The following is a 114,219-nucleotide window of genomic DNA, read 5'->3' as shown; positions in this document are numbered from 1 at the left end:
GCAGATGATGCAACTGAGCATCCAGAACGGTTACAAAAACTTCCTTGGCCTGGTCGCCAGCTCGCGCGGTAAAACACCAGAGCAGATTGACCAGATTGCTCAGGGTCACGTCTGGACCGGCAGCGATGCAAAATCCAACGGTCTGGTGGATTCACTCGGTGACTTCGACGATGCCGTGGCAAAAGCGGCCGAACTGGCAAAACTCAAGCAGTGGCATCTCAACTGGTATCAGGATGAACCCGGCTTTATTGACCTGCTGTTCAGCCAGACGAACGTGTCAGCCCGCGCCGCGCTGCCGGATGCTCTTAAAGCTTATCTGCCTGCGCCAATGATCGACGTGATGGCGGCAATGAAAAACCAGCCGGGTCTGTTTGATAACCTCAACGATCCGCAAAACCGCTATGCCATGTGCCTTACCTGTGGACAGGTGAAATAACATAACCCGCAGCCCGGCATCTGGTCGGGCTGCTTTTACTCTGCTTTCCCCTTATACTTCGCCTTTTCGGCAAGCCTGAGTCTTTAAATGCATAAGAAATCAATTTACGTCGCCTATACTGGCGGGACCATCGGCATGCAGCGTTCCGAGCATGGCTATATTCCGGTGTCGGGCCACCTGCAAACCCAGCTGGCGAATATGCCAGAATTCCACCGCGCCGAGATGCCGGACTTTACTATTCACGAGTACTCGCCGTTAATTGACTCATCGGATATGACGCCACAGGATTGGCAATCGATTGCGGATGATATCCAGGCTAATTACGATAAATACGATGGCTTTGTGATCCTGCATGGCACAGATACCATGGCCTTTACCGCTTCAGCTCTCTCTTTTATGCTGGAGAATCTGTCCAAGCCGGTAATTGTGACAGGGTCACAAATCCCTCTGGCCGAACTGCGTTCAGACGGGCAGCAAAACCTGCTGAATTCCCTGTTCGTTGCCGCCAACTACCCAATCAACGAAGTTGCACTGTTTTTCAACAACACGCTGTATCGCGGTAACCGTACAACCAAGGCCCATGCCGATGGCTTCAACGCCTTCGCCTCGCCTAACCTTGCGCCGCTGCTTGAAGCGGGCATCCATATCCGTCGCCTGAACACCCCTGCCGCGCCAATGGGCCAGAGCGAGCTGATTGTGCACCCTATTACGCCACAGCCGATTGGTGTGGTGACTATCTATCCCGGTATTTCTTCCGATGTGGTAAGCAACTTCCTGCGTCAGCCGGTGAAAGCGCTGATTCTGCGTTCTTATGGCGTTGGCAATGCCCCACAGAACCCGGCCTTCCTGAAGGAGCTGAAAGAAGCTTCCGATCGCGGCATTGTTGTGGTCAACCTGACTCAGTGTATGTCCGGCAAGGTGAATATGGGTGGCTACGCCACCGGTAACGCCCTGGCGCTGGCAGGCGTGATCAGCGGTTATGATTTAACGGTAGAAGCTACGCTGACCAAGTTGCACTATTTGCTGAGCCAGAATCTGACCAGCGATCAGGTGCGCCAGCAGATGCAGATCAACCTGCGCGGTGAACTGACCCCGGACGATAAGTGAGAGAACGATAATGACCACACAGCAGGCGCTGCTTCTGATTGATTTACAGAATGACTTCTGCCCCGGTGGCGCGCTGGCGGTCAGCGGAGGCGATGAAGTCATCGCTATTGCTAACCAGTACGCCGCAGAATTTCACCAGCGTGGTCAGCCGGTGGTGGCCTCGCTGGACTGGCATCCGGCGGAACATGGCAGCTTTGCTTCCAACTCCGGCCAGGCAGCCTGGACGCTGGGCAAACTTGAGGGGCTCTCGCAGGTTTGGTGGCCCGATCACTGTATCCAGCACGGAGCCGGTGCACAGCTGCATCCCGGGCTGGATCAACGCTGTATCAGCGAGAAGATTTATAAAGGGCAGGATCCGAAGGTGGACAGCTACAGTGCCTTCTTCGATAACGGCCACCGCAATAAAACCACGCTGGATCTGTGGCTCAAAAACCACGGGATTACCGCCCTGACGGTGATGGGTCTGGCAACGGATTACTGTGTGAAATACAGCGTGCTGGACGCACTGGCGCTGGGCTACACCGTTACGGTGATCGCTGCAGGCTGTCGTGGCGTCAATCTGGCATCGGGTGACAGTGAGCAAGCGCTGGCAGATATGGCGGCAAAGGGTGCCATTATTTTATAAATCCATCGCCAGTCAGATGCGCAGCCGTTGATGAACAGTCAGCTATAGCTGCCACCATAAGGGGGCCTTCTGCGCCCCTTTTTAACGCCATTTATTCCTGAAGGAATAATTTACTGCAACCGGATATGGGTGACGTTGTCATCCTCAATGCCGAACTCCTCTTTCAGCTGCTTTTTGGTTTTCATCACCATTTCGCCGCCCTTACCCACACTCATGTGCTGAGGCTGTTCGTTATGGCGAGCCTGCCAGAGCATCACCAGTTGCAGACTGTTTTCCTTCTGTTCTGGCGTCAGAGCCACGCCATCAGCCCATTTGCCGGTTTCCACTGCGGTGACCAGACGCTGATAAACTTCCGGCGTCATGGCGGCGATCATCTCATCCAGCTCCATAGCCACTATCCTTTAATATTATTGCCATCATCGTCGGTAAAGCTTAACGAGGCGGAGTTAACACAGTAACGCTCTCCGGTTGGCTGAGGGCCATCAGGGAAAACGTGCCCCAGGTGTGCATCACAGTTGCCGCAGCGGATTTCAATACGCTGCATACCGTGCGAATCATCTTCAATATATTTAATTGAATCTTCATGATACGACTGATAGAAGCTCGGCCAGCCGCAGCCGGAGTCGTATTTAGTTTCAGACAGGAACAGCGGCGAGTTGCACACCAGGCAGTGATAAATTCCCTCGCCTTTGTTGTGCAGCAATTTACCGGAGAAAGGCGGTTCGGTGCCGCGATGCTGCGTGACATAGCGCTGCATTTCGTTGAGGTCGGTTTCTGGGCTCAGTTGCTTCGGGTCATTAGCCATTTTGCTACTCTCGGGCGGGTGAATCTGAATATATCGGCTACTATTCTAACAAATACTTAACAACGTCAGGGGATTTTTTCGATTCAGGGGGAGTCTGAAAGTGACCTGAAGATGAAAATGTGACTCAGATCACCCTTTGAATTCGCCACCCCTTTATATTCGGGCAGAGCGCCCCCATATGAACCTTTATTGGTGGTCAGGGAACACGCTTCCGGGGCAATAATTCCTGCTTTGCGGTTTGATTTGTCGCAACTATTGAAGCGATTCCGCTTGACGCCTGGTAAGGTTTTTGTAATTTTACAGCCAACCTTTTATTCACTAACAACAGCTGGTGGAATATATGACTATCAAAGTAGGTATCAACGGTTTTGGCCGTATCGGTCGCATCGTTTTCCGTGCTGCTCAGCAGCGTTCTGACATCGAGATCGTGGGCATCAACGATCTGCTGGACGCAGAGTACATGGCTTACATGCTGAAATATGACTCTACTCACGGTCGTTTCGATGGCACTGTAGAAGTTAAAGACGGCCACCTGGTTGTCAACGGCAAAACCATCCGTGTTACCTCTGAACGCGATCCGGCTAACCTGAAGTGGAACGAAATCGGTGTTGACGTTGTTGCTGAAGCAACCGGTATCTTCCTGACCGACGAAACTGCGCGTAAGCACATCGAAGCTGGTGCCAAGAAAGTCGTGCTGACCGGTCCTTCTAAGGATGACACCCCAATGTTCGTCATGGGCGTGAACCACAAATCTTACGCTGGCCAGGAGATCGTTTCTAACGCATCCTGCACCACTAACTGCCTGGCACCACTGGCTAAAGTGATCAACGACAAGTTTGGTATCGTTGAAGCGCTGATGACCACTGTTCACGCAACCACCGCTACTCAGAAAACCGTTGATGGCCCGTCTCACAAAGACTGGCGCGGCGGCCGCGGCGCATCTCAGAACATCATCCCTTCTTCTACCGGTGCTGCTAAAGCAGTAGGTAAAGTGATCCCTGAGCTGAACGGCAAACTGACTGGTATGGCGTTCCGCGTTCCTACCCCTAACGTTTCCGTAGTTGACCTGACTGCACGTCTGGCTAAGCCTGCTTCTTATAAAGAAATCTGTGCAGCGATCAAAGCCGCAGCCGAAGGCGAAATGAAAGGCGTTCTGGGCTACACCGAAGACGAAGTGGTTTCTACCGATTTCAACGGCGAAACGCTGACTTCTATCTTTGATGCGAAAGCCGGTATCGCACTGAGCGACACTTTCGTGAAGCTGGTTTCCTGGTACGATAACGAAACTGGTTACTCCAACAAGGTCCTGGACCTGGTTGCTCACATCGCTAAATAAGCGCGATGAACTGACTCGGAGGGCGACTACGGTCGCCCTTTTTTTTCGCTAAAGGAAAGTTTTCTGATGAACGAAAAAATTTTTTCGCTTCCGGTTATCAACCAAATCACCCCGTATATTTCTCAGCGCAAGATCGGCGATCTGCCGGTTGTGGTGATCGTCCATCCAAAAGTGCGTGCTGCCGTCACCCTGCAGGGTGCTCACCTGATTGCCTGGCAGCCGAACGGTGAAAAGCCGGTGATCTGGCTGAGTGAGAAAACGGCCTGGGCTACCGGTAAAGCTATCCGGGGCGGCGTACCTATCTGCTGGCCGTGGTTTGGACCTGCAGGTGAACCCGCTCATGGTTTTGCCCGCACCCTGCCATGGACGCTGTCAGCGCATGATGAGAACGATGAGAGCGTGATGCTGACGCTGGTGCTGGAGAGCAACGAGCAGACCAAAAAGCTCTGGCCGCACGACTTCACCCTGTTTGCCCGCTTCCGCTTCAGCGACCGCTGTGAGATTGAGCTGGAAGCCCACGGGGATTATGAAGCCACTGCAGCCCTGCACAGTTACTTCAGTGTTGAGGACATTGCAGGCGTGGAAGTCAGTGGGCTGGGCACCCGTTACATTGATAAGGTCAATAACGGCGTTACAGGCACTTCTCCGTCAGGCAAACAGACCTATCCGGACCGCATCGACCGCATATATACGCAGCCAGAAGATTGCAGCGTGGTCGCCGATAAAGCCGGTAACCGTTCGCTGGAGATCTATCATCATTACCAGAGTGACGTTGTCACCTGGAACCCTGGTCCGGAACTTTCATGCAGCATGGGTGATATGGCGAATGAAGGCTATAAAACGATGGTGTGCGTTGAAACGGCTCACGTCTCTTCACCGATGAAGTCAGCGGGTGAATCCCCTTCCCGCCTTGCGGCGACTTTTCGGGTGCGGAAAGGCGCTTGATCATCAATACTGACCGGGTCGTAACCGACCCGGAATTTTGGCACACGGGTAAGGATCTTGTCCGACATGAACCTCAGTTGGCTGGCGAACATTGCGGGCGAATGGCTGGCTGAGGTGGGTTTTGAGATGGGAACCGGCATGATCGTGAAGGTGCTTGATGGCTGTGTGGTGCTGCCACCCTGTTCGCGCCTTTGGAGCTGAATTTTGCGATGCTTCTCAACACCGAACGCAGGTTATGGCCACTTTAGATTTTTTACTTAATGGTATTCAGTCCCGCAAGCTTTACCCGCAGATCTCTGCTGCAGATGCCACGATTATCGACATCGATTGCAAGATGCCACACTGCCAGGATGCGGCAAAAGCGGAGTTCACGCAACTGGTTCGGGTCTCTCTGGCTTATCGTAAGATCAACTGGGAACACACCACCGCAGGAACGTCAGGTGCTGACGACTGGCGGGCACCGATCGAGGCGTAAGTGGTTCCACGTTCCGGCTTTTCCGGGGAGTAGATTGACTTTATTCTCAATACAGCAACAACGCTCCGGACTGGATTAGCGCGGGGCGTTGTTGCCTTAATGATTTATCGATCTCAAACCACATCCAGCGGCATTTTGCGTTCTGGCGGCGGGAAAGCCTGATTGATCAGCGCAAGGTCTTCACTGCTCAACACCACCTCCAGCGCCGCAGCATTCTCTGCCACATGCTGAACCGAACTGGCTTTTGGAATAGCGATGACCCCTTCCTTACGGATGACCCAGGCCAGCAGCAGCTGCGCCACGCTTATGCTCTTTTGTTGTGCAACCTGCCGCAGGATCGGGTTCTCCATCAGGTCGCGCCGGAGCCGGCCAGCCTGAGCCAGCGGGCAGTAGGCCATCAACGGGATCTGTAACTGCTGGCAGTCAGGCAGAAGATCGTATTCGATTCCCCGTGATGCCAGATGATAAAGCACCTGATTGGCAGCACAGGCATATCCGCCCTCTTCGGCAAGCAGTTCTGCCATGTCATCACTGTCAAAATTGGAGACGCCCCAGCGCAGAATTTTGCCGGATTGTTGCAGAGCTTCCATCGCACTGAGGGTTTCTTCCAGCGGCACATTGCCGCGCCAGTGCAGAAGATAAAGATCGAGGTAATCAGTTTTCAGACGGCGCAAACTGCGTTCGCAGGCATCCACGGCATCCACCGCTCCGGCATTCCAGGGGTAGACTTTCGAGACCAGCCAGGCATTGTCTCTGCGTCCCTGCAACGCCTCGCCCACCACTTCTTCTGCACCGCCATCTGCGTACATTTCAGCGGTATCGATCAGTCTCAGCCCTTTATCCAGCCCCGACTGTAACGCCGCCACCTCTTGTTTACGCTGGCTGACATCTTCACCCATATACCAGGTGCCCTGACCGATTGCCGGCAGGCTGCTGCCACCGCTAAATTCTACCGATTTCACCATTGCATTCTCCTGCACCCTTTCAGATCACCACAATCATGCAAAAGGGCGCAATGCGCCCTTTTTTAGTGCAGTAATTGCAGATCAGAATGTGTAGCTGATTCCGGTCCACACTGCGACCTGGGAATCGCGATCAACCATTGGGCTGTTTTTTACTTCGCTGCTCAGACGAGTGTAACGTCCTGAGAGCGTGGCATTCCAGTTCTGGTTAATCGACCACGCGGCCGTCATTTCCAGATAAGGATTCCAGCTGTCATCCGCCTCATAGCTGCCAAGGCCGCTGCGACGGGATTCCGCTTTGGAAACACCATAATAATAGTCATTCTGGTTTGAGCTGCTGTACAGCGCACCGATCCCCGGCGTCAGACTGAAGTCCCCCATCTGGAAGCGGTAAAGATAGGCCAGATCCCACTGATAGCCGTCGCTGTTGCCTAACATATCCCCAGCCAGCACGGTCCTGACGATGCCCCAGTTAGCCACGTGGCGATATGCCAGCCCTCCCATCAGCGTCATATGACGATTATCCAGCTTTTTCAATTGCTTATTTTTGGTATCGTCAGTATTGAAGTTCTGCGGTGACCCCAGAATGGTCAGCGACAGCTGATCCTGCTGGTCTTTCCACAAATAGTAGCCAGCCTGCAGACTGTGCAGATAAAAGCTGTCACCGTCATAGTTAATCAGCGGAACCGGATAGTAACGCCCTTCGCCACCTTTATAAGGACTCTGGCTGTAGATGACGGAAGCACCCAGTGTTAAAGGGTTGGCATGTGCCAATGTGGCAGAAAAACAGGCCGGTAAAAGCACGGCGAGCGCAGTAACTTTGAAATAGTTCACAATTTATTCATTCCATAAATATAACAATCAAGACAGGCAGTTTAACAGCCCGGACGCTATTGGTTAAAAGTTTACACGGTCTGTAGCACTCAGAATCAATTTTCAGACCGCCCGGCGCCCCAGCGATTGTACTGGCTTATTTACAATTTCCACGCAGCCCGCATCAGCCAAGGCCATCGCCAGGTCATTAAATGACTTTGTTATTGAAATTTCATTGAAAAAGGCGGGAGGTTCAGGAAATTTCTTAAATGCCAACTACGCTTTAATGAAAGAAGGTCAATTTTAACGAGCAGAGTAATCATAAGTTTTGTGTATCCTGATAAAAAAACGTCAGGTTGGCATAAGGGTTGCTCTACTCCTATAAGTTCCTTCAGGGGCTGACCGTAATTAGGCTCCTGTTACCTGTGCTAAAAATGAAAGGACGGGCATCGCTATGAATATATTCGATCACTATCGTCAGCGTTATGAAGCTGCCAAGGACGAAGAGTTCACACTGCAGGAATTTCTTACCGTATGTCGGCAAGATCGCAGTGCATACGCCAACGCGGCAGAGAGACTGTTAATGGCTATAGGTGAGCCAGTAATGGTTGATACTGCGCAGGAGCCTCGCCTTTCCCGACTGTTCTCCAACCGTGTTATTGCGCGTTACCCAGCCTTTGAAGAATTTTACGGTATGGAAGAGGCGATTGAACAGATCGTCTCATATCTTAAACACGCCGCTCAGGGCCTTGAGGAGAAGAAACAGATCCTTTATCTGCTGGGTCCGGTCGGTGGTGGTAAATCCTCTCTGGCTGAGCGTCTGAAATCTCTGATGCAGCGCGTGCCTATCTATGTATTAAGCGCTGACGGCGAGCGCAGCCCGGTCAATGATCATCCGCTGTGTCTGTTTAATCCGCAGGAAGACGCTAACATTCTTGAGAAAGAGTATGGTGTGCCGCGCCGCTATCTCGGCACGATTATGTCACCGTGGGCAGCGAAACGGCTGCATGACTTTGGCGGCGATATCTCCCGCTTCAAAGTTGTTAAGGTCTGGCCATCCATCCTTGAACAGCTGGCTATTGCCAAAACAGAACCAGGTGATGAAAACAATCAGGACATCTCTGCTCTGGTGGGTAAAGTGGATATCCGTAAGCTTGAAAACCACGCGCAGAACGATCCTGACGCCTATGGTTACTCTGGTGCTCTGTGCCGGGCCAACCAGGGGATCATGGAGTTCGTCGAGATGTTTAAAGCACCCATCAAAGTGCTGCATCCCCTGCTGACGGCTACTCAGGAAGGTAACTACAACGGTACGGAAGGTATCTCCGCCCTGCCGTTCAACGGTATTATTCTGGCGCACTCTAACGAATCAGAGTGGGTCACCTTCCGTAACAACAAAAATAATGAGGCGTTCCTCGACCGCGTGTATATCGTCAAGGTGCCTTACTGCCTGCGCGTGTCTGAAGAAATTAAAATTTACGACAAGCTGCTCGATCACAGTGAGTTGACCCATGCGCCATGCGCACCAGGTACGCTGGAAACGCTGGCCCGCTTCTCTATTCTTTCGCGTCTGAAAGAGCCTGAGAACTCCAGCACCTACTCCAAAATGCGCGTTTATGATGGGGAAAGCCTCAAGGATACCGATCCGAAAGCCAAGTCCTATCAGGAGTATCGTGATTACGCAGGCGTCGATGAAGGGATGAACGGCCTTTCTACCCGTTTTGCCTTTAAGATCCTCTCCCGCGTGTTCAACTTTGATCACGCCGAGGTGGCGGCCAACCCTGTGCACCTCTTCTATGTACTGGAGCAACAGATCGAGCGTGAGCAGTTCCCGCAGGACCTGGCCGAGAAATATCTGGAGCACCTGAAAGGCTACCTGATCCCGAAATACGCCGAGTTTATCGGTAAAGAGATCCAGACTGCTTATCTGGAGTCCTATTCGGAATATGGCCAGAACATCTTCGACCGCTACGTCACTTATGCTGACTTCTGGATCCAGGATCAGGAATATCGCGATCCGGATACCGGGCAGCTGTTTGACCGTGAATCACTGAATGCTGAACTGGAAAAAATTGAGAAGCCTGCCGGGATCAGTAATCCGAAAGACTTCCGTAATGAGATCGTCAACTTCGTACTGCGTACCCGAGCCCATAACAGCGGTCGCAATCCGAACTGGACCAGCTACGAGAAGCTGCGCACGGTAATCGAGAAGAAAATGTTCTCGAACACCGAAGAGCTGCTGCCGGTAATCTCGTTCAATGCAAAAACGTCCACCGACGAGCAGAAAAAACACGACGATTTTGTCGACCGTATGATGGAAAAAGGCTATACCCGCAAGCAGGTCCGCTTGCTGTGCGAATGGTATCTGCGCGTCAGAAAATCGTCCTGATACCAGCCTCAGAAGTGCTACAGGGGTCAGGGTAACCTGACCCGGCTTGCAACGTTGTTTGGGGGGAGTTATGGCCTATTTTATCGATCGGCGTCTTAACGGGAAAAACAAGAGCGCGGTGAATCGCCAGCGCTTCTTGCGCCGTTACAAGTCGCAAATCAAACAGTCGATCTCCGAGGCCATTAATAAGCGTTCGGTAACAGACGTTGAAAGCGGCGAATCTGTCTCTATTCCCATTGATGATATCAACGAACCAAGTTTCCATCAGGGTCGCGGCGGCCAGCGCCACCGTGTTCATCCTGGGAACGACCACTTTGTTCAGAATGACCGTGTCGAACGCCCTCAGGGCGGCGGCGGCGGCGGAAGTGGCCAGGGCAATGCCAGTCAGGACGGTGAAGGCCAGGATGAATTCGTCTTCAACATCTCGAAAGACGAATATCTCGACCTGCTGTTTGAAGATCTGGCGCTGCCGAACCTGAAAAAAAACCAGCATCGTCAGCTGAATGAGTACAAAGTCCACCGCGCTGGCTACACCTCCAACGGGGTGCCGGCTAATATCAGCGTGGTGCGCTCGCTACAGAACTCACTGGCGCGCCGCACTGCGATGACCGCGGGCAAACGCAGAATGCTGCATGAGCTTGAAGCTTCTCTGGAAGCTGTACAGCAAGCGGAACCCGCTCAGTTGCTGGAAGAAGAAAGGCTGCGTCAAGAAATCACCGATCTTCGTGCCCGCATTAAACGAGTACCGTTTATCGACACTTTCGATCTGCGTTACAAAAATTTTGAAAAACGTCCTGAGCCTTCCAGCCAGGCGGTGATGTTCTGCCTGATGGACGTTTCCGGTTCGATGGACCAGGCCACCAAGGATATGGCTAAGCGATTCTATATCCTGCTTTACCTGTTCCTTAGCCGCACCTACAAAAATGTCGATGTGGTTTACATCCGCCACCACACTCAGGCAAAAGAGGTCGATGAACAGGAGTTCTTCTATTCGCAGGAAACCGGCGGCACCATTGTATCCAGCGCACTAAAGCTGATGGATGAAGTGATCAAAGAGCGTTACGACCCGGCACAGTGGAATATCTATGCTGCTCAGGCTTCCGATGGCGATAACTGGGCCGATGATTCACCTCTTTGCCACGAAATTCTGGCAAAACATCTTCTGCCAGTGGTTCGCTACTACACTTATATCGAAATCACCCGGCGTGCGCATCAGACGCTCTGGCGGGAATACGAACATCTGCAGGCCATGTTTGATAATTTTGCCATTCAGCATATTCGCGAGCCTGAAGATATCTATCCGGTCTTTCGTGAGCTTTTTCACAAACAAGCGGAAGAGAGTTACTGATCTCTTTTATGCTCATTCACAGCCAGTAAATTTTTTACTGGCTTTATCCATCGTTTATCAGATGTAACTCACAAAAACCCCGCACTTCTTCCGTTTTCTCTGTCAATCCCATAAATAAGCCCTTATTCATACGCACTCAGTGCCATTTGCCTGAGGGAAAAATAAGTTAAGATAGTGGCCTGAAAAAAAAACCTCTCACAGCGAGATGAATGATGCCCACGTTTTAACATTTGCGGTACTCTTACAACACATTGTTAAAACGCATAATTTCTAACCCACAGGAGAATGCCCCATTGGAAGCCAGCGCAATCTACAGTTTGTTTATTATCGGATCCGTGCTGGTTGCTGCGAGCATTTTACTGAGTTCGTTCTCTTCAAAGCTGGGCATTCCGATTTTGGTTATTTTCCTCGCGCTGGGCATGCTGGCTGGCGTCGACGGCATTGGTGGTATAGCGTTTAATGACTATCCGGCCGCCTATCTGATCAGTAACCTGGCACTGGCGGTGATCCTGCTGGATGGCGGTATGCGTACCCAGGCCAGCTCATTTAAGGTCGCGCTCGGACCGGCTCTTTCCCTCGCTACATTGGGCGTGCTGATCACGGCGGGACTGACCGGCATGGCGGCGGCGTGGTTATTCAATCTGAATATGATTGATGGCTTCCTGGTTGGAGCGATTATCGGCTCCACGGATGCAGCGGCAGTGTTTTCATTGCTCGGCGGCAAAGGGCTGAACGAGCGTGTCAGCGCCACGCTGGAAATCGAATCTGGCAGTAATGACCCGATGGCCGTGTTTCTGACCATCACGCTGATAGAGATGATCCAACGGGGCGAAACCGGCCTGAGCTTTATGTTTGTCGTCCATCTGATCCAGCAGTTTGGTCTTGGCATTGTGCTTGGCCTGGGTGGCGGCTGGGCTTTACTGCAGCTGATTAACCGCGTCTCGCTGGCCAGCGGCCTCTATCCTCTGCTGGCGGTCAGCGGCGGTATCCTGATTTTTGCGCTGACCACCGTGCTGGAAGGCAGCGGCATTCTGGCGGTCTACCTTTGCGGCTTCGTGCTGGGCAACCGCCCTATCCGCAACCGCCACGGCATTCTGCAAACCTTCGACGGCATGGCATGGCTGAGCCAGATTGGTATGTTCCTGGTACTCGGCCTGTTAGTTAACCCGAAAGATCTGTGGAATATCGCTGTGCCTGCGATGGCACTCTCAGTCTGGCTGATCCTGATTGCCCGACCGCTGTCGGTGATGATTGGCCTGCTGCCGTTCCGCGGGTTCCATATTCGTGAGAGGTTGTTTATCAGTTGGGTAGGCCTGCGCGGAGCGTTGCCGATCATCCTGGCCGTGTTCCCGATGATGGCTGGTCTGCCCCACGCTTCGTTGTTCTTTAATATTGCTTTCTTCGTGGTACTGGTATCGCTGATGGTACAGGGAACCTCTCTTGGCCTTGCCGCCCGTAAGGCCAGAGTCATCGTCCCGCCAATGGCCTCACCCATTTCCCGTGTCGGGCTGGATATTCATCCGGAAAATCCCTGGGAGCAGTTCGTTTATCAGTTAGGCGCGGATAAATGGTGCGTGGGCGCAGCACTGCGGGATTTGCGGATGCCAAGGGAAACCCGTATTGCCGCCCTGTTCCGGGATAACCTGCTGCTGCATCCCACCGGCAATACCCGCCTGAGAGAAGGCGATGTGCTGTGCGTGATTGGCCGCGAAAAAGATCTTCCGGAACTTGGCAAGCTGTTCAGCCAGTCACCTCCTGTGGCACTGGACCAGCGTTTTTTCGGGGACTTTATTTTGCAGGCTGATGCACGACTGAACGATGTTTCCGAAATTTACGGCATTGAGCTGGATAATGAAACCAACATTCAGCAGACGCTGGGCCACCTGATCGCCGGGATGATTGGTGGCGCACCGGTGGTAGGCGATCAGGTGGAATGGAAAAACATGATCTGGACGGTTGCCGAGAAAGAAGACAATGAAATTATCAAAATTGGCGTGCGGGTAGCGGAAGACAAGGAATAATCCTGGCCCGGATCGCTCGATCTCTGTGAAATAGCGACTATTCTTAAAGTTCGTGTATTTCCGAAGGGAGAAAATCATGGGTCATGTCGTGAAGATTGGTCGCTATGAAATCATCGATGCAGAGCTGGATGTGCAGAATATCGATACCGTCAGCATCCCCTGCCAGACCAACCCGGGGCTGACAGATCAGCTTGACGGCTGGGACGGTGAAACCAGCGTGCCCGCCTGGATTGACGGTGAGCCAGTCGATCTTGCCATCGGGCATTATGATAAAGAGCAAAATCGCTGGATACTGAAAAAACCTGCATAATCATGCCTTCTCGCCGTTGCGGTTATTCGTAACGGTGAACCTTCATATTATTGTCGCCATATTGTTATCTTATTATCATAAGATAACAAATTAACTTATTTCCCCCTCATTCATTTTCTTTCGCTCGCAATGATTCCCGATTCTAATTTTACCGAAAGCAATTCCACCATTTTAGGAATATCCCGTATTAACTAAGCCAAATAAGTCCTGCATACTCGTTCACTGCTTCACAAGGCAATGGACTGCTGCGGCATTTACGGTGCTCAGTTCCTGGCGCTACACGATGGAAGACCGATACTCTTTTTTGTTGAATTTAAAGGGGTTAATTTCAACCCGTTACGCCTGAACGCGTGCTTGATCCTCGTCAGGTCTCCTTCCCTCATGAAAAGAGAGCAGGCATTATGGCAAGTACTCTGGTACTGAACGACCGCCGTCGCGCTTTTAGCGGCACCCGAAAAAACATTATTGCCAAGGTGACATTAAGTCTTTCAGATTTAATCTCAATCAACCTGGCGCTGTTTTTATCCGCAGCGACTGTAAGAGGTATTTGGGGCAATCTGGATATATTTATCCCACCTCAGGAAGTGAAGGTCCGTTTTATTGCTCAATTCGTTATGTCAGTGGTCTGTACCGCATGGTTCTGGATGCGACTGCGTCATTACACCTATCGCAAACCCTTCTGGTTTGAATTAAAAGAGATAATTAAAACTCTGGTGATCTTCTCCCTGCTGGATCTGGCGCTGATTGCCTTCTCCAAATGGGATTTTTCCCGCATGTTGTGGAGCTTCACCTGGGCTTTCGCACTGATCCTGGTGCCGCTGCTTCGTTCCAGCGTTAAACACGCCATTCTGAAAGCGGGCCAGTGGCAGAAGCAGACCATCATTATTGGTTCCGGCAAGAACGCCCGCGAGGCTTACGCTGCGCTGCAAAGTGAAGAGCTCCTCGGTTATGAGGTTAAGGCGTTTGTTGCTTCTAATGGTCACAATGGCGCAGAAACCATGAATGGCGTGCCGGTAATCACCTCGAAAGACATCGTCTGGGACACGGTTGACCTGGAAAACACTCAGTTTATCGTGGCGATGGAATATGAGCAGCAGTCGATGCGTGACAAGTGGCTGAAGCTGCTATCCAAGAAGAAATGCCGCTCCGTCTCCGTGGTGCCTACCCTGCGAGGTGTTCCACTGTACGGGACCGATATGTCGTTTATCTTCAGCCATGAAGTGATGATCCTCCGCGTCAGTAACAATCTGGCTAAACGCTCTTCCCGCTTCCTGAAGCGAGTATTCGATATCGTGGTCGCTTCGCTGCTGCTGCTGTTCCTGGCCCCGGCCTTTGGGTTGATTTGCTGGATGGTCGGCCGTGATGGTGGCAACAAAATCTATGGTCACGAACGTGTGGGTCAGGACGGCAAGAAATTCAAATGCCTGAAGTTCCGCTCAATGGTGACGAATTCAAAAGAAGTGCTGGAAGAGTTATTAGCCACCAGTGATGAAGCCCGGGCCGAGTGGGAAAAGGACTTCAAGCTGAAAAACGATCCGCGTGTCACCAAAATTGGGGCATTCCTGCGCAAGACCAGTCTGGATGAGCTGCCACAGTTATGGAACGTTATCCGTGGTGAGATGAGTCTGGTGGGGCCACGTCCGGTAATTGAAGCCGAACTGGAGCGTTATGCCGGGGATGTGGATTACTATCTGATGGCTAAACCCGGCATGACCGGTTTATGGCAGGTCAGCGGACGTAACGACATCGACTATGACACCCGCGTCTATTTCGATTCATGGTATGTGAAAAACTGGGCGCTGTGGACCGATATTGCGATCCTGTTTAAAACGGCCGGTGTGGTTCTGCGTCGCGACGGCGCGTACTGATCCCGCAAAAGTCAGAGTCATGCCGGTCAATGACGGCATGACTCTGAACTCTTGCCCTTCAGATTCTCCTTTTCTTTTTCCCCGCTAATCACTACCCTTTCCGGCTTGCTTTTTAATGGATGTCGCCTCCCTCGATGCAAAAATTCACCTTACTCCTTCTCAGCCTGGTGCTTCTGGCGCCACTGGGTATCGATTTGTACCTGCCCACCCTGCCCGGGATCGCTCTGGGGCTGGATACACCAGTCAGTAAAATTCAGACCACTATCCCGATTTTCCTGCTGGTGATGGGATTGGGGCAGCTGGTTGCCGGTCCGCTGGTGGATAACCTCGGCAGAAAACCGCTGGCGCTGGCCGGTCTGCTGCTTTATCTGCTGGGCAGCATCCTGGCGGCAACCGCCACCGGCTGGCCGCAGTTCCTTACCGCACGCATCATCCAGGGCTGTGCCGTTTGCTGTACTGCCGTGGTGGCATTCAGCGGCGTACGGGATCGTCTTGACGGCGACGATGCAGCCCGCGCATACGGCTTCCTCAATGGTGCACTTAACATCGTTCCGGCTCTTGCGCCAATGCTGGGCGGCTTTCTGGCTGATGCATATGGCTGGCGTGCACCGTTCTGGTTCCTGACCAGCTATGCTGTGGTTATTGGAGTGCTGGTGATCTGCTTCCTGCCCGAAACACGGCCTGCTGGCACTCTCGCGGTAAAAGGCATCCCGCTACGCCAGTACCGGGAGATCCTCCGGCAGCCGCGCTTCCTGGCTTTTGCGTTAGCGAACGCCGGTGCAATGGGCATGGTGCTGACCTATGTGTCTCTTGCACCACAGGTGCTGATGACCGAAGGCAAATTGAGCGCCCTGCAATTCTCCATTGCCTTTGGCGCGAATGGTTTTTGGATCATGCTGGTCAGCGTGCTGGTGAATAAAATGATCCGCAAGCTGGGGCGCCCGATTTGCCTGGCGATGGGTAGCGTGGCAATGGCGCTTGGTGCGCTGACGCTGACCGGAGGCATGCTGTTGCTGCCTGCAGCGTGGCAAACCAGCTGGGCGCTCTATATGTTCCCCGTGGCGATTTCTGTAGCAGGACTGGCCTTTACCGTTGGTCCGGCCACCAGCTATGCGCTGGAGCCATACAAGCAGCAGGCAGGCGTGGCTTCAGCACTTAACGGATTTATTCAGATGGCGGGCGGTTCATCAGCAGGTCTGCTGATGATGGCGATGCCGATAGCGGAGAAATCCATGCTGGCACTGATGATGGTGGCGGGTGCCGTGCTGACTGGCCTGGCGTGGATTTACAGTAAAAAAGTGCGCGGCACGCTGACCGCGCTCAACTCTTAACTGACCTGTACCGGTACTCGTGGTGCCAGAGCACACATCAGCTCATAGCCCACGGTACCGGCTGCTTCGGCAACTTCGTCAATCTTCACGTTGTTGCCCCACAGTTCAACCTGACTGCCGATGCCAGCCTGCGGACAAGGGGTCAAATCCACCGTGATCATATCCATCGAGACAGCGCCAACAACCTGCGTCCTTACGCCGTCAACCCAGACCGGCGTGCCGTTTGGCGCATGGCGCGGATAACCATCCGCATAACCACAGGCCACCACACCAATGCGCTGCTCGCCTGCTGCACGGTAACGTGCTCCATAACCCACACCGTCACCGCCCTTCAGCGTCTGCACGGCAATGAGCTCGCTGTTCAGCGTCATTGCCGGTTGCAGGCCACTGCTGGCGACATCCTGCCATTTCCCGCTCGGCGATGCGCCATACAGGATGATGCCGGGACGAACCCAGTGATAATGGGTTTCACGGTGCCACAATGTTGCAGCAGAGTTTGCCAGCGAACGTGGGCAGTCCAGCCCCTCAGCAGCATGATCGATGCGTTTCATTGGCTCAGTAATTCCCTGGCTGGTCTCTGCCTCAGCAAAGTGGGCCATTAGTGTCATCTCGCCAACGTTCTCCAGCCCCCTGAGTTTATGCCAGGCATGATTGACCTGCTCCGGCTGAAAACCCAGACGGTTCATGCCGCTGTTCATCTTCAGGTAAATATCCAGCGGCGCCGAGAGCTTCGCCTTCGCCAGCGCCTGAATCTGCCAGTTGCTGTGCACGCTGGTGGTCAGGCGGTAGCGATCGAGGATCGGAAGCTCATCGGCGTGGAAAAAACCCTCCAGCAGAAGAATGGGCTTTTTCCAGCCGCGCTCGCGCAGCAGGATTGCCTCTTCAAGGTTCAGCAGGGCAAAGCCGTCCGTATCGGAAAAACTCTGCCAGACGCGGTCAATGCCGTGTCCATAAGCGTTGGCCTTAACTACCGACCACAGCCGGGAATGAGGTGCAGCCTGGCGGGCAACCGCCAGGTTATGTCGCAACGCGCTGGTGTCGATAGTTGCGACAATCGGACGAGACATAACTTCTCCTGGTTCTCAATGCGTAAAGACTAGCGGGCGCCGTGCAGTGTCTCACCGGATACCGGATAAAACCCAGGCAGATAACGCATCACTGACAGGTCATCTGCGGCAATAGCTGGAGTCCGTCCGGAGATGATATCAGAAATCAGCTGGCCCGAGCCGCAGGCCATGGTCCAACCGAGTGTACCGTGACCGGTATTCAGATAAAGATTTTTTAACGGTGTCCGGCCGACAATGGGCGTACCGTCCGGTGTCATCGGCCGCAGCCCGGTCCAGAAGCTGGCCTGCTCAATATGGCCGCCCTGCGGAAAGAGATCGCTGATCACCATTTCCAGCGTTTCACGGCGGGCCGGTAGCAGTTTGGTGTTATAACCGACGATTTCTGCCATGCCGCCCACGCGGATGCGGTCATCAAAGCGGGTAATCGCCACTTTATAGGTTTCATCCAGCACGGTGGAGACCGGTGCCGCTTCGGCATCTTTAACAGGAATGGTCAGGGAATAACCCTTCAATGGATAGACCGGCACCTTCACAATATCATTCAACAGAGCAGTGGAATAAGAGCCAAATGCCACAACATAGGCATCCGCCTTAACAACCTCAGCTCCGCACTTCACGCCGGCAATCTGGTTACCTTCCTGCAGTAGCGCATCCACTGGGGTGTTGAAGCGGAAAGTCACTCCTGCTGTAGCGGCCATTTCCGCCAGGCGCCGGGTAAACAGCTGACAGTCGCCGGTTTCATCATTCGGCAAACGTAAGCCGCCGGTGAGTTTGTGCTGAGTGGTCGCCAGAGCGGGCTCAGCATCGGCAAGCTGGCTGGCTTCCAGCAGCTCATAAGGCACACCCGCCTCCTTGAGCACCGCGATATCTTTGGTGGCGCTTTCAAACTGCTGCGTAGTACGGAACAGCTGCAATGTGCCGCCCTGACGACCTTCATAGGCAATGCCGGTGTCCTGACGCAGCGCCTTGATACAGTCACGGCTGTATTCAGCAATGCGCACCATGCGGCTTTTGTTCTGCTGATAGTGCCGCATATCGCAGTTACGCAGCATCTGCCACATCCACTCCAGTTGAAAGCGGCTGCCGTCCGGGCGGATAGCCAGCGGCGCATGGCGCTGGAACATCCATTTGACCGCTTTCAGCGGCACGCCCGGGGCAGCCCATGGCGCGGCATAGCCTGGAGAGATTTGCCCGGCATTCCCGGCGCTGGTTTCCAGCGCGACGCCCGGCTGGCGATCGATTACCGTGACTTCATGCCCGGCCTGAGCCAGATACCAGGCGCTGGCCACGCCAACTACCCCACTCCCCAGAATCACAACTCGCATAACCACTCCAACGACGTTTAGAAAAGAAGATTAAACTGGCTGCAGGCCACAGCACCGGATGAATTGACTGCCTGCAACACACCAACATTACGCTGACATATTTCACATCTTTTTTACCCTGGAGGGGAATAAAAACAAGGCATCAGATCTAATTTGGAGTTAAATACTGCTTAATCTCCATTTTAAGCAGCATATCATCGCAAAAATGGCGTTTTTAACTTTTGACAGCAGATTGTCAGCACGCCATATTTTTATCTTATATACAGCATTTTATACTGTTATTTTTGCCATTATCTGCATTTCACCTCAGGTTAAAATGATTTTTCTCCGGCGGCTCTATTTTCTGTCGAAGATTTCAATTGTATTCGCCAAAAGGATCGGAGAGAGTGAACTATCATTGAAGTATTGGCTTTAATTCCAGGCTTGCCTGAGCACTGATTTTGCCGCGGCAGGTCGACATGAAAACGGATGTTTTGCCGCTACGTGTTGTAACGTCGAAAACCGGTTTTTAAAAAGGGGTGCGCTATGACGACTATCTTTGATGATCCCATTGCTGACAGCAAACGGTTGAGCGATGGGCCAGACTGGACTTTCGACCTGCTGGATGTGTATCTGGCGGAGATTGACAGAGTCGCCAAACTCTACCGGCTGGAAACCTATCCCCATCAGATCGAAGTGATCACTTCCGAGCAGATGATGGACGCCTATTCCAGCGTCGGGATGCCAATCAACTATGCGCACTGGTCGTTCGGTAAAAAGTTTATCGAAACGGAACAGCGCTACAAGCATGGTCAGCAGGGACTGGCGTATGAAATCGTCATCAACTCCAACCCCTGTATCGCTTACCTGATGGAAGAGAACACCATTACCATGCAGGCACTGGTGATGGCGCATGCCTGCTACGGGCATAACTCCTTCTTCAAGAATAATTACCTGTTCCGCAGCTGGACGGATGCCAGCTCGATTGTCGACTATCTTATTTTCGCGCGTAACTACATTACCCGTTGCGAAGAACGCTACGGCGTTGAAGAGGTTGAAAAGCTGCTGGACTCATGCCATGCACTGATGAATTACGGCGTGGACCGCTATAAGCGTCCACAGAAAATTTCGCTGGAAGAAGAGAAAGCGCGTCAGCAAAGCCGCGAAGAGTATCTGCAGAGCCAGGTTAATATGTTGTGGCGCACGCTGCCGCGGCGTGAAGTTGAGTCTTCTCAGGCGCAGGCGGCTCACTATCCTTCTGAACCTCAGGAAAACCTGCTCTACTTTATGGAAAAGAACGCTCCGCTGCTTGAACCCTGGCAGCGTGAGATTTTGCGCATCGTGCGTAAGGTCAGCCAGTATTTCTATCCGCAGAAGCAGACTCAGGTAATGAACGAGGGCTGGGCCACTTTCTGGCACTACACCATCCTTAATCACCTGTATGACGAAGGCAAAGTTTCCGAACGCTTTATGCTGGAGTTCCTGCACAGCCACACCAATGTGGTCTATCAGCCCCCTTACAACAGCCAGTGGTATAACGGGATAAATCCCTATGCGCTTGGCTTTGCGATGTTCCAGGACATCAAACGTATTTGTCAGGAGCCGACGGAGGAAGATCGTTACTGGTTCCCGGAAATTGCCGGCAGTGACTGGCTGGAGACGCTGCATTTCGCCATGCGGGAGTTTAAAGACGAAAGCTTTATCAGCCAGTTCCTCTCACCGAAGGTAATGCGCGACTTCCGACTGTTCACGGTGATGGACGATGACCGCAATAACTTCCTGGAAATTGCCGCAATCCACGATGAGGCTGGCTACCGGGCGATCCGTCAGCAGCTGTCAGCCCAGTACAACCTGAGTAATCTGGAGCCGAATATTCAGGTTTACGACGTCGACCTGCGTGGCGACCGCTCTCTGACACTGCGCTATGTACCGCAAAACCGTACACCGCTCGATAAGAGCCGCCGCGAAGTGCTGAAGCATGTGCACCGTCTGTGGGGCTTCGACGTGCATCTGGAACAGCAGAACGATGACGGCAGTACCGAAATCCTCGACCGCTGCCCGCCTCGCCCTTCCACACTGTGATTCTTCAGGAACAAAAAAAGCCGGTGAAAACCGGCTTTTCCTTTAGCGTCGCTGTGGCGACAAATCCGTTGGCATGCTGTTCTGCATCCCGTGCCAGATTTCTCCGCTGCGCCGTCCGTAGTCACGAACCGCGTCCACGATTTTGTCAAACTGTTCGTTCTGGCAGATGTTCAGCAGTTGCTGGTAGAAATCACGTGCCAGCTGGCGGGCTTCCGGGTTAGAGAAATAGTGGCGACCCACGCGGGTATACAGCCCCTTCAGCCCGTTCAGAATCAGACCGTAAATCGGATTGCCGGAAGCAAACGCCAGTCCGCGGAAGATGCTGTAATCCAGATCGGTATAGGCTTCCGCTTTATCTTCCACGCCCTGCGCAGTAGCCAGCACTTCTTTTGCCTTATCCGGATAGGTGCGGATCGCCCGGCGGATAAAGATGGAGGAGATATTGGTTCGCACGGACAGCAGGTTATCGATCAGTTGCGGCACGCTGTCATGATCCAGCCGGGCAAGCGTTTCCAGAATACTGAGACCCGATGTTTCCCAAAAATTATTCACCCGCGTCGGCTTACCATGCTGAATGGTCAGCCAGCCATCGCGGGCCAGACGCTGTAACACTTCGCGCAACGTGGTTCGGGTGACGCCAATCAGTTCTGAAAGCTCGCGCTCTGCAGGCAGAATGGACCCAGGTGGAAAGCGGCTGTTCCAGATGCTTTCAATAATATACTCTTCAGCGAAACCGGCAGGGCTCTGCGCCTTAATAACCATAGCGTTTTGTTTCCGTTGCGTTCAGGGCTGCAAAAATTCAGCTCATCATACCAGACGCCCCCGGCATCACATAGACCAACCCATCAGTCAAAATCACTTTCGCCCCGCAAATTTCTAAAAAAATTTAAGGCTTTCACTCTTACTGTAGCCCGCCACAAGTTTTAAGCTCACGCCAGACAACATCAGAGACTGGAGAAACACATTTCATTACAAGTCATACAGGCTTATGCCATTTTCAGACCTAAATTTTATGCTATCTGGCTGGCACAGCGACACTTTTAGTTTACACTGCCGGTTCAACGCCCATTACATGGATTGACTATGTTGCGATATTTGAATAGCTGTTCACGCGGCCGCGGAGCCTGGCTGCTACTGGCCCTGACGGCTTTTGTGCTGGAGATGGTTGCGCTCTATTTCCAGCACGTGATGCTGCTGAAACCCTGCGTGATGTGTATTTATGAGCGCTGTGCGCTGTTTGGCGTGATGGGTGCGGGTCTGGTGGGCGCAATCGCCCCGAAAACCCCGCTGCGCTGGGTAGCGATCCTGCTGTGGCTGTACAGCGCTATTGAAGGTTTGCGCCTCTCCTGGGAACACACCATGATCCAGCTGCATCCCAGCCCGTTCGTCACCTGTGATTTTGCCGCTCGCTTCCCGGGCTGGCTGCCACTGGATAAATGGCTGCCGTCGGTATTTGTGGCAAGCGGTGACTGCGCAGAAAAACAATGGTCACTGTTCACGCTGGGAATGCCGCAGTGGCTGATTGTCATTTTTGCCGTATTCCTGGTTGTCGGGCTGCTGGTGCTGATTGGACAGTTCTTCAAACCGAAAAAACGCGATCTGTTTTCGCGCTAACTCTGGAAGGACGACGATCCCGCGACTAAGCTGAAGTTACGCATAATTCAATGATGGGATCGTCATGAAAAATCTCGCTTTTGTACTGGCCCTTGCCTTTTCTTCCGCCGCCCTGTCGGGTTGTGCCTGGCAGAATGATGATCTGCACAGCGCGCCGCCTGCGCCACCAAGCGGGCAGCAGCCGCCAGGTGCACCGGGCGGCAGTGGACCGGTCGGCCAGCCACAGGCTGGCGGCTGATTCAGCAAGCTAAATACGGCGAATGAAAACCGTAAAAAAAGCGTTATCCATGACCAACGGTAAAGCCGTCATGGATAACGCTTTTTTTGTCTTTATAAGCCATCTGTAATCTCAGACAAGCAGCGATTTTTCAGCGATGGGGCCGGTTGATAATATGGTCTTCCCAGTCACGCACTTCACTTTCCCGCACTGCAATATGCCTGACAGAGATACGCTCGGCGTGCATAGCCGCCTTGGAACCTGTACGCAGCGGGTGCCAGACGGGCAGATTTTTGCCTTCAGCCAGCACGCGATAGGCGCAACTGGGCGGCAGCCAGGAGAAGGTTGGCAGGTTTTCGCGCGTTAACTTGATGCAGTCTTCTTCATAGTCAAAGCGGCGCTCATAGTTACGGCACTGGCAGGTTTTAATATTGAGCTGGTTACAGGCCACGTTGGTGAAATAGATTTCATCCGTGTCGGCGTCCTGCAGCTTGTTCAGACAGCACTGGCCACACCCATCACACAAGGATTCCCATTCCTCATCACTCATTTGTTCCAGCGTTTTCCGCTGCCAGAAAGGGGTATCAGTCATGTTGGTGTCTCATTTAAGTAAAAGCCCGCACCTTATAAACAGTTCGGGCTTCAGATGCAAGTCTTACAGGACGCGGGTGGCCACACCATGTCCGCCCAGCGACACTTCAAGCTTATCGCCAGAGACCATCGGACCCACGCCTTCCGGTGTGCCAGTCAGGATAATGTCGCCCGCGCGCAGAGTGAAGAATTTACTCATATAGGCAATCAGCGGCAGTATTTTATGGATCATATCTTCCGTACTGCCGTGCTGGCGCACTTCGCCATTCACCACCAGTTTCAGATCAACGTTTTGCGGATCGGCGTCGAATTCGCTGGCCGGAATAAAACCGGAAACAGGACAGGAGTTGTCAAAGCCTTTGGCCTTTTCCCACGGCTGACCAGCTTTTTTACAGCCTGCCTGCACGTCACGCAGTGTCAGATCCAGCGCCACACCATACCCGGCAACGGCTTTGGCAACATGCTCTTCAGAGGCGTGCTTCAGCGTGGAACCAATCAGCACGGCCAGCTCCACTTCGTGGTGAACCGCGCCCAGGTCTTTTGGGATCGACAGCGGCTGGCGGATATCGCACAGCGCCGTTTCCGGCTTGATAAATAATACTGGCTCAGAAGGCGTCGCGCTGCCCATCTCTTTAATATGCTTTGCGTAGTTACTGCCGACACAAACTACTTTGCTCACCGGATAATCCAACAACGCGCCCTGCCAGTTATGATGCTGATACATACTGTTCCCCTGCCTGTGTTGAGAGAGGATGCCTGAAGAGGCATCGTTCCGTTACTGTTAGCCTGCATTATTGTGCAATAGCGTCGGCCATCATGCCGATACTGATGGCAAAATAATAAGACCGATTCCAGTGCATGATGGTGCGGAAATTGTCATAAACCATGAATGCACGGCCTGGCACATCATCCGGGGTAATAATCCACGCACGCTGGCTGGGCTCTGGCAATGCTGCATCGCTGTTCATGCGAACGCCCAGCTTCTGCCATTCCCCTACTGTTTTGGCCTGCGCGTCTTTCAGCCCCGCCTGTTCCGGTACAAAGTCTGGCGGCAGGATCGCTTCCCTGCCCCAGCTCTGCCCTGGTTTCCAGCCCTCTTTCGCCAGATAGTTGGCGGTCGAAGCAAACACATCGTCGACGTTATTCCAGATATCGATTTTACCGTCGCCGTCGCCATCAGCACCGTACCGCAAGAACGAACTCGGCATAAACTGATTCTGCCCCATCGCTCCGGCCCACGAGCCTTTCATCTGATCCGCCGTGATATGCTGTTGCTGAATAATTTGCAGCGAGGCCATCAGCTCTCTGGTAAAGAAGGCTTCGCGACGCCCCTCAAAGGCCAGCGTGGACAGCGCGGATACCACATCTTCCTTACCCTGAATCTTGCCGAAGCTGCTCTCCATTGCCCAGAGGGCAACGATATATTGCGACTGCACGCCATACCGCTGGCTGACCGGCATCAGTTCACCCTGATAGCGCTGCGCATTATCCCGGGCCTGCTGGATTTTCCACTGAGGCAGCACGCGAGTCAGGTAGTCGCTGAGCGTCACCTTCTTCTCTAACTGGTTGCGGTCCGAAGAGATGACATGATCGACAAAATGCACATTACTGAAGGCTGCATCAATGGTTTGCTGATCGATACCCTGTTGTCGGGCCTACTGTTTAAGCTGCTCGACATAGCCCGGAAACTCTGCCGGATCGCGCCCTTGAGCAGCCAGTGTAGTTTTGCCTGCCGGTTGTAGAAAACCGCCATGAGTAGCAGGCCTGGCGGCTGATTGGGCAGAAGCTGACGCTTGCGGCGCAGGGGCTGCGCTGTTTTTGCTGGCGCATCCTGCAAGGATCAGGGAGAAAATAAGGGTGTTGAGGGATGAAAGCTTCATGCGGCATCCTTTTTTGATGAATCTCCGCCACAATTAAAATCCAGCTTTGTGAGCCTGCAGCGGAGATATATTTTGCAGACGAATCCTAATTAATTCTTTTTATCTTTTTCCAGATGGCTCTTGAGCAGATTTTCCAGCGGAGGAGGAACCTGTAAATAATAGCCCTGCTCTTCAAGTGAAGCCTTCACTTTTGCCAGGTCAGCATTGACGAGGCGCTTGCTGCCGTCGAGCGGTAACATCATCGCCAGCTGGGGTTTACCGAATCCCTGCATCAGTTCAGCAGGAACACGTGAGAAATCGTCTTTTTTTTCAACATACAGATATGTCTGGTCACGTTTGGAGCTTCTGTAGATCACACAAAACATATTTTTTACTCGAATTAACCTGGATGGTGACTTGCCTGAATATAGCAGTAACTATAACATGCTTGCAGAACTTCGGAATATTGTCTCAACGCGATTAAATGTCGGCCTGACTGGCATAATTTAGCGGGGAGATGAAATAACAGGACTGAGCGGGACAGATGTCACAAACGCCAATCGAGTTAAAAGGCAGCAGTTTTACTCTGTCTGTTGTTCATTTACACCACAGCGATCCGGAAGTGGTCAGTCTGGCGCTGCAGGATAAGGTTAGCCAGGCCCCAGCCTTCCTGAAAAATGCGCCTGTTGTGCTCAACGTGGCTTCCCTGACCAGTGAAGTCAACTGGCGGCTGATGCAGCAGGCTGTGACTTCCGCCGGGCTGCATATTGTTGGCGTCAGCGGGTGTAAAGATGAGTCACTGAAGCGCGTGATTGGCCGGGCAGGTTTGCCGCTGCTGTCAGAGGGCAAAGAGCAGAAAAAAGCCGTTGAAGTGGTCGAACCCGTCAAATCTGTTGAAACGCCTGCGGTCAAAACGCGAGTGATCAACACTCCCGTTCGCTCCGGCCAGCAGATTTACGCCAAAAACAGTGATTTGATCGTTACCAGCAGCGTCAGCGCCGGTGCCGAACTGATTGCCGATGGCAATATTCATATTTACGGCATGATGCGCGGCAGGGCTCTGGCCGGTGCCAGTGGCGACCGCGAGTGCCAGATTTTTTGTACCAGCTTGTCAGCAGAGTTGGTCTCCATTGCCGGTGAGTACTGGATCATGGACCAAATCCCTGCTGAATTTTTTGGAAAAGCGTCGCGTCTTTGCTTAAAAGACGGCGTCCTGACTATACAGACACTGAACTGAGCCAGGCTCATGAGCCCTTTCTTTTCTTAAGGAAATTATTTTATGGCACGCATTATTGTAGTTACATCGGGTAAAGGAGGCGTGGGCAAGACCACGTCCAGCGCGGCCATCGCTACCGGTTTAGCCCAGAAAGGTAAAAAAACCGTGGTGATCGATTTTGATATCGGTCTGCGTAACCTCGATTTAATCATGGGCTGTGAGCGCCGCGTGGTATATGACTTCGTCAACGTCATTCAGGGTGATGCCACGCTGAACCAGGCGCTGATTAAAGATAAGCGCACCGAAAACCTCTACATTCTTCCTGCGTCACAGACCCGTGATAAAGATGCGCTGACCCGTGACGGCGTGGAGAAAGTGCTGAACGACCTCGGCACCATGGATTTTGATTTTATCGTCTGTGACTCTCCGGCAGGGATCGAAACCGGTGCGCTGATGGCGCTGTATTTCGCTGATGAAGCGATCATCACCACCAACCCGGAAGTCTCTTCCGTACGTGACTCCGACCGTATTCTCGGCATTCTGTCTTCCAAATCTCGTCGTGCGGAAAATGGACAGGATCCGATCAAAGAGCACCTGCTGCTGACCCGTTACAATCCGGGTCGCGTTAACCGTGGCGACATGCTGAGCATGGAAGACGTGCTGGAAATCCTGCGTATTCCTCTTGCCGGTGTCATCCCTGAAGATCAGTCAGTGCTGCGCGCCTCGAACCAGGGTGAGCCTGTTATTCTGGACGCAGAATCAGATGCGGGTAAAGCCTATGCTGATACCGTCGACCGTATTCTCGGTGAAGAACGTCCCTTCCGCTTCATTGAAGAAGAGAAGAAGGGTTTCCTGAAACGCCTGTTTGGGGGATAAACCATGGCCTTACTTGATTTCTTTTTATCCCGTAAAAAGAGCACAGCCAATATCGCCAAGGAACGGCTGCAGATCATTGTGGCAGAACGCAGGAGGGGCGACAGTGAGCCCCATTATCTGCCACAGCTGAAAAGGGATATTCTGGAAGTCATCTGCAAATACGTGAAGATTGACCCTGAGATGCTCAGCGTGAAGCTGGATCAGAAGGACGACGACATTTCAATTCTGGAGCTGAACGTCACGCTTCCGGAAGCGGAAGAAGCGCCGAAATGATCCACTTCTTCTCCTGATTTTCCCCTGCTTTTGTGCAGGGGAAAGTTGTTTCCTCAGTCTTTCAGGATCTCCGCGATCCCGTCACGCAGCAGTTCGCCCCGCCAGCCATCCAGCAGTTCCGGTTTTCTGTCACGCGGCTTCAGCTGCCAGTGCCAGTTCAGCAACTGGTTAATCTGCCGGCGTGAAGCGAGTAATTCCTGACTGACACCGTTTTTCTCCGCAACGACCGCCATCAGCGCTTTCATCGATTTGAAAATTTGTTTATAGCCCGGATAGTCGACCAGATTCGCCACCGGCTGCGGCAGCTCGCTTTCATCCAGTTCACTGGCTCTGGCAACCATCGCCACCAACGCTTTACCGTGGAAGCGGATTTCCTGACCTGCCAGACCAAGATGATCAAGCTCACCCAGCGAGCCGGGCATAAAGCGCGCAACTTTCCACAGGTTCTCTTCGCGGACCACAAAGTTCACCGCCATGTCTTTCTCGCGAGCCAGCTCAAGCCGCCACGCAGCCATCAGGCGCAGCGCAGCAAGTTGACGCGGGCGCAACTGCCAGGCATTGGTAATATCGCGCCAGGCCTCCTGGGGATCGACAACGATCTGACGACGCTGGCACAGCAGTCCGCACTCATTCAGCGCGGCATCAATTTTGCCAGAGGCTTCCGCTTCAGCCATCAGCTTTTGAGCAATCGGCAGCAGGTAATAAACATCGGCCGCCGCATACTGGCATTGCTTTTCAGTCAGTGGACGCGCCAGCCAGTCAGTACGGGATTCACTTTTATCCAGTGCAATACCGGTGAATGACTCAACGATTGTCGCAAACCCGCAGGAGAGTGGACGACCGGTGAAGGCAGCCAGAATCTGGGTATCGATCATCGGTGTTGGCAGCACGCCATATTCATGCAGGAATACTTCGAGATCTTCACTGCCCGCATGCAGAAACTTGATCACGCCGGTGTCGATTAGCAGATCGTGGAACGGTCCCCACTCGGTAATGGGCAGCGGATCGATCAGCGAGATAGTCTCGCCGTCATAGAGCTGGATCAGCCCAAGGCCGGGATAATAGGTTCGGGTACGGACAAATTCGGTATCCAGGGCTACTGCGGGTACCTGGCGGGCAGCCTGACAAAGTTCAGCCAGCGCCTCGTTGGTGGTTATCATGGTGTAATTCAAGGTGATCCTTACGCTGTGGCGTCTTGCGCCTCAGTCAATCAATAAAAACGCCGGCTTAACCGGCGTTTAAACACTCAACGTGAACAGAAGCTGTTAACTGGCTTTGGCCGTTTTCATTGCTTCGTCACGCAATTCACGTCGCAGAATCTTCCCGACGTTAGTTTTCGGTAGCTCTTCCCGGAACTCAACAAGTCTGGGGATTTTATACCCGGTGAGATGTTTCTTACAGTGGGCAATCAGCTCTTCTTTGGTCAGCGAGTCATCTTTTTTCACCACGCAAACCTTCACCGTCTCCCCGGATACCTCATTAGGCACGCCAATGGCAGCAGCTTCACGCACTTTCGGGTGGAGCATCAGCACATCTTCAATTTCATTCGGGTAGACGTTAAAACCGGACACCAGGATCATGTCCTTTTTACGGTCAACAATGCGGATGAAGCCTTCATGGTCAACGGTAACAATATCGCCGCTGTGAAGCCATCCATTTTTCAGCACTTCATCCGTCGCATCTGGCCGATGCCAGTAGCCCAGCATCACCTGCGGCCCTTTGATGCACAGCTCACCCGGTTCGCCTTCGGCCACTTCGTCACCCTGATCGTTCACCAGCCTGATATCGGTAGACGGGACCGGCAGACCAATGCTGCCGCTATGGTAGCGAATATCATAAGGGTTAACCGAAACCAGCGGTGAACACTCTGTCAGGCCATAGCCCTCCAGTAGATAGTGGCCGGTCAGTTTTTCCCAACGTTCGGCGACGGCTTTCTGCACTGACATCCCGCCCCCCGCCGACAGGCTGAGGCTGGAAAAATCCAGCTGCTGGAAATCTTTATCATTGAGCAGCGCGTTGAACAGCGTATTCACGCCGGTAATTGCCGTGAAGCGGACTTTTGACAGCTCCTTCACCAGACCGGGTATATCGCGTGGGTTGGTGATCAGCAGGTTGGCCCCGCCCAGATCGATAAACAGCAGGCAGTTCACCGTCAGCGCAAAAATATGATACAGCGGCAGCGCGGTTACCACCGTCTCTTTGCCATCCTTCAGCAGTGAACCGTAGGTCGCTTTGGTCTGTTCCAGATTGGCCTGCATATTGCGGTGGGTAAGCATCGCACCTTTGGCAACGCCGGTGGTACCGCCAGTGTATTGCAGGAAAGCCAGGTCATCATTGACGATTTCAGGCCGCACATATTGCATCCGGTAACCTTTCTGCAGCGCGCTGCGGAACGAGATGGCATCCGGCAGATGATATTTCGGCACCAGCCGCTTGATGTATTTCACCACGAAGTTCACCAGCGTGGCTTTCGCCGGGGAGAGCTGATCGCCCAGACGGGTCAGGATAACGTGTTTCACCTGCGTTTTGGCGACGACTTTTTCCAGCGTGTGAGCGAAATTGGAGACGATGACAATCGCGCTGGCACCGCTGTCATTAAGCTGGTGCTCCAGCTCACGCGGCGTATAAAGCGGATTCACATTCACCACAATCATCCCGGCCCGGAGAATACCAAACAGGGCAATCGGGTATTGCAGCAGGTTTGGCATCATCAGCGCCACGCGATCGCCCTTCTTCAGCCCCAGACCTTGTTGCAGGTAAGCAGCGAAGGCACGACTGCGCTCTTCCAGCTTACGAAATGTCATCGCCTGCCCCATATTGATGAAGGCTGGCTGATCGGCGTAGCGTTTAGCCGCTTGCTCAAACAGATCGATAAGGGACGTATAGCGGTCAGCACTGATCTCTGCCGGTACGTCAGCCGGATAACGGTTTAACCAGACCTTATTCAAGGAAACACCTCGGAAATTATTATTCGTTGTCATCGCAAGCCCGTCTGAACGCTTTTATTAACATTATTTTAACTCAGCGTACCAGTTAGCTCATTTCTCTGTTGCGAGGTTGCGAAGCCCATCACTAAATTTATCTCATCCTGAGACAACCAATAAAAAACGACCCGGCAACTGAGGTGCAGCCGCCGGGTCGCTAAAGAGTAAAACCTGTTATTCCGTCAGGATCGTCTGTACCTGAGCCGGTCCCTGATTATAGAAACCATAACCCGGAGCGGGTCCCCAGTAGCCACCACGATGACGGCCCGGGGGCGGACCATACCAAATCCACGGATCGATGGGCTGAGGTGGCGTGACTATCTGCTGGGTCAGGTGCCAGCGCTGATAACCAGTAACATTGACCGTAATAAAGTTATAGGTCGCCTGACCCACTTCACCTTTTTCGGTGCCTTTTATCGGCCCGACTACGGTGACCATCTGATTATTAAAATCAACCGGATCGACAAATCCGTTAATGTCCGCATAAATACGACCAATCGACGGGCTTCCTAATACCGGTCTGGCGGTGTCATCAAGGCGCATGGCGGCAATTTCCAGCCGGGTCATGCCGTTTTTATTGGTGACCTTTACCACCCGCCCACCGAAGCGCGACTCCTGCCCGACATAGATCTGCGGCGCGTTAAGCACACGCACCAAATCCTGCTGTGGTGTCGGTGAAGTGCCCCGCACTGAATCCGGTACGCTGACACAGCCCGCCAGCAGAGCCGAGGCCAAAACTAAACTTCCTAACTGCAACAAAACACGTTTACGCATAAAGTTCTCCCAGTCCTGTTAGCTTGGACTTCACCGCCACTGATTAGTTGCTGCGGTTACTCGCGTCCCGGCAATTTTTTCCATGCCACTTCATTGCGCAAATAGGTTGGTTCGGCGTTTTCAACCGCCACCGCTTTGCCTTCTGCCAGAGCAGCCACCGCCAGCGGGATCATGTCTTCCGCGCATGGCAGCTCAACTCCTGTCGTCTGGAGTGCCAGCGAGCCCGAAGCAGCCAGTTGCGGATAAGCCTTCCAGCCAGTCCCCACCAGCGCCCACTCGCCGTCCAGTTGTTCCATACGTTGCTGTGCCGCTTCCGGCTTGAGCACCGCTTCCGTGTCTTCGCCCTGCCAGTTGCCTTTTTCGTCACGCTGGTATTCGGCCCAGTAGACCTCTCCCATTCGTGCATCAATGGCTGCCAGCACGCGGGTCGCTCCGGTCAGTCGCCAGGCGCTCTGCGCCATGGTTTTCAGCGTTGATACACCCACCATCGGCAGCGCCGCACCCAGTGCCAGCCCCTGAGCAATACCAATGCCGATGCGAACGCCGGTAAAACTGCCCGGCCCCTGACCAAAAGCTAAGGCGTCCAGATCGGTTAAGGCTGTCTGCCGCTGCTGCAAAATATTCCGGACCAGTGGCAGGATGCGCTGCGTATGTTCGCGCGCACAAAGCTCGAAGTGAGCCGTTATCTGATCATCTTTCAGCAGAGCAACTGAACAGGCTTCTGTCGCCGTATCAATAGCCAAAATTCGCGTGGACATACTTACCTCTGGCGGGATAAAAATTTCGGCGCGCAGCATAGCATACTGCGCGGAAAATTACTGTCGCGGCTTGAGGAATTCAACCGCCTGCTGAATATCACGTGTGCGTGGCGTGGGGGGCAGACTGTTAAGAAAAACAGCGCCATAAGGACGCATCACCAGCCGGTTATCGCAAATCACCAGTACGCCGCGATCGTCGACATCGCGGATTAAACGCCCGACGCCCTGTTTCAAAGTGATTACCGCATCCGGAAGCTGTACCTCATCAAAAGGATCGCCACCACGCAGCTTGCAGTCTTCCATTCTCGCTTTCAGTAGCGGATCGTCCGGCGAAGTGAACGGCAGTTTGTCGATGATCACCAGCGACAACACGTCACCCCGTACGTCCACCCCTTCCCAGAAGCTACTGGTGGCTACCAGCAAGGCGTTGCCCGCGGCAATAAACTGCTTCAGCAGTTGGCCTTTACTGGTTTCTCCCTGCAACAGGACAGGTAATGTCAACATCGCGCGAAACTGCTCGGCCAGATCGCGCATCATCTGGTGCGAGGTACAGAGAAAGAAGCAGCGGCCGTTATTGGCCTCAATCAGCGGCAGCAGCATCTGAGCCATCTGTCGTGCGCTGCCTGGTTGGTTAGGCGACGGCAAATTACGCGGCACGCAGAGCAACGCCTGGCTGGCGAAATCAAACGGGCTGTCGAGGATCATTGTCCTGGCCTTACTGACGCCGAGGCGGTCGACAAAATGCGTCATCTGCTCATTTACCGCCAGCGTTGCCGAGGTGAAAATCCAGCTGGCAGGCCGTTCATTCATCACTTCACGGAAGCGTTCAGAGACCGATAATGGCGTCAGGGCCAGCACGAAGTGGCGGGAATTGCACTCATACCAGTAGCTGAAACCCGGCTGGCTGACATCCTTCAGGCGCTTCAGCCTGCCGCGATAGAGCGCAGCCCTGTCAAAGGCAGCATCAAGCAATGCGGAGCGACCGAGTGCCATTTTCGCCACGTCGTAACACAGTTCAAGTGCGTCATCGAGCAGCAGCAGCGAACGCTGAATAGAGGGGTTGTTCAGCAGATCCCGCAAGTTACCGCGAAAACCAGGATCCCCCAGTGCCAGACGGAAATCCTGCGCGCTCTGCGCCAGCCGGTCAGCAGACTTTTGCAGCTGCTGCATATCCCGGATTTCAGTGCGGTAGGCAATGGTTATGTCTTTGGCGAGGTCGATCAGCTGCTTGCTGGAGAGCTGTTGCCCGAAATACTGGCTGGCGATATCCGGGACCTGATGGGCTTCATCGAAGATCATCACGTCGGCCTCGGGGATCAGCTCGGCAAAGCCGCTCTCCTTCACCACCATGTCTGCCAGGAACAGATGGTGGTTGACCACCACCACATCAGCGTCCATCGCTTTGCGACGGGCTTTCACTACAAAGCAGTCCTGATACTGCGGACAGTCGCTGCCCAGGCAGTTATCGTTGGTGCTGGTGACCAGTGGCCAGACCGTACTGTCTTCCGCCACGCCTCCACAGGTGCTGATATCGCCATCCACGGTCTCAATCGACCAGCCACGCAGATGTACCAGATCGCTCATCGCCTGAGCGACCAGCTCGCCACCGGCCATCGACTGTTGCTCAAGCCGCTCCAGACACAGGTAGTTGGAGCGCCCCTTCAGCAGCGCCATTGAACCTTTGAATTTGAGTGCGCGGGCAACAGTCGGCAAATCGCGGCTGTAAAGCTGATCCTGCAGAGCTTTAGAACCGGTGGAGACGATCACTTTTTTGCCAGAACGCAACGCCGGTGCCAGATACGCATAGGTTTTACCCGTGCCTGTTCCGGCTTCCACCACCAGCTCATGCCGCTCTTCAATTGCCCTGCTGACCGCCTCTGCCATCTGCCGCTGGGGTTCACGCGGTCTGAAACCGGGAATAGCCTGCGCCAGCGCGCCATCTGCTGCAAAATCGTCTGCCACACTTCCTCACTGCCGGAATAAAAACACTGTTTATTATGTCAGTATCCACGCCCTCACTCCACCCTTAAGGTGACAGCCGGGGAGAATTTATGGCAGGCTAGCGGCAAATTTACAGCGATCTGCAAGAGGGAAAACTGATGAGCATTGAACGTCTCGATCCGGAACACCGCATGTCTGAAGTGGTTATTCATAACGACACGGTTTACTACACCAGCGTACCGGAGAATCTGGATGAGAGTGCTGAGGCGCAAACGGCTAACGCGCTGGCGGTGATCGACCGTATTCTGACCCGTGTAGGTTCGGACAAAAGCCGTATTCTGGATGCCACCATCTTTCTGGTGAACAAGGATGATTTCCCGGCGATGAACCGTGCGTGGGATGCCTGGGTTTCACCAGGTAATGCGCCAGTACGTTGTACCGTGCAGGCCGGGCTGATGAATCCAAGATATCTGGTCGAAATCAAGATCGTCGCCGCTAAGTAATTACCATGGTGCTTCAGCGTGACGACGCGAAAAGCACCTGTCTGCCGGCTGGTGAAGGGAATACGCAGCGGACATCATGCCGACAGCCGTCCACCACTGTCAGCTGATGCGGCCTGACCGGTTTGAGGACATCACGATCGTACTGCGTGTAGTTCTCCCCCCGATCCAACCGGTAATTTCCCTGGCTGTTTGCCGCGCATGATTTATCCAGAATGCGGTAATACACTCCCCGTCCTTTGCCCCTATCGTTACCCCCTTCCAGATAGCTGATATCTGCAGAGCGATAGCGTTCCCGCGCACCGGTAACATCGTTTTTCAGCCATTCAGGGACATTGTCCAGGCCATACTTCCAGTCATTCGCCGTCTTGCAGTCCGGCATTACCGGTCGCTTATCAAAATAGAGCCAGCTTCCCGGATCGCCAATCACATAACGCATCCGGATCCCTTCCGGCGGTCTGGCGAAGGCAACATAATGCTGTACAAACTGTCCGCCAGCTGAAAAGCCTGCCAGCGTGACCTGCCGCAGTGAAGGCCAGCGATGCCTGAGATGGGCCACCAGTTGATCGAGAGCACCGAAAGCACTCAATTTGCCGCTGATGTCCAGGCCGCCATCGAGCCATGAGTGGCAGTTCCAGAGGGCGTCATCAGGCAATGTTGCTGGCAGACCGGACGAATGACAATGCACCGACTGAGCGGCAGAAACCTGAAATAACGGAGCAATAATGGGAATGTTGCTGGCTGCGGGATTACCGCTGGCAGCCTGTAAAGCAGCGCTGAGGGTGTTGCCGACATCACGCGGATGGCCGTGCATCACAATTAACACCGAGGTGGTATTTTTGTCAGCATCCTCACCGGAGATAAAGTAATGGAAGTTGCCAGCGGAATCACTGGTGGCGAAGGTCTCTTCTTTAAAACCTGAAGGAATGCCTGCGGCCTGAGTCATAGCAATCGGGCCGCAGCAAAACAGCAGAACGCAATAAAGGCGCGTCAGGAGAGGGGGCGTCTTCTTCTGCCAGCCCGCCTTACGTTTCACAATTACTCCGCGTCATCTTCTTCGTCTTCATCTTCAAAACGGGCAGCAATCATGCCTCCGGTGTGCGTTTCGCGGATTTCCGCCGCCACCAGTTGGATAGCCTGCCCGCTGCTCATGCCTTCGGCCATCAGCTCCTGAATGCGTTCCACCGCCTGTTGCTGCTGCTCGTGGGAAAGCGCCGGTAAACCAGTAATCATATGTACTCCTGTCAGGTAGCGCGGATGATTCCGCGCGGAACAAACAGATGCCAGCAGCAGAAAAATATGCCAGGCTTGCGGCCTGTTAATGTCTCGATCTGCTTAAAATCTATGTCAGCTGTTTATTATCCCCTGAAGTATACCCCGGAAGCGCTCGGGGATCTGTTTGCTTGTGTGTCTGACCATCCCTGGTCGATGCTGCTGCATTCCGGTTTTGCCGAGCACAGCGATAATCGCTGCGATATCATGGTGGCCGAACCGCTAAAAACCCTGACTACCGTGGGTGAACTCACCCGCGTGCAGAGTGCCGGAAGCCTGATTGAAAGTCACGAAGACCCCCTGACACTCCTGCAGAATGCTCTGCAGGAGTGTGGGCTTGAGGCAGATGAGCGCAGCGACTCTCCCTTCCAGGGGGGCGCAGTGGGACTGTTCGGCTATGATTTGGGCCGCCGGTTCGAAAAACTGCCGCAGCAGGCTGAACAGGATCTTCATACACCGGATATGGCTGTGGGAATTTATGACTGGGCATTGGTAGCCGATCATCACCTTAAAACGCTGACGCTGATTGACCATGGCAAAGCACAGGTCCGGCTGAACTGGCTGCACGCCCTGCAACCACGTCAGCAGGCTATGCCCTTCCGGCTGACCAGCCCGTGGTTGTCGAATATGACCCGCGAGCAGTATGGGGAGAAATTCCGCCGCGTGCAGGAGCTGCTGCGGAGCGGAGACTGCTATCAGATCAATCTTGCCCAGCGCTTTCAGGCAGGCTACCAGGGGGATGAGTGGCAGGCTTTCAACCTGCTGAATCAGCAGAACCGGGCGCCTTTCAGCGCCTTTCTCCGGTTACCGGGTAGCGCTGTTCTGAGCCTGTCACCGGAGCGCTTCCTGAAAATCGGGGCAGGGACAGTGGAAACCCGGCCAATTAAAGGCACACTTCCCCGCCTCAGCGACCCGCAGGCTGATCGGGAGCAGGCTGATAAGCTGGCGAATTCCCCTAAGGATCGGGCAGAGAATGTGATGATCGTCGATCTGCTGCGCAACGATATTGGCCGCGTTGCCCTGCCTGGCAGCGTACAGGTGCCGGAACTGTTTGTGGTGGAACAGTTCCCCGCAGTGCATCACCTTGTCAGCACGATAACTGCCAGGCTGAAGCCGGAACTGACCGCCTGCGATCTGCTGCGTGCCTGTTTTCCCGGTGGCTCGATTACCGGTGCGCCCAAAGTCCGCGCGATGGAAATCATCGATGAGCTGGAACCCCATCGCCGCAATGCCTGGTGTGGCAGCATCGGCTATCTCAGCGTCTGTGGCCGGATGGATACCAGTATCACTATCCGCACGCTGACCGCCGAAGCAGGCCAGCTCTATTGTACCGCCGGAGGCGGAGTAGTGGCCGACAGCGTCGAACAGGCCGAATATCAGGAAACCTACGACAAACTGAATCGCATTCTTCCCTGCCTGGAACAGCGCGATGGCGGATAATCATCTGACGCTGGATCAGTTCATGAGCCGGTTTGTGCTCCAGCTCCCGGAAGTTCAGACGGCGATAATGCCAGCCCGCCGGGCAGCCGTGCTGGTGCCCATTATCGATCGTCCCCGTCCCACGCTGCTGCTGACACGGCGCGCCGCCACGCTGAGAAAACACGCAGGACAGGTCGCGTTTCCCGGCGGCATGATGGATCCTGAAGATAACTCGCTGATCGCTACCGCCCTGCGCGAAGCAGAAGAAGAAGTGGCGATCCCACCAGCCAGCGTGCGCGTCGTCGGCGTGCTGCCAGTGGTCACCAGCAGTACCGGCTTTCAGGTTACGCCCGTTGTCGGCATCCTGCCGGATACCCTCAGCTGGCACGCCAGTGAAGTTGAAGTGGAGTCTGTCTTTGAAATGCCACTGCAGGAGGCGCTGAGGCTGAGCCGCTACTCTTCGCTTGATATCCAGCGCAACGGAATCGGCCATCGCGTCTGGCTCTCCTGGTTTGGGGACTATTTTATCTGGGGCATGACCGCAGGAATTATCCGCCAGCTCAGCTTGCAGGTGGCAAAATAGACAGTTCCTGCACAAATTAACGACGCATTGCCTGCCTGACATCTCATTTTCGCTATTAACCACCATAAAGTGGCGCTTTATACCAACTAAATCACTTCACAATTGGCGCGAATCCTTTATATTGCAGCGCAAATTATCAGGATGCCCGGCGCTTACGGAAGCCTGCGCGCTTTGCCTTAGTTCAGATAAGGCATACTTCAGCACAAAACGGCCTGACAGGCCGCCTGCTGCCATAACTTTATTGTCTGAACCTGATTAGTTTATTTCATGCGATCATCTGCCTCAGGATGATTACTATTAGTGCATCAGTTTCCGGGTGGTTCCAGTAGCCCCGTTAAGGAGCAAAGTGTGATAAGCGTTTTCGACATGTTCAAGATCGGCATTGGCCCTTCCAGCTCGCATACTGTGGGCCCAATGAAAGCCGGCAAACAGTTTGTCGACGATTTGGTAAGTCAGGGCATCCTGGAGAGCGTCACGCGCATTGCCGTGGATGTTTACGGTTCGCTGTCGCTGACCGGGAAAGGCCACCATACCGATATTGCGATTATCATGGGCCTTTCCGGCGCATCTCCTGAGTCAGTGGATATTGATGGTATTCCGGGCTTTATCCGTGATGTGGAAGAGCGTCAGCGACTGTTGCTGGCCAACGGGCGCCATGAGGTAGACTTCCCACGCGAAGGCGGAATGGTCTTCCGCAGCGATAACCTTTCCCTGCATGAAAACGGCATGCGCATTACCGCTTTTGCTGGTGAAAAACCAGTCTGGAGCAAAACCTATTATTCCATCGGCGGCGGCTTTATCGTTGATGAAGAGCATTTCGGTCAGTCGACGCTGGATGAAGTATCGGTGCCCTATCCTTTCAACTCTGCCAAAGAGATGCTGGCGCACTGTCACGAAACCGGTTTGTCACTCTCCGGCATGGTGATGAAGAACGAGCTGGCCCTGCACAGCAAGGCGGAAATTGAGCGCTATTTTGCCGACGTATGGCAGAGCATGCGGGACTGCATCGATCGCGGTCTGAACACTGAAGGCGTGCTGCCCGGTCCGCTTCGCGTGCCGCGCCGTGCCTCTGCCCTGCGCCGCCTGCTGGTCTCTTCGGACAAACTCTCCAGCGATCCGATGAACGTGATTGACTGGGTGAATATGTTTGCGCTGGCAGTTAACGAAGAGAATGCTGCCGGTGGCCGCGTGGTGACCGCACCCACCAACGGAGCCTGCGGGATTGTTCCGGCGGTACTGGCTTATTACGATCACTTTATCCAGTCGGTCAGCCCGGACATCTTTATTCGCTATTTCCTCGCGGCTGGCGCAGTAGGCATCCTGTATAAAATGAATGCTTCGATCTCTGGCGCAGAAGTGGGTTGCCAGGGGGAAGTGGGCGTGGCCTGCTCCATGGCGGCGGCCGGTCTTGCCGAGCTGCTGGGAGCCAGCCCGGAGCAGGTTTGCGTGGCTGCGGAGATTGGTATGGAGCACAACCTCGGTCTGACCTGTGACCCGGTTGCTGGTCAGGTTCAGGTGCCCTGCATCGAACGCAACGCCATTGCTTCCGTCAAAGCGATCAACTCGGCAAGGATGGCAATGCGCCGGACCAGCGAAGCGCGCGTGTCGCTGGATAAGGTCATCGAGACCATGTATGAGACCGGGAAGGATATGAATGCCAAGTACCGGGAGACCTCCCGCGGCGGCCTGGCAATCAAGGTGCAGTGCGACTGATTTTCTGAAACAGACATCATACCGGTGAATGCCACCCTTTTCGGGTGGTATTTTCTATAATTTATAAAAAAATAATTACTCCGCCAGCTATCACCTGATTCCAGAAAACGCTAGAGTGTTTCTGACCGGGCGGTGCGATAAGTCACTGTTTTAATTATTCCGTATTTCTTTCACATAAGACTAAACTTACTGCTTATTTTGCCGATAACGGGTGTTCGGTCTCTGTTTTCGTGTTTCGAACAAAGGGTGGTTAACTGATGCAAATGTCCCAGGAAGTTTTAGGACAGTTCCGCCGCAAGCGATTGTTTATCGCTGTGGTCGTTGCCGCATTGGTTCTTATCCTCATCTTAGCATTCCGTTTCTTTGAAGAAAAAAGCCGTATCGAGCAACAATCCCGCTCTTTTGCAGATAACGCTATCCAGCGTTTTGACCGCCTGTTTTCGCCGCTGGACGTGGCAGCCAACAACACGCTCGGTCTGGTAGGGTTACCCTGCGAAGAGGTGCGCTTCCCGCTGATTGAAAAGCTGGCTTCACTGCAGACCGTACGCTCCATTATCCTGGTCGATAAAGACACCATGTACTGCTCCAGTATTTTCGGCCGCAAGACTCTCAGCTTCAGCAACTCCTTTCCGGAACTGGCGGTTAATAATCAGCGCATGATGCTCAGCACCGACCAGCATCTGCTGAAAGGTTCGCCGATCCTGCTACTGTGGACGCCGCACGACAATAATAACCGCGCCGGTATCCTGCAGGTGATCAACATCGAGATGATGAGCAACTACCTGCTGGAGCCTACTCTGCCCTGGGTCGAACGTGCCATTTTCAACGTGGGCGGTAAGAGCCTGGAATATGGCAATCCGATGATCGAAGAAGCTGTCCCTTCTGAAGATGAAGTCAGCTATCAGGAATCCTCACTGCGATATCCGTTCAGTATTACCTTATTTGGCCCGGCACCGACGCGACTGGCTCTGATGACCGTCCCTTCCCAGTTGCCGCTGGCTTTGCTACTGAGCCTGCTGATGGGCTATATTGTCTGGCTGGCTACGGCGAACCGGATGAGCCTGTCGTGGCAAATCAGCTACGGCATTACCGCCCGAGAATTTATGGTTTACTGTCAACCGCTGATTAACTCACGCAGCGGCGACTGCGACGGCATCGAGCTGCTGCTGCGCTGGCACAACCCGCGTCAGGGCTGGATACCTCCGGATGTGTTTATTCCACTGGCTGAACGGCATAATCTGATCGCCCCACTCACCCGCTTTGTACTCAGCGAGGTGGTTCGCCAGCTGCCGGTGCTGCCAACCTGCCCGACTTTCCATATTGCGATTAACGTCGCTTCCAGCCATTTCCACGATCGTGAAATTATCGACGATTTGCAGAGGTTCTGGTGGCCAGCCAACCCGGTACCACAGCTGATTGTCGAACTGACCGAACGTGATTCCCTGCCGGAAGTGGATCAACGTGTGGTGTCGCATCTGCATAAAATTGGCGTCAAGCTGGCGATTGACGACTTCGGCACCGGTCACAGTTCGCTTTCCTATCTGAAGACGCTGAGCCCTGACGTGCTGAAAATCGATAAGGTCTTCACCGCTGCAATCGGCACAGACGCGATCAACGCCACAGTCACGGATATGGTGATTTCGCTGGCCCAGCGTCTGAATATCAGCCTGGTGGCTGAAGGCGTGGAAACGGCAGAACAGGCCGAGTATCTGCGTGAAAAAGGAGTGGATACGCTGCAGGGATATTTCTACGCGCGTCCAATGCCGCTGGGCGACTTCCCTGAGTGGCTCAGAGAGCATAAAACGACCCTGATTGCCTGAATAAAAAAAAGGGGACGAATAAATTCGCCCCCTTCCTTCGCTATCGTCTCACTTATTTGCTGCGAGCCGGATCAAACCGGGACGAAAAGCTCCGTCCCGTTGGATGTTATTCTTCCCGATCTTCATCGTGAGGGTCTCGCTCACGAGTCACCCGTACCAGATCGACACGGTAGTCCGTGGCTTCAATGATGTGGAAACGCAGCGGGGGTAGCTCTATTACCTCACCAGCCTGTGGCAACTGCCCTTTCTGCGCAATCAGCAAACCGGCAAGCGTTGCATGATCGTCATCCGGATTCACCAGCACCTGAGTATCCAGCAGCTGCTGCAGCGAATGTAAATCCGTCCCGCCTTTGACCAGCCAGCCGTCACCGTCAGCAATGATGTCCGGCGTTTCATCTTCGTCCGGGAACTCACCGGCAATCGCCTCCAGCACGTCCAGCGGCGTAATCAGCCCCTGCACCACGCCAAACTCGCTGGTCACCACCACAAAACTGCCTTTAGCCCGACGTAACACGCCCAGCAGGTTAATCGGATCCAGCGTTTCCGGCACGATGATTGGCGGCGTTGCCGCAGCAAACGTCATCACATCCATGCCATGATCCAGCGCCACAAGCAGCTCTTTAGCCCGCACCACGCCGATGATTTCATCCAGCTCGCCCCGGCAAACCGGAAACAGGCTGTGCGGCGTATCAAGCAGCTGCATACGAATTTCATCCAGCGGACGGGTGGCATCGACCCAGGAGATATCGCCGCGCGGCGTCATGATGCTGCGCACTGAACGGGAAGCCAGGGTGAGTACGCCATTAATCATGTAACGTTCTTCATCCTTAAAGGCTTCCTTCGGCAGGATTTCCGACACTTCTGTACCTTCTGCATTGTTCGCTTCCTGACTGCGACGGCCCCCCATCATTCGCAGGATGGCCTCCGCGGTTCTTTCACGCATCGGCTTGCGGGCCTGATTACGCATAAAGTTTATGCGTGCGATCTGGTTGAACAGTTCGATCAGAATGGAGAAACCAATCGCCGCGTAGAGGTAGCCTTTCGGGATATGGAAACCGAAACCTTCGGCCACCAGGCTCAGACCGATCATCAGCAGGAAGCTCAGGCACAGCACCACCACCGTCGGATGCGCATTGACGAAGTTGGTCAACGGCTTTGAGGCCAGAAGCATCACACCCATCGCAATCACCACGGCGGTCATCATGATCGCCAGGTTATTTACCATGCCCACAGCGGTAATCACCGCATCCAGTGAGAACACGGCATCCAGCACCACGATTTGGATCACCACGGCCCAGAAGCTGGCATAGCCTTTATTGCCCCCTTCTCCATGGTCGCGGTTCTCCAGCCGCTCATGCAGTTCCATGGTGGCTTTGAACAGCAGGAACAGACCACCAATCAGCAGGATTAGATCGCGACCGGAAAAACTGAACTCCCCCACGCTGAACAACGGGCGCGTCAGAGTCACCATCCAGGAGATCAGTGACAGCAGACCCAGACGCATTATCAGCGCGAGTGACAAACCAATCAGGCGCGCTTTATCACGCTGCTTTGGCGGCAGCTTATCGGCAAGAATGGCGATAAAAACCAGGTTATCAATACCCAGTACGATCTCAAGAACGACCAGCGTCAGCAGACCTGCCCAGATTGAGGGGTCTAAAAGAAATTCCATTACAGACTCCGGAAAAAGGAACGGGAAAACGCAGCCGGCGAACACAGGATCGCACAGCGTGAGAAAACACAGAGGGAATGAACATTGTCGTCAGATGACGGGATGAAACTGGCCGGATGACCCGGTGGCATGATTAAGCGACTTCGGTGACAGTCCATGGGGAGGGCTGAGGCCCGTTACTCCTGTAAAAAATAAGGATCACTACTGTAAACAGCTGCACCGGCTACGTCAAAAATATTTTCTTACATTTACACATTTTCAGGTCATTTCGTGCTGCTCTTTTAAGCAAAGGCGTCAGAAGATGATATCGGCGTCTAAATAGCTGAGCACCGTCACATAATTTATTTTTTCGCGGACTAAAATAAATCCCGTCTCTGAATTTGGGTTTGTGGCGTTAAGCAGTGACAAAGAACGTTAACAAAGCTCAAAATATAAACACCCTTTAATTCATGCTATTTGCTCTGGCATCTGGCTGAATACTCGCGCGGCTCGCCAGTACTTCGGGTCGCAGATTATTGTATAAGGAGGTAGCAAGTGACTATTGCTATTATCATCGGCACGCACGGCTGGGCTGCAGAGCAGCTGCTGAAAACAGCAGAAATGCTTCTTGGGGAACAGCAAAACGTGGGGTGGATTGATTTTGTGCCCGGCGAAAATGCGGAAACCCTGATTGAGAAATATCAGGCACGAATGGCCGATTTAGACACCAGCCAGGGCGTACTTTTTCTGGTCGATACCTGGGGTGGCAGCCCGTTCAATGCAGCCAGCCGTATCGTGGTTGATAAAGAAAACCATGAGGTTATCGCCGGGGTAAATATCCCGATGCTGGTGGAAACCTTAATGGCACGCGATGACGATCCCACCTTTGATGAACTGGTCGCTATGGCGGTAGAAACAGGCCGCGAAGGGGTGAAGGCCCTGAAAGCGAAAGAGCCGGCACCTGCCCCGGTCGCCGCTACCCCGGCCAAAGCGGCTCCCGCGGCACAGAAACCCATGGGTCCAAACGATTACATGAAGATCGGCCTGGCCCGTATTGATGACCGCTTAATCCATGGTCAGGTTGCGACCCGCTGGACCAAAGAAACCAACGTCACCCGCATTATTGTGGTCAGTGATGAGGTGGCTGCGGACCAGGTTCGTAAAACCCTGCTGACTCAGGTTGCCCCTCCTGGCGTCACCGCTCACGTGGTGGACATCGCCAAAATGATCCGCGTCTGGAATAACCCGAAATACGCTAACGACCGCGTCATGTTGCTGTTCACCAACCCTACCGATGTGGAACGTCTGGTGGAAAACGGCGTGAAAATTACCAGCGTCAATATTGGCGGTATGGCATTCCGTCAGGGCAAAACGCAGGTAAATAACGCCGTTTCGGTGGATGAAAAAGATATTGTCGCCTTCAAGAAACTGAACGAGCGCGGTATTGAACTGGAGGTGCGTAAGGTCTCCAGCGATCAGCGTCTTAAAATGATGGACCTGATTGGCAAAATGGCCCATTAAGCCGGCCATAATTTATTGCCTGACGAGTCAGGTTTAACTCAGTTCACGAATGTCAGAGGAGAAGTACAATGGAGATTACCACTCTTCAAATTGTGCTGATATTTATCGTTGCCTGTATTGCAGGTATGGGTTCCATTCTCGATGAGTTTCAGTTCCACCGCCCACTGGTGGCCTGTACCTTAATCGGCATGATTTTAGGGGATATGAAAACCGGTATTATTATCGGTGGTACGCTGGAAATGATCGCGCTGGGCTGGATGAACATCGGTGCAGCGGTTGCCCCTGATGCTGCCCTTGCCTCGATTATTTCGACTATCCTGGTCATCGCCGGAGGTCAGAGCGTTGGTGCCGGTATTGCACTGGCCATTCCGCTGGCCGCGGCTGGTCAGGTACTGACCATTATCGTGCGTACTATCACCGTGGCCTTCCAGCACGCAGCAGATAAAGCGGCCGAAAAAGGCAACCTCTCCGCTATATCCTGGATCCACGTATCAGCCCTGGTTCTGCAGGCAATGCGTATCGCCATTCCGGCAATCATCGTTGCCGTTTCCGTGGGTACCAGCGTTGTTCAGGGTATGCTCGAATCTATCCCTGAGGTGGTCACCAATGGCCTGAACATTGCCGGTGGCATGATTGTGGTTGTCGGTTATGCGATGGTCATCAACATGATGCGCGCAGGTTACCTGATGCCTTTCTTCTACCTCGGTTTCGTTACCGCGGCCTTCACCAGCTTTAACCTGGTTGCGCTGGGCGTGATTGGTGTGGTGATGGCGATTCTGTATATCCAGCTGGCACCGAAGTACAACCGCGTGGCGGGTGCACAGGGTTCCGGCCCGGTAGCCAACGACCTTGATAACGAATTAGATTAAGAAAGGGTGAAAACAAATGGTTGATACCACAACAACTACTGCGCCAGCTGGCACGCAGAAGAAACTGACCCCGGGGGATGTGCGTGGCGTGTTCCTTCGTTCTAACCTGTTCCAGGGTTCATGGAACTTTGAACGTATGCAGGCGCTGGGCTTCTGCTACTCCATGGTTCCGGTGATCCGTCGCCTCTACCCTGAAAACAATGATGACCGTAAGCAGGCAATCAAACGCCATCTGGAGTTCTTTAACACCCACCCTTACGTTGCGGCTCCGGTGCTTGGCGTAACCATGGCGATGGAAGAACAGCGTGCTAACGGCGCACCGATTGATGATGCGGCAATCAACGGCATCAAAGTGGGTCTGATGGGTCCGCTGGCTGGGGTGGGCGACCCTATTTTCTGGGGCACCGTTCGTCCGGTGTTCGCCGCGCTGGGAGCCGGTATCGCGATGAGCGGTAGTCTGCTGGGCCCTCTGCTGTTCTTTGTTCTGTTTAACCTGGTTCGTATGCTGGTTCGCTATTACGGTGTGGCTTACGGCTACCGTAAAGGCGTGGATATCGTCGGCGATATGGGGGGTGGCTTCCTGCAGAAACTGACCGAGGGGGCGTCGATTCTGGGCCTGTTTGTGATGGGGGCATTGGTTAACAAATGGACCCACGTTAACGTGCCGCTGGTTGTATCACGCATTACCGACCAGACGGGTAAAACCACCGTCACCACCGTGCAGTCAATTCTTGACCAGCTGATGCCAGGGCTGATCCCGCTGCTGCTGACCTTTGGCTGTATGTGGCTGCTGCGACGTAAAGTCAACGCGCTGTGGATTATTATGGGCTTCTTCGTGATCGGTATCTTTGGATACTGGATCGGCCTGCTCGGCGTGTAACCGTGAATACCGGGGGAAACCCCGGTATTTATTCAGAGGTCAGCCGGAATCGCTTTGACTAAAACGATCCCGGCTGTTCTTTCAGAGGAAAAAAGATGTCACTGACTGATTACGTCATCGTGCTGTTTATCACGTTGTTTCTGCTTTACGCGATTTACGATGAACTGATTATGGACCGTCTGCATGGCAAAACCGGTCTGAAGGTGCTGCTGAAACGAAGAAACAAGCTGGACAGCCTGATCTTCGTTGGCCTGATCGCCATTCTGCTGTATCAAAACCTGAATAATCACGGCCCGCAGATCACCACCACACTGCTGCTGGCTCTGGCTTTTGTTTCGCTTTATTTGTTCTGGATCCGGCTGCCTAAATTGCTTTTAAAGGCCAATGGCTTCTATTACGCCAATATCTTTATCGCCTGGAGCCGGATTAAAAGTATGAACCTGTCAGAAGACGGTATTCTGGTTATTGAGCTGGAAAATCGCCGCCTGCTGATCCATGTTCGCAAGCTGGACGATCTTGAAAGTATTTATCAGTTTATGGTTGAACAGCAGTAAGTTCTGCAACTACCCTGCGCTGCCATAAACGCAGGGTAAAGTCGGTTTCACAGGCAAACTCGCTGGTGGTTGCCAGTACTCCCCACACTTCCGGACGTGCGCGCCACGCAAACGGCGTCATCTGCAGCAGTGCTGCAGACTCTTCGCTGTTCAGCCGCAGCGGATAATTCAGTGAATGCTGTTCCACCAGCTCAAAACCGTCCATCCGCTCCGGCGTTTCATCGTGCAGTTTCACTTCCTGATAGATAAGCTCTTTAAATTGGATCAGATGGCGTGGACCTGGCGTAACGGTCAGCACATAACCATTATCCCTCACCACACGTGCCAGTTCTTCAGCCTTACAGGGTGCATAAATTCGCAGCACTGCATCAAACTGAGCGCCTGCAAAGGGCAGACGGTGGCTGGAAGCCACACAGAACTCAACGTTGTGATAACGCTTAGCACCAGAGCGCACCGCGACTTTTGACACATCCAGCCCGTAAATCAAAGCCTCACCTCGCGCCTGCAGGCGGTTAGCCACTTCGTGGGTGTAATACCCTTCCCCGCAGCCAATATCCAGCAGGCTGACTGGCGACTGCGGCAGTACACGCTCAAACAACTCACAAACTTTCTGCTGCAGAGCTTGATAGTGTCCGGCATCGAGAAACTCGCGCCGTGCCTGCATCATATCTGCGCTGTCGCCTGGCTGGCGGGATCTCTTATGCTGTACCGGCAACAGATTAACGTAGCCCTCTTTTGCCCGATCAAACTGGTGCCGGTTTTCACAGCGCCAGACGGACGCTTCAGGCAGCAAGGGCTGATGGCAAAGGGGACACAGGTACGACATAGCACTTCTCCGGCAACATTGACGGCGGCAGTTTACCGGAAAGCGACCGACGACGGCACCCTTTCCTGCAGCCAACGAAAAAGCCCTGCCATTTCTGGCAGGGCTTTGACATTCAGATTCTTGCCTGGATTACACGACGCGCGGGCAATAGCAGGCTCAGATCGAAAATTAGATAGCGGTGACGTTCACAGCAGCAGGGCCTTTCTGGCCATCCTGAATTTCGAACTCAACGTTCTGGCCTTCAGCCAGAGTTTTGAAGCCATTACCCTGGATTGCAGAGAAGTGTACGAACACATCTTTGCTGCCGTCAGCTGGGGTGATGAAACCAAAACCTTTAGACTCGTTGAACCACTTAACCTGACCTTTAATCTTTGCCATTTTGCAAATTCCTTAGAGTGTTTATTCGCCCGAGGGCTTACGTACAGAAAAACCAGAGACACTACTGCATGAGGCACGAATTAAGGCTCGGCAAGGAAGCGGTATTCAACTTAACGTCTTTGCTCAGAACTTCTTTACTGAAGATGCCATACATAAACAGAACTGTACCTCGTTTAACCCAGAAAGCGTTATCACATATTCGTTTATTAATGGCAAGTCATTTTTAAACAGTGATAGAGATGCCGCACACTATTGAAACGGGTCTGGCACAATTTGCACATTATGCAGAGCGTCTGAAAACGTTAATGGTTAAAAACCGAATGCTGCAGGCCTAATTGTTACTCAAAACGTAGGGTCTATGATAGCCCGCCGTCTCGCCGAAGTCTATTCCCCCCGTTTAACGCTGTCACCAGTATGGCCTGAATTTATTGCACAATTATGGCATTGCTTGCTCAAAAAAATTCATTGCCCCAAGAAGGTCATAGGTTAAAAGTCTGTCAACCACTGGTGTACAAAAAGAAGCCGCTGGTACAATTTCATTTTAAATTGCACCAAAATCAGGAGGCTGTATTTCACATTGCCCCATTAAAAAGCACAAAGGTCTTCAATTTATTCCCGGTCGTACCATCAATCTCTTTGTATTATTAGACGTGCTTCTCATTTCTTCACAGCGTTAAATAAAAGGGTTTTAGGATTATTCCTGGAATATATTATTTAGCGCCTTTTTCGCGCCAATTTTCCATGGCTGGAATCGGCTTTCATCCATTCCTGCTGCCTGCATGGCCGCCGACAGCACTTTCGGCGGTTCATCCAGCGATTCGTCCGCCAGTTCGAACACACCCCAATGGATAGGGATACTCAGCGGCTGACCTAATGCCTGGTGCAGAAGCACTGCCTGTTCCGGGTCCATATGCTGCCCGCGCATGAACCATTTTGGTGCATAAGCCCCCACAGGTAATGCCGCCAGGTTGAATGGCCCCAGTCGTCGGGAAATTTCCAATAGATTTTCCGTATAACCACTGTCACCGGTAAACCAGAAATTTAATTCTTTATTTTGTATCACCCAGCCACACCACAGCGAATGGTTCCGGTCCCAGGGCGTTCTCATGCTCCAGTGACGGGCAGGTACAGCATGAATTTGCAGCCCTGCAGCGTCGGTGGTTTCCCACCAGTCCAGCTGCACCACATTTCGGGCACCCAGCCTGCTGAACCACGGCTTTAGCCCCAGTGGCACTACGAACTGGGTTTTGGGAAAGCGTTTAAGAATTTTTTTTATGGTAGGTCGATCAAGATGATCGTAGTGACTATGCGAGATCAGTACGCAGTCCAGCGCCGGTAAGTCTTTAATCTCAAGTGCAGCGGGCGTTTTGCGCTTCGGACCGAAGAAACTCACCGGTGAGACGCGCCTGGACAAAGCTGGATCGATAAGCGTATATTTTCCGCCAGACCGCAGCAGCAAACAGGCATGACCCAGCCACCAAACGGCGTCCTCCTCACCAGTGAGATCCGCTTTCTGCCACCACTGCTGAGTAAACTTGTCATAGCCCTGAGCCGGAGGAAAAGGCAATCCTTCCGCTTTACGCTCCTGGCGCCAGCGCCTGAGATCACCATTCTGCCGCAATTCTTCTTCATGATTACAAAAACCATCAGGCGTGTGATGCGCCTTGAGGGGATCGTACCAGGGGTTGAGCCACACCATAGAATATCTGTCCTTGAGTTGGGCGATTATCGCTCCGGGATCAAACGGGTAAAGTCTTTGCTCTCTTTCTCACTGCCGGCGGCCTGCTCTTTACCGGCCACGGAATCCGTCAGGCGGCGCAGCAGTGCATTTTGCCGCTTCTGCTCTTCCAGTAATGCCTCCAGCAGGCGAACCTGTTGAGTGGCTTTTACGCTGGCACGATTAATGAAATACCAGGCTATCAACCCGACGATCGCCAGCGCGACCAAAAACCCCATCGACGTATAACCCATTGCGCCATTCGCTATCTCATTCATAAGTGCCTCAAAGTTCAAGCTACTCTGCTTCCTGACTGGAGAGCAGACCTTGAAGAATTCTACCAGGTCGCACGCGAATTGATAGCCAGCTCACATAAATTTCAGAACGTTCGCGCAGGCGAAAGGTCACCAGTTGTGTATTCTCAATTCGAATTGCGTACGCTGTCACAACATGTTGATATGTAGCCGCTGATAGCGGGGCGAAATGCCAGGGTTGCTGTCTGATAAACTATAAGGGGAATACATGAGATTTTTAGTTCGCATTGTTGCGCTGCTGGTCATTATCTGGCTCGTCCTGTTGATGACTGGCTATGGCGTGCTGACAGGAAGTGCCAAAAACGTCGCCGGTATGGGATTACAGTGTCAGTATCTGACTGCCCGTGGCATGGTTACCGCCCAGTATCTGCATACTGACAGCGGTATTGTCGGCGTGACCGACTGCCCACTGCTGAAGAAAAGCACTGAAGTCGTCGATAACTGATGAATATCGGGCCGGTGACTTCCGGCCCACGTTATTAAAACGGGTAATTGTGATAGCCCATCTGATCGGAAATCTGCCTGGCAGCCTGGTGCAACATCTTCACATAGCCAGCTTTGTCTTCCTCAGAAAAACGAATTGTCGGGAAAGAGAGGCTCAGGCCGGCAATCACCACGCCAAAGCGGTCAAAAACCGGCACGGCGATACAGCGTAGCCCCTCTTCCTGCTCTTCATTATCTTCACCGAAGCCCTGAGAACGCACTTTATCCAGTACGGGCATTAACTCTTCTTTACTGCTCAGCGTCCGGGCGGTACTGCGGGTGAAGATCACCTCCGAGATAATTTCTTCCACTTCATGGCGGTCGCGCCAGGCCAGCAGCACCTTACCAATGGCGGTGCTGTAAAGGGGGTTACGACGACCGATGCGGGAATACATTCTCAGGTTATACAGCGAGTCTATTTTATGGATATAGACGATGCTGTCTTCCTCCAGCGCACCGAGATGGATAGTCTCCCGCGTCTGCCGGGAAATCTCACGCATCTGAATATCCGCGCTGCGGATCAAATCAACGTTTTGTAATGCTTTAGCACCCAGCTCGAACAGCTTCAGAGTCAGGGCGTATTTTTCTGACTCCCCTTCCTGCGAAACATACCCTAATGATTTCATTGTCTGCAAAAAGCGGTAAACAGTGCTTTTGGACATCATTACACGCTGTGAAAGCTCAGTAATGCCGTGCTCCCTCTCCTCGCCCAGCGCCTGCAGGATGCCGAAAACCTTCAGCACCGAGGAGACTGAATCCGGCTGTTTGTCCAATTCGTCCTTTGCCATGAGCCAACCTTTTTAACTGTTTTATAAAAAATGGAACGCTATTTCCAGTATACGTTTGGCCACGTAAGAGGCGCAATGCCCGTAAGCAAATCAGACGGACACATCTGCTGATAGTTTTAGTTCATTAACAGATTGGAATACTCAGTAAAAAATCATTAGCATAATGATATTCACTCTCCTGACTAATCCGGACTATGCCGCAAACTCCACAACAGGACGGCCTTCCCGTTCCTCAGCGCTACGGCGCCATTCTTGCTATTGCCCTGGGTATCACCGTTGCCGTACTTGATGGCGCTATCGCCAACGTAGCCCTGCCGACCATTGCACGTGAGTTACAATCCAGCCCGGCGGAGTCGATCTGGATTGTTAACGCCTATCAGCTGGCGATCATCATTTCTTTACTGTCGCTGTCTTTCCTTGGGGATATTCTTGGCTACCGTCGGGTTTATCAGTGCGGCCTGGTGCTGTTTACCTGTACCTCGCTGTTCTGCGCCCTGTCGAATTCACTGGGGATGCTGACGTTTGCCCGCGTGCTGCAGGGGTTTGGCGGTGCGGCCTTGATGAGCGTGAATACCGCGCTGATCAGGATTATCTATCCGCAACGCTTTCTGGGCCGGGGGATGGGCATTAACTCGCTGATTGTCGCCGTTTCCACCGCAGCCGGGCCTACGGTAGCGGCTGCGGTGTTGTCTGTTGCCTCGTGGAAATGGCTGTTCCTGCTAAACGTCCCGGTCGGGCTGGCGGCACTGTATCTGGCATTCCGCTTCCTGCCGGATAATATGCAAAAGAGCAAAGAACAGCGCTTCGATATTCCCAGCGCGATCATGAATGCCCTGACCTTCGGCCTGCTGATCTCAGCTCTTAGTGGCTTTGCTCAGGGACAGAATATCCGGCTGGTGCTGGCGGAAGTTCTCGGCTTGTTCGTCGTGGGCTTCTTCTTTATCCGCCGCCAGCTGCGTCTGCCCTTCCCGCTGCTGCCGGTTGATTTGCTGCGTATTCCCGTCTTCTCGCTGTCTCTGGGCACTTCAGTCTGCTCTTTCTGCGCGCAGATGCTGGCGATGGTTTCGCTGCCGTTTTTCCTGCAAACAGTGCTGCATCGCGGAGAAGTGGCGACCGGCCTGCTGCTGACTCCGTGGCCGCTGGCCACCATGGTGATGGCGCCGATTGCCGGCAGGCTGATCGAAAGGTATCACGCCGGGCTGCTGGGCGCGGTCGGACTGGGAATGTTTGCCTGCGGACTGTTTTCTCTGGCACTGCTGCCTGCTTCACCGGAAGATCTGAACATAATCTGGCGAATGGCGCTGTGCGGAGCCGGATTCGGGTTATTCCAGTCCCCCAACAACCACACCATCATCTCTTCCGCACCACGCCATCGCAGCGGCGGAGCCAGTGGCATGCTAGGCACGGCTCGCCTGCTCGGCCAGACCAGCGGCGCGGCTCTGGTCGCACTGATGTTCAATCTGTTTGATACACGCGGCACCCATGCCTCGCTGCTGCTGGCAGGCAGTTTTTCCACCGTTGCCGCAGTTGTCAGCGCGCTGCGCATCACCCAGCCCCGTCCTTAACAGGCATAAAAAAACCGGGCCTTACAGCCCGGTTTTTGGTTCAGCCTGAGACAACTACTTCAGGTACTGTCCGCTGCGCAGCGCTTCAATACGCTTATCCAGCGGCGGATGCGACATAAACAGCTCGCTCAGTGACTTCGATTTGCCGTTGATGCAAAACGCCATCATGGTGCTGGCTTCCTGCGGCTCATAGCTGGTTTTCAGACGCTGTAGTGCAGCAATCATCTTCTCACGGCCCACCAGTTTTGCCGAACCGGCGTCGGCGTGAAACTCGCGGTGGCGGGAGAACCACATGGTGATGATGCTGGCGATAATACCAAACACCAGCTCCAGCACCATCGACACCGCGAAGTACACCAGCGGGTTGCCGTTGTTGCTCTCACCTTCATCGCGATCCCCGGACATAAAACCGGCAGCAATCTGCGCAATAATACGCGAGATAAAGATCACAAAGGTGTTCACGATACCCTGGATCAACGTCATGGTGACCATGTCACCGTTGGCAATGTGGCTGATTTCATGCGCCAGCACCGCTTCGGCCTCGTCGCGGCTCATGTTCTGCAACAGGCCGGTGGAGACGGCTACCAGCGACGCATTACGACGGGCACCCGTAGCAAAGGCGTTGATATCCGGCGCGTGGTAGATAGCGACCTGCGGCATGGCGATGCCTGCCTGCTGCGCCTGCTGTGCAATAGTCTGAATCAGCCAGCGTTCGGTTTCGTTGCGTGGCTGCTCAATAACTTCACCGCCTACGGAACGCAACGCCATCCATTTAGACATCAGCAGTGAAACAAACGCACCGCCGAAGCCAAACAGACCCGCCATAATCATCAGGCCCTGTACACTGCTTGACTGGATCCCTGTCAGGCTGAGTATCAGCCCGAAAACCAACATTACCCCCAGGTTGGTCAACAGGAAAAGCGCAATACGCATCATAAAATTTCTTCTTCCTCAGTTAACAAAATCGCTCTTGGCGGATAACTATCCTATGGGCATAGCAAAACATTTCAAGCACTCTCCTGATTTAAGTGTCTAAAAAGACATAACTTTACATTTTGACGCATCTTGCTTTACGCGCGGAGAATGCGCCTGTCAGCCTGTGATCAGAAAAGGTGAAGATTAACCGGGAGTGTGAAAAATTCAGGTAAAAAAAAAGGCACAGACTGTGCTGTGCCCTGAGGGTTATTTTGCTGTCGCCGGTGGCGTCTGAGCTTTCTCAAGCTGCGCCAGGTCGTTAGCAATATCGACCGTTTCATCAAGATACGGATCGGGTTCTTTGTAGTCTTTTGGCAGATCTTCGAGCTTAGCCAGCGGCTTTTTGCCCTCAGCCTGCAAACGGGCATTGATGCGCTCAAGACGCAGTGCATCATCTTCTCGGTTCTCTTTCTCGCGCTCTGCGAGGTTCAGAGAAATGATATTGCGCTTATCTTTGTTAGCATTGAAACGCGCGATATCTTTGATGATGTACTGGAATTCGCGATCTTTTGCGATACGGTCCTGATGCATTTTAAGCAGCTGCGGCTCCAGTGGTTTCATGTCGCCGGTTTTGGTGTAGTTCGCCGCATTGATGCTGTCCCACGGCAGCGCGTTGTCTTCGAACTTTTCACCCGTTTCAACCGCTTCCACACCCGTTGGCATCAGCAGATCTGGCGTTACGCCCTTACGCTGAGTACTGCCGCCGTTAACGCGATAAAACTTCTGAATGGTGTAGGTGATGGAACCCAGCGCAGGCCATTCAGGACGCAGCATCTGATCGTAGATACGGTTCAGCGAACGATACTGCTGCACGGTACCTTTACCAAAGGTCGGCTCACCGACAATCAGCGCACGACCGTAGTCCTGCATTGCCGCCGCAAAGATTTCTGACGCGGATGCACTGAAGCGGTCGACCAGCACCACCAGCGGGCCTTTATAATAAACAATGCCATCGGTATCGCTGTCTTCACGCACTTTGCCATTGTTGTCACGAACCTGTACCACCGGGCCGCTTGGGATAAACAGGCCGGAGAGCGAAACCGCTTCTGTTAGTGCACCGCCGCCGTTGGTACGCAGGTCGATAACGATACTGTCAACGTTTTGCTTCTGCAGTTTCTGCAGCTGCACTTTCACATCATCAGTCAGGCCGACGTAAAAACCTGGGATATCCAGCACGCCAACTTTCTCTTTACCGACATTGTGCACGCTCATTTTAACCGCGCGATCTTCCAGACGGATTTTCTCACGTGTCAGGGTCACGATGCGGGTTTTGGTCCCCTTGCCTGCCGGCAGCACTTCAAGGCGAACTTTACTGCCCTTAGGACCTTTAATCTGCGCCACAACGTCATCAAGACGCCAGCCGATCACATCGACAATGGACTTACCTGGCTGGCCAACACCGACAATGCGGTCGCCAACGGTAATAGATTTGCTTTTCGCTGCAGGGCCACCGGCGACCATGGAATTGATCACGGTGTAATCATCATCCATCTGCAATACCGCACCGATACCTTCCAGAGAAAGGCTCATTTCGGTGTTGAACTGATCGGTGTTGCGCGGCGACAGGTAACTGGTGTGCGGGTCGATTTCGCGGGCAAAGGCGGTCATTGCCAGCTGGAACACGTCCTCGCTGTTACTCTGAGTCAAACGACGAATGGCAAACTGGTAGCGTTTGGTCAGCACATCGCGGATCTCTTTTTCATCTTTACCGGTCAGCTTCAGGCTCAGCTCGTCATATTTGACTTTGGCATCCCACAGCTGATTCAGCTCGGCAGTGGTTTTTGGCCACGGTGACTTGCTGCGGTCGATATCAATGGTATCGTTTCCGGTGAAATTCATTGGCTTGTTCAGCACCGACAGCGCGTACTGATAGCGCTCGAAGCGACGTTTCTGTGCCAGATTGTACAGATCGTAGAAGACGTCCAGCTTACCGCTCTTCAGCTCATCGCCTAAGGTGGTCTTCTTGCTGGCGTACTGATCGACGTCCGAAGAGAGCAGGACGTTGTGGTTGTAGTCGAGCAGGTTCAGATAGCGAGTGAAGATTTTCGCGGAAAAATCCTGATCCAGATCGAACTGACGATAGTGTGAACGGGTGAAGCGTGAGGTAACACGTTCACTGACTGTCGCATGTTGCGCTTCCTGGTGAAGCTGTGGGATTTGGTCAGCGCGCGTAATATTGTCCGCAGCGAAAACATTTCCTGCCAGCAGCAGCCCAGCAATAACGGTGGTTCTGAAAAAGTTGTTCATGCCCTGATTGGCCTCCGTATCAGAACTGCAAGTGTTCTGCGCGTACTATCATTGCCAGGCCGGAAGCCAGCTGGACCCGGACGCCATCTTTAGTGATCTCAAGAATGGTCGCATCCATCGCACTTTTACCCGCGGTGACTTTGATATTCTGACCCACCTGCAATGCTGCAGTATCGGTGACGGGTTTGGTACGCGGTGGCTGACTTTCGGCGGCAGGTGCGCGCTCAGCAGCAGGACGCTGTGGTTTGCTGCGAGCCTGACGTGGCTGGTCGCCTTCTGCAGAAGGCTTACGGGCCGGCTTGCGAGGACGACGGGGGGCGTTTTCTTCACCCGCTTCGCGTTTTTTCGCCTGTTGCTGCTCGCGCTGTGCCTGAACACGCGCTTTTGCCTCTTCGAGCTGCTTACGGGCATGTTCAACATGCTGCTCGTCGAGGACGCCGCAGGCGTTGCCATCCAGGTCAACGCGGGTGGCACCAGCTTTGATGCCATACAAATAGCGCCAGCTGGAAGTGTAGAGGCGCAGCGCGGAACGAAGCTGAGTTTTACTCAGGCTCATTTCGCCCTGTACACGGTCGACTAAATCCTGAAAGATGCCGATCTTTAGCGGGCGTGCTTCGCCTTCGGCACTGAAGCATTGGGGAAAACGCTCGGCCAGAAAGGCAATAACTTCTTTGCTGCTATTCAACTTGGGTTGATTTTCCATGAAATTTCCTGATTACAACGGGTAGCCAACAAGCCGCAGGCATGAACAGGCGTCATTATAATGACCCCATCGGCAAATGCTACGTGATCCAGAGCTTTAGCTGCATTTCATGTGAATAAATTTTTCCACATCAGACCCGGCAAGCACTTCACACAGCCCGTCAGTCAGGGCTGACAGCCCCGCTTCGTCTTCGCTGTCGAAGCGGTTATACACTACGCTGTCGATGTCCAGTACGCCAATTGTCTGGCCGTTAACCACCAGCGGCAGTACGATTTCTGCATTGCTGGCCGCATCGCAGGCTATATGACCCGGAAACGCATGCACGTCATCCACGCGCTGGATCCGACTCTCAGCCACCGCCGTGCCACAAACCCCTTTGCCCACAGGAATGCGCACGCAGGCTATTTTGCCCTGGAAAGGCCCCAGCACCAGCGTATCCGCTTCGGTCAGCAAATAGAAACCTGCCCAGTTAACACCTTCCAGGCGCTCAAATAAAAGTGCGCTACAATTGCCCATCGCCGCCAGAAAGCTGGTCTCGCCTGCAATGAGTGCACGCAAATCACGGTTCAGGTCCGAATAAAATTCTGCTTTTGTCATTTTTTAACCATTGTGGAAACTTGTCACGAGGCCCATCATGACCCCGCCTGTTAAAATAAGCATTAAATGTCCAGCGGGACAAGGTGAATGATTCCGTTAGTTAATATACCCTTATCCGTCTGGAGCAGTTGAGCATGACCGGGATGGGTCAATTTACCGCCGTGGCGATGAAAAAGCCTAACCCTGCCCTGGACCTGGTCCGGGCCTGAGCACCAAAATCAGGATTATGAAAATACACGCTATCAGCCATGCTCTGCCTCAGGCACGTTATCAGCGTTGCCCGCAATGCGATACCCTTTTTTCCTTACCAGATGTGAAATCCAACCAGTCGGCACACTGCCCCCGCTGCAACGCCAGGATCCTGAACGGCCGTGACTGGTCAATGACCCGTCTGACCGCAATGGCAGTGACTATGTTGATGCTGATGCCCTTTGCTTTCAACGAATCACTGCTGACCATTCGCTTGCTGGGCACCAATATTCGCGCCAGCCTGCTGGAAGGCATCACGCAGATGGCGCTGCAGGGAGATGTGATCACCGCATCAATGGTAGCGTTCTGTACCATCGGTGCGCCTGCCACGCTGGTTGCTTCCATTGCCTGGCTCTATTTTGGCAATATGCTGGGCATGAACCTGCGCCCGATCCTGCTGATGCTCGACCGTCTCAAGGAATGGGTGATGCTGGATATCTACCTGGTCGGGATCGCGGTCGCCTCAATTAAAGTGCAGGATTATGCAGATATCACTCTTGGCCCCGGATTGATAGCCTTTATCTCTCTGGCTATCCTCAGCCTGATCACGCTAATTCATATAAATGTCGAGCAGCTGTGGCACCGCTTTTACCCGCAGCCACACCTGAATGTGGCTCCGGAGCAGTTGCAGGTTTGTCTCAGTTGCCACCACACGGGACTGCCTGACGATCGCGGACGTTGCCCGCGCTGCCATACCCCACTGTATTTCCGGCGGCGCTTCAGCCTGCAAAAGTCCTGGGCGGCACTGATCGCCTCAATAGTGCTGCTGATCCCGGCGAACCTGCTGCCAATTTCAATCATCTACCTTAATGGTGCGAAACAGCAGGACACCATCCTTTCCGGCATCATGTCGCTGGCTGCGGGAAATATTCCCGTGGCCGCAGTAGTATTTATTGCCAGTATTCTGGTTCCCTTTACTAAAGTGATAGTGCTGCTCACGCTGTTGATCAGCATTCATTTTAAATGCGAACAGGGCCTGAAAACCCGAGTCCGCCTCCTGCGGGTGGTCACCTGGGTAGGCCGCTGGTCGATGCTGGATCTGTTTGTGATTTCGCTAACCATGTCGCTGGTTAATCGTGACCAGCTTCTGGCTTTTACCATGGGACCGGCAGCCTTCTATTTTGGCTCATCGGTCATCCTCACTATCCTCGCCGTCGAGTGGCTGGATAGCCGTTTACTTTGGGATGCACATGCAACAGGAAACGCCGACTACACCGACTAACGCACGCATTAAAAACCGGCGCAAGATTTCGCCGTTCTGGCTGCTGCCCTTTATTGCGCTGCTGATCGCTGGCTGGCTGGTCTGGACTAACTACCAGGAGCGCGGCACTACGGTCACCATTGATTTCGCTACGGCGGACGGCATTGTGCCGGGCAGAACCCCGGTGCGTTACCAGGGCGTGGAGGTAGGTCTGGTGCAGGGCATCAGCATGACTGACGACCTGCGGACCATCAAAATCAAAGCCAGCATCAAAAATGACATGAAGGATGCGCTGCGTGAGAACACGCAGTTCTGGCTGGTTACGCCTAAAGCCTCACTGGCGGGCGTTTCCGGGCTGGATGCGCTGGTTGGCGGTAACTACATCGGCATGATGCCGGGCAAAGGTCAGCCGAAGGAAAACTTCGTCGCGCTGGACACTCAGCCAAAGTATCGTGTGAATACCGGCGAGATGCTGATCCACCTGCACACCCCGGATTTGGGGTCGCTGAATACCGGATCGCTGGTCTATTATCGCAAAATTCCGGTCGGCCGGGTTTACGATTACAGCATTAATCCAGGCAATCAGGGCGTGACGGTTGACGTGCTGATCGAGCGTCGCTTCACTAATCTGGTGAAAAAGGACAGCCGCTTCTGGAACGTTTCGGGCGTGAAGGCGGACGTTGGTCTCAGTGGTGCGAAAGTCGAACTGGAAAGTCTCGCCGCATTGGTAAACGGAGCGATAGCGTTTGACTCACCTGAAGAGTCAGGACAGGCGAAAACCGACGACAATTACGACCTCTATCCTGACCTGGCACACAGCCATCGTGGCGTCAGCATCAAACTCGACCTGCCTGACGGCAAAAATTTGAAAGCTAACAGTACGGTGCTGATGTATCAGGGACTGGAAGTCGGCACGCTGACCAGCCTCAACCTGCAGCCTGGCGGTAAAGTGACCGGCGAACTGACTATCGATCCCTCAGTCACAGGGCTGATGCGCAGCGGCACCCGTATTGAAATGCGCAGCCCAAAAATCAGCCTGTCGGATACCAGCCTCAGCAGCCTCCTCACCGGAAATACACTGGAGCTGATCCCGGGCGAAGGGCCTCCGCAGGATCATTACACCGTGCTGCCGGGCAATGAGTCATTGCTGCAGCAGCCGAATGCCATCGAGGTCAAACTAACCTCGCCCGAGAGTTATGGCATTGATGCCGGTCAGCCGGTGATGCTGCACGGCATGCAGATTGGCCAGGTGGTCAGCCGCACGCTGACGGAGCAAGGGGTCAACTTCGTCGTGGCTGTTGCATCTGATTACCGGCATCTCGTACATGGTGACAGTAAGTTCATCATTAACAGCCGCCTGGACGTGAAGCTGGGCCTGGACGGAATGGAAGTGCTGGGTGCCAGCGCCCGCGAATGGATTGATGGCGGTATCCGCCTCGATCCGGGCAGCAAAGGCGAAGTGAAAGAGAGCTATCCGCTGTATGCCAACGCGGAGAAAGCAGCGGAAGGTATTACCACCAATCAGCTGCCCACCACTCTGACGCTGACCGCCAACAGCCTGCCGGATATTCAGGCCGGTTCCGTGGTGCTCTATCGTAAGTTCCAGGTGGGTCAAATCGTTGACGTGACGCCAAGAGCTAACGAGTTCGATGTGCGGGTGCATATCAAGCCGGAGTACCGCAAGTTGCTGACACCGAACAGCGTGTTCTGGTCTGAAGGCGGTGCCCGCGTACAGCTGAACGGCAGTGGCCTGACGGTTCAGGCTTCGCCGCTGAACCGTGCGCTGAAAGGTGCGATCAGCTTCGATAACCTGGTGGGTGCCGGTGTGGGGCTGACCAGCAAAGACAAGCGCGTGCTGTATGATTCGGAAACGGCTGCCCGAGCGGTCGGCAGCCAGATTGCGCTGCACACCTACGATGCCAGCAAGCTGTCGGCAGGTATGCCAATTCGCTATCTCGGCATCACCATCGGTCAGCTCGAATCACTGGCGCTCAGCCCGGATAAAAACCAGGTGATTGCCAAAGCAGTCCTCTATCCGGAATACGTGCAGGATTTTGCAAGGCTGGGCAGCCGCTTCTCGGTTGTCTCTCCGGAGATTTCTGCTGCAGGCGTTAACCATCTGGATACGCTGCTCCAGCCCTACATCAACGTGGATCCGGGTAAAGGGCGTGCCCAACGCAGCTTTGAACTGCAGGAGTCGACCATTACCGATGCGCGTTATCTTGACGGGCTGAACGTGGTGATGGACGCGCCTGAAGGAGGCTCGCTCTCTGTTGGCACGCCGGTTCTGTTCCGCGGTATCGAAGTGGGTACCGTAACCGGAACTTCGCTGGGTGCAATGGCCGACCGCGTGCAAATTACGCTGCGGATCAGCAAAAAGTATCAGCACCTGGTACGCAATAACTCGGTGTTCTGGCTGGCTTCCGGCTATAACCTGAAATTCGGACTGATCGGTGGTGTGGTGAAAACCGGTACCTTCCAGCAGTTTATTCAGGGTGGCATTGCCTTTGCCACGCCGCCAACCATTCCGCTGGCCCCGCAGGCGTCCTCTGGCAAACACTTCCTGCTGGAAGATGAAGAACCGAAGGACTGGCGCAAATGGGGGACGGCGCTCCCCGCTAACTAATCCGGACGGGCAGCTCAGGCTGCCCGTTTTTTTATGCCGTCGGGGATGTGATAAACTCGCCCTACTTTTTTCCAGACGGAATTTTTCAGTGTCCTCCTCCTCCTCACGTGTGTATTTTCCCGAGCTCTTTCTCAACCAGATGCGCGAACTGCTGCCTGATGCAGCCGAATTCGACAAATTTATGGCAATCAGCCAGCAGCCATTACGCCGCAGCCTGCGGGTTAATACGCTGAAAATCAGCGTGGCTCACTTTCTGGCCCTGGTGGAACCTTATCAGTGGGCGCTGACGCCGATCCCGTGGTGTGAAGAAGGATTCTGGATTTCACGCGATGATGCTGATGCCATCCCGCTGGGCAGCACCGCAGAACATCTTTCGGGTCTGTTCTATATTCAGGAAGCGAGTTCAATGCTCCCGGTCACCGCCCTGTTTGACGGCTGTCCCGATCCTGAACGAGTGATGGATGTGGCGGCCGCGCCGGGATCGAAGACCACGCAGATTGCGGCAAAGATGGGAAATAAAGGAGCCATTCTGGCCAATGAATACTCCGCCAGCCGGGTGAAGGTGCTGCATGCTAACCTCAGCCGCTGCGGCGTCAGTAATACTGCCATGACCCATTTCGATGGCCGCGTATTCGGACCGGCGCTGCCGGAGACGTTTGATGCCATTCTGCTGGATGCGCCCTGTTCCGGCGAAGGTGTGATCAGGAAAGATGCAGATGCCCTGCGTAACTGGACGCCGGAGAGCATGGCTGAGATAGCTGCCACTCAGCACGACCTGATTGAGAGTGCTTTCCATGCCCTGCGCCCTGGTGGCACGTTGATTTACTCAACCTGCACCCTGAACCGCAGCGAAAATCAGCAGGTAGTGGCCTGGCTGATGGCGGCGTACCCTGGTGCTGTTGACATCGAACCGCTACATTCTCTGTTCCCTGGCGCGGAACATGCCTGTACGGAAGAAGGGTTCCTGCATGTTTTCCCACAGATTTTCGACAGCGAAGGTTTTTTCGTTGCCCGATTACGTAAAGTGCAAAGCGTGCCTCCTCTCCCGCTTCCTGGCTATAAAGTCGGTAAGCTTCCTTTCACTCCGGTAAGACCGCGCGAGGAACAGGAGATCGCCAATGCTGCAGGAAAATCTGGCCTGGCGTGGAACAGCAAAACCCACGGCCTGTGGCAGCGTGATAAAGAGCTGTGGCTGTTTCCGCGCGCCATTGAACCGCTGCTGGGTAAAGTTCGCTTTTCGCGTATTGGGCTGAAGCTGGCGGAAACTTTTCCGAAAGGCTTTCGCTGGCAGCATGAAGCGGTGATTGCGCTGGCGAAGCCAGAAGCGGCAAACCGGCTTGAATTGACCCTGGCGGAAGCGGAAGAGTGGTATCGCGGTCGGGACATCTATCCGGAGCGTGATTTACCCGCAGATGAAGTGATTGTGACCTGCCAGCAACACCCAATCGGACTGGCTAAAAAGGTTAACAGCCGGATCAAAAACAATTATCCGCGCGATCTGGTCCGCGACGGGAAGCTGTTCTCATCCTGAAGATGCTCACTGAACCTGCACCAGCGTCAGCCGGTTGCCGAATACGGCACCGGTATCAATAAAATGCTGATTGTAAGCATTGAGGGGAGCGGAAAGCGGCGTGTGGCCAAAATAGAAGGCATCCGCCCCGGTAATGGCGGCTCCCCTGCCTTTTTGCAGTGATTCAATACGGGAACGGCTCCACACCACTTCAGCGCAGTCAACCTCCGCTCCCCAGGCATAGTGGTCGCCAGGATAATCGGCATGGGCCACCACCACTATTTGATCCTCCAGCAACAGATGGAGGATCAGCGGCATTTCCCGACAACGATTAAGCGCATGTTTTGCCTCAATCATCCGCACTCCATCGAGCTGATAAAACCAGTCACCACCATTTCTCATCCACTGCTGGTGATTACCCCCGCTCAGAGCATTCAGGGCCATCTCTTCGTGATTGCCGCGCACGCTGCGAAACCAGGGTTCATTGAGCAGCGCCAGGCAGCCCGGGCTGTCCGGACCGCGGTCAATCAAATCCCCCACGCTGACCAGCAAATCCTGTTCCACATCGAAGTGATGTGCCAGCAACTGCTCATCCAGCATCCGGCGGCAACCGTGTAAATCACCGACGATAAATATATGCCGCCAGTTTTCACCGTTAAGATATTGATACATCATCGTTACACCCTGGTACGCTTTTACTGAAATATTGACTGTTTGTTTAAGGAATACGCACTACAGTATAGTCAGTTCAGGGAACCGGAAATCGACAGCCAATGAGCAATCAAAAACAGTTCTATTTTATGCTGGCACTGATCGCCGTCGGCAGCGCTTTAGTGATTGAGGTGCTGGCCAGGTTAGTTCATTTGCTGGTTGTGGGCTGACGCCCCTGTTAGCGCTCTTTCAACGCCCGTGGGTTTTTACTCCTCGAAGCTGACCAGTTAAAATCTTTGATCTCACTTTCTTTCGCCGCTGCGGGTTTGCGTGGTTTTTTCGAGATAACGGCTTTGGTTGTCTCCTTTACCACACGATCTTTCATCACCAGGCGTTTCGCTTCTTTCAGGATCTCCTTCTCCTCTTTCTTACTCGCCACGTGCCCCAACTTCAGGGTCAGTGCCTCTACCTTCGCCGAGACCAGCTCTTTTTCACTGTCGGTAAACTGGTCAATCGAAATCTCTTTATCATTTTTCATCAGATCGACTCCAGGCCAGAACGTGCGGACGCAAACTTCGCGTGTCATTGGTGCCCATTGAGGGTAGAGCGTTGTCAGAGGATACACAAGCAGGAGGAAGAGAATAATAGAGGCGATCGGGGATAAAAATGGGAGGTGGCACACTTGATGAAAATCACCTTCCTCAGCATCGTTTTAACGTGCTCGTCTGGTTATTTATCCTGATCGGTATCTGGTCTTTCTGGAGTGGCTGTTTCAAATTCCTGGACGGGTTGTTCCAAATCGCAAAGCAACCAGCCCGAAACCAAAAAACAATCGGTGCTCCCCCCACTACCAGGAGTACCGGCAGCCAGGCCAACTTCACCCTTACCTCGCTAAAAATGGCCGGCTGATTGAGTTTGACGGGAACGGTCTGGTATCGGGTCAGAAGATCCTGCAGGAGGAGGTGATAGTCCGAACGATTGATACGATTGATACGATTGAATGGATTCCTGACAGGACCGGGCTGGTCAAGAAGGAAGCGATCGAGGAAATGGCGAGAGGGTTTGGAAATATGTGGGGTGCAGCATCTCCGGGAATTTCTTCTTTACATGGTTAAACCAAAACCACATAGTTGATGCGGTCAGCTTACGGCCTGGTAATGTCCCAGTTATGCAGCATAAGGTTGCCGGTTAGCCAACCCATACAACAAACAAGGATGATTTAAAGAGGGAATAGTGCGCTACAACCGATTTATAATCGACAAGTTAGAAGCAGACAAACAACTGGCAATCCTTTTCGATAAAGGCGTCCAGGGATCAGGTCGTATGGCGCTTGAGCAGGCTAATAAAATTGCGTCAGGATTCACCCGGCTCACATGGTATTCATCGTGTTTTTTTGATAATTATAAAGATGTTTGTTCAAACCTGGCGCATGAGGATCTAAGATTTTTAGAGGGATTATTGCAACTGATAGTGCGGCCAAATGTGGTTCTTGATATGGTACAAATAATGGTCAAGGACATTGTAGGCAATCAGTCTGAAGAGAAAATACAAAATATCCATCTCATTTTGTTGCAAAAAGGCGCTCAATTTTCAAGCTCAAAATATACCCCTAAAGCATTCACTTTCAGCATTTCTACGGCCATTTGTTCCAGTTTTGGGATGCGCGTTGCTATTGACAGCCTTATCACTCGAATTTCGAAAAACGCTGTAGGCGCAGTCTCATTATATTCTTATGTAGCGACCGCTGCCGCTGCTGCGGCCAGGCTCAAATCAAGAAAACCTCTGGTTTTTGCAGCACTTTACCGGGCTAAATTAGATATGCTTTATTTTATTATCGAACCTGTATTCTCTACAGCAGATGCCGCCGGAAGTTCCATGAGAAGCGAAAGAGAAATTGCTGATGATATTATGAGGCTCATAAAATGAATAAATGGATAAGATTACTTTGGGATGATTTTGTTGATGATATTTTTTTTGTTTATCTCCCATTGACGTCATTAATTATATTTGCATTAATAGCTGTGGCATTCTGGCCCAGCCTTGCTATTATTTCAATCGCGCTATATATTATCGCCATGGTTAAATTTATTTGTATCTTTCATAAGAAATATCCCAAGCTCAATCCTCTCAGAAAAAACAGAAAATAAAAAACCCGGCGTGAGCCGGGCCTGGTGTCAGTGCTTCAGGGAGGGAACTTTCAGGTAAGGGGTAACTCAGGGACGATCAACATAATGCGGCGTAATTGTGAGTGTCACAACACCAAACACTGTCACCTCTTCCAGTGCTGGCCCCTCAATCGAATTGCCATCTATCGTGATTGGCGCACTCCACATTAATTTACCCAAGGCACCCTCCCCATTCAGTTCAAAAACAAACGGCTGGCCAGCCAGATTTTCTTATAAGTCCGTGTATTCGCAAAAACAACCAGGAGGGAGCACTGCACCCTGACAACCTCACAAATTTTTTTTGCGTCCGCCCGGAACGCATCTGGTCTGAAGTTTACTGACTCACCGCCAGGCTTTCATAAATCAGAAGCCTGGGCGGCAGGCTTTATGAAAAGCATAAGGACAAAGAATTTGCCCATAAATTGCTGGGCCATAAAACGGAGGCAATGACAGAAAAATATCTCGATACACGCGGAAAAGAGTAGGTGATGGTATAAAAGCCTGGAGATATAATTTCGGAATTTTTTCGGGATAAGGAAATTAACCCCTGTAAAACAATTAATTAAAAAAAGACTGAAGACGATTCCTGTCTTCAGTCCAGGGAAATGGCTCCTGAAGGAGCCGTGCGCTAAAAGTTGGCATTATTGCAGGCGATGTCGCCTTGCCCTTTAAAAGATAGTCGAGATGTGAGGTTTTTCCAGCCAGTTGTCAACAGCGGGACCGAAAGATGCCAGCTCTGTGATCGTGCTGGCAGAATTGTCACATTACGGTTTTTTAACGGGGTTCAACCAACTCAGCAGTCGATACTGCCTCAGTCGCACAGCTTCTGAGCACGTTCGATAAACGGCGCGAGACTCTTCTTCTGTCCGGGATGCTGGGGATCGTCAATCTGAATCACGCTAATCGGCTGCCCTTTCATCTGACCACTTTTCATCATCTGCTGCGCCGCGTCGTTTAGCGGATACTGCATCAGCGTGCTCGGGTTTACCGCCAGCAACGCGCCACCTTTGGCACAGGTCAGCATCACCTCTTCCCGATTAAACGCCCAGTTATCTTTGCCTATTTCGAAGCGGCTGACGGTGATAATCTCCGCAGCCATCGCGCTGGTACAAAAACTCAGAGCAATCATCAGACTGGCCAATTTTTTCATGGTGTAGCAAACCTCTCCGGTTAACGCCTGTTACGGCGATAAAAATAATCAATTTCAGGCTGGTTCCAGCGTGGCAAACACGCTGACCAGCAGCAATACCAGCGCGGCAACAAGCAACTCAGCCAGCGTGGTGTGCATAAAATGATACTGGGCGCTCTCGCCACTGCGCTGAAAGCGGGGAACCAACCAGTAACGGTTAAAGACGGCTACACCGCACATTGCCGCCACTAACAGCGTTTTTAGCAGCAGAAGCTGGCTGTACAGACCAAAACTGGTCGGCGGCCAGTTCAGAATTAGCAGCGCATTGACGACACCACTGATCACCACCAGGGCAACGGCAAGGTGTCCATAGCGGGAGAAGCACATCAGCGTTCTGATCGCGTCATATCTCGTGTTCAGTTGGCGGGCATCGCGCATCAGCAGCAATACCGGTAATAATCCCCCTGCCCAGAAAGCCCCAGCAATAAGATGAACGATCTGATTGCTACGCTGCAAAATCCCCATCGCGCCATCCAGCATCGCAGCATGGCCGACATACGCCAGCCCGATCAGTTGCCCTGCTCCACTGAGCAGCAGCAACTGCTGACGAGGAAGGCCTGTTATCCGCAGCGCGACCACACCCACAACGGCCGCAACCAGTTGCCATTGCCAGACCTGTCCAAAACTGGTCTGCAACACTGCCTGCCAGATACCGACATTCAGCATATCCGCCCAGCCATTGCCCATCAGGCCGGTTTGCGCCGCGAGCAGCAGGATAGCCGTGACCAGTGCAGACACTGCGCTGGTCACCAGCAACAGATGAAAACGCCCAGCCAGATAATCCCTGAATCTTGCCGGGGCCATCAGTGCGGTATAAACACTGCCACCGGTCAGCGACATTAACGCGGCAAAGTGCAGCCAGCGACACAATACGTAAAACAAACTCAGGGACATATCACTTCACGCTGAAGCTATAGTTCCCGTTGGTCTTGTGACCGTCCACTGACAGCACATGCCAGTTGACCTGATAGTGACCGTTGGCCAGGGGTTTCTCCAGCGGTATAATCATCTGGTTATGTTGCGCAGGTGCGCGCTCCGCTTTAGCCAGCGGCACCGGTTTCTGGTTGCCGTCGAGGACTTCAATACCGCTAAATGCCGGTTCAATATCTTCGGAAAAAGTCAGCGTCAGCGCCGGTGGGGAAGCCTCCACATTGGCATTGGCCGCCGGATACTGGCTTTTAAGGTGAGCGTGAGCAGAGGCCTGCTGGGAAAACGCCGTTGCCGTGAGAGCAAGAGCAAAAACCAGAGAGAATTTACGAGTTAACATCGTATCATCCTTAACAGAGCAGCCAGTAGCTGCGGTAAGGCCGAAAGAATACTCCGCCAGAAATAGAGTGTCGAGTCGATAAGGGCGATTACCCGCAACCAGACTTGCGAAATCCTTCAGGGTGTTTTATTTTTGCGGCGAACTTCAGGAGAACCCCGATGAATTACAATCTGGCAGAGCTGCCACAGGAAGAAAAAGACAAAATTAACGTCGAACTGGCTGCGGCCAGCGTGGCTTTTAAAGAGCGTTATAACATGCCAGTGATTGCTGAAGTGGTTGAACGTGAACAGCCAGAACCCCTGCGTGACTGGTTTCGCCAGCGGCTGATGCAGTATCGTCAGGCTTCGTTGAGTCTTTCCCGCCTGCCTTATGAACCGAAACAAAAATAGCATTTAATATTCATTTTCACCTCTTGTGTTTCCTCACCGCTTCGGTTGAGATATTGGCTTAAATCCAGCTTCAAAGGAGAGCCTATGTCCGTCTGGAGTGTCGCTGCGGCACAGTCAGGATCGCGTCCAGGAGAGATTGACCATAACCTCTCACGTCATCTTGATTTCATCCATCAGGCCGCTGAACTGCAGGTCGATGTGCTGGTTTTCCCCGAACTTTCCCTCAGCGGCTACGAGCTGGCTCTCAGCCCGACGCTGGCCATGGAAATAAACGATCCGCGCCTTGACGCCTTTGCTTCTGCCGCCAGCGAATATCAGATGTCGATCGTTATTGGCCTGCCGTTGCTGCAAGGCGATCAAACTCTGCTTGGCGCACTGACATTTCTGGCCGACGGTACCAAACTGGCCTACGGCAAACGAGAACTGTTTGGCGAAGAGAATCTGTTTTTTCAGGCTGGTGAAGGTGTTCCGCTGTTCGGTTATCGACACCACCACGTCGCACTGGCTATTTGTGCAGACATCAGCGTGGAAGAGTATGCAAGAGATGCCGCAAGACGTGGAGCTAACCTCTACGCCACCAGCGTGCTGGCCTCGGAAAAAGGGTATGCGAAAGACTGCGAATACCTTGCCCGCTGGTCAAAAGAGTACAAAATGCCGGTGCTGATGGCTAACCATGCACTGCCCACCGGCGGTTACCAGAGTGCCGGAAAAAGTGCGTTCTGGGATGAACAAGGCCGGCAGGTCGTGTCGGGCAGTTCCGGGGAACAGCTGGTCATCGCCAGAAGAACGGGTAAAGATTGGCAAGGAGAGGTGCATTCGTTACGCTACCCGTCAGTTATTTAGTAGGGACGAATTATGTTACGTGTGATCGATACCGAAACCTGCGGCCTGCAGGGCGGCATTGTTGAAGTGGCGTCAGTCGATGTGATTAACGGCCAGATTGTCAATCCCATGAGCGATTTGGTCTGCCCTGATCGCCCGATCGGCCGTCAGGCAATGGCTGTCCACCGCATCACCGAGGCCATGGTGGCCGATAAACCGCCTATCGAACAGGTCATCAGCCGTTACCACGGCAGCGCTTACTATGTGGCTCATAACGCCAGCTTTGATCGCAGAATGCTGCCGGAAATGCCCGGTGAGTGGATCTGCACCATGACGCTGGCAAGAGGCCTGTGGCCGGGCAGAAAGTACGGTAACCAGGCATTAAGAGAATCTCTGCAGTTAGAGGTTACACCACCCGCTGACCTGCATGCTCACCGTGCGCTGTATGACTGCTACGTGACAGCGTCACTTCTTATTCGCATTATGGAATTTTCCGGCTGGGATAGTGAGGAGATGGTTCGCCGTATGCAGGTCCGCGGTTCAGGCACCACCTTTCCGTTTGGCAAGTACCGCGGCAGTAAGATTGATGACGTGGCGAAGCGCGATCCGGGTTATCTCAGGTGGATGCTCAAGAATATCCAGGACCTGAAACCCGATCTGCGCAGCGCCATGGAGCGGGCGCTGTCGGCAGAGTAAATATTCAGTGCGCAGTGGCCGCGCTGAGCGTTTCCTGCGCCAGCGCGATCAGGAATGCATATTCCAGTGCCACCCCTTCATAAGATTTGAAGCGACCTGATTTCCCACCGTGCCCGGCATCCATATCGGTGCAAAGCAGCAGCAGATTATCGTCAGTTTTCAGCGCCCTCAGCTTAGCCACCCATTTTGCCGGTTCCCAGTATTGCACCTGGGAATCATGCAGGCCGGTGGTCACCAGCAGGTGTGGATAATTCTGCGCGGAGACGCAGTCATAGGGGCTGTACTGGCGGATGTAATGATAGAACGCCTCTTCCGCCGGATTCCCCCATTCGTCATACTCTCCGGTAGTCAGCGGAACAGACTCATCCAGCATGGTCGTCACAACATCCACAAAGGGAACCTGCGCCACAACACCATGGAAACGAGCGGGCGCCATATTGATCACTCCGCCCATCAGCAGGCCGCCCGCACTGCCTCCCATCGCATAGAGTTTTTGAGGATTACCATACCCCTGCTCCACCAGCGCATTGGTCACATCAATGAAGTCGTGGAAAGTGTTCATTTTTTTCAGCAGCTTGCCATCTTCGTACCACTGCTGTCCCAGTTCACCGCCACCGCGAATATGTGCCAGTGCAAACACAAAACCGCGATCCAGCAGGCTCAACCGGCTGGCGCTGAAATCCGCATCCATGCTGCTGCCGTAAGAGCCATAGGCGTAAACCAGCAGCGGGTTTTTGCCGGGCTGATAGTGTTCACGGTGATAAACCAGCGAAACGGGCACTTCCACTCCGTCGCGGACCTTTATCCAGTGATGCTCACTTCGGTACTGGCTGGCATTAAAGCCCTTCACTTCTGACTGTTTGAGCACCTGACGCTCACCGCTGTCCATATCAAGTTCAAACAGTGTGTCGGGCGTGGTCATTGAAGAGTAGCCGTAACGCAGTTTGCTGGTTTCTGGCGTGGGGTTGTATGACAGCCAGGTCACATAGGCCGGATCGTCGAATGCAATACCAATATCCTTGCCGGTTTTCCAGCAAATCTGACGCAAGCTGGTCAGGCCGCGCTACCGTTCTTCCACCACCAGCCAGTCACGGAACAGGCTGAAATCTTCCAGCACAACAGCATCACGTGCCGGGATCACCGTTTCCCACACTTCTTCTTTAAAATGGTCGGTCCGGTAAAGGCCGAAGTTCTTACCTTCGCGGTTGGAACGAACGTAGAAATGTTGCTGGTAGTGATCCAGCGTATATTCGTGGTCCTTACGCCGCGGGCAAAATACCTGTGGCGTGGCATCTGCATATTCGGCATCCAGCAGCAGGATTTCACTGGTAGTACTGCTGTTCAGAACAATCAGAATAAAATGTTCGGAAGTCGTTTTATGCACGCTGACGTAGAAGGTATCGTCCTGCTCTTCATAAACCAGTTCATCTTCCTGCTGCGAAGTACCCAGCTGATGTCGCCACACTTGCCAGGGCAGCAGCGTTTGCTTGTCCTTGAGCACGTAATAAAACGTCCGGCTGTCGCTGGCCCAGACAAAGCTGGATGACACATTTTCCAGCTTTTCAGGATACCAGCTTCCCGTTTCCAGATTGCAGAAGCGGATCCCGTACTGACGGCGTGACAGAAAGTCCTCTGCCAGTGCCATAGTCTGGTTGTCCGGGCTGATGCCCATGCCACCCAGCGTGTAAAACTCACTGTGTGCCGCTTGCTGATTACCGTCCAGCAGCAGGTCCCACTGTTCCGGCGTGGATGAGTTCTCAGGCTGTCTGGTGTAGATGGCATACTCATTGCCCTCGTCATAGCGGCGCTGGTAGCGGTAACCATTTTTAACGTAAGGGACGGAGTGGTCGCGCTGCGGGATACGGTCAATGATTTCTTTCAGCACACGCTCCTGCAGCGATTTCTGCGACTTCATCACTTCTTTGCCGTAATCGTTCTCCGCGTGCAGATAGCCAAGTACCGCAGGATCTTCACGTTGATCGTCCCGCAGCCAGTAGTAATTATCTGTCCGGGTTTCTCCGTGAAGGGTCATCTTATAAGGAATTTTTTTGGCGACTGGTGGTTTAATCATGCTGCATCCCCGCTGAATAAGTCTTATCGGATAAGGGTGGCAGCTGTCAGAGAGATTGCCAAGCGCTAAACGGGGGGCAGGTAAACAAAACAGGTTGTTGGGGGGCATTTAGCCCCCTTTCCGCCTCAGGCCGGCAGTTTTTGCTTTTCAGCCTGAATATCCCGGGCCATGCTGTCCCGGACATCCTGTGGGATTTTCAGCTCATCGCCCAGAGCCTGCAGATAGCTGCGCTCCATAAAATGGTCAACATCGATGACCAGATTACTGAGGAAATAGACTTCCAGCGCCTCTTCTTCATTTTTTACGTCGTGTGCCAGCATTTTTGGGTCCAGCGGCATCTCAATGGCAGACTGCAGCAATCTTTCCCCATCACTACCCAGACCTGACTGATGGATATGCTGATCAATAGCCTGCCGTTCACTGCTGTCGATATGACCATCACTCTTGGCTGCAAAAACGAGTGCCTGGATCAGGCGCTCAGCCCGGCGATCAACCGGTGACTGTTGCTTACCGTACTGCGGCTCCTCACTGTGCGTTTCGCTCACTCGCTGCTTGTATTTATTCCAGAGCAACGCACCTGCGGCTGCGCTGCCGCCGATAATTAGTGCGTTTTTGCCATATTTACTCAGCAGTTTACGGGAGGATTTGCTGGCAATCAGCAGCCCGGCAAGGCCGCCCAGCGCCCCCGGAGCCAGCATTTTACTCAGTCCTTCGCTTCCCTGCTGTCCCGGCTTACTGTTTCCCAGAACAGATTGTATTTGCTGCAGCCAGTTCATCACTCTTCCTTCTCATAAATAAAAACATCAGCATAGAGTGGCATACGTCAAGTACCGTCAAGGCCTGCAAAGCCTCGAAAACTCCCTTACGTTTTGACGTTCCGGCAAGCCTGAGTGCCAGACTATACTGTTGAGGACACCGGTTAACTTTTTCGCGGTAACAAAAGGTCAGACCGGGCAGGAGTAAGGGCAGCCAGACCCTGACCGGCAGTGCAATGTTGCAAGGTTTTAAAAGGGGAATATCATGCGATTCAGCAACAATCCACTGTTTATTAATACGGTTCTGCTTGGCGGAACGCCGGAGGAGAAAATTGAGGCCGCAGCAACGGCAGGCTTCAGTCAGGTTGAACTCTGGCGACAGGACGTTGAGGCCGCGACAGGCAATACGGTCGATCTCTCCAACCTGCTGAAAGGGCACAATCTGGCGCTGACAGATTATCAGGTTCTGCTGGATTTTGACGGTGCGCCGGAAGAGATGCGGCAGAGCAAGCGTGATGAAGCTTTGCAGATGCTGGATACGGCCGTCTCGCTTGGCGCAACCACTCTTCTGACACCAGCTTCCACTCAGCAGAATTGTATTGCCGAACGAGAAGAGGAGGATATTCACTGGCTGGCGCGTGAAGCGGGTAAACGGGGGCTGCGGATTGCCTTTGAAGCCATGGCATGGAGCACACACATTAACAATACCGCCGCAGCATGGAAACTTATCCAGCAGGTTAATGAACCCAATTTAGGTCTGGTGGTGGATGCCTTCCACATTTTCGTTCGCAGTCGCACCGTGGCGGATCTGGCAGGTATTCCAATGGATAAAATCTTCCTTGTGCAGCTTTCCGATCTGATTGTTCTGCCCGCTCAGGGTGAACTGGTGGATACAGCGCGCCACAAAAGGTTGTTACCCGGTCAGGGTAGCTTCCCGCTGTATACGCTGATGGATTATCTGGAGTCTGAGGGTTACAGCGGGCCGCTGGGGCTGGAAGTCTTTAACGACGATTTTAATCAGCAAAATCCTGCCGATGTGGCAAGGGAAGCAATGCATGCCCTGAAGCGCTGTTGCGCAAGGCTGACCGCCCCGCAAACTTACTGAGCTTCACAAAAACGCCCGGCTAAATTTGCCGGGCAGTTGCGACGATAAATTCAAGCCGCTTTGCTGGCGCGTGAAGGCCTGGCGGCTTTTGCAAATACTTCAGCTTTTTCCACTTCAACGGCATCGTCTGCTTCTTCAGATTCAGCCACTTCTTCGTGGTGTTCAGCCAGAGGTGCAGATTCATTCACTTCAGAAACTACATCGGTACCTTCCGGCAGCTTGCTGGTGCGCAGGATGTGCTGAACGGCATCCTTGTTTTCGGCGAGGAACATGCCCAGCGCTTCACGCTGCTCTTCTTCGATGGTCAGCGGAGCAACGCTCAGCCAGTCGGAGAACACTTCCGCCATGTCGAGCATTTTGTCGTAAGCGTCGGCTTCTTTCTTACTGGCGAACGTCATCTTTTCCTCACCTTTTCTGACGACAACATATTTGATTTCAACAGCCATAGTGCACACCTCAGTTAACTGTATTTTTATACAGTATAACAGCGATGAAATTTTGGCTCAAGTCCGTAAAGCAGATGTATGCGCAATCGTTTTCGTTTATACTGCGCGCGTTTTTTCATCCAATCAGGTAGAGATTATGACAACTCTTGGAACTGCGCTACGCCCTGCTGCCACTCGTGTAATGCTGCTGGGTTCAGGTGAACTGGGCAAAGAAGTCGCGCTGGAGTGCCAGCGTCTGGGCGTGGAGGTGATCGCCGTGGATCGCTATGCCGATGCTCCCGCCATGCACGTTGCCCACCGCAGCCATGTCATTAATATGCTGGATGGTGAGGCACTGAAGGCTCTGGTGGCACTGGAACGCCCCGATTTTATCGTGCCGGAAATCGAAGCCATCGCAACCGATATGCTGATTGAGCTGGAAAAAAAGGGTCAGCATGTTGTCCCTACCGCGCGCGCTGCCCGCCTGACCATGAACCGTGAAGGCATTCGTCGCCTGGCTGCGGAGGAGCTGGCTCTGCCCACTTCAACGTACCGCTTTGCCGACAGCGAAGAGGCTTTTCGCCAGGCTGCGCAGGAAATTGGCTTCCCGTGCATCGTTAAGCCGGTAATGAGTTCGTCAGGAAAAGGACAGAGTTTTATCCGCGAAGCTTCACAGCTGGATGTGGCCTGGGATTACGCTCAGCAGGGTGGACGAGCCGGTGCCGGTCGCGTGATCGTTGAAGGTGTGGTTAAATTTGATTTTGAAATCACCCTGCTGACCATCAGCGCGGTGGATGGCATTCATTTTTGCGCGCCGATTGGTCATCGTCAGGAGGATGGCGACTACCGTGAATCCTGGCAGCCGCAGCAGATGAGCGCCCTCGCCCTGCAGCGTGCGGAAGAAATTGCCCAAAAAGTGGTATTGGCACTGGGCGGTCATGGTCTGTTTGGTGTTGAGCTGTTTGTCTTCGGCGATGAAGTGGTGTTCAGTGAAGTCTCTCCTCGCCCACACGATACCGGCATGGTCACGCTGATCTCTCAGGATCTGTCGGAGTTCGCACTGCATGTTCGCGCCTTCCTCGGCCTGCCTGTTGGCGGCATCCGTCAGTACGGTCCGGCGGCTTCTGCAGTGATCCTGCCAGAGCTGGACAGTGATAACGTGCAGTTTGCACAGTTGGGTGATGTGCTGGGTGCGGGTCTGCAGGTTCGTCTGTTTGGCAAGCCGGAGATCCGTGGTAAACGCCGTATGGGGGTTGCGCTGGCGACGGGACACGACATTGACGACGCCGTGGAACGGGCAGTTAGCTGCGCGGCTGGCGTTAAGATCAGCGGTTGAGTTAACTCTCGTCGTACCCACAAAAAAGGATGGCTTTTGCCATCCTTTTTTTATTCCGGAACCGGCTTCATCGCTGCCGGTAACTCAGCCGAAGCGAACATAATCTCAGCGCGCGCCGGCCACTGCCTCTTTCGCCAGTTGAGTGATACGGTCGTAGTCACCCGCTTCCAGCGCATCCGCCGGAACCAGCCAGGATCCGCCGATACAGAGCACGCTTTTCAGCGCCAGATAGTCGCGGTAGTTAGCCGGAGAAATACCACCCGTCGGGCAAAAACGCACCTGCGGGAACGGACCACCAATCGCCTGCAACGCTTTCACGCCACCATTCGCTTCTGCCGGGAAAAATTTAAACTCACGCAGGCCGTAGTCCAGCCCGGTCATCAGCTCTGAAACCGTACTGATCCCCGGGATTAACGGCACAGGCCCCGCAACTGCTGCCTTCAGCAGTGATTCGGTAATACCAGGGCTGATAACGAACTGTGCTCCCGCATCAGTCACTTCTTTTAGTTGCTCTACGTTGAGCACCGTACCGGCCCCCACAATCGCTTCCGGCACTTCTTTGATCATCGCTTTAAGGGCATCCATGGCACAAGGCGTGCGCAGCGTCACTTCCAGCACCTTAACGCCACCCGCCACCAGCGCTTTCGCCATTGGCACCGCGTGTTCCAGTTTGTTTACCACGATGACCGGCACAACCGGGCCAGTTGTCAGGATCTGTTCTGCGCTTGTTTTCCAGTTACTCATCGACCTGCTTCTCCTGTCTGACCAGCCTGATTCCCGTGGATACATGGCTGGCAAAAAGCGACGCCCAGGGCGTCCGGAAAGTGATTTCGTCCTCTACCATACAGGATAGCCACCGCCTTCGTCCATGCGCTTCCTCTGTTTTTGAAACTGCGGTTCATTTTTTTCTTTTTGTCATTCAGGCATAAAAAAACCCGCCTGAGCGGGTTTATTCAGCCAGCGTAATTATTCAAACTCATTCCACGAGCGGCCATCGCGGGTGATCATCGCCACCGAGGCAACCGGTCCCCAGGTGCCTGCCTGGTAAGGCTTAGGCGCTTCGTTATCAGCAGCCCAGGCTTCCATGATGGAGTCGACCCATTTCCAGGCTTCTTCGACTTCGTCACGGCGCACAAACAGTGCCTGAATGCCGCGCATTGTCTCCAGCAGCAGACGCTCGTAGGCATCGGCGAGATGTGACTGGTTGAAGGTTTCTGAGAAGCTCAGATCCAGTTTGGTGGTTTGCAGGTTGTGCTTGTGATCCAGACCGGGAACCTTGTTCAGGATCTGAATATCCACGCCTTCATCCGGCTGCAGACGGATAGTCAGTTTATTCTGCGGCAGTTCCTGCCAGGATTCTTTAAACAGGTTCAGCGCCGGATTCTTGAAGTAGACCACAACTTCGGAGCACTTGGTCGGCAGACGTTTGCCGGTACGCAGGTAAAATGGAACACCCGCCCAGCGCCAGTCATCAATATCCACGCGGATGGAGACGAAGGTTTCGGTGTTGCTGGCCTTATTGGCATCTTCCTCTTCCAGGTAGCCAGGCACTTTTTTGCCCTGCACAAAGCCAGAAGTGTACTGACCACGCACGGTTTTATCGCGCACGTTGCTGTGGTCGATACGGCGCAGCGAGCGCAGCACTTTCACTTTCTCATCACGGATACGGTCAGCAGAGAGATCGGCTGGCGGAGACATAGCAATCATGGTCAGAACCTGCAACAGGTGGTTCTGGATCATGTCGCGCATCTGACCAGCTTTATCGAAATAGCCCCAGCGACCTTCGATACCCACCTCTTCCGCCACGGTAATCTGCACGTGATCGATAGTGCGGTTATCCCAGTTGGAGGCAAACAGAGAGTTAGCGAAGCGCAGGGCCAGCAGGTTCAGCACCGTCTCTTTGCCAAGATAGTGGTCAATTCGGAAGACCTGGTTCTCTTCGAAATATTCACCGACCTGATCGTTGATCTCGCGTGAAGTTTCCAGCGAGGTTCCAAGTGGTTTTTCCATCACTACGCGGGCAGGCTGAGCGTTAAGTTTAGCAGTCCCCAGCCCTTTACAGATGGCGCCAAAGGTGCCTGGCGGCATGGCGAAATAGTTAATGGTGACGCGCTTCTTCTGGTCGAGCATTTTGCCCAGTTTAGTGAAGTGCGCTACATCATTAACGTCCAGATTGCAGAAGTCGAGACGGCCGCTGAGCTTGTCCCACAGCGCTTCGTCAATCTTCTCCTTCATAAAGGTTTCCAGCGCTTCACGCACTACCTTGGTATAGGCTGCTTTGTCCCAGTCCGCACGGCCCACGCCGATGATGCGTGAGTCTTCGTGGATTTGACCGGCTTTTTCTAATTGATACAGGGAAGGTAACAGTTTCCGGCGTGCGAGATCGCCTTTGGCACCGAAAATGACCAGATCGCATGCCTGGGCCGTTTGTGTAACCGCCATTATATTCTCCTCGTTGCAGGATAAGCCTGACCTGCGTAATCCGTAAGCATTCAGGCTCTTATTGTAATTTTCTTTCAGTACAATGTACTGCTTTTGCCGTGGCCGCGTAAACCTGAGAGCGTCGTTCCAGCACAGAGTAGCCAGATTGTGCAAACTTTATCGCCGACCGGGCAGACAGTTTGTGCGTAATTTTTCAACTTTTTTGTTACTTCGTTTACCACTGTGAAAGTCAGACACAGATCAAATTCTGGGAAAAAAGCGCAGGAAAGCACGTGAAGCCCCTGCCCCCGGCTGTTTAGCGCAATGTATATTCTCTACAAATTGACATCGATTTCTCCTTTGGTTGAAATCGTCAGAATGTATGAGTGGATGCCGTTATGAATATGCTGGAAAAAATCCAGACTCACCTGGAACACCTTAGCAAATCCGAGCGCAAAGTAGCGGAAGTGATCCTCGCTGCGCCCGGTTCCGCCATCCACGTCAGTATCGCGCTGCTGGCCCGTGAAGCGGAAGTCAGCGAACCCACAGTCAACCGCTTCTGTCACCGGCTGGAGGCGAAAGGCTTCCCGGACTTCAAGCTGCAGCTGGCGCAAAGTCTGGCCAACGGTACCCCCTATGTCAGCCGCAATGTCGATGAGAATGACAGCGTCGACTCCTACTCCGGCAAAATTTTCGAATCGGCAATGGCCGGGCTGGACCGGGTCAGAAACGGTCTGGATACCAGTGCAGTTAACCGCGCTGTTGACCTGTTGACCCAGTCAAAAAAGATCGCCTTCTTCGGTCTGGGTGCTTCTGCCGCCGTTGCTCACGATGCAATGAATAAATTTTTTCGCTTCAATGTGCCTGTCATCTATTCCGATGATATTGTGATGCAGCGGATGTGCTGTATCAACAGTACGGAAGGCGACGTTATGGTGCTGATTTCCCATACCGGGCGCACTAAAAATTTAGTCGAACTGGCACAACTTGCCCGGGAAAATGATGCCACGGTGCTGGCCATCACCTCCTCTGGCTCGCCGCTGGCGCGTGAAGCCACCCTGGCACTCACCTTAGACGTGCCGGAAGACACCGACATTTATATGCCGATGGTGTCGCGCCTGGCACAGCTGACGCTGATAGACGTGCTCGCCACCGGCTTTACGCTGCGGCGCGGAGCTACATTCCGTGACAATCTTAAACGTGTGAAAGCGGCTCTGAAGGAGTCGCGGTTTGAAAAAGAAGACGGGCTTGCGTTGCCGACGCGACCCTGATTTCCATAATGACTGTGTAAAGGGCCGATCGACACGGTCCGAATATTATAAAATCACTGAACCTTTACAGGGATTGCTCCGGCAGTACCCTTTCAAAGTCAACGGAGTCATACATGTCCAGACGTCTCAGAAGAACCAAGATCGTAACCACGTTAGGCCCTGCCACCGATCGCGATAATAACCTCGAAAAAATCATCGCTGCCGGCGCCAATGTCGTTCGTCTTAACTTCTCTCATGGCACCCCGGAAGATCACATGCAGCGCGCCAACAGCGTCCGCGAAATTGCGGCGAAACTCGGCCGTCATGTGGCGATCCTTGGCGATCTGCAGGGACCTAAAATCCGTGTTTCCACCTTTAAAGAAGGCAAAGTTTTCCTCAGCGTTGGCGATAAATTCCTGCTGGATGCCAGCCTGGGCAAAGGTGAAGGCGATAAAGATAAAGTAGGTATCGACTACAAAGGCCTGCCTGCTGACGTCGTGCCGGGCGACATCCTGCTGCTCGATGATGGCCGTGTGCAGCTGAAAGTGCTGGAAGTTCAGGGGATGAAGGTATACACCGAAGTGACCGTCGGCGGCCCGCTCTCCAATAACAAAGGCATTAACAAACTTGGCGGTGGCCTGTCTGCCGAAGCGCTGACGGAAAAGGACAAAGCGGACATCCTGACCGCTGCAAAAATCAACTGTGATTACCTTGCCGTCTCCTTCCCCCGCTGTGGTGAAGACCTGAATTATGCTCGTCGCCTGGCGCGTGAAGCCGGTTGTGAAGCAAAAATTGTTTCCAAGGTTGAACGTGCCGAGGCCGTTGCCTCGCAGGAAGCGATGGATGACATCATCCTCGCCTCCGATGTGGTGATGGTTGCCAGGGGCGATCTGGGCGTCGAAATTGGCGATCCTGAACTGGTCGGCATCCAGAAAGCCCTGATCCGTCGTGCCCGTCAGCTGAACCGTTCGGTGATCACCGCAACCCAGATGATGGAGTCAATGATCACTAATCCGATGCCAACCCGCGCCGAAGTCATGGACGTGGCAAACGCCGTGCTGGATGGTACGGATGCGGTTATGCTCTCTGCTGAGACCGCAGCCGGTCAGTATCCTGCCGAGACGGTGACGGCGATGGCGAAGGTTTGTCTGGGCGCTGAGAAGATCCCAAGTATCAACGTTTCCAAGCACCGTCTGGATGTGCAGTTCGACAATATCGAAGAAGCGATTGCCATGTCAGCGATGTATGCAGCTAACCACCTGCAGGGCGTCACCGCGATTATCACCATGACCGAATCAGGCCGTACCGCGCTGATGACTTCCCGTATCACCTCTGGTCTGCCCATTTTTGCCATGTCGCGCCACGAGCGCACGCTGAACCTGACCGCTCTGTATCGTGGTGTCACCCCCGTTTATTTCGACAGCAACAATGACGGCGTGGTCGCAGCACATGACGCCATAAACCTGCTGCGTGACAAAGGTTTTCTGATGTCCGGTGACCTGGTTATCGTTACTCAGGGTGACGTGATGAGCACCACCGGCACCACCAACACCAGCCGCGTACTGCGCGTCGAGTAATTATTCAGGTTACTTGCTACTAACGTCTCGCGTCATGACCGGCGCGAGGCGTGCCAGGACTGAAATAGCGGTCTGTCCGTGCCACACGCCCTGTTTTATACTTCCTGCGTCTTTCCCATCTGCAATAAATTTCACTCATCTCCTTATCGCAATTTAGCTGCTTTTTTCCAGCCTGACTGATTTTTGAGACTCAATTTTGTGATCTTTATCACACTTATAACATTAACAATACTTATCACATCTTTGTCACAATAATCTTATTGAATGATAATGATTACCATTTATAATCTCATCCTCAATAACAAACAGCGCCATTGAGCAACAAAACCACACAAAAGAGAGGTTTTTTCGCTTATCCAAGCAAAATCCACTAATTAAAAGTGCCACGGGGAAATTTACCCTCCCTGAAAAACGTTAATTACTCTGAACTGGCGATCCGTCGTCAGGCGTATAACGCTGTCATTTTTCTGTGGCGGCAGGGCTTTTTACGTCTTCAATAAAGGAACAGGATATGGTTTTACGTTCGCAAACTCAGCCAGTGCCTCGCCTGCATCTCACTCCGGAGGCTGTCGCGCCTCAGGATTACATCTTTAGTGACAGGCAACTGGACGCCTGGGACCGGCAAACGCAGGATGTCCTGACGCTGCTGAGCAGCACCCTGAACGGGGTTGAAAAACCTTTCAGCGGTATCCTGCCACATGAGCTGTCGCCCCTGTTCAGCAACGTTGACCTGAACGCGCCGCTGGGCAGCAACGAAGCCGCGCTGGAAGAACTGAAAGAGCTTTACCTGCGTGACGCCGTCTGGTTCCACCATCCTAAATATGTGGCCCATCTGAACTGTCCGGTGGTGCTCCCTTCTCTGCTGGCCGAGCAGATTATGGCTGCTGTCAACAGTTCGGTGGATACCTGGGACCAGAGCGCCGGCGGCACGCTGATTGAGCAGAAGGTGATCGACTGGACGCTCAGCCGCATCGGTCTGCCGCAAAACGCTGATGGCATCTTCACCAGCGGTGGAACCCAGTCCAATCTGATGGCGATGCTGCTGGCGCGTGACAGCTGGTGTGCCGGGCATCATGCAGGTCACCTGATTAAACACCGTGGGCTGCCGCAGGATGCCGGTAAGTGGCGCGTATTCACCTCAAAACTCAGCCACTTCAGCATCCAGAAATCGATGGCGATCCTCGGTCTGGGGTATGACGCAGTGATCCCGGTGGATCACGACGACTGTTACCGTATGGATGCCAGCCAGCTTGAGCAGGAAATTCAGCGCTGTCACCAGGAAGGATTGATCCCGATTGCGGTGGTTGCCACCAGCGGTACCACTGATTTCGGCAGCATTGACCCGCTGCAGGATATCGCCCACCTTTGCCAGCACTACGGCCTGTGGATGCACGTTGATGCGGCTTACGGCTGTGGCCTGCTGGTTTCTGAGCAACATCGCCCACGCCTGAAGGGAATTGAACTGGCGGATTCCGTTACCGTTGATTACCACAAATCTTTCTTCCAGACCGTCAGCTGCGGAGCGTTCTTCGTGCGGGACAAACAGCATCTCAGCCACGTGACACATCATGCGGATTACCTGAATCCATTGAGCGCTCAGCAGGAAGGTACGCCCAATCTGGTGAACAAAAGCATCCAGACTACCCGCCGTTTCGATGCACTGAAAATGTGGCTGACGCTGCGCATCATGGGACCCGCAGCGCTGGGTGAAGCCTTTGATTCCATCATCGCCCTGACCCAGACCGCTCACCAGTTGCTCACTGCTCATCCGGCGATTGAAGTGCTGCATGCGCCGGAGCTGACCACCCAAATTTTCCGCTACGTTCCCCGGCCGGGCATGAGCGACACGGCGGTTGACGAGATCAACGCCAATATCCGCAAAGCGCTGTTCCGTTCCGGTAATGCGGTGATCGCCGGAACCAAAGTCAACAGCCGTCAGTATCTGAAGTTTACCCTGCTGAACCCCACCACCACCGCCGCAGACCTTGAAGATGTTATCGCCCTGATTGTGCATTACGGTCGGGAGCAGGTGCGGATTTCTGCACTTAACGCGGCTAATCAGTGAGAGATGCTATGAAAACTATCCACGATTTTATCGGCATTGGTATCGGTCCGTTCAACCTGGGTCTGGCCTGCCTGAGCGAGCCGGTTGAGGGCCTTAACGGCGTCTTCCTTGACCAGAATCCGGGCTTTGACTGGCACACCGGCATGATGCTGGAAAGCGCACACCTGCAGACGCCATTTATGGCCGATCTGGTGACGCTGGCTGACCCGACCAGCCCTTACAGCCTGCTCAACTATATGAAAGAGAAAGGCAAGCTGTACTCTTTCTATATCCGGGAAGACTTTTTCCTGATGCGCAAAGAGTACAATCAGTACTGCCAGTGGGCGGCGGCGAAGCTGAGTAACCTGCGCTGGAATACCCGCGTGGAATATCTCAGTTTTGATGAGAGCGAACAGTGCTACATCGTGCGTTCTGTCGATACTGTCAGCGGCGCAGCCAAAGAGTGGTACGCCCGCCGTCTGGTGCTGGGCACCGGGCCACAAGCCTGGATGCCAGCCTGTAGCCGTCCGTATCGCGATCGCCTGACCCACTCCAGCGAGTATCTGGTCAACAAAGATCAATTGCAGCAGAAAAGTTCGATTACCGTGCTGGGCAGTGGCCAGAGCGCCGCCGAGATCTATTACGACTTGCTGACCGACATCGACAAGTTTAACTACCAGCTCAACTGGATCACCCGTGCGCCACGCTTCTATCCGCTGGAGTACACCAAGCTGACGCTGGAGATGACCTCACCGGAGTGGATCGACTACTTCCATGACCTGCCACCGGCCAAACGTGATGAGCTGAACGCCCGTCACAAAAATCTCTATAAAGGCATTAACAGCAGCCTGATTAACGACATCTATGACCTGATGTACGTCAAGCGTCTGGACGGCGAACTGGATGTCAATCTGTTCACCCACTCCGAGCTGTGCGATATGCGCCGGACGCCGGAAGGGGAATTCGAGCTGTCACTGCATCAGCAGGAACAGGGACGCGACTTCATCCGCAAAACCGAAGGTCTGGTAATGGCGACCGGTTATCATTATCAGCCACCGATGTTTATTGAAGGCATCGCCAGACGTTTGCGCTGGGACGAAAAAGGTCGCTACGACGTCCAGCGCAATTACAGCATCGACCATGACAACCAGGTCTTTGTGCAGAACGCCGAGCTGCATACTCACGGTTTCGTCACCCCTGACCTGGGTATGGCGTGCTACCGCAATTCCGTCTTACTGCGCGAACTGGCTGGTCGGGAAATCTATCCCATCGAACGCCAGATCGCCTTCCAGACCTTCCCGGCAAAAACGGAACGTTGATATGTCACAGAATCCTTTATTCAGCACCTCCCGCCCGGCGGGTCAATTCACTCTCCGGCCGATGCAGGCCGAAGACGCCTCGCGGGTCCACAGCTGGGTGACTCGTGATTACGCCCGCTTCTGGGGAATGCAAAACGACAGCCTGGAGCAGGTAGCGAAGTTTTACCGGGAGCTGACAGCCAGCAATCCGCAGGCGGCGATGATCGGCTGCTGCGATGATAAACCGGTGTTCCTGATGGAGTTCTATCAGGCCAGCAAGGATGAGGTAGGCAAGTTCTACCCGGCACAGGAAGGCGATTACGGCATGCATATCCTGATTGCGCCCGCCAACAGCCCGGTACGCCAGTTCAGCTGGCAGGTATTCACCGTGGCGATGGATTATATGTTCAGCCAGCCCGCAGTAAAGCGCGTGGTGGTTGAGCCGGATGTGCGCAACAACAAGATCCACCCGCTGAACAAGCGTGCCGGTTTCCGCTACCAGCACACCATTGATATGGGCCACAAAATCGCGTGGCTGGCTTTCTGCCACCGCGATGATTACCAACACTCTCTACTGCAGGAAAAGCTGACTATGAATAGTGCCAACCCACTGCTGACCGGTAGCCATCTGTCAGGCGACAACTGGGCGCAAGCCAACCGGATGCTGATCCGCAAAGCGATTGCCGAATTTTCCCACGAGCTGATTATCACCCCAACAGAGCTGGCAGATGGCCGCTTCGCAGTGGCTGCACCGGTGGGTGAGGCAGATTACAAGTTTAAAGCCCGCCGTCTGGCGCTGGACCACTGGGAAATTGATGCGGATTCGCTGATTAAACAGGAAAATGGCCATTCGTTACCGCTGGACGCGCTGCAGTTTATCGTCGAGTTCAGCCAGCAGATCGGTATCCCACAGAACCTGCTGGCGACTTATATGGAGGAGATCACCAGCACCTTATGCAGCAGCGTGTTCAAGCTGCAAAAGAACAACCCGGACAGCGCCGCACTGGTGAAAGCAGATTTCCAGACCGTGGAAGCCTCAATGACCGAAGGCCATCCCTGTTTTGTCGCCAACAATGGCCGTATCGGTTTTGATGCGCGTGACTATCTGGCGTTTGCACCGGAAGCCGCAACGCCTGTTAATCTGGTATGGGTGGCCGTTCACCTGCGTAATGCGCACTTCTCCAGCCTCAGCAACCTGGACTATGAACAGCTGATGCGCGATGAGCTGGGCCAGCCGGTAGTAGACAGTTTCAACAACAAACTGGCGGAGCTGGGCGTCTCGCCGGATGACTACCTGTTTATGCCGGTTCACCCCTGGCAATGGCAGAACAAGCTGCTGACGGTGTTTGCGCCGGATATCGCCAACCGCGATATCGTCTGGCTGGGAACCGGTGACGATCAGTATCAGGCTCAGCAGTCGATCCGCACCTTCTTCAATCGCAGCCAGCCGGATAAACGCTACGTGAAAACCGCGCTCTCCGTACTGAATATGGGCTTTATGCGCGGTCTGTCGCCCTATTACATGGCGACCACTCCGGCCATAAATGAATGGCTTGAAGAGCTGGTTGCGAAGGATCCGTGGCTGCAACGCTGTGACTTCCGCATTCTGCGCGAAGTGGCGGCGGTCGGCTATCACAACCGCTATTACGAGAAAGCGATCACCGGCGACTCTGCCTACAAGAAAATGTTCGCAGCCCTGTGGCGTGACAACCCGGTTGCAAGCCTCCAGTCCGGCCAGCGTCTGATGACTATGGCTTCGTTCCTGCACGTGGATCAGCACCAGAAAGCCCTGCTGCCCGCGCTGATTGCCGAATCGGGTATTCCGGCGGAACAGTGGGTGCAACGCTATCTGACCTGCTACCTCAGCCCGCTGCTGCACTGCTTCTATCAGCACGACCTGGTGTTTATGCCGCACGGTGAGAACCTGATTCTGCTGCTGGAGAATAACGTGCCGGTCAGCGCGCACATGAAAGATATTGGCGAAGAGATTGCGGTGATGAACCCGGATGCGGTGCTGCCGGAGAAAGTGCAGCGTCTGGCTGTCGACGTGCCGGAAAACCTCAAGCTACTGTCTGTCTTTACCGATGTCTTCGACTGCATCTTCCGCTTTATCAGCGCGATCCTCGACGAGTCCGGCACGCTGCCGGAAGAGAAATTCTGGCAGGCCGTTGCCAACTGTGTGAAGGAGTACCAGCAGGCGCATCCGCAACTGGCCAGTAAATTTGCCCGCTACGATATGTTTACCGCTGAGTTCACCCGTTCCTGCCTTAACCGTCTGCAACTGGCTAATAATCAGCAGATGATCAACCTCTCTGACCCGGCAGAGAACCTCAAGTTTGCGGGCACGCTGGTTAACCCGATTGCGGCCTTTCGCTAAAAACTTCATTAAACCGGCATAAAACTGGTGTATGTTGGCGCGGTCGCTTCGGCGGCCGCGTCTTTTCATTTATTTCCTGCTGGAAGGAGCCAGAATGGCCTCATTTATTCCGGTGTCGAGCCTGACCCGCCGTCATCTGATTTTCCCTCTTTCACTGGTGCTTTTTGAGTTCGCCACCTACATCGCCCACGACATGATCCAGCCTGGCATGCTGCTGGTGACCAGCGAGTTCAAGGTCGGACCGGAATGGGTTTCCGCCTCGCTCACCGCCTATCTGATCGGCGGGATTGTGCTGCAATGGCTGCTGGGGCCGCTCTCGGACAAGCTGGGGCGTCGTCCGGTGATGCTGGCCGGGGTCGCCTTCTTTATGCTGACCTGCTTCGCCACCCATTGGGTGCAGAGCATTGAACAATTTATCCTGCTGCGGTTTCTTCAGGGGATAAGCCTGTGCTTTATTGGCGCGGTGGGCTATGCCGCCATTCAGGAAGCGTTTGATGAATCACTCAGCGTGAAGATTATGGCGCTGATGGCTAACGTTGCTTTGCTGGCCCCGCTGGCTGGCCCGCTGGCCGGTGCGGCTTTCCTGTCGGTAAGCGACTGGCGGACTATGTTCTGGCTGTTTGGAGCCGTGACTGCCGTGGCACTATTTGGGCTGTGGCAGACCATGCCTGAGACCTCCGGAGATCGTAGCACCTCGATTTCACTCAAATCGCTGGGCAAAGGCTATTTCAATCTGCTGAAAGATCGTCAGGTGATGGGCGGTTCGCTGGCAATTGGGCTGGTGACCATTCCCTGCCTGGCCTGGGTAGCGCTTTCGCCGGTGATCCTGATCCACGATGAAGGGCTGACCAGAATGGATTATGCCCTGCTGCAGCTGCCGGTGTTTGTCGCCATGATAGCCGGTAACCTTACGCTGGGCCGCATATCCGGGCGCATGCCGATTGAACAGCCGCTGAAGCTGGGCGCATGGCCGATCCTGATCGGGCTGGCGCTGGCTGCATTGTGCACCTCAATCAATCCGCACAGCTATCTCTGGCTGACCGCTGGCCTGAGTATCTATGGCTTCGGCACAGGGCTGGTGAACGCCGGTCTGTACCGCCTGACGCTGTTTTCCAGCACTGCCGGAAAAGGGAGCGTGGCGGCAATGTTGGGGATGGTCAGTATCGTGGTCTTTGCGCTGGGGATTGAACTGGCGAAAAGTGCTTACTTCAGCGGGGGCAATTTCTGGTTTTGTGCAACCAATCTGGTCTGCGGGCTGGCATGGTTCTGGCTGGTGCGCGCATTCCTGCGGGAGCGTAAGCGCCGGGCAGCGATTGTTGAAGTGGAATAAGTTCATGAGCTGAAAATGTCGCCGGGCTGAAACGAATTCCACCCCGGCGACAAATCTGTGCAGTCTGCAGCGGCCGAATTTATCCGGCCCACATCCGGTCACTTCTTACGGTAAAGATCCTTACGCTTATAAGGCTCAATATCGCCCTCTTTCCGCGTTTTCAGCAGCTTCAGGATCCAGGTGTACTGCTCCGGATTCGGCCGCACAAAAATCTCCACTTCTTCATTCATCCGGCGCGCCAGCGTATTGTCGTCCGCATCCAGTAAATCATCCATTGGCGGCCGCAGATGCACATCCAGACGGTGCGTTTTACTGTTATACACCGGGAACAGCGGCACAACTTTAGCGCGGCAAACTTTCATCAGCCTGCCAACCGCCGGGAGCGTCGCTTTGTAAGTGGCGAAGAAGTCCACAAACTCACTGTGCTCAGCACCGTGGTCCTGGTCTGGCAAATAGTAGCCCCAGTAGCCCTGACGCACCGAGCTGATAAACGGCTTGATACCGTCGTTCCTTGCATGCATACGCCCGCCAAAACGACGGCGAATAGCGTTCCAGATATAGTCCATCAGCGGGTTACGCTGGTTATGGAACATCGCGGCCATCTTCTGCCCTTCGGAGGCCAGCACCATTGCCGGGATATCCACGGCCCAACCGTGCGGCACCAGAAAAATCACGTTCTGGTTCTCAGCACGCAGGTTGTCGATGATCTCCTTATTGTGCCAGGTAATACGCGGGCGGGTATGCTCCGGGCGCATTGCCAGTTCGGCCATCATCACCATTGACTGTGGCGCAGTGGCGAACATCTCGTCGATGATTTTCTCACGCTCCGCCTCGGGTATCTCAGGCATACAGTAAAACAGGTTGATTTGCGCGCGACGACGCGCGCTTTTGGCAAACTTTCCGGCAAAGCGCCCCAGTGCGCCAAGCAGCGGATCGCGCACACCAGCAGGAACCCAGGCCAGCCCGGCACAGGCACCAATTGCCAGCCAGTTGCCCCAGTAGCGCGGCAGAAGAAAAGATTTCTGAAAGACGGGAATAAACTCGATGTTGCTTTTTTTGCTGTTTTCCATGCACTCGCCTCAAACAATAACCGGCTAATGATAGTGCTGGCGGGCAATTTTGCAATGCCTGCCTCATTTCCAGCAACAAGAAAAGCCGGCGGGAAATCCCGTCGGCTTGCAGAACAGTAGCACCGTGGCTTATTTAAAGCGCAGTTGCGGCATAACCTCACGAACCTGAGCAAGGTAGGCTGAACGATCTTTACCGGTCAACCCTTCCATCCGTGGCAGTTTCGCTGTCAGTGGATTGACGGCCTGGTTGTTGATCCAGATTTCAAAGTGCAGATGCGGCCCGGTAGAACGGCCGGTGCTACCGGAGAGGCCAATACGCTCGCCACGCTTCACTTTCTCGCCCGGCTTAACCAGCAATTTCTTCATGTGCATATAGCGCGTCATATACTGGCGGCCGTGGCGGATAGCAACATAGTTGCCAGCTGCGCCGCTGCGTTTGGCAACGATCACTTCACCATCACCAATAGCCAGCACTGGCGTGCCCAGTGGGATCGCAAAGTCGACACCTTTGTGCGGAGCAATACGGCCAGTCACCGGGTTAAGACGACGTGGATTAAAGTTCGAGGAGACCCGATACTGTCTGGTGGTTGGGAAGCGCATAAAGCCCTGCGCCAGACCAGCGCCTGTCCGGTCATAAAACTTGCCATCTTCAGCGCGGATAGCGTAGTAATCTTTGCCACCGGTTTGCAGACGGACCCCAGCCAGCTGACTCTGTTGACTCTTGCCTTCCAGCATTTCGCGGGACATCAGCACGGAGAATTTATCGCCGTTACGCAGTTTGCGAAAGTCCATCTGCCACTGCAGGGCTTTGATCACCGCGCTGATCTCTCCGCTGGTAAGGCCTGCCTGTTTAGCACTGCTGACAAAACTGCCGTTAACCGTGCCGGACAGTACGCTGTTACTCCACTCGCCTTTCAGAATTTCCGAGGACGGTTTGAAGGAATCGCCAGAGCGGTCATAAGTGCGAGTTTCACGGCGGGAGGCTTCCCATGTCAGACGTTGCAGCTGGCCGTCATCGGTCAGGGTCCAGGAGAGTTGCTGGCCCACCCGCAGATTACGCAGATCTTTATCCACCTTCACCAGCTGATTGATATCGCCCATATCGATGCCATACTGATTAAGCACGCTGCTTAAAGTATCGCCAGAAGAGACAACGTAATCGTGGGTCCCGGATTCGTTAGGAACGTCCTGATCTATCTCATCTTTTGGCACATCGTCTTCGGGGGCTGGCGTGTCCTGATCGAGCGGTTCACTGGCATCAGGCAGCAGGGTTCGCAGCTGATTTTTGTCCAGTTCAATGCTCTTTACAACGGGGTTTTCACCGGCATCGGAAGGATGATAGACAAACGGCCGCCAGACAGAGACGGCCAGTGTGACGACGGTGAGCGAACCCAACATAATGCGGTGGGTTCGCGGTAAGGTGTTAAACGCCATGGCGACAGCGCGGGCAATCTGCTGCACTTTTACAGTTCCTCTAGGCTCCTTTCAGGCAGCTCGCATACTGGTTCGACAGCTGTGAGAGGAATTTCACATAGCTGTCTTTACTCACAGTGATGTCGGTTCCCAGCGGATCCAGCGTTCCAGAACGCACTTTGGTTCCTCTGGCAACGGCATCGATGACGGCCGGCCTGAATTGTGGCTCAGCGAAGACGCAAACGGCCTTCTGCTCAACCAACTCTGTTCGAATTTGATGTAGACGCTGGGCACCAGGCTGGATTTCAGGGTTGACGGTAAAATGACCTGTTGGGGTCAAACCGAAATGTTTTTCAAAGTAAGTGTAAGCATCGTGAAAAACGAAATACCCTTTCCCCTTAACCGGTGCAAGCTGAGTCCCTATTTGCGTATCGGCGGTCGCCAATTCTGCCTCAAAATGTTGCAGGTTCGCGTCTAGTTTGTCTCTGCTTTGCGGCATAAGTTCCAATAATTTTGCATGGATTGCAACCGCAGATTGCCTTGCAATCTCAGGGGACATCCAGAGGTGCATATTATACTCACCATGGTGGTGGTGTTCAGCAGACGAGTCGTGATTCTGGTGGGTATCCTGATGGTCATGATCGTCATCCTCTTCACCGCGCACTAACAACGGTTTAACAGATGCCAGATCGGCCAGTTCAATAGATTTTTGCGGCGGAAGTTGGGCTACTGCTTTCGGCATAAAGGCTTCCATTTCAGGCCCAATCCACACCACGAGATCCGCGCCCTGCAAGCGTTTAATGTCCGATGGGCGCAGCGAATAATCATGCTCAGACGCCCCATCCGGCAGCAGCACTTCCACCGGGGTGACACCATCGGCAATCGCTGCGGCAATAAATCCCAGAGGCTTTACTGAAGCGACCACTGCAGCCTGCGCCGGGGCAGCAAGCGAAGCGGCAAAGCTCAGGGTAGAAAGAAGAGTTATAACGCGCTTGTTTTTCTGTAACATAATGATTCAGTCCATCGTGACAGGTCGATGGAGTGTGATATTATAACATTCGAAAACTTCTGCAACCTGTAATCACTATGTCATCATTGATCACTCTGGAAAAAATCTCGGTCAGCTTTGGTCAACGTTACGTGTTGTCCAATGTTTCTCTGACGCTGCAATCCGGCAAAATTCTTACGCTGCTGGGACCTAATGGTGCTGGTAAATCCACTCTGGTGCGCGTGGTGCTGGGGCTTATTCAACCCGATCAGGGGAAAATGGTCCGTCCCGATCATTTGCGCATCGGCTACGTACCGCAAAAAATTCATCTTGATGCCACCCTTCCGCTGACCGTTTCGCGCTTTATGCTGCTGCGCAACGGCGTGAAGCGTGCCGATATCCTGCCCGCGTTAAAAAGAGTGCAGGCGGCGCAGCTGCTGGAGTATCCACTGCAGAAACTGTCCGGCGGCGAGATGCAGCGCGTATTGCTGGCCCGCGCCCTGCTCAACCAGCCCCAGTTGCTGGTGCTGGATGAACCCACACAAGGAGTGGATGTGAATGGCCAGGTAGCGCTGTATGACCTGATTGACCAGTTACGTCATGAACTGAACTGCGGTGTGCTGATGGTTTCCCATGACCTCCACCTGGTGATGGCGAAAACCGACGAAGTTCTGTGTCTGAATCAGCACATCTGCTGTTCCGGCACGCCGGAAGTGGTGTCGAAACACCCGGAGTTTATTTCAATGTTTGGCTCACGTGGGGCCGAGCAGCTGGCAATCTATCGCCATCATCACAACCACCGTCACGATCTTCAGGGACGAATTGTTTTACGCAGAGGACAAGGGCAGTGATTGAATTGTTGTTACCCGGCTGGCTGGCCGGTTTTTTACTGGCGCTGGCTGCAGGCCCGCTGGGCTCGTTCGTGGTCTGGCGCCGGATGTCCTATTTTGGTGATACCCTGGCACATGCTTCCCTGCTCGGGGTGGCTTTTGGTCTGCTGCTGAATATCAGCCCTTTCTATGCCGTCATTGCCATCACCCTGCTGCTTTCTTTACTGCTGGTGTGGCTGGAGCGACGCCCGCACCTGGCGATTGATACCCTGCTGGGCATTCTGGCGCACAGCGCGCTGTCGCTGGGCCTGGTGGTGGTCAGCCTGATGTCCGGCGTACGGGTGGATTTAATGGCCTATCTGTTTGGCGATTTGCTGGCCGTAACCCCAACTGACCTCTACACCATTGCTGTCGGCGTGGTGATTGTGCTGGGCGTGCTGGCACTGAACTGGCGCTCACTGCTGTCGATGACCATCAGCCCGGAGCTGGCGCAGGTGGATGGGGTGAATATCCAGCGAACCAAGATGGTGCTGATGCTGGTGACGGCGCTGACGATTGGAGTGGCGATGAAGTTTGTCGGGGCGTTGATTATCACTTCACTGCTGATTATTCCTGCAGCCACCGCCCGCCGCTTTGCCCGTTCGCCTGAGCAGATGGCGGGTTATGCGGTGCTGGTGGGGATCCTGGCCGTGACCGCCGGTCTGACTTTCTCAGCCTTTTACGATACGCCAGCAGGACCGTCGGTGGTGTTGGGCGCTTCGCTGATGTTTATGCTAAGTATGGTAAAGAAGCCGGTGGTTTGAATTGGTGGACTTAGCCGGTTTAGTTGATTCAACGATCAAAACAGGTTATTGCGCGGGGGAACCTGGTCGCTCATAAAGACGCAAAAAGCGTCTTCCCTGACAGCTCGACTCGTGCCGTCCCTGGCACGAGACGCTTTATTCCCAACCAGCATCCCCCGCGCCTCAGGCAATTGAGTTGTCTCTACGATATTACTCTTCGCGCGTTATGCCGAAATGTCTGTAAGCGTGCTGGGTTGCCATCCGGCCACGCGGCGTGCGCTGAATAAAGCCCTGCTGGATCAGATACGGCTCCAGCACGTCTTCAATCGTTTCTCGCTCTTCGCCAATCGCCGCAGCCAGGTTATCCAGCCCTACCGGCCCGCCGGTGAACTTATCGATAATCGCCAGCAGCAGTTTGCGGTCCATATAGTCGAAGCCTTCGGTATCCACGCTGAGCATATCCAGCGCTCTTGAGGCCACTTCCCCACTCAGATCGCCACCGGCGCGCACTTCAGAGAAGTCTCTGACGCGGCGCAGCAGGCGGTTAGCAATGCGTGGCGTACCGCGTGAACGACGGGCGATTTCCAGCGCTCCTTCGTCACTCAGCGGCAAACCGAGACAGGCGGCGCTGCGGCCAACAATGTGCTGCAGATCTTCCACCTTATAAAACTCCAGGCGCTGAACGATGCCAAAACGGTCACGCAGCGGAGAAGTTAACGATCCGGCACGGGTTGTCGCCCCGATCAGCGTAAACGGCGGAAGATCCAGTTTGATCGAGCGGGCCGCCGGGCCTTCGCCAATCATAATATCCAGCTGATAATCTTCCATCGCCGGATACAGCACTTCTTCCACCACAGGGGAAAGCCGGTGGATCTCATCGATAAACAGCACGTCGTGCGGCTCAAGGTTAGTCAGCATGGCAGCCAGGTCGCCTGCTTTCTCCAGCACCGGGCCGGAGGTCGTGCGCAGGTTAACGCCCATCTCGTTGGCGACGATATTCGCCAGCGTGGTTTTACCCAGGCCTGGCGGTCCGAAAATCAGCAGGTGGTCCAGCGCGTCGCCACGCATTTTGGCCGCCTTGATAAAGATTTCCATCTGCTCGCGCACCACCGGCTGACCAACGTACTCGTCCAGCAGTTTGGGGCGAATGGCGCGGTCAATGACCTCTTCTTCTGATATCGTTCCCGGCGAGACCAGGCGATCGGCTTCAATCATGTTTTACCTCAAATGGCTGCGCGCAGGGCTTCACGGATCAGCGTTTCACAATCCGCCTCGGGACGCCCCACTTTGCTAATCATCCGGCTGGCTTCCTGAGGTTTATACCCCAGCGAGACCAGAGCGGCAACCGCTTCACTTTCCGCGTCGTTGGCCGCCGCAGCAGGCTGAACTTCACTCGTCAGGGCAAATGGTGCATCCGCAGCAAACAGATCGCCATGCATGCCTTTGAAGCGGTCTTTCATTTCCACTACAAGGCGTTCGGCGGTTTTCTTGCCCACGCCCGGTAGCTTGACCAGCGCGGCGATCTCTTCCCGCTCCACGGCCGTCACAAACTGCTGGGCGGACATGCCGGAAAGAATAGCCAGCGCAAGTTTTGGCCCAACGCCATTAACTTTGATCAGCTCGCGGAACAGCGCCCGCTCCTGCTTGCTGTTAAATCCAAACAGCAGCTGCGCATCTTCACGTACCACAAAGTGGGTGAACAGCACCGCTTCGTGATTCAGTTCAGGAAGCTCATAAAAGCAGGTCATCGGCATATGCACTTCGTAGCCCACACCGTTGGCTTCCAGCAGCACCAGCGGCGGCTGTTTCTCCAGAATATTGCCTCTAAGACGACCAATCACGTTAGCTTCCTTCAGAAAAGATTCAGTGCGGGGGTTATATCATAAAAAAAGCTGGATGAATATCCAGCTTATTAAGAACGCAGGCGGCCTCGCGCCAGATTCAGCGGCCCTTCGCCCATGCGGTTAACATTCTGGCTGACGTGGCAATGGGTGATAGCGATTGCCAGCGCATCCGCGGCATCCGCCTGAGGATTGGCAGAGAGCTTCAACAGGGTTCGCACCATGTGCTGGACCTGACTTTTTTCGGCGCTGCCGATCCCCACCACCGTCTGCTTAACCTGACGCGCAGCATATTCGAACACTGGCAGATCGTGGTTAACTGCTGCCACAATTGCCGAGCCGCGCGCCTGGCCCAGCTTGAGCGCCGAATCGGCATTCTTCGCCATAAAAACCTGCTCTATGGCGAAAAAGTCCGGCTGGAACTGGGTGATAATTTCACTGACGCCAGCGTAAATCAGCTTCAGCCGGGATGGCAAATCGGTGACGTTGGTGCGGATGCACCCGCTGCCGAGATAGGTCAGCTGACGCCCCACCTGGCGGATAACGCCGTAGCCGGTGATGCGTGAACCTGGATCGATACCAAGAATGATCGCCATCACGCCTCTCCGGCCAGCGGGAATTCGGACAACACCATTACAGGGTTGCCGCCACCTCGTCGGAAATCTCACCGTTATGGTAGACTTCCTGCACGTCATCACAATCTTCCAGCATATCGATCAGACGCAGCAGCTTGGGCGCTGTCTCTTCATCCATATCGGCTTTGGTTGACGGGATCATGGTCACTTCGGCTGACTCAACGGTCAGACCAGCAGCAGCCAGCGCATCTTTTACGTCGCCCAACGTTTCCCACGGCGTGAATACGTCAATCGCGCCGTCGTCATAGGTCACCACATCATCAGCACCCGCTTCCAGCGCCGCATCCATCACGGCGTCTTCTTCCAGGCCCGGCGCGAAAGAAACCACCCCTTTACGTGTGAACAGATAGGCTACTGAGCCATCGGTCCCCAGGTTGCCACCGGTTTTGGTGAAGGCATGACGCACTTCAGACACGGTACGGTTACGGTTATCACTCAGGCATTCCACCATTACTGCCGTGCCGCCAGGGCCGTAACCTTCATAAATGATGGTTTCCATGTTGCTGTCATCTTCACCGCCCACGCCACGTGCGATAGCACGATTCATAGTGTCTCGGGTCATGTTGTTGGACAGCGCTTTATCCATAGCCGCACGCAGACGAGGGTTCGAACCTGCATCGCCACCGCCCAGTTTGGCAGCGGTAACCAGCTCACGAATAATTTTAGTGAAGATCTTACCGCGTTTGGCATCCTGTGCCGCTTTGCGGTGCTTGGTGTTGGCCCATTTACTGTGACCTGCCATAAATTCATTTCTCCAGAAAAGACTAAATAACAAATTCTTCAATTGCCTGGCGATTACTCCAGGACCGGGTCAGCGCAGCGGCTTCGGTGGCAGGCAGCCACTGAAAGGCGAGATGTTCGCTCAGCACGATGTCCCGCTCCGCAGGCAGCGCCAGACTGAACCAGTGTTCACTGTTATGCGTCACATCCGGCGCATAACGATGGCGGAAGTGCGCAAAGATCTCGAATTGTATCTGACGCTGGCAGTCCACTAATGTGAGCTGCTCTGCGTTGATATCAATTGCCACCTCTTCGCGCACTTCCCGCCGGGCGGTCTCTGCCAGCGCTTCCCCCTTTTCCTGGCTGCCTGTGACCGACTGCCAGAAGGTGGGATCGTCACGCCGCTGCAGCATCAGCACCCGCCCGGTATTTTGGGCGAAAATCACCACCAGTACCGATACGGGGTGCTTGTAAACCATCAGTTGTTCTCTGAGTTTTCTTCAGAGGAGGACTTCTGATATTTCTTCATCACTTCGATGCCCAACTCCGCCAGCGAGGCCGGGTTAGCAAAGTTTGGCGCTTCGGTCATCAGACAGGCCGCCGCGGTGGTTTTCGGGAAGGCGATAACGTCACGGATATTATCGGTTCCGGTCAGCAGCATCACCAGACGATCCAGGCCAAAGGCCAGGCCCGCGTGCGGAGGCGTACCGAACTTCAGCGCATCCAGCAGGAAGCCAAACTTCTCACGCTGCTCCTGCTCGGTGATCCCCAGAATACCAAACACGGTCTGCTGCATCTGGCCATTGTGGATTCGGACGGAGCCGCCACCCACTTCATAGCCGTTGATCACCATATCGTAAGCGTTGGCGATAGCGGTTTCCGGTGCGTTTTTCAGCTCTTCCGGCGACATGTCGCGCGGTGCGGTGAACGGATGGTGCATGGCGGTCAGGCCGCCCTCGCCATCTTCTTCAAACATCGGGAAGTCCACCACCCACAGCGGCGCCCAGGCCTCTGCTTTGGTGATGTTCAGGTCGCGGCCTATCTTCAGGCGCAGCGCACCCAGCGCATCGGCCACCACTTTGGCGCTGTCAGCCCCGAAGAAAATGCTGTCGCCGTCGGTGGCACCAGTACGAGTCAGGATCGCTTCAACGATTTCCGCAGTCAGGAATTTAGCCACCGGGCTGGTGATCCCTTCCAGACCGTTTGCGCGTTCGTTGACTTTCATCCACGCCAGGCCTTTCGCGCCATAGATCTCAACAAACTTGCCGTACTCATCGATCTGCTTACGGCTGAGCTGAGCGCCACCCGGCACGCGCAGGGCAGCCACGCGGCCTTTGGCATCGTTAGCCGGACCGGAGAAGACGTTGAACTCCACGTCTTTCAGCAGATCGGCAACGTCCACCAGCTCCATTGGGTTACGCAGGTCTGGCTTGTCGGAACCGTAGCGACGCATCGCCTCGCCGAAGGTCATCAGCGGGAAATCACCCAGATCTACGCCCTTCACGTCCTGCCACAGTTCGCGCACCATTTTCTCCATCAGAACCCGCACCTGTGGCGCAGTCATAAAGGAGGTTTCCACGTCGATCTGGGTAAATTCAGGCTGACGATCGGCACGAAGATCTTCGTCACGGAAGCACTTAACGATCTGATAGTAACGGTCGAAGCCGGACATCATCAGCAGCTGTTTAAACAGCTGAGGAGACTGCGGCAGCGCATAGAACTTACCTTTGTGCACGCGGCTCGGCACCAGATAGTCACGCGCACCTTCCGGCGTGGCCTTGGTCAGCATCGGCGTTTCGATATCCAGGAAGCCATTGTCGTCCATAAAACGACGCACGAAGCTGGTGATTTTCGCACGACTCTTCAGGCGCTGGGCCATCTCCGGGCGACGCAGATCCAGGTAGCGATACTTCAGGCGGGCTTCTTCGCTGTTGGTCTGGTTGGAATCCAGCGGCAGCGGTTCAGCGCGGTTGATAATGGTCAGGTCAGTGGCGAACACTTCAATCTCGCCGGTGGCCATATCGCTGTTTTTATTTTTTTCGTCACGGGCACGCACGGTGCCGGTGAGCTGAATGCAAAATTCGTTACGCAGCTCGGAAGCCAGTTTGAATGCGTCCTGACGATCGGGGTCGAAAAACACCTGCACGATGCCTTCACGGTCACGCATATCAATGAAGATCAGGCTTCCCAGGTCGCGGCGGCGATTGACCCAACCGCACAGTGTCACTTGCTGGCCTACGTGAGACAGGTTGATCTGTCCGCAATACTCAGTACGCATAACGATATCCTTTAAACTTCGCCGCTTCGCCGCAGTATGTTTAATTTTCAGCCACCGAAGGCTATGCTGCCGCGAAAAAAGGCGGCCATTATAATGGAAAAAGCCCGGCGCGATAAGTGCCGCAACGCACTCTGTGCCATTGTTAACGGGCAATCGTCTCCACAATTCATCCGTTAATCACAAAAGCTAACAAATTTCACCCTTTTCGAACATTGTAGAGTTACGTATAAGAACTGATTGTCTGTAATCTCAATGATTTCCCCCTTTTTTTTACTGGAGAAACTATGTTGGAATTAAGAGCTGCATCCACAGCACTGGTACTGATTGACCTGCAGGAAGGCATCCTTCCTTTTGCCAAGGGACCTCACGCGGCATCCGATGTTGTGACTCGTGCAGCTAAACTGGCCGAAAAGTTTCGCGCCGTAAACGCCCCTGTCGTGCTGGTGCGCGTGGGCTGGGCGAAAGATTTCGGTGACGCACCGAAACAGCCAGTAGACGCAAGTCACGGCGGCGCGCTGCCGGACAACTGGTGGGTCTACCCGACCACGTTGGGCAGGCAGGACAGCGACATCGAAGTGACCAAGCACCAGTGGGGCGCGTTCTACGGTACCGATCTGGAGCTGCAGCTGCGTCGTCGTGGTATCGACACCATCGTGCTGGGCGGCATCTCTACCAACATCGGTGTGGAATCTACCGCACGTAATGCCTGGGAGCTGGGCTTTAACCTGGTGACTGTGGAAGACATCTGCAGCGCAGGCAGCACCGAAGAGCATGAAGGTAGCTTCAAAAATATCTTCCCACGTCTGGGCCGCGTGCGCTCCAGCGAAGAAGTTATCAGCGCGCTGTAATTTCTCTGCTGCGATCGAAGGGATTCGATCGTGGGTTGCACTCTCCCCCACTGATTCGTACCCTTGCAGTCCGGTTGGACAATCAGGGAACGCCAGTGAAGCCTTTTTATCTCGGACTGCCGCAGTGGCAGCACCCACAGTGGAAAAAACTGGGGATGAGCACCCTTGCCGATTACGCCCGCTATTTTAACTGCGTCGAAGGCAACACCACTCTCTATGCCCTGCCACGTCCGGAGATCGTTCAGCGCTGGCGTGATATGACCCACGACGACTTTCGCTTCTGCTTTAAATTTCCGGCCACCATCAGCCATCAGGCGGCTTTACGCCAGTGTAGCGACCTTACCGCTGCGTTTTTTGATCTGCTGGAGCCTCTGGCACAGCGACTCGGACAGTACTGGCTACAGCTGCCATCCGCTTTCAGTCCGGCAGATTTGCCCACTTTATGGGCATTTCTGGATAGCTTACCGGATACCTTCAGCTATGGCGTTGAAGTTCGCCATCCACAGTTTTTCGCCAAGGGTGAGGCTGAACAGGCGCTGAATCGGGGGCTTCATCAGCGTGGCGCTAACCGCGTTATTCTGGATACGCGCGGCGTGCATTCAGCCCTTCCCACTACTCCCGAAATTATCGACGCCCAGCGTAAGAAACCTCAGCTCCCCGTGCATGCTGTCATGACGGCAGATCAGCCGATGGTCAGGTTTATCGGCGGTGATGATGAGCAGGCCAACCTGAAGTGGTTCCAGGCCTGGCGGCAGTTGCTGCCGCAGTGGTGTGAACAGGGGCAACCGTGGCTGTTTATTCACACGCCGGATATCGCCTTTGCGCCAAAACTGGTGCAGCGCCTGTGGCCCGCATTGCAGCAGGCCGTTCCGCAGGTGGGAAACATGCCGGACTGGCCGCAGCAGGAGAGCCTCTTCTGAGTAAACGATCTGATTAACCGGACGTGTAATTTAATCACTGAGTGCGATTGGTATGACAGTACCTCCTTTCGCCGCTATTATGACGTAGTTTTTAATGTGCTTTACGGAGTCTGGATGGTCAGCGCACTGTATGTGGTGCTTGGAGCACTGTTTCTGATTAAGTTTTCGCTTGATGTTGTTCGCCTGCGTCGGCTGTACCGGGTGACCCACGGTGACGGCGGGTTTTACGAACTGCAGGTTGCCATCCGCATCCACGGCAACTCGGTGGAAACTATCCCGATCGCCGTGCTGCTGCTGGTGATGATGGAGATGAATGGTGCCGATATCTGGATGCTGCACCTGGTGGGGCTGTTCTTTTTCCTTGGGCGCTACCTGCACTGTTATGGCATGCGAACCAGCACTCTTCTGTGGCGCAAAAACGGCATGATTATCACCCTGCTTTCACTGGTGGCGATGATCCTCCTCAACCTGGTCTTCCTGCCGTGGGATCTGGTTCTTACGCTGCATTAATCCAACGACTGTGGCAGAAAGGATGCGCCCCGCGTCGCTTTCTGCCAGAATACTGCCTTTCCGTTTTTCTCTCGGACTTACCATTATGTCTAACCGCGATATGCTGTTCTCCGCGCCAATTGCCAAACTGGGCGACTGGACGTTTGACGAGCGCGTGGCCGAAGTTTTTCCCGATATGATCCAACGTTCGGTGCCGGGCTATTCGAATATAATTTCGATGATTGGCATGCTGGCCGAACGCTTTGTTCAGCCCGACACTCAGGTTTACGATCTGGGCTGTTCGCTGGGTGCCGCAACCCTTTCCGTTCGCCGTAACATCAAGGTTGAAGGGTGCAAAATTGTTTCCGTGGACAACTCCCCGGCAATGGTCGAGCGCTGCCGCCGCCATATTGATGCTTTCCGCGCGGATACGCCAGTCGAAGTGATTGAAGCCGATATTCGCGACATCAACATTGAGAATGCATCGCTGGTGGTGCTGAACTTCACGCTGCAATTTCTGGAGCCGGACGAGCGCCAGCAGTTGCTGAACACCATATGGAAAGGGTTGCGTCCCGGCGGCGCGCTGGTGCTGTCAGAGAAGTTCAGCTTTGAAGATGCTGATGTCGGCGAACTGCTGTTCAATATGCACCATGACTTTAAACGAGCCAACGGCTACAGCGAGCTGGAGATCAGCCAGAAGCGCAGCATGCTGGAGAACGTCATGCTGACCGACAGCGTTGAAACCCATAAAGCGCGTCTGCGTACTGCCGGATTTGAACATGCGGAACTGTGGTTCCAGTGCTTCAACTTTGGCTCGCTGGTTGCCCTTAAAGCAGGTTCCGCCTGATGGATTTCGGAAACTTTTATCAGCTGATTGCCAAAAGCCCTCTTTCCCACTGGCTGGAGACGTTACCGGGGCAGATTGCCGCCTGGCAGCGCGAGCAGCTGCACGGTCATTTTAAAAACTGGGACCGCTCGGTGGAGCATCTGCCGGTGATGACGCCGGAAACGCTGGATTTACTGCACAGCGTCACGGCAGACAGCAGCCAGTTGAGCGAGCGTCAGCGTGGCGGCATTGAAAAATTGCTGCGAAATCTGATGCCCTGGCGTAAAGGCCCCTTCTCACTATACGGCGTAAATATTGACACAGAGTGGCGCTCAGACTGGAAGTGGGAGCGGGTATTGCCGCATATTTCGCCGCTGGCCGGGCGCACCATCCTCGATGTGGGCTGCGGCAGTGGCTATCACATGTGGCGGATGATCGGCGCGGGCGCGCATCTGGTAGTGGGTATCGATCCGATGCAACTGTTCCTGTGTCAGTTCGAAGCCGTCAGGAAACTGCTCGGTGACGATCAGCGCGCCCATCTGCTTCCGCTGGGCATTGAGCAGCTTCCGGAGTTAAAAGCCTTTGATACGGTGTTTTCGATGGGCGTTCTCTATCACCGCCGTTCCCCGCTCGATCATCTGATGCAGCTGAAGAATCAGCTGGTCAGCGGCGGCGAACTGGTGCTGGAAACGCTGGTGGTTGAAGGTGATGACCATGCTGTGCTGGTGCCCGGTGAACGGTATGCACAGATGCGCAACGTCTATTTTATCCCGTCGGCCGGAGCACTGAAAAACTGGCTCGAGAAGTGTGGTTTTGTTGACGTGCGTATTGCTGATTATTCCATAACCAGTACCGAAGAGCAGCGCCGCACCGACTGGATGACCAGTGAGTCACTGGCTGAGTTCCTCGATCCGGACGATGCCAGCAAAACAGTTGAAGGCTATCCGGCCCCCTTCCGTGCCGTACTGGTGGCGCGTAAACCTTAAGCCTGATCATTTTATTGCGCACAATGCCGTTTTTTAATAAGTGTGCTGAAAGAGAAAGGATTAACCTGGGGACAGCACGACATCTTTTTCATTTACCTGAAAGGAGTCCCCATGAGTAAGTTCGTTTTCTCTTCCCCACGAAAATATGTCCAGGGTGCAGGTGTGATGGCGCAGTTGGGCGAGTACGTGGCTGAATTAGGCAACAATGCTTTTGTCGTCGCCGATGAAATTGTCTGGGGGTTGATTGGTAAAGAGGTGCAGGCCTCTTTACAACAGCACAGCATCGCATTCCACTACCAGCCGTTCAACGGTGAAGCTTCCAAAAATGAAATTACCCGCCTTGCCAGGCTCGCTAAAAGCGGCGGTGCCAGCCTGGTGGTTGGCCTTGGCGGCGGTAAAACCCTCGATACAGTGAAAGCCGTCGCTGATGAACTGAAGCAGCCGGTAGTGATTGTCCCGACCATTGCTTCAACGGATGCACCATGCAGTGCCCTTTCGGTTATTTACTCTGACAGCGGCGTGTTCGAGAGCTACCGTTTCTACAGCAAAAATCCGGATCTGGTGCTGGTGGATACCCAGGTTTGTGCCCGTGCGCCCGTTCGCCTGTTTGCTTCCGGTATTGCTGATGGCCTCGCCACCTTTGTTGAAGCTCAGGCGGTTAAACGCTCACACAGCAAATCAATGGTAAACGGCGATCCCACCATTGCCGGAATGGCCATTGCCGAAGCCTGCGAGAAAACGCTGCTGACCTGGGGTTACAGCGCTTATCAGGCCGTGGAGAAAAAAGTGGTCACTCCGGCCGTCGAAGCGGTAGTTGAGGCCAACACGCTGCTTTCAGGTCTCGGTTTCGAGAACGCAGGGCTGGCAGGCGCACACGCGATACATAATGGCTTTACCGCTATTGATGGCGATATCCACCACCTGACTCACGGTGAGAAAGTGGCCTATGGTACGCTGACTCAGATGGTGCTGGAGCAGCGGCCTGATGAAGAGATTGCCCGCTATGTCCGCTTCTATCGTGCGATCAAAATGCCGACCACGCTGAAGGAGCTGCATCTGGAGCACGAGAGCTGGGAAAATCTGGTTAAAGTGGGTGCGCTGGCCAATAGCGAGGGCGATACCCTGAAGAACCTTAACCCCAATCTGAGTGCCGAAGATATCGCCAACGCCATTCTGGCGGTGGATGCCTTCAGCCAGACCGTGGAGTAACTGCGAAGTTAATTCCTGCCAACCGGGCAGAAGCGAGTCGGCATAAGTGGCCCTTCCCTGAACAACAGCACTGTCAGAGACTGTGCCTGTCACAAATTAAGGGCGCCTGCAAAGTCGCCCTTATCAAACGCTTACTTCCCTTCGCCCTGATCCCAGTATTCAAACTTATAGGCTGCGCTGATGTTCCGGCGAACCTCTCCTTTAGCGAACACCTCAGTTTCATGCGAATAACTCAGCGTACAGTTGTCGTGTTCGTCCCAAAGCTGGCATTCATCCACTGAGGTCAGATCGCTGTTGTCATTGTGGGTCATGGTCAGCAAGCGCTGCTCGCGATCATTCTTGTCGTAGGTCCAGGTCATTTTGTTGGCACCTGAGTGGCTTGAAACCAACTGATTCTTCCGGTTCCAGCGGTAGGTGTATTCGCCATTGGCCTGAGCATCCGATCCTCTTGCCACGCTTTTAATCAGCCGCAGATGCGAATCGTAGGTATTAGTGGTTTCAGTAAACCCTTTTTCACCTTTTAACAGGAATGCGTCGGAAGAGCTGGTAATAGTGCCCTGCTTGCCGACCAGAAAATTGATCGTGCGCTGCTTGCGGTTGACCTCAAACGGCTGACCTTCTTTGATGACAAACACCGACAGGTCATACACCGCTTCCCAGCCGGTGGTCACCCGGACAATGCTTTGCACCATTTTCAGCATCATATTGCCTTCGTTTTTGTCGAAGGTCACATCCGCGCGCTCCAGAACGCCGCAGCGGTCGAACTCGCTGAGAATCCGCTTTTGCTGATCGACATCCTTGCCAAACTCCCCCACCACAACCTGTTTGATTGGCCCTTTCGCCGTACCGCCCAGCAGCAGCAGGCTGTTGCTGTCATTGATCTGCTGAGCATTGCCCGGGCAGTTTGCTGCCCCCAATGCCACATCCGGGGCCAGAGCCGCCAGCAGAACCACACCACCTGCACTCAGCATGATGATTTTCATCAATAATCTCGTCATAGAGGAATGGGGATACTCTAAGTGTAAAAGGCTTTCAGGCGTTAATGAATATTTTCGCCTTTTGCCGCACTTCCTGCCTGGTTGTGAAGGCTACCCGCTGACAATAGCCGCCTGTTTATAATTCCACACAAAACCATATAGTAACCCAGGTCATTCTGCGCGCTGACGAAGTCCTGTTCCGCAACTCTCAGCCAGTTGATTAAACACTAACCAACTCAAGGACAAGTTATGGATGACTACTTAGCGAAGAACCGCTTTTCTGATTATTTTCTGGCTATGGCTAACCTGGAAGCCCACCAGCTTTCAGAGACTGCACGCACTGTTTCATCTATGCACCTGGCGAATCTGATAACCCGGATGCGTTTTATGGACGAAGGACAAAAATTCATATCCTCTCAGATGCAAACTATCCGGGCCGCCACGAACAATGCTGGGCGCTTATCCGCCGGTGCGAAATCAGCACCCTTGATGTTAACGCGCTTACTCAGAAAGCTTATATCGACCATTGCGAATACAGAGCAGCTTGCGGGGCTGGGCCATCAACCCGCTGGCAGGATATGCGGTTTATCGGATCGGTCATCAAATCGGCTAAGCCGCTTTTTGACATAGACGTCAATGTTGAGAACTATCTCAACGCCCGGTACATCATGGCTAAAGCTGGCATGATCACCCCCGGGAAGGTGCGCAGCAGGCGCTCAACCCGCAACGAGTGCGATCGTCTGATAGAAGCGCTCAGAGCGAGAGAAACCACGTCTTACAAAAGCATCCCCTATTCCGAAATCTTTATGTTCTCAATACTCACTTGTATGCGAGTTGGGGAAGTTACCAGGCTTAAATGGAACGATATCGATGTGGAGCAAAAAGCGGTCTTGGTCAGAGACAGGAAGGATCCGCGTAAAAAGATTGGCAATCATATGAAAGTAGCCTAACTGGGCGAGCCTGGGAGATCGTTCAACGCCGCCCGAAAACGGATGATTTTATTTTTCCTTTCAAGAGCCGTACCATCTCCCAAACGTATCGACAGGAACGGGACAAACTTGAGATACCAGATTTGCGTTACCATGACCTACGCAGAGAAGGGATAAGCAGGCTTTTCGAAGCAGGTTTCAGTATTGAGGAAGTTGCGCAGGTCAGTGGCCATCGTTCGCTGAAACTGTTGTGGCAAGTCTCTACAGAGTTGTTTCCTCAGTCCCTGCACAAAAGACTCGACGAACTTCAAAAACAGCGCCTTAGGGATGATGAACGTTAAGTTATCCACCCAATTTAAAATTATCGACAAAATCACTCCCTCTCGCCCGGGCGCTGTCCAGATCCATCAGATAGTGGATCCCAGCAGATAACGACGTTGGCCGCTCCAGCTCCAGCCAGAAGCAATCATCAAAGGTGCGGCCTAAGCAGCCCCCCCCCGCCGCACTCTTTCGGGCGCTGGAAGAACACCCAGCCGCCATCAATAAAATTTTGCAGTGTCTCGCCTCGGTACACCACTTTAAAATTACTGTCTTTGCCGCCCATTTTTACCACCAAATGACTGTATATAAAAACAGTATACTTCAAATCACTTTTACTGGATACGAAAACCCGGGCGTTTCCTATAAAAATTCTCAACACGTATAAGACAAGCCTTGTTATTTTTTACGCCTCAAATTAAATTCTCAAATGACTTCAATATTACAAAATGTAACATTTATTTCTAATTATTTTCCTTTCTCTTGTTTCATTTGAGGAATAAATTCAAACCACCACTTAGTGGTACTTGATCTATAACTACACATAGGGATATAACGATGATGCAATTATCTGTTTCACAATTGACTATGGTTGGCGGAACTGGAAATTTCGCGGATAAATCAACAGGCGGAAGAGTAGACAGCAATTCTAATGGTGGATGCGGTGGAGCACCAAAGAGCTGCGCTAACGATGTTGGCGCGGCGGCTATTATAGGTGCTATTCTTGGCATTCCTGCCGGGCCTGCAGGCATGATTGCTGGCGCAGTCGGTACGGGAGTTGTAACAGGAATAGGGTCTTGCAATAACAGCCCTTACAACAGAAACAGCAACAGTTCAGGCGGCCCAAATTATGGGGGGCAATGCAATTGGTAAAAGAAGAATCATTTAAAGAAGAAAAAAAACATTTATTTAACACAAGCAAAAGCTTTTTTATTATACAAATGTTATGGATTGCTACTTTCTTTGCGCTAATCCCTTACATCAGTCTTAATAGCGAAAACCTTTTAGAGCACCCCGCAGATCTTCTTGCATGGGTATTTATCATAGTCGGTATTCGTGCTTTCTATTCTGGCTGCTTCCGTTGCCTGAAGTGGTATAATAAAAATTAAACTACATAATGAAAGGGCCACAATACGTGGCCTTTTCCGTATGGACTTCTAACAACCCAGCCTAAATCTGTAAAACTTATCTGTTTACAATTCAGCTGCCAAACCACATAGTAACGGTTGTTAATCGGCAACCTGATAATGTCCCTGTTCTGCACAGCAAAGGATGCCGATTAGCCACCTTAAAAACACAAGGATGATGTTATGGATAACTACTTAGCAAAGAACCGCTTTTCTGATTACTTCCTCACAATGGCCAATCTCGAAGCCCGCCAGCTGTCAAACCTGGCAGCGAAGCTGGCCGATCGCCACCTTAAGAATGCTATCGTAAGAAACGATTTTAAAAACGACATACAAAATTTTATTGCCCACCAGCTTCAATCGATCCGTACCACAAAAAATGATTCTGAATGCCGCCAGTGCGTGAGCAACATCAGCAAGAACGCGCCTACCTCAACACGCAGGATCGCCAGCTGGCGATTGGCAGCGCTCAGATTGTTGCCACAGCGCAGCTTGTTGTAAAAAATGGTATATGGGGGTATGTAATTAATGGCGTTGGTGTTGTGCTCAGTGGCCTCCAAATACTCGCAGGACTCGGCGTTGCAATAGCTTCAGTTCCTACAGGTAACATAGTAGGCATAGCTTTTGGAGGGACGCTCGTTCTTCATGGTGCTAATGCACTGGAGGAAAGTGTAGTAAATTTCAAATCAGGCAATGATGATGCAAATGGGCATCTGAAAGAAGGTTATATTTATACGGCAAAACTTCTTGGTTTTGATGAGAAAACCGGCAGGTTAGCTTATAGCTATATGGATTTATTTTTATCAGCTTACGGTATGACACGACTCGCCATGAAACCTGAAAGCTGGAGATTATTCCGTTATATACGTTCTGATTACGTAAGAAACATTAAAAACATGTCGCGCACCGACCTTCTAATTGAAATGGGGAGCGATGCAGCAACAATTAAATCTATTTACATCGATAGTCACAGGTGACGGTTTTTCTTAATAAGGAAGTATGCTTTGGCACCTAGTTTTAATGGTGCCACATACCAAGTAGCTATAAATACAACTAATAATGTGATAGCGACTGCAATGTAATCAGTATCGTCACGAACCAAAAAACCACTTCCGTAAAAGAGAAAAACTATAGCCAGTATTATAACACCACCAATAAATCTTTTTCTCAAATCAATCAAAAGCTCCTGATATGTCGTTGCGTCACGTTCAATTAAGTTTTTCAGGATGGCTATTTCTTTTGAAGTAAACCCTTCATCCGCTAGCTTTTTTTCCATCTCAATGTTATTCATATGTAATCCCTACATAACCTTATCCGTTTCCCATTATCATAGCGTTTCAGGGATAAAGGGCAACAAAAACCCGGTTTGCGCCAGGCCTGATGCTGCTGCTTATGATCCGGGGACAAATAAAATCAACTAGTAGCAGAAATAACGTTCTGGCCTGTAAAAGAAAAAAAGCCCCATCAAAACGATGGGGCCTGGTACTTGCAAACATCACGTCGCTGAACTGGCGTGCTGCGCGGCAAAACCGGTTGTCAGGCGACTCTGACTGGCGAACTGTGAGACATCGCGACTTTCATGGCTTCCACCATATCACTGTCCACGCAGGTTCGGCTGAATTCATCGGTTTCCGCCACGGAACTCATCGAAACACCTGCTTTACGATAGCGCATAGGTGAGGCGACACGCTGACTGGCTGAGCTGTGAAGCTCGCTCAGACCAGCATCAATAAACTTTTGCAAATTGCTGAGGCGCACACCTGCGCCAGCCATGATGATTGGACCACGGGTGACGCGATTAAGTTCCTTCAGCAACATCAATCCGCTTTCCGCACTCTGCTGCTGTCCCGACGTCAGGATGCGTGCAACCCCTAAATCGGTCAGCTGTTGCAGCGCCACTATCGGACTGTGACAGAGATCGAAAGCCCGATGGAATGTCACCGCCATGCCTTCACAAAGTGCCATCACCTGCTGCATTCGCGGCAGATCAATATGGCCGTCAACGTCAAGCAATCCAACCACCAGCCCGGGAAAACCCAATTCCCGAATAAAGGCTATATCCGATTTTATTTCATTAAATTCGGTATTGGTAAAGCAAAAATCCCCGCCGCGCGGTCGCACTATGGGGTGAACCGGAATGGTGACCGCCTCGCGCACCTGTATCAGGCTACCGGCAGAGGGAGTTAACCCTCCTTCAGAAGGGGCGGCGCACAATTCTATACGATCGGCTCCCGCTTTCTCGGCGGCTGAAGCACAATCGACTCCATAGCAGCATACTTCCAGTTTTAGCATCCCATCCTCCTGTTAATGACTGCTGGCTGGTTGTGTAAATGAGTCCCGATGTTTAGTCTGACTGAAGAACTTAAGATTTATATTAACGGGAATCACTAACATGGCATGCAATTTTGACCAACGGATAGATCGCCGTCACAGCGATAGCCTTAAATGGCAGAAATATGGCGATCGGGACATTCTGCCATTATGGGTAGCCGACACCGATTTTCGTTCTCCTGAGTGCATTATTACGGCACTAAAGCAGCGCGTCGAACACGGTATTTTTGGTTACGGCAGTCCACCCGCTGAGTTAATCGACGTGGTGATCGCCCGCATGGCAGAACGCTACCAGTGGCAAATAAATCCAGAATGGCTGGTATTTTTACCCGGCGTGGTCAGCGGGCTGAATATCGCCGTACGCGCCTTTACTGACGAGCATCAGGGGACTATCGCACCCACCCCCATTTATCCGCCGTTCCGCTCTGCGGCTAAACTCGCTAACCGCAGCCAGTTGAATGCCCAGATGCGGCTGGAAGGAGAGCGCTGGGTCATGGATCTGGCCGCCCTCGCTCCTCAGATGACCGGCAGTGAAAAACTGCTGATGCTCTGTAATCCCCATAATCCGGGCGGCACCGTCTATCGTCGGGAGGAGCTTGAAGAGCAACTGCGCTTTGCCCGGCAGCACGACCTGATTGTCTGCTCCGATGAAATCCACTGCGATCTGTTGCTGGAACCAGGTGTGAAGCACATTCCGTTTGCCAGCCTGAGTGAAGATGCCCAGCAGCGCTCGGTCACCCTGCTCTCGCCTTCCAAAACCTTCAACATTGCGGGCCTGGGCGCTTCGCTGGCCATCATTCCGGATAAGGAGTTACGCCGCCGCTTCACCGCCGTGCGTCAGGGTATCGTACCCGGCGTCGATATCCTGGCTTTCGTTGCCGCCACAGCGGCCTGGAAAGAGGGCCAGCCGTGGCTGGATCAGCAGATCGACTACCTGCGTGACACCCGCGATTTACTGACTCAGCGAGTCAATGAAATCGGTGGACTGTCGCTGATCGCACCGGAAGCCACATATCTTGCCTGGATTGATGCCAGCGAGCTGGGGGTTGCCAGCCCTGCGCTGTTCTTTGAACGTCACGGGCTGGGGTTTTCCCCCGGGCGTGATTTCGGTGACGATGCTTTTGTCCGCTTCAACTTCGGCAGCACGCGCGATCTGGTCAATGAGGCGCTACGCCGGATGGAGAACGCGGTCAGAACTCTGCCGCGTACCAACACGTTATAACTCACTCTCCACAATCTCTTTCAGGCTCCAGGGATGGAACTTGATGGTGACCCTCCCGTCAGACAGTGCCAGGGTGGGATTAGGCAAACTTTCCCCCTCGCCTTTTGGCGCACTGTTTTTGATTGAAATCTCCGGTTCTGTCAACCCTTCATCAGAGCAAAGCGCCAGCGCACGGGCTGCCAACCCGGCTTCCTCACCCCGTAATACAATTTCGATATGCTCCCAGCCTTCATGGCGATAGCGCTTCTCTCCCGGCCAGGGAAGTTCAACAACGCTAATTTTCCAGGGGCCAATCAGCAGTGGAGTGGCCAGGTCGAACAACGCTATCGGTCTGCCGTTGATCTCTTTCTCTGAAAGCAGCACTCCATGCTGTAAAAAACCTTGTTTCCAGCGTTCTGCCGTGGTGTTTTGATGACATCGTACTGCAATATGGTCCACTTCCAGCCCGGAGAGATCCACTCCTAAACGGTTTGCCAAATCGTAAATGGATTGTAAAAAAAAGGGCAAATCATTAGCCAGATCGCTTAATTCATCGGCAATTGTAGCCTCAAACATCGTCATTCCTCTTCATTACTGTAATAACTCTGAACATTAAGTTTTTCTTATCGGAACGATACAGATCCAGTAAAACCTCTGCCAAACCCAAGACGGCCCTGCCAACAGAGTAAAATTAATGCGAATTAATCGGATTTTCTCAGTTTTAACTGGCTCAGATCCAGTTTTTTATTTGGAAAATAGTTCTTAACTTAATGTTTTAGTGTAGTTAAATTTATACAATGCGACTTATCCTAAATCATTGTCACTGGATTGTGAGGTAGTCTGGATTCTTATAGATTTGTCCCGAACCTCTCACAAGGAATAGCAAAATGCTAATGTTGATACTTGTCGCAGTGCTAATCGTTATGATGGGCTTTGCTCTGGTACGCCACTGGAAGGTGCGTAATCACAAAACCACCATCGCGAGCCCACATCGGCCTAACCGCCGTCGTTCTTAATTCTTTTGGGCGGGACGCAGACTCAGCACTGTTTCCCGCCATCCCTTCAGGTTCCTGGATAACTGCAGTTAAAATGCAGTATACTTTTCCCCTTATTTTTTAGCGGTGTCAGACGGTGGCAGAATGTCTCGCTGTCGGACATCGTACAGAATGACGGCCTGTACTTCACGGCGCAGGTCTTTTTCAGCATATAAGGTAACCCGGTGAATATTCAGGCTCTTCTCTCAGAAAAAGTCAGTCAGGCGATGATCGCAGCAGGGGCTCCGGCCGATTGCGAGCCGCAGGTTCGTCAGTCCGCTAAAGCGCAGTTTGGTGATTATCAGGCAAACGGCATGATGGCCGTGGCGAAAAAACTGGGTAAGGCGCCCCGACAACTGGCTGAAGAAGTGCTGACTCATCTGGATCTGCAGGGCATTGTCAGCAAGGTTGAGATTGCCGGACCCGGCTTTATTAACCTGTTTCTTGATAAGGAGTGGATCTCCGCACAGGTTGACAGCGTGGTGAATGCCCCGCGCCTGGGCGTCACACCAGTAACTCCTCAGACAGTGGTTATCGACTATTCTGCGCCTAACGTCGCAAAAGAGATGCACGTCGGGCACGTCCGCTCCACCATCATCGGCGATGCTGCGGTTCGTACGCTGGAATTTCTGGGTCACAATGTAATCCGGGCTAACCACGTGGGTGACTGGGGTACGCAGTTTGGTATGCTGATCGCATTCCTGGAGAAGCAGCAGAACGAACATCACGAAGAGATCGCGTTGGCGGATCTGGAAGTCTTCTACCGTGAAGCGAAGCGCACTTACGACGAAGATCCGGTCTTTGCAGAGCGTGCCCGTGGTTACGTGGTTAAGCTACAGGGCGGCGACGAATATTGTCGTAAAATGTGGAAGAAACTGGTCGACATCACCATGTCGCAAAACCAGCTGATCTATGACCGCATGAATGTCACCCTCACCTGTAAAGATGTGATGGGTGAAAGCCTGTATAACGATATGCTGCCTGGCATTGTCGCAGACCTGAAGGCTAAAGGCCTGGCGGTGGAAAGCGAAGGTGCCACCGTGGTGTTCCTCGACGAGTACAAAAATAAAGACGGCGATCCGATGGGCGTCATCATCCAGAAAAAGGATGGCGGCTACCTCTATACCACCACCGATATCGCCTGCGCCAAATATCGTTATGAGACGCTGCATGCCGATCGCGTGCTCTATTACATCGACTCCCGCCAGCATCAGCACCTGCAACAGGCGTGGACTATCGTCCGTAAAGCCGGTTATGTGCCAGAGTCAGTGCCGTTAGAACACCATGCCTTCGGTATGATGCTGGGTAAAGACGGTAAACCGTTTAAAACTCGCGCCGGTGGCACCATCAAGTTGTCCGACCTGCTGGATGAAGCCGCTGAGCGTGCCATCAGTCTGGTCAGCGAAAAGAACCCGGATATGCCTGCTGATGAGCTCACAAAGCTTGCCAACATTGTGGGTATTGGCGCGGTTAAATATGCCGACCTGTCCAAGAGCAGGACCACTGACTACATCTTCGACTGGGATAACATGCTGGCCTTTGAAGGTAACACTGCGCCTTACATGCAGTATGCCTACACCCGCGTGCTCTCGGTTTTCCGTAAGGCCGGGATTGATGAAGCTTCAGTGACCGGGAAAACAGCTATCGGAGAAGATCGTGAAGCGGCGCTGGCCGTGCGTCTGCTGCAATTTGAAGAGACGATCACTCAGGTTGCCCGTGATGGTACGCCGCACGTGATGTGTGCCTATCTGTACGATCTGGCCGGTCTGTTCTCTGGTTTCTATGAACACTGCCCGATTCTGGCTGCGGAAGATGAAGTGACGAAGCAGAGCCGCCTGAAGCTGGCGCTGCTGACGGCGAAAACCCTGAAACAGGGTCTGGAAACGTTAGGGATTGAAACCGTAGAAAGAATGTAAACCTGTCAGCTACGTGGTGAGTCGGAGAGATCCGATTCACCACAGTTTAAGCGGGCATGTTCGCAGGGCGGAATTGACTCCGGCCACATACGCCA

110 protein-coding genes and 3 pseudogenes (1 of these 113 running past the window's edge) are annotated in these 114,219 nt (G+C 53.5%); 61 read left to right on the top strand and 52 right to left on the bottom strand.

Annotation, left to right across the window (positions count from 1 at the left end):
• The 3 genes from sppA to pncA form a co-directional block, all read left to right on the top strand.
• Positions 1 to 436, top strand: the 3' portion of a protein-coding gene (sppA, locus tag GSQ70_RS24290) for a signal peptide peptidase SppA (RefSeq protein ID WP_158784911.1). It extends 1,421 nt beyond the left edge of the window; the window shows 436 of its 1,857 coding nt (coding positions 1,422-1,857); its start codon lies beyond the left edge, outside the window; its stop codon occupies positions 434 to 436.
• A gap of 87 nt (positions 437 to 523) precedes the next feature.
• On the top strand, positions 524 to 1,543 hold the full coding sequence (gene ansA, locus GSQ70_RS24285) for an asparaginase (RefSeq protein ID WP_158784910.1): 1,020 nt from the start codon (positions 524 to 526) through the stop codon (positions 1,541 to 1,543).
• Positions 1,544 to 1,553: 10 nt separating this feature from the next.
• The gene (gene pncA, locus GSQ70_RS24280; protein ID WP_158784909.1) at positions 1,554 to 2,168 is read left to right on the top strand and encodes a bifunctional nicotinamidase/pyrazinamidase; all 615 of its coding nucleotides are present in this window, start codon (positions 1,554 to 1,556) and stop codon (positions 2,166 to 2,168) included.
• A gap of 110 nt (positions 2,169 to 2,278) precedes the next feature.
• Here the strand turns inward: pncA and GSQ70_RS24275 are convergent, their stop codons facing one another.
• Together GSQ70_RS24275 and msrB are read right to left on the bottom strand one after the other, a co-directional pair.
• Complete coding sequence (locus tag GSQ70_RS24275) at positions 2,279 to 2,557, bottom strand: YeaC family protein (protein ID WP_158784908.1); 279 nt, start codon at positions 2,555 to 2,557, stop codon at positions 2,279 to 2,281.
• A gap of 5 nt (positions 2,558 to 2,562) precedes the next feature.
• Positions 2,563 to 2,973, bottom strand: a complete 411-nt coding sequence (msrB, locus tag GSQ70_RS24270) for a peptide-methionine (R)-S-oxide reductase MsrB (protein WP_158784907.1) — start codon at positions 2,971 to 2,973, stop codon at positions 2,563 to 2,565.
• A gap of 340 nt (positions 2,974 to 3,313) precedes the next feature.
• Here msrB and gapA point away from each other — a divergent pair, with 340 nt between their 5' ends.
• The 4 genes and pseudogenes from gapA to GSQ70_RS24250 all read left to right on the top strand — a co-directional run.
• Positions 3,314 to 4,309: a glyceraldehyde-3-phosphate dehydrogenase gene (gene gapA / locus GSQ70_RS24265; protein WP_034887893.1), complete on the top strand. Its 996-nt coding sequence runs from the start codon at positions 3,314 to 3,316 to the stop codon at positions 4,307 to 4,309.
• A 66-nt stretch (positions 4,310 to 4,375) separates the two neighbouring features.
• Positions 4,376 to 5,254: a D-hexose-6-phosphate mutarotase gene (locus tag GSQ70_RS24260; RefSeq protein WP_158784906.1), complete on the top strand. Its 879-nt coding sequence runs from the start codon at positions 4,376 to 4,378 to the stop codon at positions 5,252 to 5,254.
• 66 nt (positions 5,255 to 5,320) lie between these two features.
• Positions 5,321 to 5,455: a SymE family type I addiction module toxin gene (locus GSQ70_RS24255; protein WP_233268484.1), complete on the top strand. Its 135-nt coding sequence runs from the start codon at positions 5,321 to 5,323 to the stop codon at positions 5,453 to 5,455.
• 103 nt (positions 5,456 to 5,558) lie between these two features.
• Positions 5,559 to 5,729: pseudogene (locus tag GSQ70_RS24250) on the top strand (type VI secretion system tube protein Hcp); the annotation flags it as partial.
• Between the two features lie 113 nt (positions 5,730 to 5,842).
• Here GSQ70_RS24250 and GSQ70_RS24245 read toward each other — a convergent pair.
• Complete coding sequence (locus tag GSQ70_RS24245; RefSeq protein ID WP_158784905.1) at positions 5,843 to 6,694, bottom strand: aldo/keto reductase; 852 nt, start codon at positions 6,692 to 6,694, stop codon at positions 5,843 to 5,845.
• Positions 6,695 to 6,775: 81 nt separating this feature from the next.
• Positions 6,776 to 7,525, bottom strand: coding sequence for a MipA/OmpV family protein (locus GSQ70_RS24240; RefSeq protein ID WP_158784904.1), 750 nt, complete (start codon positions 7,523 to 7,525; stop codon positions 6,776 to 6,778).
• A gap of 433 nt (positions 7,526 to 7,958) precedes the next feature.
• Between GSQ70_RS24240 and yeaG the strand changes: the two genes are divergently transcribed.
• The 6 genes from yeaG to GSQ70_RS24210 all read left to right on the top strand — a co-directional run bounded on the left by yeaG (position 7,959) and on the right by GSQ70_RS24210 (position 16,771).
• On the top strand, positions 7,959 to 9,893 hold the full coding sequence (gene yeaG / locus GSQ70_RS24235; RefSeq protein ID WP_158784903.1) for a protein kinase YeaG: 1,935 nt from the start codon (positions 7,959 to 7,961) through the stop codon (positions 9,891 to 9,893).
• A 70-nt stretch (positions 9,894 to 9,963) separates the two neighbouring features.
• Positions 9,964 to 11,241 (top strand): YeaH/YhbH family protein, encoded by a 1,278-nt coding sequence (locus tag GSQ70_RS24230; RefSeq protein ID WP_158784902.1) that lies wholly within the window; start codon positions 9,964 to 9,966, stop codon positions 11,239 to 11,241.
• Positions 11,242 to 11,534: 293 nt separating this feature from the next.
• Positions 11,535 to 13,262, top strand: a complete 1,728-nt coding sequence (locus GSQ70_RS24225) for a potassium/proton antiporter (RefSeq protein WP_158784901.1) — start codon at positions 11,535 to 11,537, stop codon at positions 13,260 to 13,262.
• A 76-nt stretch (positions 13,263 to 13,338) separates the two neighbouring features.
• Complete coding sequence (locus tag GSQ70_RS24220) at positions 13,339 to 13,572, top strand: DUF1480 family protein (RefSeq protein ID WP_158784900.1); 234 nt, start codon at positions 13,339 to 13,341, stop codon at positions 13,570 to 13,572.
• Positions 13,573 to 13,973: 401 nt separating this feature from the next.
• Positions 13,974 to 15,440 (top strand): undecaprenyl-phosphate galactose phosphotransferase WbaP, encoded by a 1,467-nt coding sequence (gene wbaP / locus GSQ70_RS24215; RefSeq protein ID WP_158784899.1) that lies wholly within the window; start codon positions 13,974 to 13,976, stop codon positions 15,438 to 15,440.
• A 134-nt stretch (positions 15,441 to 15,574) separates the two neighbouring features.
• On the top strand, positions 15,575 to 16,771 hold the full coding sequence (locus GSQ70_RS24210) for a multidrug effflux MFS transporter (RefSeq protein ID WP_158784898.1): 1,197 nt from the start codon (positions 15,575 to 15,577) through the stop codon (positions 16,769 to 16,771).
• On the opposite strand, the gene dadX is transcribed toward GSQ70_RS24210, so the two are convergent.
• Both dadX and GSQ70_RS24200 read right to left on the bottom strand, forming a co-directional pair.
• Positions 16,768 to 17,838: a catabolic alanine racemase DadX gene (dadX, locus tag GSQ70_RS24205; protein ID WP_158784897.1), complete on the bottom strand. Its 1,071-nt coding sequence runs from the start codon at positions 17,836 to 17,838 to the stop codon at positions 16,768 to 16,770. The genes GSQ70_RS24210 and dadX overlap by 4 nt on opposite strands.
• Before the next feature lie 29 nt (positions 17,839 to 17,867).
• Positions 17,868 to 19,163, bottom strand: a complete 1,296-nt coding sequence (locus tag GSQ70_RS24200) for a D-amino acid dehydrogenase (protein ID WP_158784896.1) — start codon at positions 19,161 to 19,163, stop codon at positions 17,868 to 17,870.
• A 525-nt stretch (positions 19,164 to 19,688) separates the two neighbouring features.
• Here GSQ70_RS24200 and GSQ70_RS24195 point away from each other — a divergent pair.
• Entirely contained in the window at positions 19,689 to 21,224 is a 1,536-nt protein-coding gene (locus GSQ70_RS24195) for a SpoVR family protein (protein ID WP_158784895.1), read from the top strand.
• A 42-nt stretch (positions 21,225 to 21,266) separates the two neighbouring features.
• On the opposite strand, the gene fadR is transcribed toward GSQ70_RS24195, so the two are convergent.
• Positions 21,267 to 21,986, bottom strand: a complete 720-nt coding sequence (gene fadR, locus GSQ70_RS24190) for a fatty acid metabolism transcriptional regulator FadR (RefSeq protein ID WP_158784894.1) — start codon at positions 21,984 to 21,986, stop codon at positions 21,267 to 21,269.
• Between the two features lie 321 nt (positions 21,987 to 22,307).
• Between fadR and dsbB the strand changes: the two genes are divergently transcribed.
• Both dsbB and GSQ70_RS25840 read left to right on the top strand, forming a co-directional pair.
• Positions 22,308 to 22,838: a disulfide bond formation protein DsbB gene (dsbB, locus tag GSQ70_RS24185; protein WP_158784893.1), complete on the top strand. Its 531-nt coding sequence runs from the start codon at positions 22,308 to 22,310 to the stop codon at positions 22,836 to 22,838.
• Between the two features lie 64 nt (positions 22,839 to 22,902).
• On the top strand, positions 22,903 to 23,076 hold the full coding sequence (locus tag GSQ70_RS25840) for a hypothetical protein (RefSeq protein WP_199257358.1): 174 nt from the start codon (positions 22,903 to 22,905) through the stop codon (positions 23,074 to 23,076).
• Between the two features lie 130 nt (positions 23,077 to 23,206).
• On the opposite strand, the gene GSQ70_RS24175 is transcribed toward GSQ70_RS25840, so the two are convergent.
• The 4 genes and pseudogenes from GSQ70_RS24175 to GSQ70_RS24160 all read right to left on the bottom strand — a co-directional run bounded on the left by GSQ70_RS24175 (position 23,207) and on the right by GSQ70_RS24160 (position 25,891).
• On the bottom strand, positions 23,207 to 23,647 hold the full coding sequence (locus GSQ70_RS24175; RefSeq protein ID WP_158784892.1) for a YcgN family cysteine cluster protein: 441 nt from the start codon (positions 23,645 to 23,647) through the stop codon (positions 23,207 to 23,209).
• Positions 23,648 to 23,710: 63 nt separating this feature from the next.
• On the bottom strand, positions 23,711 to 24,370 hold the full coding sequence (locus tag GSQ70_RS24170) for a fumarylacetoacetate hydrolase family protein (protein WP_158784891.1): 660 nt from the start codon (positions 24,368 to 24,370) through the stop codon (positions 23,711 to 23,713).
• Between the two features lie 67 nt (positions 24,371 to 24,437).
• Positions 24,438 to 25,526, bottom strand: a pseudogene (locus GSQ70_RS24165) (lytic transglycosylase domain-containing protein).
• A gap of 89 nt (positions 25,527 to 25,615) precedes the next feature.
• A complete protein-coding gene (locus GSQ70_RS24160) occupies positions 25,616 to 25,891 on the bottom strand; it encodes a YcgL domain-containing protein (RefSeq protein WP_158784890.1) in 276 nt (91 codons plus the stop codon).
• Positions 25,892 to 26,049: 158 nt separating this feature from the next.
• On the opposite strand from GSQ70_RS24160, the gene minC reads away from it, so the two are divergent.
• The 3 genes from minC to minE are packed head-to-tail and all read left to right on the top strand — an operon-like array spanning position 26,050 to position 27,870.
• Positions 26,050 to 26,742, top strand: coding sequence for a septum site-determining protein MinC (minC, locus tag GSQ70_RS24155; RefSeq protein ID WP_158784889.1), 693 nt, complete (start codon positions 26,050 to 26,052; stop codon positions 26,740 to 26,742).
• Between the two features lie 42 nt (positions 26,743 to 26,784).
• Positions 26,785 to 27,597: a septum site-determining protein MinD gene (minD, locus tag GSQ70_RS24150; protein ID WP_158784888.1), complete on the top strand. Its 813-nt coding sequence runs from the start codon at positions 26,785 to 26,787 to the stop codon at positions 27,595 to 27,597.
• Between the two features lie 3 nt (positions 27,598 to 27,600).
• Positions 27,601 to 27,870 (top strand): cell division topological specificity factor MinE, encoded by a 270-nt coding sequence (minE, locus tag GSQ70_RS24145; RefSeq protein ID WP_158784887.1) that lies wholly within the window; start codon positions 27,601 to 27,603, stop codon positions 27,868 to 27,870.
• 53 nt (positions 27,871 to 27,923) lie between these two features.
• On the opposite strand, the gene rnd is transcribed toward minE, so the two are convergent.
• The 5 genes from rnd to GSQ70_RS24120 form a co-directional block, all read right to left on the bottom strand.
• Positions 27,924 to 29,030, bottom strand: coding sequence for a ribonuclease D (gene rnd, locus GSQ70_RS24140; protein WP_158785456.1), 1,107 nt, complete (start codon positions 29,028 to 29,030; stop codon positions 27,924 to 27,926).
• A gap of 105 nt (positions 29,031 to 29,135) precedes the next feature.
• The gene (gene fadD / locus GSQ70_RS24135; protein ID WP_158784886.1) at positions 29,136 to 30,818 is read right to left on the bottom strand and encodes a long-chain-fatty-acid--CoA ligase FadD; all 1,683 of its coding nucleotides are present in this window, start codon (positions 30,816 to 30,818) and stop codon (positions 29,136 to 29,138) included.
• Positions 30,819 to 31,028: 210 nt separating this feature from the next.
• The gene (locus GSQ70_RS24130) at positions 31,029 to 31,628 is read right to left on the bottom strand and encodes a Slp family lipoprotein (protein ID WP_158784885.1); all 600 of its coding nucleotides are present in this window, start codon (positions 31,626 to 31,628) and stop codon (positions 31,029 to 31,031) included.
• A gap of 56 nt (positions 31,629 to 31,684) precedes the next feature.
• Complete coding sequence (tsaB, locus tag GSQ70_RS24125; RefSeq protein WP_199257305.1) at positions 31,685 to 32,386, bottom strand: tRNA (adenosine(37)-N6)-threonylcarbamoyltransferase complex dimerization subunit type 1 TsaB; 702 nt, start codon at positions 32,384 to 32,386, stop codon at positions 31,685 to 31,687.
• 57 nt (positions 32,387 to 32,443) lie between these two features.
• Positions 32,444 to 34,348 carry an ATP-dependent DNA helicase gene (locus tag GSQ70_RS24120; RefSeq protein WP_158784883.1) on the bottom strand — a complete coding sequence of 635 codons (1,905 nt, stop codon included), beginning with the start codon at positions 34,346 to 34,348 and terminating at the stop codon, positions 32,444 to 32,446.
• A 137-nt stretch (positions 34,349 to 34,485) separates the two neighbouring features.
• On the opposite strand from GSQ70_RS24120, the gene GSQ70_RS24115 reads away from it, so the two are divergent.
• Complete coding sequence (locus tag GSQ70_RS24115; RefSeq protein WP_158784882.1) at positions 34,486 to 34,830, top strand: RidA family protein; 345 nt, start codon at positions 34,486 to 34,488, stop codon at positions 34,828 to 34,830.
• A gap of 13 nt (positions 34,831 to 34,843) precedes the next feature.
• Here GSQ70_RS24115 and GSQ70_RS24110 read toward each other — a convergent pair whose 3' ends face one another.
• Together GSQ70_RS24110 and GSQ70_RS24105 are read right to left on the bottom strand one after the other, a co-directional pair.
• Positions 34,844 to 35,863: a hypothetical protein gene (locus GSQ70_RS24110; protein WP_233268483.1), complete on the bottom strand. Its 1,020-nt coding sequence runs from the start codon at positions 35,861 to 35,863 to the stop codon at positions 34,844 to 34,846.
• Positions 35,864 to 35,865: 2 nt separating this feature from the next.
• Positions 35,866 to 36,060, bottom strand: a complete 195-nt coding sequence (locus GSQ70_RS24105; RefSeq protein ID WP_158784881.1) for a YoaH family protein — start codon at positions 36,058 to 36,060, stop codon at positions 35,866 to 35,868.
• A gap of 111 nt (positions 36,061 to 36,171) precedes the next feature.
• Between GSQ70_RS24105 and pabB the strand changes: the two genes are divergently transcribed.
• The 4 genes from pabB to GSQ70_RS24085 all read left to right on the top strand — a co-directional run bounded on the left by pabB (position 36,172) and on the right by GSQ70_RS24085 (position 41,634).
• Entirely contained in the window at positions 36,172 to 37,539 is a 1,368-nt protein-coding gene (gene pabB, locus GSQ70_RS24100; protein ID WP_158784880.1) for an aminodeoxychorismate synthase component 1, read from the top strand.
• On the top strand, positions 37,529 to 38,101 hold the full coding sequence (locus GSQ70_RS24095) for a CoA pyrophosphatase (RefSeq protein ID WP_158784879.1): 573 nt from the start codon (positions 37,529 to 37,531) through the stop codon (positions 38,099 to 38,101). The genes pabB and GSQ70_RS24095 overlap by 11 nt, the downstream gene beginning before the upstream one ends.
• 348 nt (positions 38,102 to 38,449) lie before the next feature.
• Complete coding sequence (sdaA, locus tag GSQ70_RS24090) at positions 38,450 to 39,814, top strand: L-serine ammonia-lyase (RefSeq protein WP_158784878.1); 1,365 nt, start codon at positions 38,450 to 38,452, stop codon at positions 39,812 to 39,814.
• 257 nt (positions 39,815 to 40,071) lie between these two features.
• Complete coding sequence (locus tag GSQ70_RS24085; protein WP_158784877.1) at positions 40,072 to 41,634, top strand: EAL domain-containing protein; 1,563 nt, start codon at positions 40,072 to 40,074, stop codon at positions 41,632 to 41,634.
• Between the two features lie 106 nt (positions 41,635 to 41,740).
• Here GSQ70_RS24085 and GSQ70_RS24080 read toward each other — a convergent pair whose 3' ends face one another.
• Positions 41,741 to 43,306, bottom strand: a complete 1,566-nt coding sequence (locus tag GSQ70_RS24080) for a TerC family protein (protein ID WP_158784876.1) — start codon at positions 43,304 to 43,306, stop codon at positions 41,741 to 41,743.
• 534 nt (positions 43,307 to 43,840) lie between these two features.
• Here GSQ70_RS24080 and manX point away from each other — a divergent pair.
• The 4 genes from manX (at position 43,841) to GSQ70_RS24060 (ending at position 47,109) form a co-directional block, all read left to right on the top strand.
• Positions 43,841 to 44,806: a PTS mannose transporter subunit IIAB gene (manX, locus tag GSQ70_RS24075; RefSeq protein WP_158784875.1), complete on the top strand. Its 966-nt coding sequence runs from the start codon at positions 43,841 to 43,843 to the stop codon at positions 44,804 to 44,806.
• A 68-nt stretch (positions 44,807 to 44,874) separates the two neighbouring features.
• Complete coding sequence (locus tag GSQ70_RS24070; protein WP_158784874.1) at positions 44,875 to 45,675, top strand: PTS mannose/fructose/sorbose transporter subunit IIC; 801 nt, start codon at positions 44,875 to 44,877, stop codon at positions 45,673 to 45,675.
• A 16-nt stretch (positions 45,676 to 45,691) separates the two neighbouring features.
• Positions 45,692 to 46,555 (top strand): PTS mannose transporter subunit IID, encoded by an 864-nt coding sequence (locus GSQ70_RS24065; protein ID WP_158784873.1) that lies wholly within the window; start codon positions 45,692 to 45,694, stop codon positions 46,553 to 46,555.
• A gap of 95 nt (positions 46,556 to 46,650) precedes the next feature.
• Positions 46,651 to 47,109: a DUF986 family protein gene (locus tag GSQ70_RS24060; protein ID WP_158784872.1), complete on the top strand. Its 459-nt coding sequence runs from the start codon at positions 46,651 to 46,653 to the stop codon at positions 47,107 to 47,109.
• On the opposite strand, the gene rlmA is transcribed toward GSQ70_RS24060, so the two are convergent.
• The 5 genes from rlmA to GSQ70_RS24035 all read right to left on the bottom strand — a co-directional run bounded on the left by rlmA (position 47,090) and on the right by GSQ70_RS24035 (position 50,308).
• Positions 47,090 to 47,935 (bottom strand): 23S rRNA (guanine(745)-N(1))-methyltransferase, encoded by an 846-nt coding sequence (gene rlmA, locus GSQ70_RS24055; protein WP_158784871.1) that lies wholly within the window; start codon positions 47,933 to 47,935, stop codon positions 47,090 to 47,092. The genes GSQ70_RS24060 and rlmA overlap by 20 nt on opposite strands.
• 168 nt (positions 47,936 to 48,103) lie before the next feature.
• Complete coding sequence (gene cspE / locus GSQ70_RS24050) at positions 48,104 to 48,313, bottom strand: transcription antiterminator/RNA stability regulator CspE (protein WP_001062678.1); 210 nt, start codon at positions 48,311 to 48,313, stop codon at positions 48,104 to 48,106.
• 61 nt (positions 48,314 to 48,374) lie between these two features.
• The gene (locus tag GSQ70_RS26200; protein ID WP_233268482.1) at positions 48,375 to 48,467 is read right to left on the bottom strand and encodes a DUF2627 domain-containing protein; all 93 of its coding nucleotides are present in this window, start codon (positions 48,465 to 48,467) and stop codon (positions 48,375 to 48,377) included.
• 540 nt (positions 48,468 to 49,007) lie between these two features.
• Entirely contained in the window at positions 49,008 to 50,012 is a 1,005-nt protein-coding gene (locus GSQ70_RS24040; protein ID WP_158784870.1) for an MBL fold metallo-hydrolase, read from the bottom strand.
• Between the two features lie 26 nt (positions 50,013 to 50,038).
• The gene (locus tag GSQ70_RS24035; RefSeq protein ID WP_158784869.1) at positions 50,039 to 50,308 is read right to left on the bottom strand and encodes a YebO family protein; all 270 of its coding nucleotides are present in this window, start codon (positions 50,306 to 50,308) and stop codon (positions 50,039 to 50,041) included.
• Positions 50,309 to 50,552: 244 nt separating this feature from the next.
• On the opposite strand from GSQ70_RS24035, the gene GSQ70_RS24030 reads away from it, so the two are divergent.
• On the top strand, positions 50,553 to 50,789 hold the full coding sequence (locus GSQ70_RS24030) for a YobH family protein (RefSeq protein WP_158784868.1): 237 nt from the start codon (positions 50,553 to 50,555) through the stop codon (positions 50,787 to 50,789).
• Between the two features lie 34 nt (positions 50,790 to 50,823).
• Here the strand turns inward: GSQ70_RS24030 and kdgR are convergent, their stop codons facing one another.
• Complete coding sequence (kdgR, locus tag GSQ70_RS24025; protein ID WP_158784867.1) at positions 50,824 to 51,615, bottom strand: DNA-binding transcriptional regulator KdgR; 792 nt, start codon at positions 51,613 to 51,615, stop codon at positions 50,824 to 50,826.
• Positions 51,616 to 51,809: 194 nt separating this feature from the next.
• Here kdgR and GSQ70_RS24020 point away from each other — a divergent pair, with 194 nt between their 5' ends.
• Positions 51,810 to 53,180 (top strand): MFS transporter, encoded by a 1,371-nt coding sequence (locus GSQ70_RS24020; protein WP_158784866.1) that lies wholly within the window; start codon positions 51,810 to 51,812, stop codon positions 53,178 to 53,180.
• A 54-nt stretch (positions 53,181 to 53,234) separates the two neighbouring features.
• On the opposite strand, the gene htpX is transcribed toward GSQ70_RS24020, so the two are convergent.
• The 4 genes from htpX to GSQ70_RS24000 all read right to left on the bottom strand — a co-directional run bounded on the left by htpX (position 53,235) and on the right by GSQ70_RS24000 (position 57,702).
• Complete coding sequence (htpX, locus tag GSQ70_RS24015; RefSeq protein ID WP_158784865.1) at positions 53,235 to 54,116, bottom strand: protease HtpX; 882 nt, start codon at positions 54,114 to 54,116, stop codon at positions 53,235 to 53,237.
• Between the two features lie 246 nt (positions 54,117 to 54,362).
• On the bottom strand, positions 54,363 to 56,402 hold the full coding sequence (gene prc, locus GSQ70_RS24010) for a carboxy terminal-processing peptidase (RefSeq protein WP_158784864.1): 2,040 nt from the start codon (positions 56,400 to 56,402) through the stop codon (positions 54,363 to 54,365).
• Positions 56,403 to 56,421: 19 nt separating this feature from the next.
• On the bottom strand, positions 56,422 to 57,105 hold the full coding sequence (gene proQ, locus GSQ70_RS24005; protein WP_158784863.1) for an RNA chaperone ProQ: 684 nt from the start codon (positions 57,103 to 57,105) through the stop codon (positions 56,422 to 56,424).
• 96 nt (positions 57,106 to 57,201) lie between these two features.
• Entirely contained in the window at positions 57,202 to 57,702 is a 501-nt protein-coding gene (locus GSQ70_RS24000; protein WP_158784862.1) for a GAF domain-containing protein, read from the bottom strand.
• A 226-nt stretch (positions 57,703 to 57,928) separates the two neighbouring features.
• Between GSQ70_RS24000 and yebS the strand changes: the two genes are divergently transcribed.
• From yebS to rsmF, 3 genes are all read left to right on the top strand, one after another.
• Positions 57,929 to 59,173 (top strand): membrane integrity lipid transport subunit YebS, encoded by a 1,245-nt coding sequence (gene yebS / locus GSQ70_RS23995; protein ID WP_158784861.1) that lies wholly within the window; start codon positions 57,929 to 57,931, stop codon positions 59,171 to 59,173.
• On the top strand, positions 59,142 to 61,778 hold the full coding sequence (locus GSQ70_RS23990; RefSeq protein WP_158784860.1) for a PqiB family protein: 2,637 nt from the start codon (positions 59,142 to 59,144) through the stop codon (positions 61,776 to 61,778). Before yebS ends, GSQ70_RS23990 begins: the two co-directional genes overlap by 32 nt.
• A gap of 88 nt (positions 61,779 to 61,866) precedes the next feature.
• The gene (gene rsmF, locus GSQ70_RS23985; protein ID WP_255455433.1) at positions 61,867 to 63,309 is read left to right on the top strand and encodes a 16S rRNA (cytosine(1407)-C(5))-methyltransferase RsmF; all 1,443 of its coding nucleotides are present in this window, start codon (positions 61,867 to 61,869) and stop codon (positions 63,307 to 63,309) included.
• A gap of 6 nt (positions 63,310 to 63,315) precedes the next feature.
• On the opposite strand, the gene GSQ70_RS23980 is transcribed toward rsmF, so the two are convergent.
• Positions 63,316 to 63,963 carry a metallophosphoesterase gene (locus GSQ70_RS23980; protein ID WP_158784858.1) on the bottom strand — a complete coding sequence of 216 codons (648 nt, stop codon included), beginning with the start codon at positions 63,961 to 63,963 and terminating at the stop codon, positions 63,316 to 63,318.
• Between the two features lie 214 nt (positions 63,964 to 64,177).
• Positions 64,178 to 64,477: a DUF3811 domain-containing protein gene (gene yjbD, locus GSQ70_RS23975; protein ID WP_158784857.1), complete on the bottom strand. Its 300-nt coding sequence runs from the start codon at positions 64,475 to 64,477 to the stop codon at positions 64,178 to 64,180.
• A 695-nt stretch (positions 64,478 to 65,172) separates the two neighbouring features.
• On the opposite strand from yjbD, the gene GSQ70_RS23970 reads away from it, so the two are divergent.
• Positions 65,173 to 65,865 carry a hypothetical protein gene (locus tag GSQ70_RS23970; RefSeq protein WP_158784856.1) on the top strand — a complete coding sequence of 231 codons (693 nt, stop codon included), beginning with the start codon at positions 65,173 to 65,175 and terminating at the stop codon, positions 65,863 to 65,865.
• Between the two features lie 1,050 nt (positions 65,866 to 66,915).
• Here the strand turns inward: GSQ70_RS23970 and GSQ70_RS23965 are convergent.
• Genes GSQ70_RS23965 through yobA form a run of 3 tightly spaced genes read right to left on the bottom strand, consistent with a single transcriptional unit; the run spans position 66,916 to position 68,560 of the window.
• A complete protein-coding gene (locus tag GSQ70_RS23965; protein WP_158784855.1) occupies positions 66,916 to 67,254 on the bottom strand; it encodes a YebY family protein in 339 nt (112 codons plus the stop codon).
• A gap of 54 nt (positions 67,255 to 67,308) precedes the next feature.
• The gene (copD, locus tag GSQ70_RS23960; protein ID WP_158784854.1) at positions 67,309 to 68,187 is read right to left on the bottom strand and encodes a copper homeostasis membrane protein CopD; all 879 of its coding nucleotides are present in this window, start codon (positions 68,185 to 68,187) and stop codon (positions 67,309 to 67,311) included.
• 1 nt (position 68,188) lies between these two features.
• A complete protein-coding gene (yobA, locus tag GSQ70_RS23955; protein WP_158784853.1) occupies positions 68,189 to 68,560 on the bottom strand; it encodes a CopC domain-containing protein YobA in 372 nt (123 codons plus the stop codon).
• A 158-nt stretch (positions 68,561 to 68,718) separates the two neighbouring features.
• Here yobA and GSQ70_RS23950 point away from each other — a divergent pair, with 158 nt between their 5' ends.
• The 3 genes from GSQ70_RS23950 to exoX all read left to right on the top strand — a co-directional run bounded on the left by GSQ70_RS23950 (position 68,719) and on the right by exoX (position 70,467).
• Complete coding sequence (locus GSQ70_RS23950) at positions 68,719 to 68,949, top strand: DNA polymerase III subunit theta (RefSeq protein WP_158784852.1); 231 nt, start codon at positions 68,719 to 68,721, stop codon at positions 68,947 to 68,949.
• 84 nt (positions 68,950 to 69,033) lie between these two features.
• Positions 69,034 to 69,792: a carbon-nitrogen hydrolase family protein gene (locus GSQ70_RS23945; RefSeq protein ID WP_158784851.1), complete on the top strand. Its 759-nt coding sequence runs from the start codon at positions 69,034 to 69,036 to the stop codon at positions 69,790 to 69,792.
• A 12-nt stretch (positions 69,793 to 69,804) separates the two neighbouring features.
• Complete coding sequence (gene exoX, locus GSQ70_RS23940; RefSeq protein WP_158784850.1) at positions 69,805 to 70,467, top strand: exodeoxyribonuclease X; 663 nt, start codon at positions 69,805 to 69,807, stop codon at positions 70,465 to 70,467.
• Between the two features lie 4 nt (positions 70,468 to 70,471).
• Here exoX and GSQ70_RS23935 read toward each other — a convergent pair.
• Both GSQ70_RS23935 and GSQ70_RS23930 read right to left on the bottom strand, forming a co-directional pair.
• Positions 70,472 to 72,535, bottom strand: a pseudogene (locus GSQ70_RS23935) (prolyl oligopeptidase family serine peptidase).
• 128 nt (positions 72,536 to 72,663) lie between these two features.
• Positions 72,664 to 73,317, bottom strand: coding sequence for a tellurite resistance TerB family protein (locus GSQ70_RS23930; RefSeq protein WP_158784849.1), 654 nt, complete (start codon positions 73,315 to 73,317; stop codon positions 72,664 to 72,666).
• A 241-nt stretch (positions 73,318 to 73,558) separates the two neighbouring features.
• Between GSQ70_RS23930 and GSQ70_RS23925 the strand changes: the two genes are divergently transcribed.
• Positions 73,559 to 74,398: a sugar phosphate isomerase/epimerase gene (locus GSQ70_RS23925; protein ID WP_158784848.1), complete on the top strand. Its 840-nt coding sequence runs from the start codon at positions 73,559 to 73,561 to the stop codon at positions 74,396 to 74,398.
• A 50-nt stretch (positions 74,399 to 74,448) separates the two neighbouring features.
• Here the strand turns inward: GSQ70_RS23925 and GSQ70_RS23920 are convergent, their stop codons facing one another.
• A complete protein-coding gene (locus GSQ70_RS23920; protein ID WP_158784847.1) occupies positions 74,449 to 74,844 on the bottom strand; it encodes a YebG family protein in 396 nt (131 codons plus the stop codon).
• Between the two features lie 136 nt (positions 74,845 to 74,980).
• Here GSQ70_RS23920 and purT point away from each other — a divergent pair, with 136 nt between their 5' ends.
• The gene (gene purT / locus GSQ70_RS23915; protein WP_158784846.1) at positions 74,981 to 76,159 is read left to right on the top strand and encodes a formate-dependent phosphoribosylglycinamide formyltransferase; all 1,179 of its coding nucleotides are present in this window, start codon (positions 74,981 to 74,983) and stop codon (positions 76,157 to 76,159) included.
• 105 nt (positions 76,160 to 76,264) lie between these two features.
• On the opposite strand, the gene GSQ70_RS23910 is transcribed toward purT, so the two are convergent.
• A complete protein-coding gene (locus GSQ70_RS23910; RefSeq protein WP_158784845.1) occupies positions 76,265 to 76,903 on the bottom strand; it encodes a bifunctional 4-hydroxy-2-oxoglutarate aldolase/2-dehydro-3-deoxy-phosphogluconate aldolase in 639 nt (212 codons plus the stop codon).
• A 222-nt stretch (positions 76,904 to 77,125) separates the two neighbouring features.
• Positions 77,126 to 78,601 (bottom strand): glucose-6-phosphate dehydrogenase, encoded by a 1,476-nt coding sequence (zwf, locus tag GSQ70_RS23905; protein ID WP_158784844.1) that lies wholly within the window; start codon positions 78,599 to 78,601, stop codon positions 77,126 to 77,128.
• A 377-nt stretch (positions 78,602 to 78,978) separates the two neighbouring features.
• On the opposite strand from zwf, the gene GSQ70_RS23900 reads away from it, so the two are divergent.
• The 6 genes from GSQ70_RS23900 (at position 78,979) to GSQ70_RS23875 (ending at position 88,456) form a co-directional block, all read left to right on the top strand.
• Positions 78,979 to 79,851, top strand: coding sequence for a MurR/RpiR family transcriptional regulator (locus tag GSQ70_RS23900; protein ID WP_158784843.1), 873 nt, complete (start codon positions 78,979 to 78,981; stop codon positions 79,849 to 79,851).
• 113 nt (positions 79,852 to 79,964) lie between these two features.
• Positions 79,965 to 81,407, top strand: a complete 1,443-nt coding sequence (pyk, locus tag GSQ70_RS23895; protein WP_158784842.1) for a pyruvate kinase — start codon at positions 79,965 to 79,967, stop codon at positions 81,405 to 81,407.
• A 511-nt stretch (positions 81,408 to 81,918) separates the two neighbouring features.
• Entirely contained in the window at positions 81,919 to 83,472 is a 1,554-nt protein-coding gene (locus tag GSQ70_RS23890) for an aspartate aminotransferase family protein (protein ID WP_158784841.1), read from the top strand.
• 8 nt (positions 83,473 to 83,480) lie between these two features.
• Positions 83,481 to 84,770 carry a lysine N(6)-hydroxylase/L-ornithine N(5)-oxygenase family protein gene (locus GSQ70_RS23885; RefSeq protein WP_158784840.1) on the top strand — a complete coding sequence of 430 codons (1,290 nt, stop codon included), beginning with the start codon at positions 83,481 to 83,483 and terminating at the stop codon, positions 84,768 to 84,770.
• 1 nt (position 84,771) lies between these two features.
• Positions 84,772 to 87,126 (top strand): GNAT family N-acetyltransferase, encoded by a 2,355-nt coding sequence (locus GSQ70_RS23880; RefSeq protein ID WP_158784839.1) that lies wholly within the window; start codon positions 84,772 to 84,774, stop codon positions 87,124 to 87,126.
• 94 nt (positions 87,127 to 87,220) lie between these two features.
• Complete coding sequence (locus tag GSQ70_RS23875) at positions 87,221 to 88,456, top strand: MFS transporter (protein ID WP_158784838.1); 1,236 nt, start codon at positions 87,221 to 87,223, stop codon at positions 88,454 to 88,456.
• Positions 88,457 to 88,554: 98 nt separating this feature from the next.
• On the opposite strand, the gene lpxM is transcribed toward GSQ70_RS23875, so the two are convergent.
• The 3 genes from lpxM to znuA all read right to left on the bottom strand — a co-directional run bounded on the left by lpxM (position 88,555) and on the right by znuA (position 91,948).
• Positions 88,555 to 89,526, bottom strand: a complete 972-nt coding sequence (gene lpxM / locus GSQ70_RS23870; RefSeq protein ID WP_158784837.1) for a lauroyl-Kdo(2)-lipid IV(A) myristoyltransferase — start codon at positions 89,524 to 89,526, stop codon at positions 88,555 to 88,557.
• A gap of 129 nt (positions 89,527 to 89,655) precedes the next feature.
• Positions 89,656 to 90,987 carry a murein DD-endopeptidase MepM gene (gene mepM, locus GSQ70_RS23865; protein ID WP_158784836.1) on the bottom strand — a complete coding sequence of 444 codons (1,332 nt, stop codon included), beginning with the start codon at positions 90,985 to 90,987 and terminating at the stop codon, positions 89,656 to 89,658.
• A gap of 13 nt (positions 90,988 to 91,000) precedes the next feature.
• Complete coding sequence (gene znuA / locus GSQ70_RS23860) at positions 91,001 to 91,948, bottom strand: zinc ABC transporter substrate-binding protein ZnuA (protein WP_158784835.1); 948 nt, start codon at positions 91,946 to 91,948, stop codon at positions 91,001 to 91,003.
• A 77-nt stretch (positions 91,949 to 92,025) separates the two neighbouring features.
• Here znuA and znuC point away from each other — a divergent pair, with 77 nt between their 5' ends.
• Positions 92,026 to 92,778, top strand: coding sequence for a zinc ABC transporter ATP-binding protein ZnuC (gene znuC / locus GSQ70_RS23855; protein WP_158784834.1), 753 nt, complete (start codon positions 92,026 to 92,028; stop codon positions 92,776 to 92,778).
• Complete coding sequence (znuB, locus tag GSQ70_RS23850; RefSeq protein WP_158784833.1) at positions 92,775 to 93,560, top strand: zinc ABC transporter permease subunit ZnuB; 786 nt, start codon at positions 92,775 to 92,777, stop codon at positions 93,558 to 93,560. Before znuC ends, znuB begins: the two co-directional genes overlap by 4 nt.
• Before the next feature lie 189 nt (positions 93,561 to 93,749).
• On the opposite strand, the gene ruvB is transcribed toward znuB, so the two are convergent.
• The 6 genes from ruvB to aspS all read right to left on the bottom strand — a co-directional run bounded on the left by ruvB (position 93,750) and on the right by aspS (position 99,013).
• Positions 93,750 to 94,754 carry a Holliday junction branch migration DNA helicase RuvB gene (gene ruvB, locus GSQ70_RS23845; protein WP_158784832.1) on the bottom strand — a complete coding sequence of 335 codons (1,005 nt, stop codon included), beginning with the start codon at positions 94,752 to 94,754 and terminating at the stop codon, positions 93,750 to 93,752.
• An 8-nt stretch (positions 94,755 to 94,762) separates the two neighbouring features.
• Positions 94,763 to 95,380 carry a Holliday junction branch migration protein RuvA gene (ruvA, locus tag GSQ70_RS23840; RefSeq protein WP_158784831.1) on the bottom strand — a complete coding sequence of 206 codons (618 nt, stop codon included), beginning with the start codon at positions 95,378 to 95,380 and terminating at the stop codon, positions 94,763 to 94,765.
• Between the two features lie 71 nt (positions 95,381 to 95,451).
• A complete protein-coding gene (gene ruvC / locus GSQ70_RS23835) occupies positions 95,452 to 95,976 on the bottom strand; it encodes a crossover junction endodeoxyribonuclease RuvC (protein WP_158784830.1) in 525 nt (174 codons plus the stop codon).
• 37 nt (positions 95,977 to 96,013) lie between these two features.
• Positions 96,014 to 96,757, bottom strand: a complete 744-nt coding sequence (locus GSQ70_RS23830; RefSeq protein ID WP_158784829.1) for a YebC/PmpR family DNA-binding transcriptional regulator — start codon at positions 96,755 to 96,757, stop codon at positions 96,014 to 96,016.
• 22 nt (positions 96,758 to 96,779) lie between these two features.
• The gene (gene nudB, locus GSQ70_RS23825) at positions 96,780 to 97,214 is read right to left on the bottom strand and encodes a dihydroneopterin triphosphate diphosphatase (protein WP_158784828.1); all 435 of its coding nucleotides are present in this window, start codon (positions 97,212 to 97,214) and stop codon (positions 96,780 to 96,782) included.
• The gene (gene aspS, locus GSQ70_RS23820) at positions 97,214 to 99,013 is read right to left on the bottom strand and encodes an aspartate--tRNA ligase (RefSeq protein ID WP_158784827.1); all 1,800 of its coding nucleotides are present in this window, start codon (positions 99,011 to 99,013) and stop codon (positions 97,214 to 97,216) included. The genes nudB and aspS overlap by 1 nt, the downstream gene beginning before the upstream one ends.
• A gap of 284 nt (positions 99,014 to 99,297) precedes the next feature.
• Between aspS and GSQ70_RS23815 the strand changes: the two genes are divergently transcribed.
• From GSQ70_RS23815 to GSQ70_RS23790, 6 genes are all read left to right on the top strand, one after another.
• Positions 99,298 to 99,861: a hydrolase gene (locus GSQ70_RS23815; RefSeq protein WP_158784826.1), complete on the top strand. Its 564-nt coding sequence runs from the start codon at positions 99,298 to 99,300 to the stop codon at positions 99,859 to 99,861.
• A 95-nt stretch (positions 99,862 to 99,956) separates the two neighbouring features.
• Positions 99,957 to 100,781, top strand: a complete 825-nt coding sequence (locus GSQ70_RS23810; RefSeq protein WP_158784825.1) for a DUF72 domain-containing protein — start codon at positions 99,957 to 99,959, stop codon at positions 100,779 to 100,781.
• Positions 100,782 to 100,895: 114 nt separating this feature from the next.
• A complete protein-coding gene (locus GSQ70_RS23805) occupies positions 100,896 to 101,291 on the top strand; it encodes an MAPEG family protein (RefSeq protein ID WP_158784824.1) in 396 nt (131 codons plus the stop codon).
• An 85-nt stretch (positions 101,292 to 101,376) separates the two neighbouring features.
• Positions 101,377 to 102,117, top strand: coding sequence for a carboxy-S-adenosyl-L-methionine synthase CmoA (gene cmoA, locus GSQ70_RS23800; RefSeq protein WP_158784823.1), 741 nt, complete (start codon positions 101,377 to 101,379; stop codon positions 102,115 to 102,117).
• Positions 102,117 to 103,082, top strand: a complete 966-nt coding sequence (cmoB, locus tag GSQ70_RS23795) for a tRNA 5-methoxyuridine(34)/uridine 5-oxyacetic acid(34) synthase CmoB (protein WP_199257304.1) — start codon at positions 102,117 to 102,119, stop codon at positions 103,080 to 103,082. Before cmoA ends, cmoB begins: the two co-directional genes overlap by 1 nt.
• A 111-nt stretch (positions 103,083 to 103,193) precedes the next feature.
• On the top strand, positions 103,194 to 104,291 hold the full coding sequence (locus GSQ70_RS23790; RefSeq protein WP_158784822.1) for a glycerol dehydrogenase: 1,098 nt from the start codon (positions 103,194 to 103,196) through the stop codon (positions 104,289 to 104,291).
• A gap of 131 nt (positions 104,292 to 104,422) precedes the next feature.
• On the opposite strand, the gene GSQ70_RS23785 is transcribed toward GSQ70_RS23790, so the two are convergent.
• Complete coding sequence (locus GSQ70_RS23785; RefSeq protein WP_158784821.1) at positions 104,423 to 105,274, bottom strand: hypothetical protein; 852 nt, start codon at positions 105,272 to 105,274, stop codon at positions 104,423 to 104,425.
• A gap of 243 nt (positions 105,275 to 105,517) precedes the next feature.
• Here GSQ70_RS23785 and GSQ70_RS23780 point away from each other — a divergent pair, with 243 nt between their 5' ends.
• From GSQ70_RS23780 to GSQ70_RS23760, 6 genes are all read left to right on the top strand, one after another.
• The gene (locus GSQ70_RS23780; protein ID WP_158784820.1) at positions 105,518 to 105,898 is read left to right on the top strand and encodes a hypothetical protein; all 381 of its coding nucleotides are present in this window, start codon (positions 105,518 to 105,520) and stop codon (positions 105,896 to 105,898) included.
• Complete coding sequence (locus GSQ70_RS26530; RefSeq protein WP_370521098.1) at positions 105,847 to 106,218, top strand: tyrosine-type recombinase/integrase; 372 nt, start codon at positions 105,847 to 105,849, stop codon at positions 106,216 to 106,218. Before GSQ70_RS23780 ends, GSQ70_RS26530 begins: the two co-directional genes overlap by 52 nt.
• A gap of 855 nt (positions 106,219 to 107,073) precedes the next feature.
• Positions 107,074 to 107,388 (top strand): hypothetical protein, encoded by a 315-nt coding sequence (locus GSQ70_RS23770; protein ID WP_370521097.1) that lies wholly within the window; start codon positions 107,074 to 107,076, stop codon positions 107,386 to 107,388.
• Entirely contained in the window at positions 107,376 to 107,624 is a 249-nt protein-coding gene (locus tag GSQ70_RS23765) for a hypothetical protein (protein ID WP_158784818.1), read from the top strand. Before GSQ70_RS23770 ends, GSQ70_RS23765 begins: the two co-directional genes overlap by 13 nt.
• 201 nt (positions 107,625 to 107,825) lie before the next feature.
• Positions 107,826 to 108,143 carry a hypothetical protein gene (locus GSQ70_RS26190; RefSeq protein WP_233268480.1) on the top strand — a complete coding sequence of 106 codons (318 nt, stop codon included), beginning with the start codon at positions 107,826 to 107,828 and terminating at the stop codon, positions 108,141 to 108,143.
• Positions 108,041 to 108,619, top strand: coding sequence for a DUF4225 domain-containing protein (locus GSQ70_RS23760; RefSeq protein WP_233268479.1), 579 nt, complete (start codon positions 108,041 to 108,043; stop codon positions 108,617 to 108,619). Before GSQ70_RS26190 ends, GSQ70_RS23760 begins: the two co-directional genes overlap by 103 nt.
• On the opposite strand, the gene GSQ70_RS23755 is transcribed toward GSQ70_RS23760, so the two are convergent.
• Both GSQ70_RS23755 and cutC read right to left on the bottom strand, forming a co-directional pair.
• A complete protein-coding gene (locus GSQ70_RS23755; RefSeq protein ID WP_158784817.1) occupies positions 108,610 to 108,933 on the bottom strand; it encodes a hypothetical protein in 324 nt (107 codons plus the stop codon). The two genes, GSQ70_RS23760 and GSQ70_RS23755, sit on opposite strands and share 10 nt — an antisense overlap.
• A 245-nt stretch (positions 108,934 to 109,178) precedes the next feature.
• Positions 109,179 to 109,934, bottom strand: a complete 756-nt coding sequence (gene cutC / locus GSQ70_RS23750; protein ID WP_158784816.1) for a copper homeostasis protein CutC — start codon at positions 109,932 to 109,934, stop codon at positions 109,179 to 109,181.
• Between the two features lie 100 nt (positions 109,935 to 110,034).
• Between cutC and GSQ70_RS23745 the strand changes: the two genes are divergently transcribed.
• Entirely contained in the window at positions 110,035 to 111,195 is a 1,161-nt protein-coding gene (locus GSQ70_RS23745) for a MalY/PatB family protein (protein ID WP_158784815.1), read from the top strand.
• Here the strand turns inward: GSQ70_RS23745 and GSQ70_RS23740 are convergent.
• Positions 111,190 to 111,750, bottom strand: coding sequence for a VOC family protein (locus GSQ70_RS23740; RefSeq protein ID WP_233268477.1), 561 nt, complete (start codon positions 111,748 to 111,750; stop codon positions 111,190 to 111,192). The genes GSQ70_RS23745 and GSQ70_RS23740 overlap by 6 nt on opposite strands.
• A 643-nt stretch (positions 111,751 to 112,393) precedes the next feature.
• On the opposite strand from GSQ70_RS23740, the gene argS reads away from it, so the two are divergent.
• Complete coding sequence (gene argS, locus GSQ70_RS23735) at positions 112,394 to 114,124, top strand: arginine--tRNA ligase (protein WP_158784813.1); 1,731 nt, start codon at positions 112,394 to 112,396, stop codon at positions 114,122 to 114,124.
• Positions 114,125 to 114,219 lie beyond the last annotated feature (95 nt).

Origin of the sequence: Pantoea sp. BAV 3049 (assembly GCF_009765445.1) — a bacterium.
In the GTDB taxonomy this organism is placed as follows: Bacteria; Pseudomonadota; Gammaproteobacteria; order Enterobacterales; family Enterobacteriaceae; genus Erwinia.
This window is presented reverse-complemented; position numbering and strand designations above follow the sequence as displayed.

Coding starts and splice junctions, on each gene's coding strand:
- ansA (WP_158784910.1), top strand. CDS start 524: ATGCATAAGAAATCAATTTACGTCGCCTATACTGGCGGGACCATCGGC.
- pncA (WP_158784909.1), top strand. CDS start 1,554: ATGACCACACAGCAGGCGCTGCTTCTGATTGATTTACAGAATGACTTC.
- GSQ70_RS24275 (WP_158784908.1), bottom strand. CDS start 2,557: ATGGAGCTGGATGAGATGATCGCCGCCATGACGCCGGAAGTTTATCAG.
- msrB (WP_158784907.1), bottom strand. CDS start 2,973: ATGGCTAATGACCCGAAGCAACTGAGCCCAGAAACCGACCTCAACGAA.
- gapA (WP_034887893.1), top strand. CDS start 3,314: ATGACTATCAAAGTAGGTATCAACGGTTTTGGCCGTATCGGTCGCATC.
- GSQ70_RS24260 (WP_158784906.1), top strand. CDS start 4,376: ATGAACGAAAAAATTTTTTCGCTTCCGGTTATCAACCAAATCACCCCG.
- GSQ70_RS24255 (WP_233268484.1), top strand. CDS start 5,321: ATGAACCTCAGTTGGCTGGCGAACATTGCGGGCGAATGGCTGGCTGAG.
- GSQ70_RS24245 (WP_158784905.1), bottom strand. CDS start 6,694: ATGGTGAAATCGGTAGAATTTAGCGGTGGCAGCAGCCTGCCGGCAATC.
- yeaG (WP_158784903.1), top strand. CDS start 7,959: ATGAATATATTCGATCACTATCGTCAGCGTTATGAAGCTGCCAAGGAC.
- GSQ70_RS24230 (WP_158784902.1), top strand. CDS start 9,964: ATGGCCTATTTTATCGATCGGCGTCTTAACGGGAAAAACAAGAGCGCG.
- GSQ70_RS24220 (WP_158784900.1), top strand. CDS start 13,339: ATGGGTCATGTCGTGAAGATTGGTCGCTATGAAATCATCGATGCAGAG.
- wbaP (WP_158784899.1), top strand. CDS start 13,974: ATGGCAAGTACTCTGGTACTGAACGACCGCCGTCGCGCTTTTAGCGGC.
- GSQ70_RS24210 (WP_158784898.1), top strand. CDS start 15,575: ATGCAAAAATTCACCTTACTCCTTCTCAGCCTGGTGCTTCTGGCGCCA.
- dadX (WP_158784897.1), bottom strand. CDS start 17,838: ATGTCTCGTCCGATTGTCGCAACTATCGACACCAGCGCGTTGCGACAT.
- GSQ70_RS24200 (WP_158784896.1), bottom strand. CDS start 19,163: ATGCGAGTTGTGATTCTGGGGAGTGGGGTAGTTGGCGTGGCCAGCGCC.
- GSQ70_RS24195 (WP_158784895.1), top strand. CDS start 19,689: ATGACGACTATCTTTGATGATCCCATTGCTGACAGCAAACGGTTGAGC.
- fadR (WP_158784894.1), bottom strand. CDS start 21,986: ATGGTTATTAAGGCGCAGAGCCCTGCCGGTTTCGCTGAAGAGTATATT.
- dsbB (WP_158784893.1), top strand. CDS start 22,308: ATGTTGCGATATTTGAATAGCTGTTCACGCGGCCGCGGAGCCTGGCTG.
- GSQ70_RS25840 (WP_199257358.1), top strand. CDS start 22,903: ATGAAAAATCTCGCTTTTGTACTGGCCCTTGCCTTTTCTTCCGCCGCC.
- GSQ70_RS24175 (WP_158784892.1), bottom strand. CDS start 23,647: ATGACTGATACCCCTTTCTGGCAGCGGAAAACGCTGGAACAAATGAGT.
- GSQ70_RS24170 (WP_158784891.1), bottom strand. CDS start 24,370: ATGTATCAGCATCATAACTGGCAGGGCGCGTTGTTGGATTATCCGGTG.
- GSQ70_RS24160 (WP_158784890.1), bottom strand. CDS start 25,891: ATGTTTTGTGTGATCTACAGAAGCTCCAAACGTGACCAGACATATCTG.
- minC (WP_158784889.1), top strand. CDS start 26,050: ATGTCACAAACGCCAATCGAGTTAAAAGGCAGCAGTTTTACTCTGTCT.
- minD (WP_158784888.1), top strand. CDS start 26,785: ATGGCACGCATTATTGTAGTTACATCGGGTAAAGGAGGCGTGGGCAAG.
- minE (WP_158784887.1), top strand. CDS start 27,601: ATGGCCTTACTTGATTTCTTTTTATCCCGTAAAAAGAGCACAGCCAAT.
- rnd (WP_158785456.1), bottom strand. CDS start 29,030: ATGATAACCACCAACGAGGCGCTGGCTGAACTTTGTCAGGCTGCCCGC.
- GSQ70_RS24130 (WP_158784885.1), bottom strand. CDS start 31,628: ATGCGTAAACGTGTTTTGTTGCAGTTAGGAAGTTTAGTTTTGGCCTCG.
- tsaB (WP_199257305.1), bottom strand. CDS start 32,386: ATGTCCACGCGAATTTTGGCTATTGATACGGCGACAGAAGCCTGTTCA.
- GSQ70_RS24115 (WP_158784882.1), top strand. CDS start 34,486: ATGAGCATTGAACGTCTCGATCCGGAACACCGCATGTCTGAAGTGGTT.
- GSQ70_RS24105 (WP_158784881.1), bottom strand. CDS start 36,060: ATGATTACTGGTTTACCGGCGCTTTCCCACGAGCAGCAGCAACAGGCG.
- pabB (WP_158784880.1), top strand. CDS start 36,172: ATGTCAGCTGTTTATTATCCCCTGAAGTATACCCCGGAAGCGCTCGGG.
- GSQ70_RS24095 (WP_158784879.1), top strand. CDS start 37,529: ATGGCGGATAATCATCTGACGCTGGATCAGTTCATGAGCCGGTTTGTG.
- GSQ70_RS24085 (WP_158784877.1), top strand. CDS start 40,072: ATGCAAATGTCCCAGGAAGTTTTAGGACAGTTCCGCCGCAAGCGATTG.
- GSQ70_RS24080 (WP_158784876.1), bottom strand. CDS start 43,306: ATGGAATTTCTTTTAGACCCCTCAATCTGGGCAGGTCTGCTGACGCTG.
- GSQ70_RS24070 (WP_158784874.1), top strand. CDS start 44,875: ATGGAGATTACCACTCTTCAAATTGTGCTGATATTTATCGTTGCCTGT.
- GSQ70_RS24065 (WP_158784873.1), top strand. CDS start 45,692: ATGGTTGATACCACAACAACTACTGCGCCAGCTGGCACGCAGAAGAAA.
- GSQ70_RS24060 (WP_158784872.1), top strand. CDS start 46,651: ATGTCACTGACTGATTACGTCATCGTGCTGTTTATCACGTTGTTTCTG.
- rlmA (WP_158784871.1), bottom strand. CDS start 47,935: ATGTCGTACCTGTGTCCCCTTTGCCATCAGCCCTTGCTGCCTGAAGCG.
- cspE (WP_001062678.1), bottom strand. CDS start 48,313: ATGGCAAAGATTAAAGGTCAGGTTAAGTGGTTCAACGAGTCTAAAGGT.
- GSQ70_RS26200 (WP_233268482.1), bottom strand. CDS start 48,467: ATGTATGGCATCTTCAGTAAAGAAGTTCTGAGCAAAGACGTTAAGTTG.
- GSQ70_RS24040 (WP_158784870.1), bottom strand. CDS start 50,012: ATGGTGTGGCTCAACCCCTGGTACGATCCCCTCAAGGCGCATCACACG.
- GSQ70_RS24035 (WP_158784869.1), bottom strand. CDS start 50,308: ATGAATGAGATAGCGAATGGCGCAATGGGTTATACGTCGATGGGGTTT.
- GSQ70_RS24030 (WP_158784868.1), top strand. CDS start 50,553: ATGAGATTTTTAGTTCGCATTGTTGCGCTGCTGGTCATTATCTGGCTC.
- kdgR (WP_158784867.1), bottom strand. CDS start 51,615: ATGGCAAAGGACGAATTGGACAAACAGCCGGATTCAGTCTCCTCGGTG.
- GSQ70_RS24020 (WP_158784866.1), top strand. CDS start 51,810: ATGCCGCAAACTCCACAACAGGACGGCCTTCCCGTTCCTCAGCGCTAC.
- htpX (WP_158784865.1), bottom strand. CDS start 54,116: ATGATGCGTATTGCGCTTTTCCTGTTGACCAACCTGGGGGTAATGTTG.
- prc (WP_158784864.1), bottom strand. CDS start 56,402: ATGAACAACTTTTTCAGAACCACCGTTATTGCTGGGCTGCTGCTGGCA.
- proQ (WP_158784863.1), bottom strand. CDS start 57,105: ATGGAAAATCAACCCAAGTTGAATAGCAGCAAAGAAGTTATTGCCTTT.
- GSQ70_RS24000 (WP_158784862.1), bottom strand. CDS start 57,702: ATGACAAAAGCAGAATTTTATTCGGACCTGAACCGTGATTTGCGTGCA.
- yebS (WP_158784861.1), top strand. CDS start 57,929: ATGAAAATACACGCTATCAGCCATGCTCTGCCTCAGGCACGTTATCAG.
- GSQ70_RS23990 (WP_158784860.1), top strand. CDS start 59,142: ATGCAACAGGAAACGCCGACTACACCGACTAACGCACGCATTAAAAAC.
- GSQ70_RS23980 (WP_158784858.1), bottom strand. CDS start 63,963: ATGATGTATCAATATCTTAACGGTGAAAACTGGCGGCATATATTTATC.
- yjbD (WP_158784857.1), bottom strand. CDS start 64,477: ATGAAAAATGATAAAGAGATTTCGATTGACCAGTTTACCGACAGTGAA.
- GSQ70_RS23965 (WP_158784855.1), bottom strand. CDS start 67,254: ATGAAAAAATTGGCCAGTCTGATGATTGCTCTGAGTTTTTGTACCAGC.
- copD (WP_158784854.1), bottom strand. CDS start 68,187: ATGTCCCTGAGTTTGTTTTACGTATTGTGTCGCTGGCTGCACTTTGCC.
- yobA (WP_158784853.1), bottom strand. CDS start 68,560: ATGTTAACTCGTAAATTCTCTCTGGTTTTTGCTCTTGCTCTCACGGCA.
- GSQ70_RS23950 (WP_158784852.1), top strand. CDS start 68,719: ATGAATTACAATCTGGCAGAGCTGCCACAGGAAGAAAAAGACAAAATT.
- GSQ70_RS23945 (WP_158784851.1), top strand. CDS start 69,034: ATGTCCGTCTGGAGTGTCGCTGCGGCACAGTCAGGATCGCGTCCAGGA.
- exoX (WP_158784850.1), top strand. CDS start 69,805: ATGTTACGTGTGATCGATACCGAAACCTGCGGCCTGCAGGGCGGCATT.
- GSQ70_RS23925 (WP_158784848.1), top strand. CDS start 73,559: ATGCGATTCAGCAACAATCCACTGTTTATTAATACGGTTCTGCTTGGC.
- GSQ70_RS23920 (WP_158784847.1), bottom strand. CDS start 74,844: ATGGCTGTTGAAATCAAATATGTTGTCGTCAGAAAAGGTGAGGAAAAG.
- purT (WP_158784846.1), top strand. CDS start 74,981: ATGACAACTCTTGGAACTGCGCTACGCCCTGCTGCCACTCGTGTAATG.
- GSQ70_RS23910 (WP_158784845.1), bottom strand. CDS start 76,903: ATGAGTAACTGGAAAACAAGCGCAGAACAGATCCTGACAACTGGCCCG.
- zwf (WP_158784844.1), bottom strand. CDS start 78,601: ATGGCGGTTACACAAACGGCCCAGGCATGCGATCTGGTCATTTTCGGT.
- GSQ70_RS23900 (WP_158784843.1), top strand. CDS start 78,979: ATGAATATGCTGGAAAAAATCCAGACTCACCTGGAACACCTTAGCAAA.
- pyk (WP_158784842.1), top strand. CDS start 79,965: ATGTCCAGACGTCTCAGAAGAACCAAGATCGTAACCACGTTAGGCCCT.
- GSQ70_RS23890 (WP_158784841.1), top strand. CDS start 81,919: ATGGTTTTACGTTCGCAAACTCAGCCAGTGCCTCGCCTGCATCTCACT.
- GSQ70_RS23885 (WP_158784840.1), top strand. CDS start 83,481: ATGAAAACTATCCACGATTTTATCGGCATTGGTATCGGTCCGTTCAAC.
- GSQ70_RS23880 (WP_158784839.1), top strand. CDS start 84,772: ATGTCACAGAATCCTTTATTCAGCACCTCCCGCCCGGCGGGTCAATTC.
- GSQ70_RS23875 (WP_158784838.1), top strand. CDS start 87,221: ATGGCCTCATTTATTCCGGTGTCGAGCCTGACCCGCCGTCATCTGATT.
- lpxM (WP_158784837.1), bottom strand. CDS start 89,526: ATGGAAAACAGCAAAAAAAGCAACATCGAGTTTATTCCCGTCTTTCAG.
- znuA (WP_158784835.1), bottom strand. CDS start 91,948: ATGTTACAGAAAAACAAGCGCGTTATAACTCTTCTTTCTACCCTGAGC.
- znuC (WP_158784834.1), top strand. CDS start 92,026: ATGTCATCATTGATCACTCTGGAAAAAATCTCGGTCAGCTTTGGTCAA.
- ruvB (WP_158784832.1), bottom strand. CDS start 94,754: ATGATTGAAGCCGATCGCCTGGTCTCGCCGGGAACGATATCAGAAGAA.
- ruvC (WP_158784830.1), bottom strand. CDS start 95,976: ATGGCGATCATTCTTGGTATCGATCCAGGTTCACGCATCACCGGCTAC.
- GSQ70_RS23830 (WP_158784829.1), bottom strand. CDS start 96,757: ATGGCAGGTCACAGTAAATGGGCCAACACCAAGCACCGCAAAGCGGCA.
- nudB (WP_158784828.1), bottom strand. CDS start 97,214: ATGGTTTACAAGCACCCCGTATCGGTACTGGTGGTGATTTTCGCCCAA.
- aspS (WP_158784827.1), bottom strand. CDS start 99,013: ATGCGTACTGAGTATTGCGGACAGATCAACCTGTCTCACGTAGGCCAG.
- GSQ70_RS23815 (WP_158784826.1), top strand. CDS start 99,298: ATGTTGGAATTAAGAGCTGCATCCACAGCACTGGTACTGATTGACCTG.
- GSQ70_RS23805 (WP_158784824.1), top strand. CDS start 100,896: ATGGTCAGCGCACTGTATGTGGTGCTTGGAGCACTGTTTCTGATTAAG.
- cmoA (WP_158784823.1), top strand. CDS start 101,377: ATGTCTAACCGCGATATGCTGTTCTCCGCGCCAATTGCCAAACTGGGC.
- cmoB (WP_199257304.1), top strand. CDS start 102,117: ATGGATTTCGGAAACTTTTATCAGCTGATTGCCAAAAGCCCTCTTTCC.
- GSQ70_RS23790 (WP_158784822.1), top strand. CDS start 103,194: ATGAGTAAGTTCGTTTTCTCTTCCCCACGAAAATATGTCCAGGGTGCA.
- GSQ70_RS23785 (WP_158784821.1), bottom strand. CDS start 105,274: ATGAAAATCATCATGCTGAGTGCAGGTGGTGTGGTTCTGCTGGCGGCT.
- GSQ70_RS23780 (WP_158784820.1), top strand. CDS start 105,518: ATGGATGACTACTTAGCGAAGAACCGCTTTTCTGATTATTTTCTGGCT.
- GSQ70_RS26530 (WP_370521098.1), top strand. CDS start 105,847: ATGCGGTTTATCGGATCGGTCATCAAATCGGCTAAGCCGCTTTTTGAC.
- GSQ70_RS23770 (WP_370521097.1), top strand. CDS start 107,074: ATGATGCAATTATCTGTTTCACAATTGACTATGGTTGGCGGAACTGGA.
- GSQ70_RS23765 (WP_158784818.1), top strand. CDS start 107,376: ATGCAATTGGTAAAAGAAGAATCATTTAAAGAAGAAAAAAAACATTTA.
- GSQ70_RS26190 (WP_233268480.1), top strand. CDS start 107,826: ATGGATAACTACTTAGCAAAGAACCGCTTTTCTGATTACTTCCTCACA.
- GSQ70_RS23755 (WP_158784817.1), bottom strand. CDS start 108,933: ATGAATAACATTGAGATGGAAAAAAAGCTAGCGGATGAAGGGTTTACT.
- cutC (WP_158784816.1), bottom strand. CDS start 109,934: ATGCTAAAACTGGAAGTATGCTGCTATGGAGTCGATTGTGCTTCAGCC.
- GSQ70_RS23745 (WP_158784815.1), top strand. CDS start 110,035: ATGGCATGCAATTTTGACCAACGGATAGATCGCCGTCACAGCGATAGC.
- GSQ70_RS23740 (WP_233268477.1), bottom strand. CDS start 111,750: ATGTTTGAGGCTACAATTGCCGATGAATTAAGCGATCTGGCTAATGAT.